Below are 88,206 nucleotides of genomic sequence, written 5' to 3'. Positions count from 1 at the left end.
AGTACCTGTGGGGTCTCGTGACGCGCCGCCTGGAGATCTCGGAGCAGGAGATCTCGCGGAAGATTGATGTATGGGGCTTGAGGAGGCCTACAGGAGCGAGGGGACCTCGGTGGCTGACACGGAGCGGGCCGCGCGCTCCAGGGCGCTGGCCAGGAGGGCCAGGTCCGTCGGCCCGTTGCCCAGTTCGCGGACCGGGCGGCGGTCCGGAGGGTCGCCCATGCGGGCCCACTCCAGCGCCACCACGGTCGGCCGCTGCGTCGCGGTCCGGGGGATGCGCCCGGTCACCCGCCCCGCCTGCACCTCCACGTCACGCCCGTCCGCTCCGTGCAGCACCCCGCGCCCCGGCGCCGGGTCCTCGCTCCCGGTCCCCGGCGGGTCGAGCACGACCAGCGGCCGGGCAGCCCACCCCCCGGCCCCGCCGGAGGCGAACGCCGCGACGAGGTGCACCCCGAGCCGCTCCCCGTCCCGCACCACGGCTTCGAGCGCCCGTACGACCGACCCGGCGGCCGGCCGCCCCGGCGAACCGAGCGGCGGCGAGAGCAGCGCGTCCAGGTCGTCCACGACCACCACGAGCCGCGGCAGCGGAGGCCCGGCCTCCGCCCGCTCCCGCGTGGCCCCGGGACGGAGCCGCATCGTCGAACTCGGCGGCACGTCCACATCCCCGGCGCTCTCGGAGGACGGCGCGCCGCGCTGGGACACGACCCGCCCCGACACGCCCCCCTGCGCGTGCCACTCCGAGAAGTGCGTACGCCCTATGAGCTCGGCCCGCCGCTTCAGCTCGGTGCTCAGCGCCTGGGCGAACTCCCGCATCCGTACGGGGTCGTTGGCCGCCAGATGCGTCGTGACGTGCGGCAGGTCCGTGCAGACCCGCAGCCCCTCCGCGCGCTCCCCGCCAGACGTCCCGTCGACCAGCACCATCCCGAGCCGGTCGGGACGCTCCGCCGCGGCGAGCGACGCGGCGACCGAACGCAGCAGCTCCGTACGGCCGCTGCCCGCGGGCCCCTCGACCAGCAGATGCGGCCCTTCGGCGGCCAGGTCCACGGTCAACGGGCCGCGCGGACCGGCCCCGAGCACCGCCCACACCCGCCCGCCGAGCGAGTCCGGATCGTCCCCGGCCGCCGCCCAACGCGCCATGAGGGACGCCGGGGTGGCACGGGCGAGCCCCAACTCGTCCAGAAGGCGGGAGGTTTGCGGCAGCGGCGCCGACACGCGCGAGCCCGGCCGGTCGCCGGAACCGCCCACCGCGTCCGTGCGCAACGGGGCGAGCGCCCGCGCGAACCGCTCCGCCCAGGCGAGCGACACCGCGTCGGCCGTGCCGACCGTGCCGTGCCCGACGAGCTGCCCCTGCGCCGCCCGGTGCAACCGCAGCGTCGTCGCCACATCTCCGCTGAGCAGCGCCACCGCCCCGCACGCGCGGAACGCCGGGCTCTGCGCGCAGGCCTCCTCGTAGCTCTGTGTGGCCGGTGAGGCGGGCGAGGCGGCGGGCGCCTCGGCCAGACATACGACGTGGATCCCGGCCGCTGCCCCTTCGGCGGCGAGCCGCACCGTGGCCTCCCGCAGCGAGGCGCTTCCGGGGTCGCCGTCGATCACGACGACCGTGGCGGCGACGGGCTCGTCCGGCGCCTGCGCCGAGGGCCTGAGCCCCGCCGCGTGGTCGTCGAGGCGGCGCAGCAGTTCGTTCGTCCGGGCCGCGGCCTGCTCCCGGTCGTACGCGAGCAGCAGCCGGCAGTCCTGGCCGTGGGCGGGCCGCACCTGGGGCAGCCAGCCGAGCCAGGACCAGTCGGCGACCCGCTCCTCCAGGGAGCGCGCCCGGTCGGTCGCGATCAGTACGAGTTCCAGGCTCTCCGGCGCGTGCAACGTCGTGAGCTGGGCGACGGCGCAGCGCGCCAGACCCGCGAGCCGCGCGCGCGGCCCCGCGAGCCCCAGGGCTCCGGCTTCGGCGAGGCCCACGGTGACCGGCACCGCGGGCAGCAGTCCCACCCCGCCGGGGCCCGGCCGGTCCACGCTGCCGAGCCGCACCGCGAGCGCCTCCGCGTGGCCGGGGCCGCGCTCCCACAGTCGCGGCCCGGGACCGAGCGCGGTGAGCAGCAGCGCGGCGGCGTCGGGCCAGGTCTCGGCGGCTCCGGCGACGGACCGGGGCTCCTCCTCGCGCGCGGGTGCCTCAGCGCGCGTGGCGGGGTCGGCGACGGGTTCGGAACGCTGTGGGGTGCGCAGCACGTGCGGCTCGTGGATCTCGTGCTGCTGGTCCTCCATGTCGAAGCCGTCGCGCTCGTCGCGTTTGCCGCGCCGCAGCAGCCGGGAGAGCCCGCCCCGCTTGCGTGGGGCGGGCGGCAGCGAGGTGCCGCGCGCGGGCGTGCCCACGCGCGCGCCGTCCGCCTCTTCGGCCGACTCCGGCTCGGGCACGAGTGGCCACGAGCCCTCATGAGCGGCGTCACTGGCCGCGCCCCAGGCGGAGTCCCCGTACGCGTGCCGGGTCTCCTGGTCGGGGTCCGTGGCAGGGGTCTGCGCGGGCGCTTCCACCGGCTTCTCGGCGAACAGCACCCGTACGTGTCCCTCCCCGTCCGGCGCCGTCCGCAGCGGCCTGGGGCGGGCGGCGTCGCCCGCGACGGAGACCCGCAGCGCCGATTCGCCGAGGCGCACCAGCGAACCGGGGGACAGGCGGACGGGGCGGGAACCGAGGGGGCGGCCGTCCACCGACGTCCCGTTCGTCGACTGCAGGTCCTCCACGGAGATCCGGCCGTCGGCGCCGAGCGTCACCGCGCAGTGCAGTCGGGACACGTCCGGGTCGTCGAGGGAGACGTCCGCGTCGGCGGAGCGGCCGACGCGGATCTGCCCGCCGTGCAGCAGGTGGACGCCGCCCGCGTCGGGACCCGCCACCACATGGAGCTGGGCCGCCGCGTCGTCCGGCTCGGGGCCCGGGTCGACGGGGGCGCCGAGCGCGATCACCGCGCCGTCGATCAGCGGGGGCTCGCCTATGACGCAGCGCTGTGCGTCGAGCCGCTGCGTGCCCGCGTACAAGGTCGTGGAACCCGCGTCGCCGCCGGCGACGGCCGTGGCCAGGCCGGAGGTGACCGCGGCGAGTGCCGTGCCGACGGGAGCCGTGAGCAGCACGTCGACACCGCGCGCAAGTGCGTCGTCACCACGTGCGAGCATGTCGGGGCGCGTGCCCAGGGGGTCTACGACGGTAAGCCGGATCTGCATCGCCGCCTGCGGTCCCTTCTGCGCGGGCGCCCGGAAACAGAGGGGCTGCCCCGCGGTCCCCCACCGCAGATTCCCCCCACCGCCACGGGCACGTCAGCCAGTGCTGGAGGCATCCTTGCACTTGCCGCTGACAACACGCCCGCCAGCCACCCGTAAGTGATCTTGATTGGTCGGCTCTGCCCGTAAAAGTGCCTGCTCGTTGCCTGCTTGAGATCGGTCACGTCGTCCCTCGGCAACCAACGGCCCCAGCCGTGCGTCTTTCCGTCGAACACGGGTAGGTCCGGGGCCGTACACGAGTGGAGCGATTCGGCGCGGGACCGAGCCGAAAGCCACAGAAGATCGACAGTCGGTACCGGAGGATCCGCCACTAGAGTGGGTCGGAACACCCGGAACCAGGTGACCCAAGCAAGTACCGATGCAGGGAGCGCATGACGTGCGGCCGGTAGGCAGCAAGTACCTGCTCGAGGAGCCGCTCGGACGCGGCGCCACGGGCACCGTCTGGCGAGCCCGCCAGCGCGAGACGGCGGGCGCGGAGGCGGCCGTCGCCGGACAGCCCGGCGAGACCGTCGCGATCAAGGTCCTCAAGGAAGAGCTCGCCAACGACGCGGACGTGGTGATGCGCTTCCTCAGGGAGCGCTCCGTCCTGCTGCGGCTCACCCACCCGAACATCGTGCGCACCCGCGACCTGGTCGTCGAGGGGGAGCTGCTCGCCCTCGTGATGGACCTCGTCGAGGGCCCGGACCTGCACCGCTACCTGCGCGAGAACGGCCCGTTCTCGCCGGTCGGCGCCGCGCTCATGACGGCCCAGATCGCCGACGCGCTCGCCGCGTCGCACGCGGACGGGGTCGTGCACCGCGACCTCAAGCCGGCCAACGTCCTACTGAAGCAGGACGGCGGTGAGTTGTACCCGATGCTCACCGACTTCGGCATCGCCCGCCTCGCCGACTCCCCGGGCCTGACCCGTACCCACGAGTTCGTCGGCACGCCCGCCTACGTGGCGCCCGAGTCCGCCGAGGGCCGCCCGCAGACCAGCGCCGTCGACATCTACGGCGCGGGCATCCTGCTGTACGAGCTGGTCACGGGCCGGCCGCCGTTCTCCGGCGGCTCGGCGCTCGAAGTCCTGCACCAGCACCTCAGCGCCGAGCCGCGCCGTCCCTCGACGGTCCCGGACCCGCTGTGGACGGTCATCGAGCGCTGCCTGCGCAAGAACCCGGACGAACGGCCCAGCGCGGAGAACCTCGCGCGCGGCCTGCGCACCGTCGCCGAGGGCATCGGCGTGCACGCGAACAGCGCGCAGATCGCCGCGGCCGAGGGCGTCGGCGCGCTCCTGATGCCGGACCCCGCTCCGGCCCAGGTCCCGGGCACCCCCGGCACCTCGGACGCGGACCCGACGCAGGTGCTGCCGAACAACGCGGCGGCCGCGGGCTTCGCGGGGGCGGCGGGAGCGGCGGCCGGCGCCGCGGCGGCGTCCGGGTACGACCCGAACGCGGCCACCAGCATCATGCAGCAGCAGGGCGGCGACCAGAACGCCGACGCGGCTGATCCGACGGCCGTGCTGCCGCCGATGCCGCAGGGCCCGCCGCAGCAGATGCCCGACGCCTGGGGCGACCAACTGCGCGCGGCCCGCGACCGCAACGAGCAGACGCAGGTCCAGTACCTCGACCCGAACGAGGACCCGCTGCGCCGCCGCCCGCAGCGCCAGGTCGCGCACCCGCAGCAACAACAGCAACAGCCGCAGCAGTACGCGCCGCGGCAGCAGCAGCAGCAGCAACAGCCCCAGCACTACCCGCCGCAGCAGCCGCCGCCCCGCCAGGCCCCGCGCCCGGCACCGGAGCCGCGCCGCCGCAGCCCCAACCGGATGAGGATCCCGGGCCTCGGCTGCCTCAAGGGCTGCCTGTTCATGATCGTGATGCTCTTCGTGGTGAGCTGGCTGGTCTGGGAGTTCACCCCGCTCCAGGACTGGATCGGCACGGGCAAGGGCTACTGGGACCAGCTCTCCGACTGGTTCTCCACGGTGTCCGGCTGGATCGGTGATCTGGGGAGCAAGACCGGCAACTAGCGGGTGACGTTGGAGATTTGTCGACACCCAGCGGGTGAATTCCCCCTCTGATGCGCAGGTTGGCGTCCGAGCCGCGTAGCTTGGGCGCCAACACGCGTCTGTAGGAGCAGCCTTGGCACGGAAGATCGGCAGCCGGTACACCGCACACCAGATCCTGGGGCGCGGCAGTGCGGGCACGGTGTGGCTGGGTGAGGGACCCGAGGGTCCGGTCGCCATCAAACTGCTGCGCGAGGACCTCGCCGCGGACCAGGAACTGGTCGGCCGCTTCGTCCAGGAGCGCACCGCCCTGCTGAGCCTCGACCACGCGCGCGTGGTGGGCGTGCGCGACCTGGTGGTCGACGGCAACGACCTCGCGCTCGTCATGGACCTCGTACGCGGTACGGACCTGCGCACGCGGCTCGACCGCGAGCGCCGGATGCCGCCCGATGCCGCGGTCGCCGTCGTCGCGGACATCGCCGAGGGCCTCGCCGCCGCGCACGCCGCGGGGATCGTGCACCGCGACGTCAAGCCGGAGAACGTCCTCCTGGACATGCAGGGCGAGCTCGGCCCCGGCGGCTCCCACCCCGCGCTGCTCACCGACTTCGGCATCGCCAAGCTGATCGACACCCCGCGCCGCACTCGCGCGACGAAGATCATTGGAACGCCCGACTACCTCGCCCCCGAGGTCATCGAGGGCCTGCCCGCGCGCGCGGCCGTCGACATCTACGCGCTCGCGACGGTCCTGTACGAACTCCTCGCCGGATTCACGCCGTTCGGGGGCGGCCACCCCGGGGCCATCCTGCGCCGGCACGTCACGGAGACGGTGGTCCCGCTCCCCGGCATCCCCGACGAGCTGTGGCAGCTGCTCATCCAGTGCCTCGCCAAGGCCCCGGCCTCCCGCCTGCGGGCCTCCGAGCTGGCCGCGCGCCTGCGCGAACTGGAACCGATGCTCACGGGCCTGCCCCCGCTCGACGTGGACGAGCCGGAGACGGAGCAGGCCCCCGACGAACCGGAGGCGCGGGCCGATACGCCGGAGGACCCCCCGGAGCGGCCCCGCCGCGGCGCCGTCTCCCTGATCCCCGGCTCCGCGCCCAAGGACTCCAACCGCGACACCCATACGTCGATGAGGGTCCCGGCACCGGACGAACTGGCCGGCGGCGCCCGCGGCACGGCCCGCGCGCCCCGCGCCCACGGCTCGCCCCGGCCCGGCTCGGCCCGCAACCGGCACTCCGCGCGCCGCAGACGGATCACGTTCTCGGTGGCCGGGCTCGTCCTGGTGGCCGCGGTCGGCGGCGGCGTCTGGGCGGCTGCGTCCTCAGGGGACTCCGGCTCCAACGAGGCGCCCCCCGCGGACAGCAACAATTCCGCGCCCGCGCAGCCCTAGACCGGGCACCGGGGACGGTCGGGGCGGATCACTTGCACCAGCCGTTAGGCTGGTCCTGTGGCAGTCGTCGATGTATCCGAAGAGCTGAAGTCCCTCTCCTCGACCATGGAGTCGATCGAGGCCGTCCTGGACCTCGACAAGCTGAGGGCAGATATCGCCGTGCTCGAGGAGCAGGCGGCCGCGCCGTCCCTGTGGGACGACCCGGAGGCGGCGCAGAAGATCACCAGCAAGCTGAGCCACCTCCAGGCGGAGGTCCGCAAGGCCGAGGCGCTGCGCAATCGTCTCGACGACCTCAGTGTGCTGTTCGAGATGGCCGAGGAAGAGGACGACCCGGACACCCGTGCCGAGGCCGAGTCCGAACTCAAGGGCGTGAGGAAGGCGCTGGACGAGATGGAGGTCCGCACCCTCCTGTCCGGTGAGTACGACTCCCGCGAGGCACTGGTCAACATCCGTGCGGAGGCCGGCGGCGTCGACGCCGCGGACTTCGCCGAGCAGCTGCAGCGCATGTACCTGCGCTGGGCCGAGCGCCACGGCTACAAGACCGACGTCTACGAGACCTCGTACGCGGAAGAGGCCGGCATCAAGTCGACCACCTTCGCCGTCCAGGTCCCGTACGCCTACGGGACGCTCTCCGTCGAGCAGGGCACGCACCGCCTGGTGCGCATCTCGCCGTTCGACAACCAGGGCCGCCGCCAGACGTCCTTCGCGGGCGTCGAGGTGCTCCCTGTCGTCGAGCAGACCGACCACGTCGAGATCGACGAGTCGGACCTGCGCATCGACGTCTACCGCTCCTCGGGCCCCGGCGGCCAGGGCGTGAACACGACGGACTCCGCGGTCCGCCTGACGCACCTCCCCACCGGCATCGTGGTCTCCTGCCAGAACGAGCGCTCGCAGATCCAGAACAAGGCCACGGCCATGAACGTGCTGCAGGCCAAGCTCCTCGAGCGCCAGCGCCAGGAGGAGCGCGCCAAGATGGACGCCCTCAAGGGCGACGGCGGCAGCTCCTGGGGCAACCAGATGCGTTCGTACGTCCTGCACCCCTACCAGATGGTCAAGGACCTGCGTACCGAGTTCGAGGTCGGCAACCCGCAGGCCGTTCTCGATGGCGAGATCGACGGCTTCATCGAGGCCGGAATTCGCTGGCGCAAGCAGCAGGAGAAGTAACTCCGGGATTCAACGAACAAGAGGGCAACTGCCGTTCGATGAGCGGTAGTTGCCTTTCGTTTTGCCCCGTACCCGATTCAAATGTGCCGCACTTGTGAAGACTGGCCTGGCATTTACGTCACAGTCACATGTTCGTAAGGCGGTCAACTCCCCACAAGTGTGGACATAGCGTGCGCAACGCCCTTGACGTTGATCCTAAAAGTGGAAAGGGTTGTGCGCGGCATGCGTATTAGTGGGACGCGTGTGAACGGGGGAGGGGTGAACGAGGCCTCTGCTGCCTCCGGTTGAACGCGGTCCCTGGCGCTGCTCCACTGACGATTGGCTACTGGGGGTAGCAGACAGATGACCAAGAAGACGCGGATCCGCGTTGCGCGCATAGCGGCCGGTGCGGTGATTGCGGCCGGCGCCTCGCTGACCGCCGCGGGTGCGGCATCCGCCGCCACCGTCGACGAGAAGAGCGGCGAGACCTGCGGCCCGCTCGGCCTTATTTGCTGGCCCACCAAGGCTGAGGACGAGGACCCGCCCGAGGACGAGGACCCGGGCAGCGGCATTGCCGGTGTCACCGAGGGCAACACCAACGGTGGCGTCGCCGGTGTGACCGAGGGCAACACCAACGGTGGCGTCGCCGGTATCACCGAGGGCAACGGCAATGGCGGCGGCACCGGTGGCGACGACTCCACCGGTGGCTCCTCCACCGGCGGCGACGACTCCACCGGCGGCAACGGCAACTCGGGTGGCAACGGCAATGGTGGCGGCACCGGCGGCGACGACTCCACCGGTGGCTCCTCCACCGGCGGTTCGTCCTCCACCGGTGGCTCCTCGACCGGTGGCGACGACTCCACGGGTGGCGGCTCCAGCACCGGTGGCTCGTCCACCGGCGGTGGCGACAACACCAACCCCGACGGCAACAACAGCCCCGTCGAGCAGGGCCAGGGCAAGGACAGCCTGCAGGACACCGGTTCCGCTCCCACCGAGCAGACCGGCGCCTCCGACACCGCCAAGCCGAGCGGCGAGCTCGCCGAGACCGGTTCCTCCGGCACCACGTTCCTGGTGATCGGTGCGGCCACGATGATCGCGGGCGGTGTCGGCTTCCGACTCCTGCCGCGCCTCGCGAACAACCGCGGCGGCGCCGCCGCGTAGCACTACGCACACGCAAAGGGCCCGGAGCCGATCGGCTCCGGGCCCTTTCGCATGTCTGTGTGCGGCGGCTACACCGTCTGATGCGCGAGGAGCGCCATCGCCGCCACGAGCACCGCTACCAGGGCGACCAGCGCCATGGGGCTGAGCGCGGCCAACGGGTTCTGCTGCTGAAGCCGCTCGCGATTCGCCCGGCACACCGGGCAGCGGCCCTCGCTCACGGGGGACGCGCAGTTCGCGCACACCAATCGGTCGTAGGTCATGCGCTTCTCCTCCTCCCGCGCGGCGGAGCTTGCCACCGGGCACCCCTGGGTTCTCTCCGCTCAACGCTCCGGGAAACGCAACCGTTCCCCCTACCACTGTGCCAGCTTCCCGGAATTTCGGCGCGTCCCCCTGGAAGTACCGCCCCTGACCAGGTACGGGGCGGACAATTCCGGCGCCGAACGCGGCAACACAGCGGGACAAAACGCTCAACGAGGGACGGCGCCTGCGCTCCGTGCGCCGCTTCGCGTATGGTCACGCACACCTACCTCCGGCTACCCGTGGTGCACCCGTGATCAGATTCGACAACGTCTCCAAGGTCTATCCCAAGCAGACCCGGCCCGCCCTCAGGGATGTCTCCCTCGAGGTCGAGCGTGGTGAGTTCGTCTTCCTGGTCGGCTCGTCCGGCTCCGGCAAGTCGACGTTCCTGCGCCTCGTGCTGCGCGAGGAGCGGGCGAGCCACGGCCAGGTGCACGTCCTGGGCAAGGACCTCGCACGCGTATCCAACTGGAAGGTCCCGCAGATCCGCCGCCAGCTCGGCACGGTCTTCCAGGACTTCCGGCTCCTGCCCAACAAGACGGTCGGTGAGAACGTCGCCTTCGCCCAGGAGGTCATCGGCAAGTCCCGCGGTGAGATCCGCAAGTCCGTGCCGCAGGTCCTCGACCTCGTCGGCCTCGGCGGCAAGGACGACCGCATGCCCGGCGAGCTCTCCGGCGGTGAGCAGCAGCGCGTGGCCATCGCGCGAGCCTTCGTCAACCGGCCCAAGCTGCTGATCGCGGACGAGCCGACCGGCAACCTCGACCCGCAGACCTCGGTCGGCATCATGAAGCTGCTCGACCGGATCAACCGGACGGGCACCACCGTGATCATGGCCACCCACGACCAGAACATCGTGGACCAGATGCGCAAGCGCGTCATCGAGCTGGAGCACGGCCGCCTCGTGCGCGACCAGTCGCGCGGCGTGTACGGCTACCAGCACTGAGAACCGCGAGAAGTACCGAGAAAGAAAGCTGCGAAAGGCGTTAGTGACGCTATGCGTGCCCAATTCGTTCTGTCGGAGATCGGCGTAGGACTCCGCCGTAACCTCACGATGACCTTCGCCGTGATCATCTCGGTTGCCCTCTCGCTCGCCCTGTTCGGCGGCTCGCTGCTCATGAGCGACCAGGTCAACCAGATGAAGGGCTACTGGTACGACAAGGTCAACGTCTCGATCTTCCTGTGCAACAAGGGGGACGCCGACTCCGACCCGAACTGTGCCAAGGGCCCGGTCACGACCGAGCAGAAGAACGAGATCCAGCGGGACCTCAAGAAGCTGCCCGTCGTCGACTCCGTGGCGCACGAGTCGCAGGACCAGGCGTACAAGCACTACAAGGAGCAGTTCGGCGACTCCCCGCTGGCCAGCTCCCTCACGCCGGACCAGCTCCAGGAGTCGTACCGGATCAAGCTGAACAACCCGGAGAAGTACGAGGTCATCGCGACCGCGTTCAACGGGCGGCCCGGCGTGCAGTCCGTGCAGGACCAGAAGGGCGTGCTCGACAACCTCTTCCGGCTGCTCGGCTACCTGAACTACGCGGCGGGCGCGGTGATGGTGGTGATGCTCGTGGTCGCGCTGCTGTTGATCGTGAACACCGTCCGGGTGTCCGCGTTCAGCCGCCGTCGCGAGACCGGGATCATGCGGCTCGTCGGCGCGTCCGGCTTCTACATCCAGGCGCCGTTCATCATGGAGGCCGCGGTCGCCGGGCTCATCGGCGGCGGCATCGCCTGTGTGTTCCTCGCGGCCGGCCAGTACTTCGTGATCGACAACGGAGTGGCCCTCTCCGACAAGTTGCAGCTCATCAACTTCATCGGCTGGGACTCGGTGTTGACGAAGCTGCCGCTGATCCTCGCCGTGAGTGTGCTGATGCCGGCGCTTGCCGCGTTCGTCGCGTTGCGCAAGTACCTGAAGGTGTGACGAGAGTCCTTCGCGCCACGGGGCGTCGTGCGGGTCAACGGCCCGTACGGCGCCCTTCATTGTCCTAGACTCACCGACATGTCAGGTCCGGAGTTGTACTCCAGGCCCCGCCGCATCGGCCGCGGGGCGACCCTGACATTGATCTTCGTGACGGTCCTCGCGGCGGGCGCCGCGACCGGCTCCTGGCCGGGTGAGCACCAAAAACCCAAGGAGAGCGCGGACGGTTCGCTCGTCGCCGCGCACGAGAAGCCGCTCGCGGGACCGACCGATCCGAGCGACGCGGCGGCCGAGGCGATGGCCGACGGGAAATCGCCCGCAAAGGCAGCCCAGGACGCCGTCAGCCGCAGCGGCGACCGCTGGGGCTCCGTCTACTCGCCCGGCGAGTACGAGGAGTTCGAGCAGTCCCTCGACGGCGAGTACACCGGCATCGGCCTGCGGGCCCGCCGCACCGCCGACGGGTGGGTGCAGGTCTCCAAGGTCCGGCGGGGATCGCCCGCGCAGCAGGCCGGCATCCGCGAGGGCGACCGGATCGCGGCGGTCGACGGCGAGCCCGTCACCGGCCACCCCGTCACCGAGGTCCTCGGACTCCTGCGGGGCAAGCACGCGGGCACCCCCGTCCACGTCGGCCTGCAGCGCGGCACGCGCGCGTGGAGCGAGACCCTGCGCCGCGCCAACCTGTCGACCGACTCCGTCGCCTCCACGCAGCTGCCCGACGGCGCGACGCTCGTGAAGGTGAGCGCCTTCACGAAGGGCGTCGGCGACCAGGTGCGCACGGCGGTCGGCGCGGCACCCCCGCGCGCGGGCGTCGTGCTCGACCTGCGGGGCAACTCAGGAGGCCTGGTCGCGGAGGCGGTCAGGGCGTCCTCCGCCTTCCTCGACGGCGGGCTCGTGGCGACGTACGACGTGCGCGGGGCGCAGCGGGCCCTGCACGCACAGCGGGGGGCCGACACGTCCAGACCGGTGGTCGTGCTCGTCGACAGCGGGACGATGAGCGCGGCCGAGCTGCTCACCGGCGCCCTTCAGGACCGCGGCCGCGCGGTCGTCGTGGGCTCCAGGACCTTCGGCAAGGGTTCGGTCCAGATGCCGAGCCGGCTGCCCGACGGCTCCGTGGCGGAGCTCACCGTCGGGCACTACCGCACCCCTTCGGGCCGCGCGGTCGACGGCCGTGGCATCACCCCCGATCTGGAGACCGAGGCGGACACCCTGCGACGGGCGGAGACAGTATTGACTGGCCTCGGGGCCCCCTCGTAGTGCGAAAATGGCCAGCACTATGGCCAAGGCAATGTATGTACCGAAGGAGTCCCAGCCCAAGCAGGGCAAGGGGGCGTCGTCCGAGAAGAAGGACGGCAAGCGCAAGATCGTCGCGCAGAACAAGAAGGCGCGCCACGACTACCTGATCATGGACACCTACGAGGCCGGCATCGTGCTGACCGGCACGGAGGTCAAGTCGCTGCGGCAGGGCCGCACCTCGCTGACCGACGCCTTCGTCCAGATCGACGGGGGCGAGGCGTGGCTGCACAACGCCCACATCCCCGAGTACAACCAGGGCACCTGGACGAACCACGCGGTGCGCCGCAAGCGCAAGCTGCTGCTGCACCGCGAGGAGATCGACAAGCTGGAGTCGAAGTCCGAGGAGACCGGTCACACGATCGTGACCCTGGCGATCTACTTCAAGGACGGCCGGGCGAAGGCCGAGATCGCGCTCGCCAAGGGCAAGAAGGAGTACGACAAGCGGCAGACGCTGCGCGAGAAGCAGGACCGGCGTGACTCGGACCGGGCGATCGCGTCGGCGAAGCGGCGGCAGCGCAACAACGAGCGGATGGGGTGACGCCCGTCAAGCCGTCAGGAATACGCTGGCATCGTCGGGCGTTGGTCACGTACGATGGCAGTGTTCCTCACCGCAGGGACACGGACCGCAAGGTCCACCTTTGAAAAAACAACATGGGGATGATCGGTTTCGACAGCGGATGTCGAAGCAGGGGAAGCGTGTCGAGGAAGCGGCAATGATCTCGTTAACCATATGTCGCAACCAATAATCGCCAATTCTAAGAGCGATTCCCAGTCCTTCGCCCTCGCTGCCTAATAAGCAGTGAGTGAGGGACCCTAAAGGGTGTCAGCCCGGGAGTGTTCCCGGCCCGGATCCTGGCATAATCTAGGGGACTAAACTTTTCCGTCCGGCCACGGGGCGGAAAAGGAAATCAAACAGTGGCTGGGCCCGTCGGCGACTTGTTCGCGTGATCACCGGGGCCGAGAAAATCGAAGCGAACTGCACACGGAGAAGCCCTGCTGCTGCACCGTTGGACGCGGGTTCGATTCCCGCCATCTCCACCACCGCATCCCATGCGATTCAGGCCCGGCTGTTCACACAGCCGGGCCTTTGTCGTGTGTGGGCGGTCTTGGCGGGGCCCTGCGCTTCCGGGATGCTCCTGTGGCATGAGGAGACGTAAGGGATCGAGATGGGCCCTGCCCGCCGTAGTCATCTTCGTTGCCGCCACGCTGAGTTGGGGTGGTGGCCCCGCCGGTGCCGATTCCGCCCCCAGTGGGTTGCCGGAGGCGATCGACACGATTCTCGGGGACGCGCGGATGGAGGGCGGCGCCGCGAGTGTCGTCGTGGCCGACGCGAAGACCGGGGAGACCCTGTACCAGCACAATCCGACCGGGCGGCTGATGCCCGCCTCCAACACGAAGCTCGCCACCTCCGCCGCGGCCATGGGGACCCTCGGCCCCGACTACCGGTTCGGCACGGACGTGCTCGCCGGCGGGCGGGTGCGGGGCGGGACGCTCGACGGGGACCTGTATCTGCGCGGCACCGGGGACCCGACCACTCTCGCCGCCGATTACGACAAGCTCGCCGCCGGCGTCGCCGCGGCCGGTGTGAAGCGGGTGAGCGGGCGGCTCGTCGCCGACGACACCCGGTTCGACGACCACCGGATCGGCGACACCTGGGGCGGCGACGACGAGTCCTCGTACTACGCCGCCCAGATCAGCGCGCTGAGCGTCGCGCCCGACACCGACTACGACACCGGGACCGTCATCGTCGAGGTGAAGCCCGGCGCGAAGGCCGGGGACAAGCCCGCCGTCAGCGTCACCCCGAAGAACGACTATGTGCACCTCGACGTGCAGGCATCCACCGTCGGGGCCGGGGGAGACGACACCGTCGCCGTCGAGCGGCGGCACGGGACCAACACCATCACCGTGAGCGGCACCGCCCCGGTGGGCGGGGACACCACCAAGGAGTGGGTGACCGTCTGGGAGCCGACCGGGTACGCGGCCGCTGTGTTCCGGGACGCGCTCGCCGCGCACGGGGTGAAGGTCGGCGGTTCCACCAAGCTGGGGCAGGCCACGCCCAAGGGCGCGAAGCGGCTCGCCGCGCACGACTCCATGCCCCTGAAGGACCTGCTGATCCCCTTCATGAAGCTCTCCAACAACATGCACGCCGAGTCGCTCACCAAGGCCATGGGGTACAAGGCGACAGGGAAGCCCGGGAGTTGGGGTGACGGCGTCGACGCCGTCGCCGACTATCTGAAGGGCGCCGGGGTCGACGCCACCAAGGTGCGGCAGGTCGACGGGTCGGGTCTGTCGAGGAAGGACAACTTCGCCGCCCGGCAGCTCGCCGACCTCCTCCTCTCCGTACAGGACGAGTCCTGGTACGCCGACTGGTACAGGTCGCTGCCCGTGGCCTGTGACCCGGACCGGTTCGTCGGCGGGACGCTGCGGAGCCGGATGTGCGACACGCCCGCCGCTCTCAACGCCCGTGGCAAGACAGGGTCGTTGACCGGCGCGTCGGCGCTCTCGGGCTACGTGAAGGACGCCGACGGCCGGCTGCTCGTCTACAGCGTCGTCCAGAACAACTACCTGGTCGACTCCGTGAAGCCGCTGGAGGACGCCGTCGTCGTGACCCTCGCGAAGTCGACCTCGAAGGAGGCGACGGCCGTCGCTCCGAAGTCCACGCGCTCCATTCCGGCCGCCGAGCGGGACGGCGGCCTGGAGTGCTCGTGGCGCAAGCCGGCCACGTGCTGACCTCGCTGACCTCCTAGCGGGCGGACCGTACGTAGGCGTACAGCGCCAGCAGCAGGGCGCATGCCGCCGCCGTGACCGGCACCGTGTACGCCGCGGTGGGGCCCCAGTGCTCCACCGCGGCGCCGCCCGTCGCGGAGCCGCAGGCGATGCCGGTGAGGATGCCGGTCACGGCGAGCGTCATGCCCTCGTTCAACTGGCCCTCGGGCGTGCGCTGTTGGACCAGGGTCATGCCCGTCACCATCGTCGGCGCCGTGGCCATGCCCGCGACCAGGAGCGCGCCCCCGAGGACGTACAGGGAGCCCGTGAGCCAGGCGGCGAGCAGCGGCAGCGTCATCAGGGCCGCCATCGCCGCCACGCAGAGCGGATGGCGGCGGGCCGCCGGGCCCGCCGGCCGCCACGCCCCGTAGATCAGTCCCGCCGCGCAGGAGCCCGCCGCCTGGAGCGCCAGGATGCCGCCCGCCCACACCTTGTGGCCCTGCGCGTCGGCGAAGGCGACCGTGACCACCTCCAGGGAGCCGAAGATCGCGCCCGTGGCGAGGAAGGCGAGCAGCAGGGGTGGCATGCCACGCGCGCGTAGCGGCGTTTTCGTCGCCTTCGTACGTGCGTGGGGCGGCGGTTCCGTCGCGCGTTGCGCGGCGAAGATCAGCACGCCGGTCACCATGAGCACGGCACTGACCAGGGTGCCCGCCTCAGGGAACAGTGAGCCGCACAGGAAGGCGGCCACTACGGGGCCGAGCATGTAGCAGAGCTCGTCCGCCGCCTGCTCGAAGGAGTTCGCCGTGTGCAGGGCGTCCGGGGTCTCCTTCAGCAGGTGCGCCCAGCGGGCCCGGGACATGCCGCCCGTGTTGGGGGTCGTCGCGGACGCCAAGTAGGCGGCGAACAGCGTCCAGTTGGGCGCCCCGAAGTGCACGCACAGGAGCAGGGCGAGCGAGCCGCAGGCCGATATGACGGTGGCCGGCACCGCGACCCGCGCCTGCCCGTGGCGGTCCACGAGGCGCGCCGTCCACGGGCCGACGAGCGCGTTGGCGACAAGACCTGTGGCGGTGACGGCGCCCGCGAGCGCGTACGAGCCGCGTGAGCCGGAGATCATGATCACCGCGCTGATGCTGAACATCCCTTGCGGGAAGCGGGCGATGAGGTTGCCGAGGGTGAAGGCGCGGGCGCCGGGGAGGGCGAACAGCCGGGTGTAGGACGTGGCGGTGGACTCGACGGACTCGGTGGTCATGCCAAGAGCGTCGCCGCAGGTCACGTGCGCGGTCCAACACTTACTCGGTGCCGATTCACGCGCCCGCGTTGTTAATTTTCACGCGCCTGCGTTGTACGTTCGCCCGATGCCTCCCGCGAACGTCGAACCCCGCCTGCTGCGCGCCTTCCTCGCCGTCGCCGACGAGCTGCACTTCACCCGCGCGGCCGCCCGACTGTACGTCGCCCAGCAGGCGCTCAGCCGTGACATCCGGCGCCTGGAGCGGGAGTTGGGCGTCGACCTCTTCGGCCGCACCACCCGGCAGGTGACGCTCACCACGGACGGGGCCCGGCTGCTGCCGCACGCGCGGCGCGTGATCGCGGCGCAGGACGAGCTGCTCACGGCCTTCACCCGGCCCGCCGCCGCCGACCGGCCGCTGCTCGTCGACGTCAACAGCCCGGGTCTCGCGCATGAGCGGGTGCTCGCGCGGGCCCGTGAACTCGCCCCTGACCACGAGCTGATGGCCCGCTACGAGAGCGGTCTGACCGGCGCCGCGGCGGAACTCCTCGCGGGGCGGCTCGACGTGTCCTTCGGCCGGTTCGCCGGACTCGACCCCGCCGTACGCGCGCGGCTGTCCCAACAGCCCGTGCGCTACGAGCCGATGGCGATCATGCTGCCGGAGGACCATCCGCTGGTGGCGCTCGACGCCGTGCCCCTGGACCGGCTCGCCGGTGAGTCGGTCTACGCGGGCGCCGGCAACCCCCGCACGCCCGAATGGACCGATCTCGCCCGGCAGTTGTTCGAGGGCCGGGGCATCCGCGTCGCGCCGCCCGCGCCGCTCGCCGTCGGCAAGGAGGAGTTCCGCCGGATCATGGACAAGTACGGGAACCCGGTCCTCACCGGGATCGATTTTCCGGCCATGCCGGGGTCGGTGCTGCGCCCGCTCGTCGACCCGGTGCCGCTGTCGCCCGTGTCACTCGTGTGGCGAAAGGGTCGTAAGCACCCCGGTATCGAGGCGCTTCGGGCCGCGGCGGCCGCACTCGCGGCGGAGAGCGGGTGGCTGGAACGGCCCGCGGAGGCATGGATTCCAGCCACAGATGTGCAGATTATGTTGAGTCGTGAATGAGGTGTGTGCGTGGGTGTCACTGGTGTGCGCTACATTCTGGACTCGGGTGCGATGTGATAGTGGGGGCGCTCGGATCGGGTGGGGGCCCGGTTCGGTCTGCGAAGGCCCGCGACATCGCCCGCGCACCCATGAATGTGTCCTTGGGGGGATGTGCGTACGGTGGAGAACTCTCGAGAGAACGGCCCGGCGGGGCCGACCCATGACCCGCACGAGGTGACGGTCCAACTCGACTTCACAGGTCGGCAGTTGGGCGGCCCGGTCGGCGCGAGACCGGGTGCGCCCACGCCTCTCGGCGCGGAGCCGGCGGGCGTGGACGACAAGGAACTCCCCGTCTTCGTCGACGACTCGGGGCGGCGCGGCCGCAACTTCCGCCGGTTCGGCGTGGCCGCGGGCCTGGCCATCGCGGTCTACGCGGTCGTCATCGTGGTCACCGTCTTCTCCGGGAACTCCGACGCGCCGTGGCTGCCCATGCCCGCCGAGGGCAAGGGTGCGGACAAGGTGGGCACCGAACCGTCCGAGCCCACCCCGTCCCTCTCGACGTCCGGGTCGCCGGGCGCCACCCCGCGGCCCAGCGCCTCCGGCGGCGCCGTTTCGAGCGCTCCCGCGGCGCCCGGCGCGAGCGCGTCGTCGTCGGCCGGGGCCGGCACGTCGGGGCAGCCGTCGACGGGGACCTCGCCGTCCAGCAGGCCCACGGGCGGCGGGACGTCGCCGACCGTGAAGCCCACGAAGCCGGACGACAGCGGCGATCCGACGACGGAACCGTCCGGCGGCGGCTCCGCCGACCCGTCGACGGACCCCGGCGACCAGCCGAGCGGCCCGGCGGACGGATCCGGGGCCGATGGTACGGACGCCCTCGCCGGCGGCCTCGTACACCTGCTCGTAGCGCCCCTCGTCCAGCCTGTCCCGCTCCTGGAAAGCAGCGTCCTGTAGATGTCCGACCGCTCACATCGCGCACCAGCCGCGGCCCGCAGGCGCCGCCTTCCGCTGCGCTACCTGCTGCCCTCGCTGCTGCTCGTCGCCGTGATCGCGATGCTGATGCTGCGCGGCTACGTCCACAGCGAGATCCTCGCCGACCACCGCATCCGCCCCGAGGCGGCCACCGACAAGGTGCCGGAGAAGATCCTCGACGGCGGACCCGTCATCGACACCAGGGGCGGCCGGGAGACCAGCCGTTCCATAGGTGAGCACCAACTGGTGCTCACCTTCGACGACGGCCCCGACCCGGAGTGGACCCCGAAGGTCCTCGACGTCCTCAAGAAGCACGACGCGCACGCCGTCTTCTTCGTCACCGGCACCATGGCCTCCCGCCATCCCGACCTGGTGCGCCGCATGGTCGACGAGGGGCACGAGGTCGGCCTGCACACCTTCAACCACCCCGACCTCTCCTACCAGTCGAAGAAGCGAATCGACTGGGAGCTGTCGCAGAACCAACTGGCCCTCGAAGGCGCGGCCGGCGTGCGCACGTCCCTGTTCCGGCCGCCGTACTCCTCGTTCGCCGACGCCATGGACGACGCGTCGTGGCCGGTGACCAAGTACATCGGCTCGCGCGGCTACATCACGGTCGTCAACAACACGGACAGCGAGGACTGGAAGCGCCCCGGCGTCGACGAGATCATCCGCCGTGCCACGCCCAAGGGCGGCAAGGGCGCGATCGTCCTGATGCACGACTCCGGTGGCAACCGCTCGCAGACCGTCGCCGCGCTCGACCGCTTCCTGCCCGAACTCCAGGGCAGTGGCTACAAGTTCGCGAACCTGACCGAAGCCCTCGGGATGCCCGGCGCGCACACGCCCGTCAGCGGCCTGGAGCTGTGGAAGGGCAAGGCGTGGGTCTACGCGGTGGAGGCCTCGGACAACATCACGGGCGTCCTCGTCGTCGGCCTCGCCGTCATCGGCGTCCTCGTCATGTCCCGCTTCGGCCTGATGCTGGTCCTGTCCGGGGTGCACGCGCGCAGGGTGCGCCGCAAGGGCTTCGCGTGGGGGCGGCCGATCACGGAGCCGGTCTCCGTCCTCGTGCCGGCCTTCAACGAGGCCAAGTGCATTGAGAACACGGTCCGTTCGCTGATGCTGAGCGAGCATCCCATCGAGGTCGTCGTGATCGACGACGGTTCGACGGACGGCACCGCGCGCATCGTGGAGAACATGCGGCTGCCCGGCGTCCGCGTCGTCCGGCAGCACAACGCGGGCAAGCCCGCGGCCCTCAACAGAGGCCTGGCGAACGCCCGGTTCGACCTCGTCGTGATGATGGACGGCGACACGGTCTTCGAGCCGGCCACCGTGCGCGAACTGGTCCAGCCGTTCGGCGACCCGAGCGTCGGCGCCGTCGCGGGCAACGCGAAGGTGGGCAACCGGGACTCGCTGATCGGCGCGTGGCAGCACATCGAGTACGTGATGGGCTTCAACCTCGACCGCCGCATGTACGACATCCTGCGCTGCATGCCGACGATCCCCGGCGCGGTCGGTGCCTTCCGCCGCAGCGCCCTGGAGCGCGTCGGCGGCATGAGCGACGACACGCTCGCCGAGGACACCGACGTCACGATGGCGCTGCACCGCGACGGCTGGCGCGTCGTCTACGCCGAGAAGGCACGCGCCTGGACCGAGGCCCCGGAGACCGTCCAGCAGCTGTGGTCGCAGCGCTACCGATGGTCGTACGGCACGATGCAGGCCATCTGGAAGCACCGCAGAGCCCTCGTCGACAAGGGGCCCTCGGGCCGCTTCGGCCGGGTCGGTCTCCCGCTGGTCTCGCTCTTCATGGTGCTGGCCCCGCTCCTGGCCCCGCTGATCGACATCTTCCTCATCTACGGGCTCGTGTTCGGCCCGACGGAGAAGACGGTCGGCGCCTGGTTCGGCGTGCTCGCGCTCCAGGCGGTCTGCGCGGCGTACGCCTTCCGGCTCGACAAGGAACGCATGACGCACCTCATATCCCTCCCGCTCCAGCAACTCCTGTACCGGCAGCTGATGTACGTCGTGCTGCTCCAGTCCTGGATCACCGCGCTCACCGGTGGCCGGCTGCGCTGGCAGAAGCTGCGCCGCACCGGCGTGGTGGGCGTGGGCCTCGGCGGCCGGGTGCCGCACCAGCGGTCGACCTCCGTCTCCGGTGACGAGCGGAGGCCGGTGGCATGACGTACCCGACGTACGAAGGCAACGCCGACCCCACGCGCGCGCTGCCCACCCAGGCGCTGCCCACCCAGTCGACGCCCGCCCGGTCGACATCCACGGAGCCCGCCGCCGCGCCCAAGAAGCCCGGCAGGGACCGCTACCTCGACCTGCTGCGGTCCATCGCGCTCGTCCGGGTCATCGCCTACCACCTGTTCGGCTGGGTCTGGCTCTCGGTCGTATTCCCCTCCATGGGCGTGATGTTCGCGCTCGCCGGATCGCTGATGGCGCGCTCCCTGAGCAGGCCCGCGCTGAGCGTCGTCCGAGGGCGGCTGCGGCGGCTGCTTCCGCCGATGTGGGTGTTCAGCGCGCTGGTGCTGCCGCTGCTGTTCGTGGGCGGCTGGAACCCGGGCAAGGACCCCGACACCGGTGGCGGCGCCTGGGGCTGGCTCGGCGTCGTCAACTACGTGATCCCGTTCGGCGCCCCCGCCTACCCGTGGGAGATCGCCAACCCGCCCGGCTTCCTGGAGACCACGTGGGCCGAGCAGGGCATCGGACCGCTCTGGTACCTGCGCGCCTACCTGTGGTTCGTGCTCGCGTCCCCGCTGCTGCTCAAGGCGTTCCGCAAGCTCCCGTGGGCGACGCTGTGCGCCCCGCTCGCCCTCACGGCCGTGATCGGCACGGGCCTGGTGGAGATCCCCGGCCGCACCGGCGAGGCCGTCACCGACTTCGCCGTGTACGGCAGTTGCTGGGTCCTCGGCTTCGCGCACCAGGAGGGCGTACTGCAGAAGGTGCCGCGCTACGCCGCGGTGTCCTGCGCGGCGCTGCTCATGGGGTTCGGCCTGTGGTGGGCCTCGGGCCATCTCTCCGAAGAGGGCTGGGATCTGAACGAGATCCCGTTGGCGCAGGCGGCCTGGTCCCTCGGGTTCGTCGTCATCCTGCTCCAGTACGCCCCGTCCTGGCAGCAGTTGCCGGGCCGGCTCGCCCGCTGGGACCGCCTGGTGACGCTGGCCAACAACAGGGCCGTCACGATCTATCTGTGGCACAACCTGCTCATCATGGCGACGTTCCCGCTGATCGACCTGCTCTACCAACTGCCCTTCATGGACGACCGGTTGAGCTCCGCGCTGGACACGACGTACATGCTCTGGTCGTTCGTCCTCATCTGGCCGCTCATCGGCCTGGCGATCGTCGCCACCGGCTGGGTCGAGGACCTCGCCGCGAAGCGCAGACCGCGCCTGTGGCCGGACGGGTCGCGGAAGGGTCGGAAGAAGGCGCGGCACGGCTGAGGGGCCGCCGGGTCACGATGTGGTGGAGGTGTGGATTTTTGGCGCCCAAGCGATGGAGGGGCTCGGTAGCGTAGTTCCGGGGCGCTCGCGACGGACGAGCGCCGACGGGGCGACCAGGTGAAGGTGTGACGTGCAGGCGACGGTGGACGGGTTCGGCTATGGGGCGGTGACCCCGGTGGCAGCGTTCTTAGTGGCCAGCCTGGGAGGGGGAATCGGGCTGCGCTGCACCGTGCGGGCGCGGCAGCTCGACACGGGGCGCCCCAAGTGGCTGGCGTACAGCGCGCTTTCGCTGGGCGTCGGCATCTGGTCCATGCACTTCATCGCGATGATGGGCTTCCAGGTCCACGGCGCGCACATCGACTACGACGCCCGGCTCACCTTCCTCAGCCTCGCCGTCGCGATTCTCGTGGTCGGCGTGGGGGTCTTCGCCGCCGGTTACGGCGCGCAGCGCACGCCGATCCTGCTCGGCGCGGGTCTCTTCATGGGGCTCGGCGTCGCGGCCATGCACTACCTGGGCATGGCCGCCATGCAGTTCGCCGGGTCCCTTCACTACAGCGCGCCCGTCGTGGCCGCCTCGGTGGGCGTGGCCGTGGTGGCGGCCACCGCCGCCCTGTGGCTGATCATGAACGTACGCGGGTTCCTCGTCAGCCTCGGCGCCAGCCTGCTCATGGGTGTGGCCGTCTGCGCCATGCACTACCTGGGCATGGAAGCGCTCACCGTCGAGCTGATGGCGCCGTCCAGCAGCACGGGTTCCGCGGTGTTCACGGTCCTGGTCCCGTATCTCATCGGCCCGTTCCTCACGCTGTTCTTCGCCGGTACCGTGCTGCTCTTCGACCCGCAGACGCTTGAGGGCGACCCGGCGGCGCGCTCCTGAAGCTCCGCCATAGCCTCACCATCTGCGCACCGGCCGGGTGAGAGCAACGTTCCCCGACGGTCACTCCACGCCACAGTCCGGAAATTTGGCCTCCCTACCTTCGGTCACATCAGCTGCGAACCGTGACCTGGAGGCGTGAGATGCCTGGCCCCAAGGAACAGCCCCGGAGCCGGAACTGGATCGAGCGGTGGGATCCCGAGGACGAAGTGTTCTGGGAGGAGACGGGGGCGAGGACCGCCCGGCGCAACCTCGCCTTCTCCGTCCTGTCCGAGCACATCGGGTTCTCCATCTGGACCCTGTGGTCGGTGATGGTCCTGTTCATGGGGCCCGAGTACGGGATCGACCCGGCGGGGAAGTTCTTCCTCGTGTCGATGGCGACGCTGGTGGGGGCCTTCGCGCGGGTGCCCTACACGTTCGCCGTCGCGGTCTTCGGCGGCCGCAACTGGACGATCGTCTCGGCGAGCATGCTGCTCGTGCCGTCCATCGCCGCGTTCGCGGTGATGGAGCCGGGCACCTCGTACACCACCTTCATGTGGTGCGCGGCGCTCACCGGCGTCGGCGGCGGCAACTTCGCCTCCTCCATGACCAACATCAACTCCTTCTTCCCGCTGCGGAAGAAGGGCTGGGCGCTCGGCCTGAACGCGGGCGGCGGCAACATCGGCGTCCCCGTCATCCAGCTCGTCGCGCTCGCCGTGATCGGCGCGAGCGGCGGCCCGCGCGTGCTGCTCGGGATCTACATTCCGCTGATCGTCGTCGCGACCGTCTGCTCCGCGCTGTTCATGGACAACCTGGCGACCGTGAAGAACGACACCGGCGCCGCGAAGGACGCAGTACGCGACGCCCACACCTGGATCATGTCGTTCCTCTACATCGGTACGTTCGGGTCCTTCATCGGCTACTCCTTCGCCTTCGGCCTCGTCCTCCAGACCCAGTTCGGCCGTACGCCGCTCCAGGCGGCCGGCGTCACCTTCATCGGCCCGCTGCTCGGCTCGCTCATCCGGCCCGTCGGCGGCAAGCTCGCCGACAAGTACGGCGGCGCGCGCATCACGCTGTGGAACTTCGTCGGCATGGCCCTCGCCACCGCCGTCGTGATCCTGGCCTCGGTCGAGAAGTCGCTCACCCTGTTCACCGTCGCCTTCATCGCCCTGTTCGTGCTGAGCGGGCTCGGCAACGGGTCGACGTACAAGATGATCCCCGGCATCTTCCAAACGAAGGCGCAGGCCAAGGGGCTCACGGGCGAGGCGGCGGCGGCGTACGGGCGGCGGCTCTCCGGCGCGTCCATGGGGCTGATCGGCGCCGTCGGCGCGCTCGGCGGGCTCGGCATCAACCTGGCGTTCCGGCAGTCCTTCCAGACGGCGGGCACCGGCACCGGGGCCTTCGTCGCCTTCCTCGCCTTCTACGCCGTGTGCTTCGCGGTGACCTGGGCCGTATACCTTCGCCGCCCGGCGCCGCGCACCGTCGCGAGCTCAACGGCGGAGGCAAAGCCGCAGCTCAGCTACGCGGAGGTGTGACAATTGGCCCCGTAACACGTACGCAATAACGTTGATCCGGGTCCGACACGGAGCGTTGACAGGCTCGGACGACGCACCGGTGCACCCGGTGCACGGAAGAAACGTCGAGCGGGGCGAGAACCAGCATGGACGAGGAACAGCAGGCCACGAGGCCGGAGCAGGCCCACGGGCCGCTCGCGGGCTTCACCGTGGGCGTGACCGCGGCGCGCCGCGCCGACGAACTGGGCGCGCTGCTCCAGCGGCGCGGCGCCCAGGTGCTGCACGCGCCCGCCCTGCGCATCGTTCCGCTCGCGGACGACAGCGAACTCCTCGTCGCCACCAAGGAGTTGATCGACCAGGCGCCGGACGTGGTGATCGCCACCACCGCCATCGGCTTCCGCGGCTGGGTCGAGGCCGCCGACGGCTGGGGCCTGGGCGAGGACCTGCTCGGACGCCTGCGCGGCGTCGAGCTCCTCGCGCGCGGCCCGAAGGTCAAGGGCGCGGTGCGCGCGGCCGGCCTCACCGAGGAGTGGTCGCCGTCGTCCGAGTCGATGGCCGAGGTCCTGGAGCGGCTGCTCGACGAGGGCGTCGAGGGACGGCGCATCGCGGTGCAGTTGCACGGCGAACCGCTCCCCGGTTTCGTCGAGGCGCTGCGCGAGGCGGGCGGCGAAGTGGTCGGCGTGCCCGTCTACCGCTGGCTCCCGCCGCAGGACATCGGGCCGGTCGACCGCCTCCTCGACGCCACGGTGTCGGGCGGAGTGGACGCGCTGACGTTCACCTCGGCCCCCGCGGCGACGGCGCTGTTGCGCCGCGCGGAGGAGCGGGGCCTTACGGCGGAACTGCTCGCGGCCCTGCACCACGACGTGCTCGCGGCGTGCGTCGGCCCGGTCACGGCGGTGCCGCTGCAGGTGCACGGCGTGGACACGGTGCAGCCCGAGCGCTTCCGGCTCGGCCCCCTGGTGCAGCTGCTGTGCAAGGAACTGCCGACGCGTGCGCGTACGTTGCCGATCGCGGGCCACCAGATGCAGATCCGCGGGCAGGCCGTGGTCGTGGACGACGAGCTGCGCCCGGTGCCGCCCGCGGGCATGTCGCTGCTGCGCTCCCTCGCGCGCCGCCCCGGCTGGGTGGTGTCCCGCGCGGAGCTGCTGCGCGCGCTGCCGGGCGCGGGCCGCGACGAGCACGCGGTGGAGACGGCGATGGCCCGGCTCAGGTCGTCGCTCGGGACGCCGAAGCTGATCCAGACCGTGGTCAAGCGGGGGTACCGGCTGGCCCTTGACCCGGCGGCGGACGCGAAGTACGCGGACGCGTGACCCTCTTAAGCCCCTGCGGCGATTGAGCAGCGGGGTCCGGGGCGGAGCCCCGCGAGCGAGCGCCGGACGGGGCGAAAGATTGGGGCTCTGCCCCATACCCCGCTCCTCAATCGCCGGAGGGGCTTAATCTGCTCAATCGCCGCAGGGGCTATAAGTGGTTACCGTACGACGATGCTGATCAGTCCCGACATAGAACTTCGCCGCGCCGTCCCCCAGGACGCGGAGCGCCTCGCCGATGCCGTGATCCGCAACCGTGAGTTCATGGAGCCCTGGGAGCCGTACCGGCCCGAGGAGTACTACACGGCGCGGGAGCAGGCCGAGCGGATCGCCGAGCCCGGCGGGGCGATGTGGCTGCTGTTCGACCGGGCCGCCGACGACCGCGTGGTCGGCCGCGCCGCCCTCAACGGCATCCACCTCGGCCCCCTGTGCAGCGCCAACCTCGGCTACTGGGTGGACGCGGACCATCGGGGCCGCGGCCTGATCCCCGCCGCCGTCGAGGAGATCTGCCGCGCGGCCCGCGACGAACTGGGCCTGCACCGCATCGAGGCGGGCACGCTCACGGACAACGAGGCGTCCCAGCGCGTGCTCGCCAAATGCGGCTTCGTCCGGTACGGGATCGCGCCCAAGTTCCTCCACATCAACGGGGATTGGCGCGACCACGTCCTCTTCCAGCGCATCCTGCACGATGACCCGCCGGCGTACGGGCGGCCCTGACCCATCAACCCCCGTTCCGGCAGCGGGGGTTCCGGCCGTGCCCGTGGGCGGGCACTGTAGAGGGCATGGCAGCAGTACCCACAGGGCCCCACCCGACTGCCCCTCCCCCCTACGAGTTGCGCTTCGACTCAGGCCGCCTCTGCCTGGACCTCGTCGCCACCGCGCACCCCGACGAACGCCTCACGAGCCCCGACCTGCTGCGCGCCTGGCTGGTCGGCGCGGGGCTCGTCCCGGCCGCCGCCGCGCTGGCCGACCGCTCGCCCGCCTGGCTCGCCGCCTTCCGTGAACTGCGCGGCCACATCGCCCAGTTGGTGCGCGGCGAACTCTTCGGCCGCCCGGTCCCCGCCGCCCTGGAACGGGTCAACCTGCTCGCCCGCGCGGCCCCTCCCGCACCCTGCGCCGTACGCACGGCCGACGGCACCCTCGTACGCTCCCTGCACATCGAACCCGGCTGCCCGGCCCTGCTCGCGGCGGTCGCGCGAGACGCCATCGACCTCCTCACCGACCCGACGGTGCGCGGCGCCCTGCGCCAGTGCGAGGGCGACAACTGCCCCATCATCTACCTGGACATGTCGCGCGGCCGCAGGCGCCGTTGGTGCTCCAGCGAGGTGTGCGGCAACAGGGAGCGGGTGGCCAGACACCGGCGTAGAGCTGCGGCTCTGGCCAGGGCGTGAGTGCTGGCGCGCGCCGGTTGTCGCGGCGGTCGGGGGCCGGTCCGGCGGCATTTGCGGCCGGGGGTCCGGGGGTTGCCCCCGGGGGGATGCAGCGCCAGACACCGGCGTAGAGCGGCGGCTCTGGCCAGGGCGTGAGTGGTGTTCCGTAACTCCCTTTGAACATCCGTGAGTTCGTCTGCGTATCCCTCCCGTGAGCCCAGCCGAGAGACATGGCCGAACAGGGGACACCGGAGGTAGGCGTGCGCAAGGATTCCGCCGTGGCCGATGAACGCCCGCCCGGGGCCCGACATCGCGCTCCCCGGCCCCCCGAGCCGGACGAGGAGTTGATGCGCGCGCTCTACGCCGAGCACGCACGGCCGCTTCTGGCCTATGTGCTCCGTTTGGTGGCGGGGGACCGGCAGCGCGCGGAGGATGTCGTACAGGAGACGCTCATCCGTGCCTGGAAGAACGCCGGCCAGCTCAACCGAGCGACCGGTTCGGTACGCCCCTGGCTGGTGACGGTCGCCCGGCGCATCGTCATCGACGGCCACCGCAGTCGGCAGGCCCGGCCGCAGGAGGTCGACCCGTCGCCGCTGGAGGTCATCCCCGCGGAGGACGAGATCGACAAGGCGCTGTGGCTGATGACCCTTTCCGACGCCCTGGAGGACTTGACCCCGGCCCACCGGGAAGTACTCGTGGAGACGTACTTCAAAGGACGTACGGTCAACGAGGCGGCCGAGACGCTCGGCATCCCCAGCGGCACGGTGCGCTCGCGGGTCTTCTACGCGCTGCGCTCGATGAAGCTGGCGTTGGAGGAGCGGGGGGTGACGGCATGACGACGGGCCACGGATCGTACGGTTCCTTCGGCCATGAGCCGGCGGGCGACGTGCACGAGACCGTCGGCGCCTACGCGTTGGGCATCCTCGACGACTTCGAGGCGAGCGCGTTCGAGGCACACCTGGCGACGTGCGTGCGGTGCGCGCGGAACCTGGAGGAGTTCGCGGGCATGGAGCCGATGCTCGCCGCCCTCGCCGACCTGCCGGCCGAGCGCGGCGCACCGCGCGAGCCGACCCCGCAGATCGGCGACTCCCTCGCGGCCCGCCCGAGCCCCCGCCTCGCGGAGTCCCTCGCCGACGAACTGGGACGCCGCCGCGCGCACAAGCGCAGGCGCGGCCTCTTCCTGGTCGCGGCCGCCGCGGCCCTGATCATCGGCGGCCCGCTGACGGTGCTGGCGGTGACGGACGACGGCGGGAGCAACAACGTCGCGGAGCCGCACTCCACCAGCCCCGCCAAGGACGCCTTCTTCCACCACATGTCGGACAAGGTGAAGGCCACCGACGCCAAGACGAACGTCACCGCGACGATCGGCATGGAGAAGAAGGCCTGGGGCACCCACACGGTCCTGGAACTGAAGAACGTCAAGGGCCCGCTGAAGTGCTCACTCGTCGCGGTCGGCAAGAACGGCGAGCGCGAGACGGTCACCACCTGGGCCGTCCCCAAATGGGGCTACGGCATCGACAGCAGTACGAACGCGAATGCGAAGCAGCCTCTGTACGTGCACGGGGGCGCGGCCTTCGACCGGGGCCAGATCGACCACTTCGAGGTCGAGACGCTGGACGGAAAGCGGCTCGTGGAGGTGAACGCCTGACCACACGGGCGCCGCACGTAGCCCTACGGGCCCCCCTTCGCGTACCTTTGACGGCTGCCCAGCACGTCAGAAGGGGGCCCGGTGGCCGCTCAGGCTCCGCACGATTCAGCGGTGAAATCGGATTCGAACCCAGGTCGGGACGAGGCCGCGGATTCGGTCCGCGACCGCGAGCTCGGTGTCGAACAGAATCATCTCGACGCCGTCTACCGACGCCTCGAGGAGAAGATCCACGAGGCCGAGTTCCTGATGGAGGACGCCACCAAGCGCGGCCAGGTCGGCACGCCCGGAGCGCTCGCCGAGCGCGACGCGCAGGTCTTCCGCGCGGGCATCCACCTCAACCGCCTCAACAACGAGTTCGAGGACTTCCTCTTCGGCCGTATCGACCTGCTCCAGGGCAAGGACGGCAAGAAGGGCCCGGACGGCGCGTACACGGCGCTCGAGCCGGCCGACGGCACCGTCCGGGAGGACAACACGGCCGACATCGCCGAGACGCTGCACATCGGCCGTATCGGCGTGCTCGACGCGGACTACTCGCCGCTCGTCATCGACTGGCGCGCCCCGGCCGCCGCCCCCTTCTACCGCTCCACGCCGGTCGACCCCGGCCGGGTGGTGCGGCGCCGCGTCATCCGCTCCAAGGGCCGCAAGGTGCTCGGTGTCGAGGACGACCTGATGCGTCCGGAGCTGACCGCGTACCTGGACGGCGAGCGGCTGCCCGCGATCGGTGACGGCGCGCTGATGGCCGCCCTCGGCCAGGCCCGCAGCCACTCGATGCGCGACATCGTCGCCTCCATCCAGGCCGAGCAGGACCAGGTCATCCGGGCCCCCGCCGCGTCCGTGACCTACGTCGAGGGTGGCCCGGGTACCGGCAAGACGGCGGTGGCGCTGCACCGCGCCGCGTACCTGCTGTACCAGGACAGGCGCCGCTACTCGGGCGGCATCCTGATCGTCTCGCCGACGCCGCTCCTGGTCGCCTACACCGAGGGCGTGCTGCCCTCGCTCGGCGAGGAGGGCCAGGTCGCGATCCGCGCGGTCGGCTCGCTGGTCGACGGCGCGGAGGCCACGGTCTACGACTCCCCGGCGGTGGCCCGGGTCAAGGGCTCGTCGCGGATGCTGCGGGTGCTGCGGAAGGCGGCACGCGGCGCACTGGAGTCGGGACGCCCGGGGCGGTCCGCCGTCCAGGAGCAGCTCGCGTTCGGCGACGACGACGAGCCCGAGGCCGGTCCTACGGAGACCCCGACACGCCTGCGTGTCGTCGCCTTCGGCCGCCGCCTCGAGCTGGACGCGGACCGGCTGAACCGGATCCGGCAGTCCGCCCTCGGCGGCACCGCCCCCGTCAACCACCTGCGCCCGCGCGCCCGCAAGCTGCTCCTCGACGCGCTCTGGGACCAGTCGGGCGCCGGAAGCCGGCACTCCGACCCCGAGCTGGCGGCCGAGCTGCGCTCCTCCTTCGACGAGGACGTCACGAGCGAGGACGAGTTCCTCCGCTTCCTCGACGCGTGGTGGCCGGAGCTGACGCCCCGCGCGGTCCTGTCCGCCATGTCCGACGAGCGGCGCCTGGGCCGCTGGGCCCGCCGCATCCTCAACCCCGGCGAGATCCGCAGGCTCGCCAGGTCGCTGCGCCGTGACGCCCTCTCGGTCCACGACGTCGCCCTGCTCGACGAGTTGACCGCCGTCCTCGGCGCCCCGGCCCGCCCGAAGAAGCGGCGCGAGTACGACCCGCTCGACCAGCTCACCGGCCTGGAAGAGCTGATGCCGCAGCGCGAGGAGTCCCAGCGCGAGCGCGCCGAGCGCCTCGCCCAGGAGCGCACCGAGTACGCGCACGTCATCGTCGACGAGGCGCAGGACCTCACGCCGATGCAGTGGCGGATGGTCGGCCGCCGCGGCCGGCACGCGACGTGGACGATCGTCGGCGACCCCGCCCAGTCCTCGTGGTCCGACCCGGACGAGGCGGGCGCCGCCCGCGACGAGGCCCTCGGCTCCCGGCCCCGCCGCCACTTCACGCTAACCGTGAACTATCGCAACCCGTCCGAGATCGCCGAGCTGGCAGCGAAGGTCCTGGCGCTCGCGATGCCCGGCTCCGAGTCCCCATCGGCGGTCCGCTCGACGGGTATTCAGCCGCGCTTCGAGGTTGTACGGGAGAAGGCCGCGGACACCGTCAGGGCCGAGGCGGCCCGGCTCCTGGAGCAGGTCGACGGCACCGTCGGCGTGGTCGTGGCGATGAATCGCAGGGACGAGGCGGCCCGCTGGCTCTCCGGGCTCGGCGAGCGCGTCGTGGCGCTCGGCTCCCTGGAGGCCAAGGGTCTGGAGTACGACGCCACGATCGTGGTCTCCCCGGCCGAGATCGCCGACGAGTCCCCGGCGGGCCTACGCGTCCTGTACGTCGCCCTGACCCGCGCCACGCAGCAGCTCACGGTGGTCTCCGGAGAACGCGACGAACCGGACGGGAACGGGGTGCCGGACCTGCTCCGCGACTGACCCTTGCCCCTGCAGTCTCCGGTGTTACCGTTGATGACGGCACCGGCTCGATCCAAGCCCCCGGGCCCAACCATCGTCCCTTAGAGGGACCACTTGCCGCGAGGCGAGCATGGCGGGTCGGTGTCATGAATGTGAGGCGAGGCCCACGTCACTTCCGTGACGTGGGCCTCGTTCTGTTCCCTCTTCCCGTTTCCCCCTGCTTCTCGTATGGTGGAAACTACTTTCCAAAAGACGAATGAACGTTAGCTTCAAAACCCGATGCGACTACCACGTACTCACCGGTAGGTGGGACCATCGGACAGCAACAGCTACACGGTGAAAGCAGAGGAAGTCGGCCATGGCAACGGCGCCCAGCGTCTCCTACTCGATGACGGTCCGGTTGGAGGTCCCCGCGGGCGGTAACGCCGTCTCGCAGCTGACCACCGCCGTGGAGTCCTCCGGCGGCTCGGTGACCGGCCTCGACGTCACCGCTTCCGGTCACGAGAAGCTCCGGATCGACGTCACGATCGCGGCCACGTCGACGTCCCACGCGGACGAGATCGTCGAAGAGCTCCGCGGCATCGAGGGCGTCACGCTCGGGAAGGTCTCCGACCGTACGTTCCTCATGCACCTCGGCGGCAAGATCGAGATGCAGTCCAAGCACCCCATCCGCAACCGTGACGACCTGTCCATGGTCTACACGCCGGGCGTGGCCCGCGTGTGCATGGCGATCGCGGAGAACCCCGAGGACGCCCGGCGTCTGACCATCAAGCGCAACACCGTCGCGGTCGTCACCGACGGCTCCGCGGTGCTCGGCCTCGGCAACATCGGCCCGATGGCCGCCATGCCGGTCATGGAGGGCAAGGCGGCCCTCTTCAAGCGCTTCGCCGACATCGACGCGTGGCCGATCTGCCTGGACACCCAGGACACCGACGCCATCGTCCAGATCGTCAAGGCCATCGCCCCCGGCTTCGCGGGCATCAACCTCGAGGACATCTCGGCGCCCCGCTGCTTCGAGATCGAGGCCCGGCTGCGTGAGGCCCTGGACATCCCGGTCTTCCACGACGACCAGCACGGCACCGCGATCGTGGTGCTCGCCGCGCTGACCAACGCGCTGCGGGTGGCGGGCAAGGACATGGGCGACATCCGCGTCGTCATGTCGGGCGCCGGTGCCGCCGGTACGGCCATCCTCAAGCTGCTGCTCGCGGCGGGCGTCAAGAACGCCGTCGTGGCCGACATCCACGGTGTCGTGCACGCGGGCCGCGAGGACCTGAAGGACGCCGACAGCGACTCGCCGCTGCGCTGGATCGCCGACAACACCAACCCCGAGGGCCTGACCGGCACGCTGAAGGAAGCGGTCGTCGGCGCGGACGTGTTCATCGGCGTCTCGGCCCCGAACGTGCTGAACGGCGACGACGTGGCCGCGATGGCCGAGGGTGCCATCGTGTTCGCGCTCGCGAACCCGGACCCGGAGGTCGACCCGGCGATCGCCCGCCAGACGGCGGCGGTCGTGGCCACGGGCCGCTCCGACTTCCCGAACCAGATCAACAACGTGCTGGTCTTCCCCGGCGTCTTCCGCGGCCTGCTCGACGCCCAGTCGCGCACGGTCAACACGGAGATGATGCTGGCGGCCGCGAAGGCCCTGGCCGACGTGGTCACCGAGGACGAACTTAACCCGAACTACATCATTCCGAGCGTCTTCAACGACAAGGTCGCTGGAGCCGTCGCGGGCGCCGTCCGCGACGCCGCGAAAGCAGCCGGAGTGGCTGTGACAGGGGCCACGACCGCCTGATTACCGGCGCGTCGCGGTTTACGGGGCCCGCGGGCCCCATAGGCTGGCCGGGAAACAGGCCCCCGGCCCGCCCCTGCAACCGGTGCGGTGGCTCTTTCCGTGTGACCCCAAGGGGTGCCGGATTGGCTTTACCGCCGTGGGTAGGGGCAGGATGCCTCTTCAGGCGCAAGGGTCTGGACGACGGACCCGGGTCCTGGGCCTGACCGAGACCCTGGCAGCATCAACTTTGCTGTTGCCCAACACGCGGCCTGGCCGCGTGGCACGCCTCAACGGCAAGAAGAACACGGGAGTACAAACATGAACCGCAGTGAGCTGGTGGCCGCGCTGGCCGACCGCGCCGAGGTGACTCGCAAGGACGCCGACGCCGTGCTGGCCGCGTTCGCCGAGACCGTCGGCGAGATCGTTGCCAAGGGCGACGAGAAGGTCACCATCCCCGGCTTCCTGACCTTCGAGCGCACCCACCGTGCCGCTCGCACCGCTCGTAACCCGCAGACCGGCGAGCCGATCAACATCCCGGCCGGCTACAGCGTGAAGGTCTCCGCGGGCTCGAAGCTCAAGGAAGCCGCCAAGGGTAAGTAAGTCCTAGGCGCAAGAACGGCCTCCCGGATTCTTCCGGGAGGCCGTTCTTTTTGCTTTTAGGGGCGCGGCGGCTAGCCGAGTGCCTTGCCGGGAAGCTCGACCTTCGCGCCGAGCTCCACGAGCTTCTCCATGAAGTTCTCGTAGCCGCGGTTGATCAGGTCGATCCCGTGGACACGGCTCGTGCCCTGGGCCGCCAGCGCCGCGATCAGGTACGAGAAGCCGCCGCGGAGGTCGGGGATGACCAGGTCGGCGCCCTCCAGCTTCGTGGGCCCCGAGACGACCGCCGAGTGCAGGAAGTTGCGCTGCCCGAAGCGACAGTTGGAACCGCCGAGGCACTCGCGGTAGAGCTGGATGTGCGCGCCCATCTGGTTCAGCGCGGACGTGAAGCCGAGGCGCGACTCGTAGACCGTCTCGTGGACGATCGAGAGGCCCGTGGCCTGCGTGAGCGCCACGACCAGCGGCTGCTGCCAGTCCGTCTGGAAGCCGGGGTGGACGTCCGTCTCCAGCGCGATCGACTTCAGCTGGCCGCCGGGGTGCCAGAAGCGGATGCCGTCGTCGTCGATCTCGAAGGCGCCGCCGACCTTCCGGTACGTGTTGAGGAACGTCATCATCGAGCGCTGCTGTGCGCCGCGGACGTAGATGTCGCCGTGCGTGGCGAGCGCCGCCGACGCCCAGGAGGCCGCCTCCAGGCGGTCCGAGAGGGCGCGGTGCGTGTAGCCGCCGAGCTTGTCCACGCCGGTGACGCGGATGGTGCGGTCGGTGTCCATCGCGATGATCGCGCCCATTTTCTGCAGGACGCAGATCAGGTCCTCGATCTCCGGCTCCACGGCCGCGTTCGAGAGCTCCGTGACGCCCTCGGCGAGGACGGCCGTGAGCAGGACCTGCTCGGTGGCGCCCACGGAGGGGTAGGGGAGGCGGATCTTCGTGCCGCGCAGGCGCTGCGGGGCCTCCAGGTACTGGCCGTCCGCCCGCTTCTCGATCGTCGCGCCGAACTGGCGGAGCACCTCGAAGTGGAAGTCGACGGGACGGCCGCCGATGTCGCAGCCGCCGAGGCCCGGGATGAAGGCGTGGCCGATGCGGTGCAGCAGCGGGCCGCACAGCAGGATCGGGATGCGGGAGGAGCCCGCGTGCGCGTCGATGTCGGCCACGTTCGCCGACTCCACGTGCGAGGGGTCCATCACCAGCTCGCCCGGTTCCTCACCGGGGCCGACCGTCACGCCGTGCAGCTGCAGCAGGCCGCGTACGACGCGTACGTCGCGGATGTCCGGGACATTGCGCAGCCGACTCGGCGCACTGCCGAGGATCGCCGCGACCATGGCCTTGGGCACGAGGTTCTTCGCGCCGCGGACACGGATCTCGCCCTCAAGCGGGGTTCCGCCGTGGACAAGGAGGACATCGTCGGTGACGGTCATGAATCTCGCGTTCCGAAGAGAAGGGCAGGGCCAGGCTCAAGGGTAAGGGGGGTCGGCCCGATATTCGTATGCCCGTGGGGGCCAGGGAGCGTCATGAGTTCGCTACAACACGAAGCGCGCCGACGAAAGCACAAAGCGTGACGGTTTTGTGAAGTGCGCATCTTCCACTTCCCCGCGCCCTGAGCTGCGTTCACGCGGTTGTTGCGCTTGGCTCCCCCTACGGCGCCCGGATGCGGGATCATGTCACGCATGACCGAGGTGTCCTCGCTCACAGGGCGGCTGCTCGTGGCCACACCCGCCCTCGCGGACCCGAATTTCGACCGGGCGGTCGTGCTGCTCCTCGACCACGACGAGGAGGGCTCGCTCGGCGTCGTGCTGAACCGGCCGACGCCGGTGGACGTCGGAGACATCCTGGAGGGCTGGGGCGATCTGGCCGGCGAGCCGGGTGTCGTGTTCCAGGGCGGCCCGGTCTCGCTCGACTCGGCGCTCGGCGTCGCGGTCATCCCCGGCGACGACGAGCGGGAGGCGCCCCTCGGCTGGCGCCGGGTGCACGGGGCGATCGGCCTCGTCGACCTGGAGGCCCCGCCGGAGCTGCTCGCGGCGGCGCTCGGCTCCCTGCGGATCTTCGCCGGCTACGCGGGCTGGGGCCCGGGTCAGCTGGAGGACGAACTGACCGAGGGCGCCTGGTACGTCGTCGAGTCGGAGCCGGGGGACGTCTCGGCGACCCGGCCCGAGGGGCTGTGGCGCGCGGTCCTGCGGCGCCAGCGCGGCGAACTGGCGATGGTGGCCACGTATCCGGACGATCCCTCGCTCAACTGACCTCGTTCCGGCACGGGGCGGGCTTAAGTACCCTTGGCGGTTATGAGCACTCTTGAGCCCGAGCGCGGGACAGGTACGGGGACCCTCGTAGAGCCGACGCCACAGACGTCGAGTGGCGACGGCGATCACGAGCGCTACGCCCACTACGTCCAGAAGGACAAGATCATGGCGAGCGCGCTGGACGGCACGCCCGTCGTCGCGCTCTGCGGCAAGGTGTGGGTGCCGGGCCGTGACCCGAAGAAGTACCCCGTGTGTCCCATGTGCAAGGAGATCTACGAGTCCATGGGCGCCGGCGGCGACAAGGACAAGGGCGGCAAGGACGGCGGCGGCAAGGACAAGTAGGCGGCCCCTCCTCTCCTTTCCCGGTGAGCCTTCCCGGTGACCCCGGGTGTGCGGTGACGCATGCCCGGGGTCTCGCGTGTCCGCCCCACCATTGCGCGAATTGGTCCAGTCCTCTTAGCCTCCCGGCATGGATCTCATCCCCGCACCCGGTCGGCTGACGCGCTCGGGGGAAGGCCGCCACACGTTCGGTGACCGCACCGGCATCGCCGCGGGGGAGGGGACCCAGGGCACCGCGCGCTGGCTGCGCGCGACACTCGGCGCGGCGACCGGTCTCGCCCTGCCGCCCAAGGCCGACGCCGCCGACGCCGCCGACGACGCCGTCGTCCTGCGCATCGACGCCTCCCTCGAACCGGAGGGCTACCGGCTGCGCGTGACGGACGCGGGCGTCACGATCGAGGGCGGATCCGCGGCAGGCGTCTTCTGGGGCGCCCAGACGCTGCGTCAACTCCTGGGCCCCGACGCCTATCGCCGCGCGCCCCTGCCCGGGCGCGCCTGGACCGTCCCGCACGTCACCGTCGACGACGCGCCCCGCTTCCGCTGGCGCGGCATGATGCTCGACGTCGCCCGGCACTTCACGCCGAAGGCCGGAGTGCTGCGCCAACTCGACCTGATGGCCGCCCACAAGCTCAACGTCCTGCACTTCCACCTCACCGACGACCAGGGCTGGCGCGTCGAGATCAAGCGCCATCCGAAGCTGACGGAGTCCGCCTCCTGGCGGTCACGGACGAAATTCGGCCACCGGGCCTCGGAGTTGTGGGAGGACAAGCCGCACGGCGGTTTCTACACCCAGGACGACATCCGCGAAATCGTCGCCTACGCCGACGCGCTGCATATCGCGGTCGTCCCCGAGATCGACCTGCCGGGCCACTCGCAGGCCGCCATCCACGCGTATCCGGAACTCGGCAACAGTGATGTCGTCGACACGTCTTCCCTCCCCGTCTGGGACACCTGGGGCGTCAATCCGAACGTACTCGCCCCCACTGACACCACCCTCCGCTTCTACGAGGGCGTCTTCGAGGAACTCCTCGACCTGTTCCCGTCGACCTTCATCCACGTAGGGGGCGACGAGTGCCCCAAGGACCAGTGGAGGCAGTCGCCCACCGCCCAGGCCCGCATCAAGGAACTGGGGTTGGCCGACGAGGACGAGCTCCAGTCCTGGTTCATCCGGCACTTCGACACCTGGCTCGGCGCGCGCGGCCGGCGCCTCGTCGGCTGGGACGAGATCCTCGAAGGCGGCCTCGCGCCCGGTGCCACGGTCTCCTCCTGGCGCGGCTACGAGGGCGGCATCACCGCGGCGAGGGCGGGCCACGACGTCGTCATGTGCCCCGAGCAGCAGGTCTACTTGAACTACCGCCAGGCGCCCGGGGACGAGGAACCGGTCCCCATCGGCTACGTACGGACCCTGGAGAACGTCTACCGCTTCGAACCGGTCCCCCCGCAGCTGAGCGAGCAGGAGGCGCGGCACGTCCTCGGCGCGCAGGCCAACGTGTGGACCGAGGTGACGGAGGACGAGCAGCGCCTCGACTACCAGGTGTATCCGCGGCTTTCCGCCTTCAGCGAGGTCGCGTGGAGCGAGCTGCCCGAACCCGGCGCGCGGGACTTCGCGGACTTCGAGCGCCGAATGGCCGCGCACTACCGGCGACTTGACGCCCTGGGCGTCGGCTACCGGCCGCCGGGCGGCCCGTTGCCCTGGCAGCGGCGACCGGGAGTGCTCGGACGTCCCTTCGAAGGGGAACCCCCGAACGTGTGAGCTTGTGCGGCGGCGACGGCTGCCCGTCACCGCGCACCTCACCTCATACGTAGGCGCAGAGTGCCAATTCGCCCCCACCGGTGATCTGGTGCGATATCGGTCATCCGTGAGGTGGAAGGGGCGAATGCCTCCTACCGGACCCCCTCTCCGGGCCGGAAGGAAGATGTGCCAGAGTTGCCACCTCCGGCCTGTCAGCACGTACCGTACGGCGGAACAGGCGTAACGGCGGGAACGGCGGTCACGCGCGGACCACGCGGGGACCGGAGCCGTTGCCAGGCACGCGGCCGGACATCGGGAAGGGGCAGCCGGTTTGACCACGCACGCACCGCAGGCGACGACACAGGCCGCGGTACTTCCGGGTTCGCTGGACGAGGCCGTCGCGGCGCTCGCCGCCATGCCCGCCGCCGTACCGGTGGCCGGAGGCACGGACCTCATGGCCCAGGTCAACGCGGGTGGACTGCGCCCTGCCGCCCTCATCGGGCTCGGCCGGATCAGCGAGATCCGCGGCTGGCAGTACCAGGACGGGAACGCGCTGCTCGGCGCGGGCCTCACCCACGCGCGCATCGGCCGCCCCGACTTCGCCGCGCTGATCCCCGGCCTCGCCGCCGCCGCGCGGGCCGCGGGACCGCCCCAGATCCGCAACGCCGCCACGCTCGGCGGCAACATCGCGTCCGGCGCCCCCGCGGGCGACACGCTGCCCGTACTGGCCGCGCTGGAAGCCACGTTGATCATCGCGGGACCGGGCGGCGCGAGACGCGAAGTGCCGGTCTCGCACCTGCTGGCCGGCATGGAGATGCTCGCCCCCGGCGAGCTGATCGGCTTCGTGCGCGTGCCCCTGCTGCACGCGCCGCAGGTCTTCCTGAAGGCGACCGGGCGTACCGGCCCGGGGCGCGCCATGGCCTCCGTCGCGCTCGTCCTCGACCCGGCGCGGCGCGGCGTGCGCTGCGCCGTCGGGGCCATCGCGCCGATGCCGCTGCGGCCCCTGGAGGCCGAGCAGTGGGTGGCCTCGCTCATCGACTGGGACGGCAATCGCGGCGCCCTCGTGCCGGAGGCCGTGCACGCCTTCGGTGAATACGTCGCCGCGGCCTGCGTCCCCGACCCGGACCCCGCCCCGGACGGCACGCAACAGCAGCTGCCGCCCGCCGTACTGCATCTGCGTCGCACCGTCGCCGTGCTGGCCCGACGTGCACTTGGGAGGGCGCTGTCGTGACGAACGAGTACCCCGGACCCGACGGCTGGGAGCCGGTACCCCAGGGCGAGTACGACTCCGACGCCACGGCCTTCGTGCAACTGCCCCCCGAGGGCTTCCCGGACGCGGCGCCGCTGGAGGCGCCGGGCCACGGCTATGTGCCGCCGCCGATAACGGTGAGCCCGGCCACGGGTGCCGCCGCGACCGACCCCGCGGCGACCGGCGTGTGGGTGCTGCCGGAGAACCTGGTCGGTCCGGGGGCGGGTGCCTCCGGCGGTGGGGTGGAGTCCGTTGCGGCCGACCCCGTGGAGCAGGCGCCTCACCATGGGCAGACCGGGCAGTGGTCCGTCCCGCTGGCCGAAGGGGAACTTCCGGACGAATCGGGTGAGTTCACCGCCTCCGTGGTGGCGGGTCAGCAGTGGGGTGGGCACACGCCGCCCGCGACGCTGCCGGGCGGTGCGGCCGCGCCGTGGGCGCAGCCCGAGGTCCAGGAGCCTTCGGTCGACCGCCCGGAGCAGCCGACCGAGCCTGCGCCGCAGGGCTCCGCCCCGGACCCCGCGGCCTCTCGTCCAAGTGCGGGGCTTGAATTGCCGGACCCTGCGCCCGAGGTCGAGGCCGACGGTGCTCCGGAGGAGCCGGAGGACGAGGCTCCCGCCCACCCCCCGCTCCACGACAACCACCCCCTGGCCAGCTACGTCCTGCGGGTCAACGGCGCGGACCGCCCCGTCACGGACGCCTGGATCGGCGAGTCGCTGCTGTACGTGCTGCGCGAGCGCCTCGGGCTCGCGGGCGCCAAGGACGGCTGCTCACAGGGCGAGTGCGGCGCGTGCAACGTACAGGTGGACGGCCGCCTCGTGGCCTCCTGCCTGGTGCCGGCGGCGACCACCGCGGGCAGTGAGGTCCGTACGGTCGAGGGCCTCGCCACCGACGGCCGCCCCTCCGACGTGCAGCGGGCGCTGGCCGGGTGCGGTGCGGTGCAGTGCGGCTTCTGCGTCCCCGGCATGGCGATGACGGCGCACGACCTCCTGGAGGGCAACCCGAACCCGACCGCCCTGGAGACCCGCCAGGCGCTGTGCGGCAACCTGTGCCGCTGCTCCGGATACCGGGGCGTCGTGGACGCGGTGCGCCAGGTGGCCGACGAGCGGCGGGCGGCGGCGGACGCCGCCACCGAGGCCCCGTCGGCCGAGGGCGGCGCGGAGGAGCGGCTGATCCCGCGCCAGGCGGGCCCGTTGGCGACCGAGGGCATCCAGAACCCGCAGGACTTCCAGGACGGAGGCCAGGCATGACGAACGAGACGGCCACGCCCTCCTCGGCACCCGCCACCCCGGAAGCGCAGAGCTTCCCGCACGGCCTCGGTATGTCGCTCCCCTCGGAGGAGGCGCACGCCAAGGCGGAGGGCACGTTCCCGTACGCCGCCGACCTGTGGGCCGAGGGCCTGCTCTGGGCGTCGATCCTGCGCTCCCCGCACGCACACGCGCGCGTGGTGAGCATCGACACCAGCCACGCGCGCGAGATGCCCGGCGTCCTCGCGGTCGTCACGCACGAGGACGTCCCCGGCGGCCCGTTGTCCGGACACCGCGCGTCGGACCGCCCGATGTTCGCCTCCGAAGTGGTGCGCCACCACGGAGAGGCGCTCGCGGCCGTGGCGGCCGACCACCCGGACACGGCGCGCATGGCCGCGGCCGCGATCGTCGTCGAGTACGAGGTCCTCGACCCGGTCACGGACCCCGAGCAGTCCTTCGGCGCGGAGCCCCTGCACCCCGACGGCAACCTGATCCGCCACATCCCGCTCCAGCACGGCGACGCCGAGGCGACGGGCGAGGTCATCGTCGAGGGCCTCTACCGCATCGGCCGCCAGGACCCGGCGCCGATCGGCGCGGAGGCAGGCCTCGCGGTGCCGCGCCCCGACGGCGGCGTCGAGCTCTACATCGCCTCCACCGACCCGCACGGCGACCGCGACCTCGCGGCGGCCCGCTACGGCCTGGAGCGCGAGCGCGTGAAGGTCGTCGTCACCGGCGTGCCCGGCGCGACGGCCGACCGGGAGGACCCGAGCTTCCACCTCCCGCTGGGCCTGCTCGCCCTGCACACCGGCTGCCCGGTCAAGCTGGCGGCGTCCCGCGAGGAGTCCTTCCTCGGCCACCCGCACCGGCACCCCACCCTCCTGCGCTACCGCCACCACGCGGACGCCGAAGGCCGGTTGGTCAAGGTGGAGGCCCAGATCCTGCTGGACGCGGGCGCGTACGCGGACACGTCGTCCGACGCGCTCGCGGCGGCGGTGTCCTTCGCCTGCGGCCCCTACGTGGTGCCGCACGCCTCCATCGAGGGCTGGGCGGTACGGACGAACAACCCGCCCTCGGGACACGTACGGGGAGAGGGCGCGCTCCAGGTCTGCGCCGCGTACGAGGCGCAGATGGACAAGCTCGCGAAGAAGCTGGGCGTCGACCCGGCCGAACTGCGGCTGCGCAATGTCCTGGCGACCGGCGACATCCTCCCGACGGGGCAGACGGTGACGTGCCCGGCGCCCGTGGCCGAACTGCTGTCCTCCGTAAGGGACTTCCCGCTCCCGCCGCTTCCCAAGGACACGCCGGAGGGGGACTGGCTGCTCCCCGGTGGGCCCGAGGGTGTCGGTGAACCGGCCGCGGTCCGCCGCGGCGTCGGCTACGGCATCGGCATGGTGCACATGCTGGGCGCGGAGGGCACGGACGAGGTCTCCACGGCCACGGTGAAGGTCCAGGGCGGCGTCGCGACGGTCATCTGTGCCGCGGTGGAGACGGGCCAGGGCTTCGCCACGCTCGCCCGCCAGATCGTCCAGGAGACGCTCGGCATCGAGGAAGTCCACGTGGCGCCGGTCGACACGGACCAGCCGCCGGCGGGCCCCGGTTGCCGGGGCCGGAACACGTGGGTGTCGGGCGGAGCGGTGGAGCGGGCGGCCAAGATGGTCCGCACCCAGCTCCTCCAGCCCCTGGCGCACAAGTTCGGCATGTCCACGGAGCTGCTGCAGATCGCCGACGGCAAGATCACGTCGTACGACGGCGTGCTCTCGACGACCGTCGAAGAGGCCATGGACGGCAAGGAGTTGTGGGCCACCGCCCAGTGCCGCCCGCACCCGACCGAACCGCTGGACGCCACAGGGCAGGGCGACGCCTTCGTCGGCATGGCCTTCTGCGCGATCCGCGCGGTGGTGGACGTGGACGTGGAGCTCGGCTCGGTGCGCGTGGTCGAACTCGCGGTCGCCCAGGACGTCGGCCGGATCCTCAACCCCGCCCAGCTCGCGGCCCGCATCGAAGCGGGCGTCACCCAGGGCGTGGGCGCGGCCCTCACGGAGAACCTCCGCACCCCGAAGGGCATCGTCCGCCGCCCCGACCTGACCGGCTACGCCCTGCCCACCTCGCTCGACGCCCCCGACATCCACATCGTCAACCTGGTCGAGGAGCGCGACGTGGTCGCCCCCTTCGGCGCGAAGTCCGCGAGCGCGGCGCCGGTGGTCGCGTCCCCGGCGGCGGTCGCCTCGGCGGTCCGCGCGGCGACGGGCCGCCCGGTCAACCGGCTGCCGATCAGGCCGCAGGCGGCGGTGGCGGAGCCGACCGGCTGAGCTCGGTGACACTCCAGGCACGACGAAGGGGCGCCCCGCGGAAAGCGGGGCGCCCCTTCGTCGTGGAGGCCGTGACCGGAATCGAACCGGCGTGCTTCGCTTTGCAGGCGAATCCCTCAGCCACTCGGGCACACGGCCAAGCGCTGCCCAAGCTACGTGCCCGCGATCACGCCACTCAAGGGCTCCCGGCGCCCCGCAACACGACTGCCACACGCCGTTCATGACGCGCCCGGACCTACGACCAAGGGACCACCGGCGGACCCTCCTTCGGACAGGCGCCAGGGCCCCGAACGCCCCTTACTCTGAACCGCATGGCCGCCCTCGAAGACGTCAGTGACGACGCCCCCGCCCGCACCGTCCTCTCCGAGACCGAAGGTGTCCTCGGCCGCACCTATCGCGCGCTCAGCATCGGCATCGTCACCGTCGTGCTGCTCATCGCCTTCGAGGCGACCGCCGTGGGGACCGCGATGCCCGTCGCCGCGCGGGAGTTGGACGGGGTGTCGCTGTACGCGTTCGCGTTCTCTGGCTTCTTCACGACGAGCCTGTTCGGGATGGTGCTCGCCGGGCAGTGGGCCGACCGGAGCGGGCCCCTCGGACCCGTCACCGCCGGGATCGGGGCCTTCGCCGCGGGGCTGCTGCTCGCCGGGACCGCGGGCAGCATGTGGATGTTCATCGCCGGACGGGCCGTGCAGGGGCTCGGCGGCGGCCTCGTGATCGTCGGGCTCTACGTCGTGGTCAGCCGCGCCTACCCGGAGCGGCTGCGGCCCGCGATCATGGCGGCGTTCGCGGCGAGCTGGGTCGTGCCGTCGATCGTCGGGCCGCTGGCGGCCGGGGCCGTGACCGAGCAGCTCGGCTGGCGATGGGTGTTCCTCGGGATTCCCGTGCTCGTCGTGCTGCCGCTCGCGCTCGCCCTTCCCGAGGTGCGCCGCCGGGCCGGCGGACCGCCCGACGGCGCCGCCCCCGCCGCCTTCGACCGGCGCCGGATCCGGCTCGCCCTCGGCATCTCGGCCGGCGCCGGGCTGCTCCAGTACGCCGCCCAGGACCTGCGGCCGCTGTCCCTGCTCCCCGCCGCCGTCGGCGTCGCCCTCCTCGTGCCGTCCGTGCTCGGGCTGCTGCCCCGCGGCACCTACCGGGCCGCGCGCGGGCTGCCGTCCGTGGTGCTGCTGCGCGGGATCTCGGCGGGGTCGTTCATCGCGGCCGAGTCCTTCGTGCCGCTGATGCTGGTGACGCAGCGGGGCCTCAGCCCCACGCTCGCCGGGTTCTCGCTCGCCGCGGGCGGCGGCACCTGGGCGCTGGGCTCGTGGCTGCAGTCCCGGCCGCGGGTCGAGCCGTACCGGGAGCGGCTCGTCGCCTGGGGCATGGTGCTGGTCGCCGCGGCCGTCGCCGCGGCGCCGAGCGTGCTGATCCCGGCCGTGCCCGTGTGGACCGTGGCCGTCGCCTGGGCCTTCGGCTGCCTGGGGATGGGACTCGTGATCTCGTCCACGTCCGTGCTGCTGCTCCAGCTGTCCGCGCCCGAGGAGGCGGGGACGAATTCCGCCGCGCTCCAGATCTCCGACGGGCTCTCCAACGCGCTGCTGCTCGCCGCGGGCGGTGCCGCCTTCGCGGCGCTCGGCGGGGGAGCGGTGGGGGCGGCCGGGCACGGCGCCGCGCAGGGGGCCGGGGGCTCGCATCCGGCCGCGTTCGCCGCCGTGTTCCTGCCGATGGCGGCCGTCGCGCTCGTGGGCGTGTGGGTGGCCTCGCGGCTGCGTGCGCAGCGGTGACGTACCCCTGACTCCCCGTAGAAGTCGACGCGCCGGGACGCCAGTTGATCTGTGACACACGTCCCAACCACGCCGCCCCCGGCCTCGCCCGGCGCGCCCGTCAACCTCGGCACCGGTAGGGTGGCCCGGTTGTCATACGTAGCCGTGCCGTCCAGCTTTGAGTAACCGGAGACCGTGACTACTACATCCGCCACTCCTTCTGCCTCGTCCGCCCACCTGTCACCCGCCTTCCCCGGCCGCGCCCCCTGGGGCACCGCCAACAAGCTGCGTGCGTGGCAGCAGGGGGCGATGGACCGGTACATCCAGGAGCAGCCGCGCGACTTCCTCGCGGTCGCGACCCCGGGCGCCGGCAAGACCACGTTCGCGCTGACCCTCGCGTCATGGATGCTGCACCACCACGTCGTGCAGCAGGTGACCGTGGTCGCGCCGACCGAGCACCTGAAGAAGCAGTGGGCCGAGGCCGCAGCCCGGATAGGCATCAAGCTGGACCCCGAGTACAGCGCGGGACCGCTCAGCAAGGAGTACCAGGGCGTCGCCGTCACGTACGCGGGTGTGGGCGTGCGCCCGATGCTGCACCGCAACCGCTGCGAGCAGCGCAAGACGCTCGTCATCCTCGACGAGATCCACCACGCCGGTGACTCGAAGTCGTGGGGCGAGGCCTGTCTGGAGGCCTTCGAGCCGGCCACCCGCCGCCTCGCGCTCACCGGTACGCCGTTCCGCTCCGACACCAATCCGATCCCCTTCGTCGCGTACGAGGAGGGGAGGGACGGCATCCGGCGCTCCGCCGCCGACTACACGTACGGCTACGGCAACGCCCTCGCCGACAACGTCGTGCGGCCCGTCATCTTCCTCTCGTACAGCGGCAACATGCGCTGGCGCACGAAGGCCGGTGACGAGATCGCCGCGCGGCTCGGCGAGCCCATGACGAAGGACGCCATCAGCCAGGCCTGGCGCACCGCCCTGGACCCGCGCGGCGAGTGGATGCCGAGCGTGCTGCGCGCGGCGGACGCCCGCCTCACGGAGGTCAGGAAGGGCATCCCGGACGCGGGTGGTCTCGTCATCGCCTCCGACCAGGAGTCGGCCCGCGCGTACGCGAAGCTGATCCGCGAGATCACGGGCAGCAAGGCCACCGTGGTGCTCTCCGACGACACCGGCGCCTCGAAGCGGATCGACGACTTCGCGGCGAGCAACGACCGCTGGATGGTCGCCGTCCGCATGGTGTCCGAAGGCGTCGACGTGCCGCGCCTCGCGGTCGGCGTCTACGCCACCACGATCTCCACCCCGCTCTTCTTCGCGCAGGCCGTCGGCCGTTTCGTCCGGTCCCGCAGGCGCGGCGAGACCGCGTCCGTCTTCCTGCCCACCGTCCCCGACCTGCTCGGCTTCGCCAACGAGATGGAGGTCGAGCGCGACCACGTCCTCGACAAGCCGAAGAAGGACGAGGAGGAGGACCCCTACGCCGAGTCCGAGAAGGAGATGGACGAGGCGAACAAGGAGCAGGACGAGGACACCGGCGAGCAGGAGCAGTTCTCCTTCGAGGCCCTGGAGTCCGAGGCCACCTTCGACCGGGTCATGTACAACGGCGCCGAGTTCGGCATGCAGGCGCACCCCGGCAGCGAGGAGGAGCAGGACTACCTCGGCATCCCCGGCCTCCTCGAACCCGACCAGGTGCAGATGCTGCTCCAGAAGCGGCAGGCGCGGCAGATCTCGCACAGCAAGAAGAAGCCGGACAGCGAGGCCGACCTCCTGGAGCTGCCCGCCGACCGCCGCCCCGTCGTCTCCCACAAGGAGCTGATGGAGCTGCGCAAGAAGCTGAACACCATCGTGGGCGCGTACGTGCATCAGAGCGGGAAGCCGCACGGTGTCGTCCACACCGAGCTGCGCCGGGTGTGCGGCGGACCGCCGAGCGCGGAGGCGACGGGCGGCCAGCTGCGCCAGCGCATCGCCAAGGTGCAGGAATGGGCCACCCGCATGAAGTGACATGGGGATCAAGTACGGGCAATCGCGCACATCTGGGGCCGATGACTGACCGGATTCTGGACGGAGTCTTCCGCTCAGCGGGACGACCTCGCTACATTCCGGGCAACGCACACGCCCCGTGGCAGAGCCGCCGCGGAGCGCAGCCGGTGCGTCAAAAGACAGCCGTAAGCAGCCCAGCGCCTGATCACCGACCGGCGGCCTCTGACGCGCGTCGCCCACGGGACAGGTGACGCGACCCCCGCGCAGGAGGCCGCCGTCCCTCACCACTAAGGAGTGGGCGTCGTGACCGCGGAGACCTCCCAGACGCTCGACCGGGGACTGCGCGTCCTCAAACTGCTCGCCGACACCGACCACGGCCTGACCGTCACCGAGCTCTCCAACAAGCTCGGCGTCAACAGGACGGTCGTGTACCGCCTGCTCGCCACCCTCGAACAGCACGCCCTCGTCCGCCGTGACCTGGGCGGCCGCGCCCGCGTCGGGCTGGGTGTCCTCCGCCTCGGCCGCCAGGTCCACCCCCTGGTGCGCGAGGCCGCACTCCCCGCCTTGCGCGCGCTCGCCGAGGACATCGGGGCGACGGCGCACCTGACGCTGGTGGACGGCACGGAGGCCCTCGCCGTGGCCGTCGTCGAGCCGACCTGGACCGACTACCACGTGGCGTACCGCACGGGCTTCCGGCACCCGCTCGACCGGGGCGCCGCCGGCCGCGCCATCCTCGGCGCCCGCCAGGGCGTACTCCCCGAGACCGGCTACACCCTCACGCACGGCGAACTGGAGGCAGGCGCGAGCGGCGCGGCTGCGCCGCTTCTGGGGGTGACCGGCCTGGAGGGCAGCGTGGGCGTCGTCATGCTCTCGGACTCCGTCCCGGAACGGGTCGGCCCCAGGGTCCTGGACGCGGCCCGAGAGGTAGCAGACGCGCTCAGGTAGACCCAGCCACACATCAAGCCCCGTTTTTCGGACGAGAGCCCGCGGGGTCCGGGGCAGAGCCCCGCGACCGCAACGCCGTCGCCGGTGAACAACAACCGTCACGTTAGAGTCAACCCGTGCTCAATCGCCTCAGCCGCCCCACCGCCCTGGCCCTCTGCGCCGCCCCCGTCATCGCCCTCCTCGCGGTGGCGGGCTTCGCCCCGCTGCCGTTCTCGGTGGCGCAGCCGGGCCCCACGACGAACGTCCTGGGGAAGTCGGACGGCAAACCCGTCATCGACATCAGCGGCGCGCCCACCCGCCCCACGGAGGGCAAGCTGCGCGCGGTGACCATCGTGGCGACGGGGCCCGACGCCTCCGTGCACCTCGGTGACGTGCTCGACGGCTGGTTCGCCGAGAACCGGGCGGTCATGCCGCGCGACGCGGTGTACCCGACCGGCGACTCGACGAAGGAGGTCGAGCAGCACAACAAGCAGGAGATGAAGGGCTCGCAGGACGCCGCCACCGAGGCCGCCCTCTCCTACCTCGGCAAGCCCTCGAAGGACATCGAGGTCGACCTCCAGCTCGGCGACGTCGGCGGCCCGAGCGCGGGCCTGCTCTTCTCCCTCGGCATCATCGACATGCTGGACGGCGACGGCAGCGGCGGCGACGTCACCGGCGGGAAGTCCATCGCGGGCACCGGCACCATCGACGCCAAGGGCAAGGTCGGCCCGGTCGGCGGCGTGTCCCTGAAGGTGCAGGCCGCCGACCGGGACGGCGCCACGGTCTTCCTCGTACCGAAGGCGGAGTGCTCGGACGCGAAGGCCTCCGCGCCCAAGGCGATGAAGCTGATCTCGGTGAGCACGCTCAAGGGCACGATGACCGCGCTGACGAACATGGAGAAGGGTTCGGGCGCGGTCCCCACCTGCTGAGCGGGCGGGCTCACTCCTTGACGAAGCCCTCCTTCACCAGCCACTCCCTCGCCACGTCGTGCGGGTCCTGCCCGTCGACGTCCACCTTCGCGTTGAGGTCCCGGGCGACGGTGTTGTCGAGCTTCTTCGTGATCGGCTTCAGGATGTCCGCCATCGCCGGGTACTTCTTGAGCGCCTTGGTGTTGATCGAGGGTGCCGCGTTGTAGTTCGGGAAGAACTTCTTGTCGTCCTCCATGACGTTCAGGTTCATCGCCTTGATCCGGCCGTCGGTCGTGTAGACCTCGCCGAAGGTGCAACTGCCCTTGGACGCCTGGGTGTAGATGATGCCGCTGTCCATCTGCGTGATGTTGGCGGCCGGCACGTTCATCCCGTACGCCTTCTGCATGCCGGGCAGACCGTCGGCCCGGTTGGCGAACTCGCTCTCCACGCAGAGCGTGACGGCCTTCGGGTCCTTCTTGGCGAGCGCGGCGACGTCGGAGAGCGTCTTGGTGCCGTACTTCTTGAAGTTGGCGTCGTTCATGGCGAGCGCGTAGGTGTTGTTGAGCTTGGCCTGCGGCAGCCAGGTGATGCCGTTCTTCTTGTCGGCGTCGCGCACCGCCTCGTACTGCTTCTGCGGATCGGTGATCGGGTCCGAGTTGCCGAGATACGTGATCCAGGCCGTGCCCGTGTACTCGTACATGGCGTCGGCGTCGCCGGACTTGATGGCCTCGCGGGCGCCGATGGAGCCCTGGATGCCGGTCCGGTCGAGGACGTCCGCGCCGGCCGCCTTGAAGGCGATGCCCATGATCGCGCCGAGCACCAGCTGCTCGGTGAACTCCTTGGACGTGACGGTGATGTCGGCGCCCTCCAGTGGCTTGTCCTTGCCGATGGAGCCGGGCTGCACGTCGTCGACCAGCGGGCTGCCGCTGGTCAGTCCGCAGCCGCTCGCGAGGAGCGCGATCCCGCAGCTCGCCGCGACGGCCACCCGTACGCGGTACTTCATGGGCTTCTTGGGCTTCATGTGCGCACCTCCAACCCGCGCGGGCGCAGCAGGAGTTCGGCCAGCGAGGCCAGCCAGTCGACGAGCAGGGCCAGCGCGATCGTCAGGATCGAGCCGAGCATCAGGACCGGCATGCGCTGGTTGGTGATTCCGGTGGTGATGAGGACGCCGAGGCCGCCGCCACCGCCGAAGGTGGCCAGCGTCGCCGTACCGACGTTGAGGACGAGCGCCGTGCGCACGCCCGCGAGGATCAGCGGGACGGCGAGGGGGAGTTCGACCTTGCGCAGCACTCCCATCGGCGACATTCCGATGCCCTTCGCCGCTTCGAGGAGCGTCGGATCGTTGGCCTTCAGGCCCGCGATGGTGTTGGAGAGCACCGGCAGGATCGCGTAGATGATGATGCCGATCAGGGCCGACTTCTCGCCGATGCCCAGCCAGATGACGAGCAGGGCGAGCAGGCCGATGGCCGGGGTGGCCTGGCCCATGTTGGCGAGGGCCATCGCCCAGGGCGTCGCCTTGCGGAACATCTTGCGGGTCAGCAGGATCCCCAGCGGGATCGCGATGATCAGCACGAAGAACGTCGAGATCACCGTCAGGCTGATGTGCTGGCGCAGCGCCTTCCACACCTTGCCGCCCGAGATGGCGTTCTCGGAGATCGTGTCGAGGTCGGCGTTGCGGAACCAGAGCCACGTGATCAGCAGGACGAGGATCAGGAACACCGGAAGGAACGTCAGCTTCTTCCAGGTGATGCGGGAGGGTTCCTTCCGGGCGGGCGGCGCGGGCGGGGCCTCCTGTTCGCCCTGGCCCTCGTCGCGGAACGCGAGGCCCTTGACCTCGTGCTCGCCCTCGGGGCGCCCGCCCTGCGGAGGCGATTTTCGGGACGGTGTGCTCACGCCTTCACCTCCCCGCCGGCGCCCTGGGAGCCCTCCTGCTCCTGATGCGTCTGCTCGGCGCGCTTCTCCTCCAGCTCGTGCTGGTGCTCGACCGCTTCGAGCCGGTCGGCCTCCAGGAGTTCCTGCACGGAGTTCATCAGCGTCTCCATGTCGACGACGCCCTCGTACGCGCCGCGCCGCCCGGTCACCGCGACGCGGCCCGCGTTGTCGGTGAGGACCGCTTCGAGGGCGTCGCGCAGGGTGGCGTCCCAGGTGACGGTGTCGTGCACGAGGGTGCCCGCGCGGGCGAGGGAGCCCTTGGCGCGCATCAGGTCGCCGCGGCGCAGCCACTTGTAGGGCCGGCCGCGCTTGTCGAGCAGCAGCAGTTCGTTCGTGCCGGCCGCCCGCAGCTTGTTGAAGATGTCCTGCAGCGGGTCGTCGACGCCCACCGTCGGATAGTCGGTGACCTCCACGTCGCGTACGCGCGTCAGGTTGAGGCGCTTGAGGGCGGCGCCCGCGCCCACGAACCCGGAGACGAAGTCGTCCGCCGGATTGGTGAGGATCGCCTCGGGGGTGTCGAACTGCGCGATGTGCGACTTCTCGCGGAGCACCGCGATCCGGTCGCCGAGCTTGATCGCCTCGTCGAAGTCGTGCGTGACGAAGACGATCGTCTTGTGCAGCTCGTGCTGGAGCCGGATCAGCTCGTCCTGGAGGTGGTCGCGGGTGATCGGGTCGACGGCGCCGAACGGCTCGTCCATCAGCAGGACGGGCGGGTCGGCGGCCAACGCCCGTGCCACGCCGACGCGTTGCTGCTGGCCGCCGGAGAGCTGGCGCGGATAGCGGCCGTGGTACTCGGCGGCGTCGAGGCCGACCAGGTCGAGCATCTCCTCCACCCGCGCCTTGATCTTCGACTTGGACCAGCCGATCATCTTCGGCACGAGCGCGATGTTCTGGGCGACCGTCATGTGCGGGAAGAGCCCGGAGGACTGGATCGCGTAGCCGACCTTGCGGCGCAGCTTCACCGGGTCCATGTCGGTGACGTCCTCGCCGCCGATGCGGATGCGGCCGCCGGTCGGCTCGATCAGGCGGTTGATCATCTTCAGCGTCGTGGACTTTCCGCAGCCGGACGGGCCGACGAAGATGATCAGCTCGCCCGCCTTGATCTCCATGTTGACGTTGTCCACGGCGGGGTCGCTGGAACCGGGATAGCGCTTGGTGAGGTTCTCCAGCTCGATGCTGGCCCCGGACGCCTCGGGGGCTTCGGTCGTCGTGGTGTCAGGCACGGATCCCCCTCGGGATGGTCAGCCGTCCGATGAGGACGTACGCGGCGTCGAAGAGCAGGGCGAGGATGATGATGCCGAGCGTTCCGGCGAGCACCTGGTTGAGCGCGTTGGCGCTGCCCAGGGAGGCGATGCCGCGGAAGATCTCGTTGCCGAGCCCGGGGCCCGAGGCGAACGCCGCGATGGCGGCGATGCCCATCAGCATCTGCGTGGAGACCCGGATCCCGGTGAGGATCGGCGGCCAGGCGAGCGGCAGTTCCACCTTGAACAGGCGGGCGGTCCTGGACATCCCGATGCCCGTCGCCGCGTCGATCAGAGCGGGGTCGACGCCGCGCAGGCCCACGATCGCGTTCCGCACGATCGGCAGCAGCCCGTACAGGGTGAGCGCGATGACGGTGGGCGCGACGCCGAGGCCCACGATCGGGATCAGCAGACCGATCATGGCCAGGGAGGGGATGGTCAGAATGGTCGAGGTGGCGGTCGTCGCCAGGTTCCCGGCCCATTCGCTGCGGTACGAGACGATGCCGATGACGATGCCGATCAAGGTCGCGAGGACCATGCACTGGAAGACGGCGCTCGCGTGTTGATAAGCGTCGGCGAGCAGTTGCTGGTGCCGTGCGCCCAGGTAGTCCCAGAAGTTCATCGCACCTCACTCCCGGGCGGTGCTCGGATAGCCGTCAGGAATCTCCTGACGCCTGCTCCACGAGCGGGATGATCCGCAGCGGAACAGGATTTTCCATGACGATTGCCGTGGAAGCCCGGACGATGCCATCAAAACCGACAACCCGGTCGATCACACGTTGAAGATCCGCGTTCGAACGGGCCACGAGCCGGCACAGCATGTCCCCGCTGCCGGTCGTCGTGTGCAGTTCCAGGACCTCGGGGACGCCGTCCAAATGGGTCCTGACATCGGCTCCTTGCCCCTGCCTGATCTGCAGCGTCGCGAACGCGGTGACCGGGTAGCCGAGCGCCGCCGGGTCCACCTGGGGACCGAAGCCGCGGATGACTCCGTTCGAGGTAAGCCGGTCGAGGCGGGCCTGCACGGTGCCGCGCGCGACGCCGAGCCGGCGGGACATCTCCAGCACCCCGATCCGTGGCTCGCGCGCGAGCAGCACGATGAGCCGCCCGTCCAGATCGTCGATCGTCATGTACGCCTCCGTCGCCGTCCTGTCGCCGGCCCGTCTCCGGGTGGTCACCCTGTACAAGCAGCCCGCAGAAACGGACCCTCCACTGGTCAGATTGCCCAGCGAAAACGCAAACTATTGCGCACCTTGCGGACCGGCGGGAACCTCACGGTATGACGCAGACCACACACCACACCCCCGACACCGCACGGCAGGCCGACCCCTTCCCGGTCAAGGGGATGGACGCGGTCGTCTTCGCCGTGGGCAACGCCAAGCAGGCCGCGCACTACTACTCGACCGCCTTCGGCATGAAGCTCGTCGCCTACTCCGGACCGGAGAACGGCAGCCGCGAGACGGCCTCCTACGTCCTCACCAACGGCTCGGCCCGCTTCGTCTTCACGTCCGTCATCAAGGCGTCCACCGAGTGGGGCAACTTCCTCCAGGACCACGTAGCGGCACACGGCGACGGCGTCGTCGACCTCGCCATCGAGGTCCCGGACGCGCGCGCCGCGTACGCGTACGCCGTCGAGCACGGCGCCCGTGGCCTCACCGAGCCGTACGAGACGAAGGACGAGCACGGCACCGTCGTGCGCGCAGCGATCGCCACGTACGGGAAGACCCGCCACACGCTGGTGGAGCGCTCCGGCTACGACGGCCCGTACCTGCCCGGCTTCGCCGCCGCCGACCCGATCGTCGAGCCCCCGGCGAAGCGCACCTTCCAGGCCATCGACCACTGCGTCGGCAACGTCGAACTCGGCAAGATGAACGAGTGGGTCGCGTTCTACAACAAGGTCATGGGCTTCACGAACATGAAGGAGTTCGTGGGCGACGACATCGCGACCGAGTACAGCGCGCTGATGTCGAAGGTCGTCGCGGACGGCACCCTGAAGGTGAAGTTCCCGATCAACGAACCGGCCATCGCCAAGAAGAAGTCGCAGATCGACGAGTACCTGGAGTTCTACGGCGGCGCGGGTGTCCAGCACATCGCGCTCGCCACGAACGACATCGTCGCCTCGGTCAAGGCCATGCGGGCGGCCGGAGTCAAGTTCCTGGACACCCCGGACTCGTACTACGACACCCTCGGCGAGTGGGCGGGCGAGACCCGCGTGCCCGTCGAGACGCTGCGCGAGCTGAAGATCCTCGTGGACCGCGACGAGGACGGTTACCTGCTGCAGATCTTCACCAAGCCGGTCCAGGACAAGCCGACCGTCTTCTTCGAGATGATCGAGCGGCACGGCTCCATGGGCTTCGGCAAGGGCAACTTCAAGGCGCTCTTCGAGGCGATCGAGCGGGAGCAGGAGAAGCGCGGAAATCTGTAGGACCCGGGCCTAGTCTGGCCGTATGGCCAGGATGAACGACGTAGGCGGGACGACAGGGTTCGGCGCCATCGACACCACCGATGACGCCGAACCCTTCCACGCGGACTGGGAGGCGCGGGTCTTCGCGCTCCAGCGCGCGCTGCTCGTCCAGAAGGTCTTCAACCTCGACGAGTTCCGGGACACCATCGAGACGATGCCGCCCCAGGAGTACCTGGCGGCCTCGTACTACGAGCGCTGGTTCCACGCGATCCGGACGCTCCTCGAACGCAAGGGCGTGATCGAGGAGGGGGTGCTCGACCGTGCCTGAGCCCGAGCAACCCGCTTACGCATCCGGCGACTTGGTCCGTACGTACCGGCACGACCCGCCGCACCACACCCGCCTCCCGCGCTACGCCCGCGGCAAGCTCGGCGTCGTCGTCGAGCCGGAGGGGCGGGCGCCGCTCGCCGACGTGCGCGCGCAGGGGCGCGAGGACGCTCCCGTCGAGATGATCTACGCGGTGCGGTTCGCGGCGCGCGAGCTGTGGGGCGAGGGCGAGCACGACGTCGTCCTCGACCTGTCCGAGAGCTATCTGGAGCCTTTCGAGGAGGTCGACGGCGATGTCCGGTAACCACGACGACGCGGTGATCTCCCGCCAAGTGAGGCTCCTGGAAAGCCTGTTGGAGGACAAGGGCATCGTCGGCGGCGAGACGGTCGACGAGGTCATCGACGGCTTCCTCGCGGGCGCCTCGCCGGTCAACGGGGCGAAGGTGGTGGCCCGCGCCTGGACCGACCCGGCGTTCAAGGAGCGGCTGCTCGCGGACGGTTCCGCGGCGGTGGCCGAACTCGGCTTCTCCGCAGGGGGAGTTCAGCCCCAGCGGCTGCGCGTCGCCGAGAACACGGAGGACGTGCACAACATGATCGTGTGCACGCTCTGCTCCTGCTACCCGCTGCGGCTCCTGGGCCCGTCTCCCGGCTGGTACAAGAGCGAGGCGTACCGGTCGCGTGTGGTGCGCGAACCACGGGCGGTGCTCGGCGAGTTCGGGGTTGCGCTCCCGGACGACGTCAAGGTCACGGTCTGGGACTCCAGCGCGGAGACCCGGTACATGGTCCTGCCGCGGCGTCCCGCCGGAACGGGGAATCTGAGCGAGGCGGATTTGGCCTCCCTGATCACCCGCAACGGCCTGATCGGCACGGCTCTGGTGTGAAGATCAAGCCCCTGCGGCGATTGAGCAGCGGGGTCCGGGGCAGAGCCCCGGGGTGCAGGCAGGGGGTTCACACCGGTGGCACGGAGTGCAAAGGTGTGATCATGAGCCGCACCCTCATGGAAGAGCTCCGCACGGGCCTGCCCGCGGAAGCGATCATCGTCGACGCCGACGTCACCGCCTCGTACGCCCACGACATGGCGAGCTTCTGCGACGCGGGCACCCCGGCCGTCGTCGTGCTGCCGCGCACCGTCGAAGAGGTCCAGCACGTGATGCGGACGGCGACCGCGCTGCGCGTCCCGGTCGTCCCGCAGGGCGCCCGCACGGGCCTGTCGGGCGGGGCCAACGCGAGCGAGGGCTGCATCGTCCTCTCGCTCGTCAAGATGGACCGCATCCTGGAGATCAACCCGGTCGACCGGATCGCCGTCGTCGAACCGGGTGTCATCAACGCCACGCTCTCCCGCGCGGTGAACGAGCACGGGCTCTACTACCCGCCGGACCCCTCCAGCTGGGAGATGTGCACCATCGGCGGCAACATCGGCACGGCCTCGGGCGGCCTGTGCTGTGTGAAGTACGGGGTGACGGCGGAGTACGTGCTCGGGCTCGACATCGTCCTCGCGGACGGGCGGCTGCTGCAGACGGGCAGGCGCACCGCGAAGGGCGTCGCCGGCTACGACCTGACGCGGCTCTTCGTCGGCTCCGAGGGCAGCCTCGGTATCGTGGTGAAGGCGACGCTCGCGCTGAAGCCGCAGCCTCCCCAACAGCTGGTGCTCGCAGCCGAGTTCGCCTCCGCGGAGGCGGCCTGCGACGCGGTCTGCCGGATCATGGAGGGCGGGCACGTCCCGTCCCTGCTCGAACTCATGGACCGTACGACGGTGAAGGCCGTCAACGACATGGCCCACATGGGCCTGCCGGAGACCACGGAGGCGCTGCTCCTCGCCGCCTTCGACACCCCGGACCCCACCGCGGACCTCGCGGCCGTCGGCGCGCTGTGCGAGGCCGCAGGCGCCACCCAGGTCGTGCCCGCCGAGGACGCCGCCGAGTCCGAACTGCTGCTCCAGGCGCGGCGCCTGTCGCTCACCGCCCTCGAAGCGGTCAAGGGCACCACGATGATCGACGACGTGTGCGTGCCGCGCTCCAAGCTCGGCGAGCTGCTCGAAGGCGTCGAGCGGATCGCCGAGAAGTACGACCTCACCATCGGCGTCTGCGCGCACGCGGGCGACGGCAACACGCACCCCACCGTCTGCTTCGACGCACAGGACGCCGACGAGGGGCGCCGCGCCCGCGAGTCCTTCGACGAGATCATGGCGCTCGGCCTCGAACTCGGCGGCACCATCACCGGCGAACACGGCGTCGGCGTACTGAAGAAGGAGTGGCTCGCCCGCGAGCTCGGCCCGGTCGGCGTCGAGATGCAGCAGTCGGTGAAGGCGGCCTTCGACCCGCTGGGCCTGCTCAACCCCGGCAAGCTGTTCTGATCGCCAGGAGTGCGGCCCCGGTCACGTAGGGCCCGCATAAAGGACGAAAGCCTCATGTGGCGGGGTGCCCTCCGGCGGAATCCTGGAGAGGTCGCACGGCCGGCCGTCAGGGCGCCGGCCGGCACCCCGCGCCCCGAAGAGGTCCCGCCGATGAGCCACAGCACCGCCGAGCGTAACCACGACAAGTCCGCCCGCCGCCGCAGGACGACCGCCGCCGTGCTGGTCGGCGCCATCGCGCTCTCCTCCGTCGGCCTCGCGATCGGCACCGCGGTCGCCGACGAGGGCCCCGCCCCGGTGGGCGCCTCGCTCACCGGCACGTTGGACCCGGGCGCACCTTCCGAGTGACCCCGCCTCCGTGCCGCGGCCCTCACAGGTCGTCGGAGGACGACTCGTCCCCCGGCCACGGGTCGCACAGGTACAGGTCGTCGGTGGCCGGTGTCGGAGTGAGCAGCTCGGCCAGGGCGTCGTCGATGCCGAGCTGCTCCGTCTCCGTGCCGGGTGGCACCGCCCGGAGCGTCCGCTCCAGCCAGGCCGAGACCTGCGCGGTCGGCAGCTCGAGCAGCGCGTCCCCGTCCGGCGAACTCAGCGCCACCAGAACCACGCTGCGCCCGTCCACCTTCGTCGGCCACACCCGCACGTCCCCGTGCCCGCACGGCCGGAACACGCCCTCCACGAGCAGCTCGCGGGCGAACGTCCAGTTGACCGGGTGATGCGAGCCGATGTGGAACGTGATGTGGACGGCGTAGGGGTCGTCGGTCCGGTAGGTCAGTCGGGCCGGAACGGGGATGCTCCGCTCCGGCGAGAGCACGAGCTTCAGTTCCAGTTCGCGTTCCACCACGGTGTGCATGTCGTGCGTTTCCTCTCCGTCGTACGGGCCCGGAGCGGGCCCGCTGGAAGGTGAGAGCACGATCTGCCGGGAGCATTACGCGAGTTCGACGAAGATATTTCTCCGCGTCCCGGAGCGGGTGTCACGTTCCCCGGAAAGTGGTCCGTAACGGCGGAGCGGCACGGGCGGGCACGGCGGTCTGATAGATGTGGAACCCACAACAAGACCCCCGAGCAGATACGGGACGACGGACATGAGTGCGCCAACCCCGGCCCCCGGCGACGACAGGCCCCGCGAAGGCTACTACCCCGATCCGTCCATTCCCGGATATGTCCGGTACTGGAACGGGGCTGCGTGGGTTCCGGGCACCAGTCGCCCCGCCCCCTCCGACGGAACATCCCTTCCGGCCCCGCACGGAGCGGGCGCCACCCCCGCCCCCACCTCGGTGTCCGAGCCCCCTCCCGCGGAGGAGACGGGCCCCGTCTTCCTCGACGAGGAGCCCTCCGTGCGTACGGAGATGGGGCCCTCGGACCACGGCGCACCCGCGGCGCCCGAGCCCGCGTCCGCCTGGCAGGCCAACACCGCCCGGCAGACCGGCTTCGGCGCCGAACAGGCCCACCGGGTCTCCTGGGGCGCGGAGCCGGGCGCAGAGACCCCGGAGCAGGCCTCCCCGGAGGCGTCCGCGCCGCCGGAGCGCACGGACGGCACGGTCAAGCTCCGCGCCATGCAGCAGCCGGGGGCCGGTCAGCCGGCTCCCGCCGACGGCACGATGGCGTTCCGCGCGCTGCCGAAGCAGGACGGGCAGAGCGGGCAGAGTGGGCAGGGCGGGGCTGCCACGCCGGGACAGGCCCAGGCGCAGGCCCGCGCGGGCCTCAACCCGCAGGCCGCTCCACAGGCCGCTCCGCAGGCCCCGGCCGCCCCGGCCCAGCCGAACGTCCCGCAACAGCAGCCGCAGCAGCCGCAGCAGCCGCAGCAGCCGCAGCAGCACCAGCCGCAACAGCACCAGCACCAGCCGCCCCAGGCGCAGGCGCATCTCCAGAGCCCCATGACGCAGGGGCCCGGCGGCGGCTCCCCTTCGTGGCCGCAGCAGGTGCACCAGCTGGCGGGCCAGGCGCCGGGTCAGGCGCCGGGTCAGGCTCAGGGCCATGCGCCCGCGCCCATGGCCGATCCGAACGGCCCGGTGGCGCCGTTCAAGCCGGTGGCCAGCGACCCGTTCCTCGCCGCGGCGCAGGCCGCCGCCGCGGCCCGCCCGGCCGGGCTCGGCAAGCGGTTCGTGGCCCGGCTCATCGACTCGGTCGTCGTCGGCGCGGTCACCGCGACCGTCGCCGTGCCGCTCGGCACCAAGGCCGCCGACCACATCAACGGCAAGATCGACGAGGCGAAGGACTCGGGGCACCAGGTCACGGTCTGGCTGCTCGACGGCACGACCGGCACGTACTTGGGCATCGTGCTCGCGGTGCTGCTCGTGGTCGGCACGCTCTACGAGGCGCTGCCGACGTCGAAGTGGGGCCAGACCCTCGGCAAGAAGCTGCTCGGCCTGACGGTCCGTGACATCGAGGAGCACGAGGCCCCGACGTTCGTCTCGGCCCTCAAGCGCTGGCTCACCTACAGCGTGCCCGGCGTCCTCGGCGTGGGCGTCCTCGGCGTCCTGTGGGGCGCCTTCGACCGCCCGTGGCGCCAGTGCCTGCACGACAAGGTGGCGCGCACGTTCGTGGCGGCCGACTGACGGCCGACCGACGGCCGGGTCATCCGGACGGCGGCCCGCCACGTGCAGGGCGCCGGGGTTCGCGTTCCACTCGGGCCATGAGCACCGAACCGCCGCCCGGGTCCGGCCAGCCGCCGGACGACGACCCGTTCCGCAAGCCGCCGCCGACCGACCAGGGCGGCGGCTCGCCGTACGACAACCCCCAGAACCCCTACGACTCGGCGCCCCCACCACCGCCCCCGCCCCCGTACGGCGGTGATCCCTACGGTGGTGGCTACGGCGCCGCCGACCCGCTCGCGGGGATGCCACCGCTGGCCGACAGCGGCAAACGCGTCCTCGCGCGGATCATCGACATCATCCTCATCGCGATCGTCGTCGGCCTGCTGTCGTGGCTCTTCGGGGTCGGCCAGTACGACATCGACACCGACGACATGAGCGCGGGCAAGCGGCTCGCCCAGTCGCTGATCGGGGCCATTCTCTACGTCGGCTACGACACGATCATGACGGCGAAGACCGGGCAGACGCTCGGCAAGAAGTGGCTGAAGCTGCGCGTCGCCAACCTGAGTGACGGCGCGACGCCCAGCATGCAGAGCAACTTGTTGCGCGCGGTCGTCCTGTGGGTGCCCGCCGTGTTCTGCTGCGCCTGCATCTGGACAGCGATCTGCGGCGGCTGGAGCTTCTTCGACAAGCCCTACAAGCAGGGCCTGCACGACAAGGCGGCGAAAACCGTGGTGGTCAGCGCCGCCTGACCGAAGCCCACAACGACGAACCGGCGGGCCCGTTCCTCACGGGCCCGCCGGTTCGCGTGCGCGCGAGGCGTCCGTGGAGGCCGAAGGCGAGGGGACCGTGGTGCTGAGGCGCTGCGCCGGCACCCGCTCCTGTGCGGCGGCGGTGTCTGCGGCGGCGCCCCGCTTGCGGGTCGGCACCGACATCGCCACGAACAGGCCCAGGATGAGCGCGGAGACGGCGATGACGGGAATGCCTGGGCCCGACTCCGTCTGGGACAGCAGAACCATGGCGATGGTGGAGCAGACGACGGTGGCCGAACCGTAGGCGAGCTGTGCGACAGTCGGGCGAGGCATGGTGAGATCCGTCCTCGTGACATCGGGGGACTATTCGGACCTGTGCCCGAGCAGGGCACACGGTAAGCATGCCCTAAGCAATGCTGCCGGAGCATGGGGGGCGCACGGAGTCACCAGGTCCACCAAGTGGACGGTACGGCGCGCCTGTTGCCGCGGATACGGTCGCGGTCGACGTGTCCGGATTCCGAACCAAACGCTCTGCATAATGCAAAGTGAAGGCCTCAGTCAAGGTCTGTTATTTCTCCTCTACCTCCGGTCAAATGACGTCACTTGTGACGCGTGGCGCTCACGCCACGGAGGAGGGGATCTCTCAAGTGACCATCAAGAGACGGGCGTTGAGATCGGTCGCCGTGTTCGCGACCCTCGCCGCCACCGCGGCCACGGGCTCGCTCGCGGCGACCACGGCCCAGGCCGACACTCCGGCCAGGTCGAGCACGACCGCCGACGGAAAGACGTACGGGGGGAAGGGGCACGTCTTCGACGGCCCGTTCAGCAAGCAGCAGGAGAAGCAGCGGCAGGCCGCGCTGCAGCAGGTTCTCCAGGGCACGTCGAAGGTCCAGGAGAAGCACGGCTCCAAGGTCGTGGAGCTGTCGAAGGGCAAGTACGTCGAGCTGGGCCGCGAGCGCACGGACAAGATCTTCACGATCCTGACCGAGTTCGGCGACAAGGTCGACGACACGACCCTGGTGGACCGCGCGGACGACGACACCGACGAGCTGAAGCCCAAGTACGGCGGCACGCCGGGCCCGCTGCACAACCGGATAGCCGAGCCGGACCGTGCCAAGGACAACAGCACGGCCTGGCAGAAGGACTACAACTCCCAGCACTACAAGGACCTCTACTTCGGCGACGGCAAGACCGCCTCCGGCAAGGGCGCCGACTCCCTCAAGACCTACTACGAGAAGACCTCCTCGGGCCGCTACTCGGTCGAGGGCGAGGTCTCCGACTGGGTCAAGGTCGAGTGGAACGAGGCCCGTTACGGCTCCAACTACTGCGGCGCCGACAACTGCCCGAACGTCGAGGACCTGGTCCGCGACGGCGTCAACGCCTGGGTCGCGCAGCAGAAGGCGGCCGGCAAGTCGGACGCCGACATCAAGGCCGACATGGCCCAGTACGACCAGTGGGACCGCACGGACCACGACAACGACGGCAACTTCAACGAGCCCGACGGCTACATCGACCACTTCCAGATCGTGCACGCGGGCGAGGACGGCTCGGCCGGCGGCGGCGCGCAGGGCGGCGACTCCCTCTGGGCGCACCGCGGTTACGCCTTCAGCCGTGACGACGGCGACACGGGCCCGTCCGGCTTCAAGGCGGGCGGCACCCCGATCGGCGACACCGGCATCTGGGTCGGCGACTACACGATGCAGCCGGAGAACGGCGGCCTCGGCGTCTTCGCCCACGAGTACGCCCACGACCTGGGCCTGCCCGACCTGTACGACACGACGTACACCGGTGAGAACTCGGTGGGCTTCTGGTCGCTGATGTCGGCGGGCTCCTGGCTCGGCACCGGCAAGGACGCCATCGGCGACATGCCGGGCGACATGACGGCCTGGGACAAGCTCCAGCTCGGCTGGCTGAACTACGACAAGGCGAAGGCCGCCACCAAGTCGACGCACAAGCTGGGTGTCGCGGAGTACAACACCAAGCTGAAGCAGGCGCTCGTCGTCGAACTGCCGAAGAAGAACGTCACCACGGACATCGTGAAGCCCACCGAGGGCGCGAAGCAGTGGTGGTCGGACTACGGCGATGACCTGGACAACACGCTCAGCCGGACCGTTGACCTGACCGGCAAGGCGTCGGCGGCCCTCGAACTCGACGGCTGGTACGACATCGAGAAGGACTACGACTACCTGTACACGCAGGTGTCCACCGACGGCGGCGCGAGCTGGAAGACCATCGACGGCACCGCCGACGGCTCCCCGATCCCGCGCGACGGCGGCGACAAGCCGGCCCTCACGGGCACCAACGGCAAGTTCCAGCACCTGAGTTACCCGCTGGACGACTACGCCGGCCAGAAGGTCGACGTCCGCTTCCGCTACAAGACCGACGGGGGAGTGGCCCAAATGGGCTTCGCCTTCGACAACTTCACGGTCAAGGCGGACGGCGCGACGCTCTTCTCCGACAACGCCGAGACGGAGCAGGCCGGTTGGGCCACGCGCGGCTTCTCCCGCGTCGGTGCGTCCATCTCCGGCGACTACCCGCAGTTCTACCTCGCCGAGAACCGCCAGTACGTGTCGTACGACAAGACCCTCAAGGTCGGCCCGTACAACTTCGGCTGGCGCGACGGCGGGGCCAAGCAGAACTGGGTCGAGCACTACGCGTACCGCCCCGGCCTCATGATCTGGCAGTGGGACACCTCGCAGCGCAACAACAACGTCGGCCAGCACCCCGGCAAGGGCCTGATCCTCCCGGTCGACGCGCACGCGAAGCCGCTGAAGTGGTCCGACGGCAAGCTGATCACCAACAAGATCACGCCGTACGACGCCGCCTTCGGCCGCTACCCGGTCCCCGGCATGACGCTCCACAAGCTGGGCGTGGAGACGAAGATCCCGGCACAGTCCGGCACGCCGGTCTTCGACGATCACAAGGGCACGTACTGGTACGCGGAGAACCCCACGGGGAGCGTGCGCACAACTGACACCAACACCAAGATCAGCATCGTGAAGCAGCCGCTCGACGGCTCCTCGATGACTGTCAAGGTGGGCCCCTCGGCCAAGTAGTCCGGTAAAACCGCAGGTCAGAAACGTATCGGCCGCGACCCTCTAGCGGGGCCGCGGCCGGTCGTGTTTAGGTGCGTCCTGTGAGTTCCTTATTGACACTACGTCTCACGGGGGTGTGACAGTCATGTCCGCAGGAGGGTTCTGCAAGCTGCCGGGAGGCACTGTGGTGGTCGCTCTGACCCTGCCCGCGCCCGGCTCCGCCGAAGGCGCCGTACGGGTCCTCGTGCACGCCGCGAACCGCCCCCGGGCCCTGACCCGCCTGCGCAACCTGGGTCTGCGCGCGGTCTACCTCCGAGGCAACGCCCACCCGCCGACCCCGGACGAGATAACAGCGGTCCTCCACCACCCGGACGGCCTGCTCTGGCGCACGGCCCCGGACACGAGATCGGGCGAGCTGTGGCACCCGATACGGGCTCTGCTGCCGGGCCGCGTGAGCCCGTCGGGCGTCTAATCGGAGCCCCTGCGGCGATTGAGCAGCGGGGCCCGGGGCAGAGCCCCGCGACCTAGGCCACGACGGGCTTACCCGTGAGTTCGACCTCGGCCGAGCGCAGCTCCTCAAGCGCCGCCTCGGTGGAGGAGGCCGCAACCCCGGCGGTCAGATCGAGCAACACCTTCGTACGGAACCCGGCCCGAGCCGAGTCGAGCGCGGTGGCGCGAACGCAGTGATCCGTCGCGATGCCGACCACATCCACCTCGGACACCTCCCGCGCCCGGAGCCACTCCGCCAACGGCACCCCGTTCTCGTCCGCCCCCTCGAACCCGCTGTACGCCGCCGAGTACGCCCCCTTGTCGAACACCGCATCGACCGCGCCGGAGGCGACCGCGGGGGCGAAGTTCGGGTGGAACCCCACCCCCTCGGTCCCGGCGACACAGTGCCGCGGCCAGCTGTGCACGAAGTCCGGCGCCTCCGAGAAGTGCTCACCGGGGTCGACGTGATGATCACGCGTGGCGACGACGTGCTGGTAGCAACCGCCCCCGGCCTGCCCGACGAGATCGGTGATCGCGGCAGCGACATCGGCACCCCCCGCCACCGCGAGGCTGCCGCCCTCGCAGAAGTCGTTCTGCACATCCACGACGATCAGGGCGCGACGCATGATTGCTGTCCTTCTGCTTGGAGACTACGAGCGTAGAAGCTTCAAGTGCGTTGCGGGAGAGGGCATGGGGCGCAGTCGAGGGGGCGGCAGGCCCTAGACGTACTCGGTCGGGATGACCGGCTCGCCCCTGGACAGCTGGGTGGCCGAGAGCGGCAGCAGGTCGCGCGCCGCGATGTGCCGCTCGCGCACCGCGTCGAGCGGCTCACGGGCCACCACCTCGCCGCCCTTGACCAGCTCGACGAGGAGCTGCCGGTCGGCCAGCTCCGCCGGGACGGCCCCCGTGCCGACGACCTCGGCCTCCGCGACCCCGTCCGCGTCTGGCCTGCGCGCGGCCCACTTGCGGCCGCCGATCGACGTCTTCCCGCCCGCCGACTTCTTCGCCACGGGCACCAGCGGCGCCTTCGGATCGGCGGACTCGGCGCGCGCGACCAGCTTGTAGACCATGGAGCAGGTGGGGTGCCCGGACCCGGTCACCAGCTGCGTACCCACCCCGTACGCGTCCACGGGCGAGGCGGCGAGCGAGGCGATGGCGTACTCGTCGAGGTCGGAGGTGACGACGATCTTGGTGTTCTCCGCGCCGAGGTCGTCCAGCTGCTGGCGCACCCGGTGGGCGACGAGCAGCAGGTCGCCGGAGTCGATCCGGACGGCGCCGAGCTCGGGCCCCGCGATCTCGACGGCCGTCGCGACCGCCTCCTGCACGTCGTACGTGTCCACGAGCAGCGTCGTCCCCTTGCCCAGGGAGTCCACCTGGGCCCGGAAGGCGTCCCGCTCGGTGTCGTGGATCAGGGTGAAGGCGTGCGCGCTGGTGCCGACGGTCGGGATCCCGTACCGGAACCCCGCCGCCAGGTCCGAGGTCGTCGCGAACCCGCCCACGTACGCGGCGCGCGAGGCGGCCACGGCGGCCAGCTCGTGCGTGCGGCGCGCGCCCATCTCGATCAGCGGCCGGTCGCCCGCGGCCGAGGACATCCGGGACGCGGCGGCGGCGATCGCCGAGTCGTGGTTGAGGATCGAGAGGATCACCGTCTCCAGGAGCACGCACTCGGCGAAGGTGCCCTCGACGCGCAGCACGGGGGAGCCGGGGAAGTAGACCTCGCCCTCCGGGTAGCCCCAGATGTCGCCGGAGAAGCGGTAGTCCGCGAGCCACCGGAGCGTCGGCTCGTCGACGACGTCGCGCTCGCGCAGGAAGTCGAGGACGGCCGCGTCGAAGCGGAAGTTCTCGACGGCGTCCAGGACGCGCCCGGTGCCCGCGACGACGCCGTAGCGACGGCCCTCGGGCAGGCGCCGGGTGAAGACCTCGAAGACCGAGTGCCGGTCGGCGGTGCCCCCGCGCAGGGCCGCCTGCAGCATCGTCAGCTCATAGTGGTCGGTGAAGAGTGCTGTCGACGGAACGTCCACCGGCAGCCCCAGGTCCGCTGTGTTCATGGGAGGGATGCTACCCCCGATTAACGTCAGGGTGACGATTTCTGCGCCCGTTTGTGCGTGGGCCGGGTGGTGGTGGCAGCATGGGCCCTGTGACGGCGCCAACACCCCTTGAGATCGAAAGGCCCGAGACGACGGAGGAGGTATCCGTCGTCCCTGAGCCGGACGTCCCCTGGATCACGCTCGTCCACAACGACCCGGTGAACCTCATGAGTTACGTGACGTATGTCTTCCAGGCGTACTTCGGGTACTCGAAGGACAAGGCCACCAAACTCATGATGGACGTGCACCAGAAGGGCCGGGCCGTCGTCTCCGCGGGCAGCCGCGAGGAGATGGAACGCGACGTGCAGGCGATGCACGGGTACGGCCTGTGGGCCACGCTTCAACAGGATCGGAAGTAGCAGCATCCCGATGCCAGGACACTTCGAACCGATCCCCGGTGGCGGCGCGGCCGTCGCCCTCGACGACGTCGAGATCTCCATCATCCGCTCGCTTGCGGTCCAGCTCCTGGAGCTGATCGGGCCGGGCCCCGGCGGCGAGGTGAGCGACGACCCGCTCGCGGAACTCTTCGCCGAGGGGCCGAGCGAGCCGCCCTCCGACGCGGTGCTGCGCCGCCTGCTCCCCGACGCGTACGGCGGTCCGGGCACCGAGGGCGGGAACGCCGAGGACGCCGACGAGCTGCGCGCCCACTCCTCGGAGTTCCGCCGCTTCACCGAGAACGATCTGCGGGCAGGCAAGCGCGAGGACGCCCTCGCGGTGATCCGCACGCTGGACACGCTCAGCCCGGCGGGCGACGGCGGCGCGGTTCTCAAGCTGTCCCAGAGCGAGTCCGTCCAGTGGATGCGCGCGCTCAACGATCTGCGCCTCGCGATCGGCACCCGCCTCGACATCACCGACGAGGAGGACACGGACCTCCTCTACCGGCTCCCGGACGACGACGCGCGCAAGCCGATGGTGATGGCGTATCTGTGGCTCGGCGGGCTGCAGGAGACCCTCGTCGAGACCCTGACGGCCTGACCGTCGGTCAGGTTGTGCTGTTCGCTCAGCGGGCCCTCAAATCCGTATAACGATCCCGTCACCGCACCCACCCACATTGCGGCGCGGTGATTTGTTTTGTCCTGTTTTTCTGGTGGCGTACGCCACATGCGCCCCGGCCGACCCCGATGAACGCCGTGATAAATCTTCACGACCACCTGACGGACGCCACCCCTGTCCTGTCAGGGGGCGCCCCGACCGGCCGACCGCCGGTAGGCACAAGCTCCATCCATCCAGGGGCCCAGACCCCAAAGGATCGTCACAGTCGATCCGAGCCGAGTACGGCACGGATCGGCATGGAGAAAGGCGCACATCATGACCTCAGTGCAGGTCGACGAGCAGCACGACGGCAATGAGGCCGCGCAGGCCGAGACCGACGAGGGTTACAAGCGGGGACTCGGGGCCCGGCAGATCCAGATGATCGCCATCGGTGGCGCCATCGGGACCGGCCTCTTTCTCGGCGCGGGCAAGGGCATCTCCAAGGCGGGGCCCAGCCTGATCCTGGCGTACGCGGTCGCAGGCGTGGTCATCTTCTGCATCATGCGAGCTCTCGGCGAGCTCCTCATGTACCGACCCGTGTCCGGCTCCTTCTCGGAGTACGCGCGCGAGTTCATCGGCCCCTTCGCGGGCTTCGCGACCGGCTGGACGTACTGGCTGTTCTGGGTCATCACCGGAATGACCGAGGTCACCGCGGCGGCCACCTATATGACGTTCTGGTGGGACATCCCGCAATGGGTGTCCGCACTCGTCTTCACCGTCATCCTCTACGGCGCCAACCTGATCTCCGTGAAGCTCTTCGGTGAGCTGGAGTTCTGGTTCTCCACCGTCAAGGTCACCGCCATCATCGGCATGATCCTGATCTGCGCCGGCATCCTCACGATCGGCTTCTCCGACGCCGGTGACACCGCCTCCATCACGCACCTGTGGGACATCGGCGGCTTCTTCGCCGGCGAGAACGGCATCGGCTCGACGCTGATGACCCTCCAGATGGTGATGTTCGCGTTCCTCGCGGTCGAGCTCGTCGGCGTCACCGCGGGCGAGGCCAAGGACGCCAAGAAGGTCCTGCCGAAGGCCATCAACACCGTGCCGTGGCGCATCGCCGTCTTCTACGTCGGCGCCCTGATCATGATCCTCTCGGTCGTGCCGTGGACGTCCTTCAAGGCCGGCGAGAGCCCGTTCGTCCACGCCTTCGACAAGATGGGCCTGGGCGTCGGCGCCGCCATCGTCAACTTCGTCGTGCTGACCGCCGCCCTGTCCTCCTGCAACTCGGGCATGTACTCCACCGGCCGCATGCTGCGCGACCTCGCGCAGAACGGCCAGGGCCCGAACTTCTTCACCAAGCTCAGCAAGAACGGTCTGCCGGTCATCGGCACCACGTTCTCCGCCGCGATGATGCTGGTCGGCGTCTGGATCAACTACCAGTGGCCGGGCGAGGCGTTCAACTACGTCGTCTCCTTCGCCACCATCTCCGGCATGTGGGCCTGGATCATCATCCTGATCTGCCAGATCCGCTACCGCCTCAAGTCCGACCGCGGCGAGCTCCCGAAGTCGGAGTTCCGCGCGCCGTGGGGCGTCTGGGTCAGCGGCCTCGCGCTGGCGTTCATCTTCATGGTCATCGTCCTGATGGGCATCGACCCGGACGCGCGCGTCTCCCTGTACGCCGCTCCGGTCTGGGCCGCGATCCTGGGTGTCGCGTACTTCTTCCTGAAGAAGCGCAACCCCGAGAGCGCCTCCTTCGCGAAGCGCAACTGACGCGCCCCTGACGCACCGCGTCTCACGCCGCGTCTCACCAAGTGGGCCACCCCGTACCGCACTCCGGTACGGGGTGGCCCACTTGCTTATGCTGGCCGCATGTTGAAGATTTCCCAGACGCTGGTCGACCAGATCGTCGAGCACGCCCGCAAGGACCACCCCGACGAGGCCTGCGGCGTCATCGCGGGCCCGGTCGGCGAGGGCCGCCCCGAGCGCTTCATCCCGATGCTGAACGCCGCCCGCTCGCCCACGTTCTACGAGTTCGACTCCGGTGACCTGCTGAAGCTCTACCGCGAGATGGACGACCGCGACGAGGAGCCGGTCGTCATCTACCACTCGCACACGGCCACCGAGGCGTACCCCTCGCGCACCGACGTCACGTACGCGAACGAGCCGAACGCCCACTACGTGCTGGTCTCCACCGCCGACACCGACGACGCGGGCCCCTTCCAGTTCCGCTCGTACCGCATCGTCGAGGGCGAGATCACCGAGGAAGAGGTCGAGATCACCGCCTGAACGGCACCCCTCCGACCTCGCAGTTCTCATCCACCGGACGCATTTCGACCGCATGGTGAGATCACATTCCGGGATCCGGACCGGGAATCGATACGATGAGCCCATGGTTTCCCACGACGTGAGCGAAAAGACGCCGGGCATGCTGCTCGTGGCGCGGCTGCACGTCGACCTGTGCCGCCTCGCCAGCGCCATCTGTCCGCGCTGAGCCGGATCGCCGGGCGCCCTTCGAGGGCCCGCGGCTCCCGCCACCCACGCACCTGACCGGAAACGCCGCGCCCCGGCGCGCTCACCCACACGACTTCCGACTCCCGACAGGAGCCCAGCATGGCCATCGAGGTCCGCATTCCGACCATCCTCCGCACCTACACCGACGGCGCGAAGGCCGTCGAAGGCGCCGGGGGCAACCTCAGCGAGCTCTTCGCCGACCTGGACACCCGGCACGCGGGCATCGCCGAGCGCATCGTGGACAACGGGCAGCTGCGCCGCTTCGTGAACGTCTACCTGAACGACGAGGACGTCCGCTTCCTCGACGGCATCAGCACCAAGCTCGCCGACGGCGACAGCATCACGATCCTGCCGGCCGTGGCCGGCGGAATGCGCTGAGCGGGCTCATGCGCTACGACAGCCCGCTGGCCGCGGTGGGCAACACCCCCCTGGTGCGCCTGCCGCGGCTCTCGCTCTCCGACGACGTGCGGATCTGGGCGAAGCTGGAGGACCGCAACCCGACCGGCTCGATCAAGGACCGCCCCGCGCTCCACATGGTCGAACAGGCCGAGAAGGAAGGCCGGATCAAGGCCGGGGACACCATCCTCGAACCCACCTCCGGCAACACCGGCATCTCGCTCGCGATGGCCGCCCGCCTCAAGGGCTACAACATCGTCTGCGTCATGCCGGAGAACACCTCGCAGGAGCGCCGTGACCTGCTCGCCATGTGGGGTGCGGAGATCATCCCCTCGCCGGCCGCGGGCGGCTCCAACACGGCGGTCCGCATCGCCAAGGAGCTGGCCGAGCAGCACCCGGACTGGGTGATGCTCTACCAGTACGGCAACCCGGACAACGCGGGCGCGCACTACGCCACGACCGGCCCGGAGATCCTCACCGACCTCCCGTCCGTCACGCACTTCGTGGCGGGGCTCGGCACCACCGGCACGCTCATGGGCGTCGGCAGGTACCTGCGCGAGCACAAGCCCGACGTCAAGATCGTCGCGGCCGAGCCGCGCTACGACGACCTCGTCTACGGGCTGCGCAACCTCGACGAGGGCTTCGTCCCCGAGCTGTACGACGCGTCGGTGCTCACGACGCGGTTCTCCGTCGGCTCGGCCGACGCGGTGACCCGCACGCGTGACCTCCTCCAGCAGGAGGGCATCTTCGCGGGCGTCTCCACGGGGGCGGCGCTGCATGCCGCCATCGGCGTGGGCAAGAAGGCGGTGAAGGCGGGGGAGTCCGCCGACATCGTGTTCGTGGTGGCCGACGGCGGGTGGAAGTACCTGTCGACGGGGGTCTACACGGCCGCGACGACCGAGGAAGCCATTGAGGTGCTGCACGGCCAGTTGTGGGCGTAGCCCCACTCTTGACCTTCTCCGTGGTTGAGGACGCGGGGCTCCGCCCCGGACCCCGCTCCTCAATCGCCGGAGGGGCTTTCAATGCCCCAAGTGGCGCACCTGATCCCACAACCCCGGATCGATCACCCCGGCCGGCCGCCGGAAATCCCCCAACGGCACCTGACGGAGCTCATCCGTCTCCAGGAAGCTCGCCCGCCCCCGCGCATCCCCCACGGACCCCGGCGGCAGCGCGATCACACCCGGCCGCTCGTCGTGGTACCGGCTGGTGATCTTGGCGACCGTGGCAACGCCCCGCCGCACCGACAGGACCAGGCACGGCCGATCCTTCCCGCCCGGCCCGTCCTCGTACGGCACCACCGCCCACCAGATGTCACCCGGCTCGGGCCCACGGGCGTGCGCGTCCCGCGGTACGTGCCGCTCCCTGCGGCGGTGCCGCGTGCCGCGCCCCCACCCGTCGACCAGCGTCGCGACGAGCGCGAGCAGCACGACGGCAGCGAGCGCGAGCCACCAGGACGTGTCCATAGGCATGACGGTACCGGTGGGACACGCGGGGTGCTTCCGCGGCCCCGAAGCCCTCCGAACCGGTGACAGCGCAGGTGAGTTCGCCCACAACAGCCCGTGACGGAGGAGCCACCGGCCCTTTTGCGCCTTACGCTCGACTGACCCCCTCGGGGTCTGTGCCGGGTTTCCCGCCTGCCCCGCGGCGTCTGGCACGCACGCTCGCGGCGTTGCCGAAACGTCCGAGTAGCTCCGCTACTAGGACGCTCCGGCGCCTTGCGATCGCACGCACCAGACGCCGCGGGGCCCGCCCTTCGGGCGGACGACGGGAAACCCGGCGCGGCCCCGGCACAGGCCCCGGCCTGAAGGCCCATGGCTCCACCCCGCATTTCCGACCGCCAGCGCGGAGGTTGAAGGCTCTTATGAAGCTCACCGTCGTCGGCTGCTCGGGGTCGTTCCCGTCCGCGGATTCGGCCTGCTCGAGCTACCTCGTCGAGGCCGACGGCTACCGGCTGCTCCTCGACATGGGCAATGGCGCCCTGGGCGAGCTGCAGCGCCACGTCGGTCTCTACGACCTCGACGCGATCTTCCTCTCGCATCTGCACGCGGACCACTGCATCGACATGTGCGCGTACTTCGTCGTGCGCTACTACCGCCACGACGGCGGCCGTTGCGAGCCCATGCCCGTCTACGGACCCGAGGGCACCGAGCAGCGGCTGACCACCGCGCACGCCGACACGCCCTCGGCCTCCGCGTTCAGCGAGGTCTTCGACTTCCACACCGTGAAGCCGGGTTCGTACGAGATCGGGCCCTTCTCCGTCCGCATGGAGAAGGTCTGCCACCCCGTGGAGTCGTACGCGATCCGGGTCGAGCACGGCGGGCGCTCCCTGACGTACTCCGGGGACACCGGGCCGTGCGCCGCGCTCGACGAACTGGCGGAGGACAGCGACCTGTTCCTGTGCGAGGCCGCGTTCACGCACGGCAAGGAGAACATCCCGGCGCTGCACCTCAACGGTCGGGAGGCGGGGGAGGCGGCGCAGCGCTCCCGCACCCGCAAGCTCGTCCTCACGCACATCCCGCCGTGGACGGACCCGCAGGTGAACCTCGCGGACGCACGCGCGGTGTACGACGGACCGGTCGAGCTGGCCGCGCCCGGAGTGACGTACACGGTCTGAGCCCGTACCCGTACCCGTACCCGTACGGGAACGACGAGGGCCCCGGAACCTTCAGCGGTTCCGGGGCCCTCGTCGTCGTACGGGGGAGGGGCTCACGCCTTCGTGAGGTCCTCGACCTCCTCCTCGGGCTCGCGGCCCGGGGTGGTGAGGTTGAACTTGATGATCGCGAACCGGAAGGTCACGTAGTAGATCGCCGCGAAGACCAGGCCGATCGGGATGATCATCCATGGCTTGGTGGCATGGGTCCAGTTCAGCGCGTAGTCGATGAACCCGGCCGAGAAGTTGAAGCCGGCGTGCACACCGAGGGCCCAGGTGACCGCCATCGAGACGGCGGTGAGCACCGCGTGCAGCACGTACAGGACCGGGGCGATGAACATGAACGAGAACTCGATCGGCTCGGTCACACCGGTGACGAACGAGGTCAGCGCGAGCGAGACCATCATGCCCATCACGGCCTTGCGGCGCTCGGGGCGTGCGCAGTGCGCCATCGCGATCGCGGCGGCCGGCAGGCCGAACATCATGATCGGGAAGAAGCCGGACTGGAACATGCCGGCCGAGGGGTCACCGGCCAGGAAGCGCGGGATGTCGCCGTGCACGACGTCGCCCGCGGCGTTGGTGAAGTCGCCGAGCTGGAACCAGGCGACGGTGTTCACGAACTGGTGCATGCCGATCGGGATCAGCGCGCGGTTCACGGCGCCGAACAGGCCCGCGCCACCGGCGCCGAGGCCGGTCATCCACTCGCCGAAGCTGGAGATGCCGCTGCCGATGGGCTCCCAGACCAGGCCGAAGAAGACGCCGACGACGATGCCGACGAAGGCCATGATGATCGGGACGAGCCGGCGGCCGTTGAAGAAGCCGAGCCAGTCCACCAGCTTGGTGCGGTAGAAGCGCTGCCACAGGATGGCGGCGAGCAGACCCATGATGATGCCGCCGAGGACACCGGGGTCGTTGTACGTCGCCGCGGCGTCCTCGCCCTTCTTGACCACCGCCTCGGTGACCGGGAAGGCCTCAAGGACCTTGCTGTAGACGAGGAATCCGACGACGGAGGCGAGCGCCGTCGAGCCATCGGACTTCTTGGCGAAGCCGATGGCGACGCCTATGCAGAACAGAAGGGGGAGGCTGCCGGTGAGGGCGCCGCCCGCGTTGTTGAAGACCGCGGCGACCTTGTCCCAGCCGAGGCCGTCCTTGCCGAAGATGTCGTCCTGGCCGAGCCGCACCATGATGCCGGCGGCGGGAAGCACCGCGATCGGCAACTGCAGGCTGCGGCCCACCTTTTGGAGGCCCTGGAACAGGCCGGAACCCCGCTTCTTTGCGGGGGCCGCCGTAGCGCTGGCGGTGCTCATCAACTTCCTCCATGAAAAGCAGATGGTCTACACCACTCAGTGGTGTAGACCTGTTGTAGCACGGTGAAGGCGGGATAAGGAACCCTCGATTCCCACGGCAATGGGCCCCCGGACCGAGTGGTCCGGGGGCCCATTGCCGAAGGTGCTCGTGGAGGAGCCGAAAGCGTTATGCCTTGGTGATGTCCTCGACCTCTTCCTCGGGTTCGCGGCCCGGTGTCTTGATGTCCCACTTCGTGATCGCGAAACGGAAGATCACGTAATAGAGGACGGCGAAGGCGAGGCCGATCGGGATGATCAGCCATGGCTTGGTGGCCAGGTTCCAGTTGATCAGGTAGTCGATCAGACCCGCGGAGAAGCTGAAGCCGTCATGGACCCCCAGCGCCCAGGTCACCGCCATCGACACGCCGGTCAGGACCGCGTGCACCGCGTACAGCGCCGGCGCGATGAAGACGAAGGAGTACTCGATCGGCTCGGTGATGCCGGTGACGAACGAGGTCAGCGCGAGCGACAGCATCATGCCCGCGACCACCTTGCGCCGCTCGGGCCGCGCGCAGTGGACGATCGCAAGACAGGCCGCCGGAAGCGCGAACATCATGATCGGGAAGAAGCCCGACTGGTAGATGCCCGCGGACGGGTCGCCGCTCAGGAACATGTTGATGTCGCCGTGCACGGTCGTGCCGTCGGGCTTCGTGTACGAGCCGAACTGGAACCACAGCGGAACGTTGAGGAACTGGTGCAGGCCGATCACGAGCAGCGCGCGGTTGGCGACACCGAAGATTCCGGAGCCGATCGCGCCCAGGCTCTCCAGCCAGTTCGAGAAGCTCTCCAGGCCGCTGCCGATCGCGGGCCAGATCCACAGGCACAGCGCCGCGAAGACGATGCCGACGAAGGCCATGATGATCGGGACGAGCCGGCGGCCGTTGAAGAAGCCGAGCCAGGAGACCAGCTTGGTGCGGTGGTAGCGGACCCAGAAGAACGAGGCCAGGAAGCCCATGATGATGCCGCCGAACACACCGGGGTTCTGGAACGTCGCGGCGGTCACGGCCCCGTCCGCCAGACAGCCCGTCGCCACCGCCTTCGCCCCGTCCGGGCAGTCGATCGGGAACTGGTGCAGCACGCCCCGGTACACGAGGAAGCCCGCCACGGCCGCGAGAGCCGTCGAACCGTCCGCCTTCTTGGCCATGCCGATCGCGACACCGATGCAGAAGAGCAGCGGCAGACCGAGGTCGGCGTCGAGCAGCGCGCCGCCCGCACCCGCGAAGACCTTGGCGACGTTGGTCCAGCCGAGACCGTCGTCGCCGAAGACGTCGGGCTGGCCGAGACGGTTGACGATGCCCGCCGCCGGGAGCACGGCGATGGGCAGCTGAAGGCTGCGCCCCATCTTCTGGAGCCCCTGGAAGAAGTTGCTCCAGGGGCTCGGTCGTGGTGCGGCGGCAGCATTGGCGCTCATGGGCGTCCTCCCGGAACAAGCCACGTTTGGCGGTCGTTGGATACTGGTGTAGACCAGTTGCGGGGACGGGTCGGTCCGTGCTCGTCATCTTTCGTCACGGGTGGGGTTACCGCCCGCGAAGATGGGCCAACCGTGGGTTACCGTGACAAAGCGGCCCAGAGGCGGGCCCGGAGAACACAGGGAGAACGAAATGGCCACGAAGGCTGAGAAGATCGTCGCCGGCCTCGGCGGGCTCGACAACATCGAAGAGGTCGAGGGCTGCATCACCCGCCTGCGCACCGAGGTCATCGACCCGAGCCTCGTCGACGAGGCCGCCCTGAAGGCCGCGGGCGCCCACGGCGTCGTCAAGATGGGCACCGCGATCCAGGTCGTCATCGGCACCGACGCGGACCCCATCGCCGCCGACATCGAAGACATGATGTGAGCCGCTGAGGCCACTGACCGAAGGCCCCGTCCACGTACGCGTGGACGGGGCCTTCGGCGCACCCGATACGCTCGTCCCTATGTCTCGCATCGACGGCCGCACCCCCGAACAGCTCCGCCCGATCACCATCGAACGCGGCTGGAGCAAGCACGCCGAAGGCTCCGTCCTCGTCTCCTTCGGAGACACCAAGGTCTTCTGCACCGCCTCCTTCACCGAGGGCGTCCCGCGCTGGCGCAAGGGCAGCGGAGAGGGCTGGGTCACCGCCGAGTACTCGATGCTCCCGCGCTCCACGAACACCCGCGGCGACCGCGAGGCCGTCCGCGGCAAGATCGGCGGGCGCACGCACGAGATCAGCCGACTGATCGGCCGCTCGCTGCGCGCCGTCATCGACTACAAGGCCCTCGGCGAGAACACCATCGTCCTCGACTGCGACGTCCTCCAGGCCGACGGCGGCACCCGCACGGCCGCCATCACCGGCGCGTACGTGGCGCTCGCCGACGCCATCTCCTGGGCCCAGGGCAAGAAGCTCATCAAGGCCGGCCGCAAGCCGCTGACCGGCACCGTGAGCGCCGTCTCCGTCGGCATCATCGACGGCGTCCCGATGCTCGACCTCCCCTACGAGGAGGATGTGCGCGCCGACACCGACATGAACGTCGTCTGCACCGGCGACGGCCGCTTCGTCGAGATCCAGGGCACCGCCGAGGCCGAGCCCTTCGCCCGCGACGAGCTCAACGCCCTTCTGGACCTGGCCGTCGCGGGCTGCGACGAGCTCTCCGTGATCCAGCGCAAGGCCCTGGAAGAGACCCTCTCCTAACGCGGGTCCGGGTCCTCGACCAGGTAAAGAACTCCCCAAGTAGGGTGGCCGGGCACAGCAACCGCACAGCCATCGACTGCGTCACTACGGGTGGGTGGACGGCGCACGACACCAACTGCCGTCCAGCCGTCCGTACTTCAGGGGAGGACCCTTCCATGCCCGCGCGCCACCGCCGTCTCGCCATACTGGCCGCCACCGCGGCACTCGTCGCGATTCCGGCCACCGTCGGCTGCTCGGCCGTCGACAAGGCACTCGACTGTGCCCGTACGGCCGAATCCGTCGCCGACAGCGTGACCGACCTCCAGCAGGCCGTGGAGAACGCGTCCAACGACCCGACGCAGGCCAGTGAGTCCCTCGACAAGATCGACAAGAACCTCGACGACATCGGCGACAAGACCGACAACGCCGATGTCTCGAAGGCCGTCGACGACCTCAACAAGGCAGTGGACAACGTCCGTACGTCGATCAAGAACGGCGACGAGACCCCGGACGTCAGCCCGGTCACCGACTCCGCGGGCGAGCTGACCAAGGTCTGCACCTCGTAGCGGGGGAGGGGCGGCGGGGGCGCGGGTGGCTGGATACTGGAGGCATGACCCGTCTCATCCTCGCCACCCGTAACAACGGCAAGATCGTCGAACTCCGCGCCATCCTCGCCGACGCCGGCCTGCCCCACGAGCTGGTCGGCGCCGACGCCTACCCAGAGGTCCCGGACGTCCGTGAGACCGGCGTGACGTTCGCCGAGAACGCCCTCCTCAAGGCCCACGCCCTCGCCAAAGCCACCGGCCTGCCCGCCGTCGCCGACGACTCCGGCCTCTGCGTCGACGTGCTCGGCGGCGCGCCAGGCATCTTCTCGGCGCGCTGGGCCGGCAAGCACGGTGACGACCGGGCGAACCTGGAACTGCTGCTCGCGCAGCTCGGTGACATCGACGACGACCGGCACCGTACGGCGCACTTCGCCTGCGCGGCTGCGCTCGCGTTGCCGGACGGGACGGAGCGGGTGGTCGAGGGGCAGTTGCGCGGGGTGCTGCGGCATGAGCCTGCGGGGGCGGGTGGGTTCGGCTACGACCCGATCCTTCAGGTCGAGGGGGACGGCCGGACGGCGGCGGAGCTCACGGCGGACGAGAAGAACGCGATTTCCCACCGGGGGAAGGCGTTTCGGGCGCTGGTACCGGTGGTGCGGGAGCTCTTGGGCTGAACCGGCGTTGCGGCCACGGGGCTCCGCCCCGGACCCCGCGCCTCAATCGCCGGCGGGGCTTGATGTGCCGCCGCCTTGCCCACCCTGCTCAATCGCCGCAGGGGCTCTAATGGTCGCCCCGGTCCAGCTTCTCGCGGCGGCGGGGCGCCTTGCGTTCCACTCCGACCCCGCCCCAGAACGCGAACCCGGTGACCACCACGCGCGGCGCGCCCGCGTCACCCGGCACACCCTCCTCGCGGTGGTCGAAGCCGCCCATGATGCCGATGCCGCGCACCACGACCTCCACGCCCGGCGGCACGACGACGTTCATCCCGCCCATCACCGCCACGCAGTTGATGACGACCTCGCGGGCCTCGAAGTCCGCCTCGCGCAGATCGATCTCACCGCCGCCCCAGAACGCGAAACAGTTGAACCTCCGCGGCGCCGTCCACCGCCCCTTGCGCTGGAACCCGGACATGATCCCGACGCCCCACGTGGAGCTCGCCTCGCCCCGGATCCGCGAACCCCAGTCGACGGCCCCCTCCGGCAGCGGCTCCTTCACGAAACTCACGGCCCCCGAAGCGCCCGCCCCGACCGGCAGGTCCTTCGTCAGCGGCGCCAGCTCCCCGTACGTACGCGCCTGATACGCCGCGTCGAGCCGCTCACCGAACTCCTCCATGTCGAGCCGCCCCTCCGCGAGCGCGTCCCGCAGCCGCTCGGCGACGAGCTCGCGGTCGGCGTCGGACGCGCGCAGTTCGGGGGTGGCAGCGGAGGGCCTCGGTCGGCCGGATTCGTCCGTCATGGGGTCAGCGTACGGACGACCGCCATCAAGGCGCTACGGACGTGTCCCTCGCGTACATCCGCGCGATGACCGCCTCGATGTCCGGCTCCCGCACCGACAGGTCGACCATCGGATACCGCTCGGCGATCCGCGCCACGAGCGGCGCCGCCGACTGCCCGGCCGGGAACGCCAGCCACTGCCGCGCCCCCTCCACCTTCACCACCCGCGCGAACTCCACGTCCAGCGGCGGTAGTTCACGCTCCAGGTCCACGACCAGCGTGCGCTCCGCGGCCGCGCCGCCCGTCGCGTGCAGGCCCTCCAGCTCACCGTCGTACATGAGCTTCCCGTGGTCGATGACCATCACGCGGCGGCACAGCTGCTCGATGTCGGTCAGGTCGTGCGTCGTGAGCAGCACCGTCGTGCCGTGCTCGGCGTTCAAGTCCCGCAGGAATCCGCGGACTTTGACCTTCGACACCACGTCGAGGCCGATCGTCGGCTCGTCCAGGTACAACACCTCGGGGTCGTGAAGCAGCGCCGCCGCGATGTCCCCGCGCATCCGCTGACCGAGCGACAGCTGGCGCACCGGCGCGTCCAACAGGTCGCCCAGTTCCAGGAGTTCGACGCAGCGTGCCAGGTTCTCCTCGTAGCGCCGCTCCTCGATGCGGTACATCCGGCGCATCAGACGGTACGAGTCGATCAGCGGCAGGTCCCACCACAGCGTCGTCCGCTGACCGAAGACCACGCCCATCCGCTGCGCCAGGCGCGCCCGTTCGCGCGAGGGGTCGATCCCGGCGACCCGCACCCGCCCTCCGCTCGGCGTGAGGATCCCCGTCAGCATCTTGATCGTCGTCGACTTGCCCGCGCCGTTCGGCCCGATGTAGCCGACCATCTCGCCGCGCCGCACGCTGAAGCTCAGCGAGTCCACGGCCCGCACCTCGCGCCGCTCCCGCCGCATGAAACCCGTCTTGCGTCGTACGTCGAAGACCTTCTCGACCTCGTCGAGCCGAATGAACTCGTCACCCATGGGCGCCACTTCAACTCCCCGTGCTGCGATACGTACGAAGCGCCGCCCGCCAGGCGGACAGCGCGAGGGTCAGACAGGCTGCCGCCACCAGCGGCGGCGCGAACGCCACCCACCGCGGCAGGTCGAGCGGATAGGGGCGGCCCAGGATGTAGAGGCCCGGCAGCCAGTTCACGAAGGCGAGCGGCAGCACGAACGTGACGCCGCGCAGCAGCGTGTCACCGAAGACGGTGGGCGGATAGCTGAGCATGGCGTTGCCGCCGAACGTCGCCGCGTTCTGCACCTCCGAGGCGTCCTGCGCCACGATCTGGAAGGCCGCGCCCGCGATGAACACGGCCGTGAAGATGGCGCCGCCGCTGACCACCAGGGCCGGGACGAGGAGCACCTTCAGCGGCGTCCACGTCACGTCTATCGCGGTCAGGCCGTAGCCGAGCACCACCACGCCCTGCGTGACCCGCCCCAGCCTGCGCAGCGCGAACCGGTCCGCCGCGACCTGCGCGAGCACCGGCGCGGGCCGCACCAGGAACGTGTCGAGCGTCCCGTCCCGCACTCGCTGCCCCAGCCGCCCCACCGACCCGAACGCCAGATCCGCCAGACCGAAGGACGTGCCCGCCGCCCCGTAAAGAAAGGCGATCTCCGCAAGCCCGTACCCGCCGAGCCGGTCCACCTGCGAGAACATCAGCAGGATCCCGACGAACTCCAGACCGGTCACCGCGAAGTTCCCGAAAGCCGTCATCAGGAACGACGCCCGGTACGTCATCGTGGACCGGATCCACATCCCGCCGACCAGCCGGTACGTCCGCACCGCCTCGCCGAGAACACTCCGCTCAGCCACCCTGCACCACCACCCTCCGTGTCGCGGCGGACTGCAACAGCCGCCCGGCGCCGAGCAGCACCACCGCCCACGCCCCCTGGAACAGCAGCGCGCCGGCCACGCCCCGCTCACCCAGCAGCACGTCCGCCGGCACCTGGACGAGCGCCGACCACGGCAGCGCGCGGGCGAACTCGCCGAAGGCCCCCGGGAACACGTTCAGCGGCAGCAGCATCCCCGACAGGAACGTCGACACGAGCCCCGACATCTGCACGACGCCGCTCCCGTCCATCAGCCAGAACGCCGACAGCGCCACCAGATAGCGCAGCGCGAAACTCACCGTCGCCCCGACGAGCAGCGTCAGCAGGAACGCCACCCACCTCAACGGGTCGGCGGGCAGCGCGAGTTGGAAGACCAACGCCCCCACCGTCATCGGTACGACCCCGCGCCCCAGGAACTGAAAGGCCGCCCGGCCCAGATCCTGCGCCAGCCACCAGCACTGCAGATCCACCGGCCGGTACAGGTCGACGGCGATGTCCCCGCTGCGGATCCGCTCCATCAGGTCGGCCTCGAAGCCGCCACCCATCTGAAGCACCATCACCGCGAACATCGCCTGCCCGACCCACACGAACGTCAGCGCCTGCGCCTGGTCGTACCCGCCGAGATGCGGCCGCTCGTCCCACAGCGCGATATAGGTGCAGGCGATGATCATCCCGAACACGGTGTTCGTGAAGACCCCGGCGAGGGTCGCCCCGCGATACGTCGCGTACCGCCTGAAGCCTCCGGCCGCGACGGTCACGTAGAGCCGCACTGCTCCCACCGGTCCCCCTCGTGAAATAGGCCGAAGCGCAGGAGCCTAGGGCCCCCGCGCGTCGCCTGCCACGGATTTTCCACGTGATGTAGCAGTCTTAGAGGTCTTATGTGCCATACGAGGCGTACGTGACGTACGACGCGAATCAGGAGTTCCACAGGACATGAGCAGCGACGAGCCGGAGCAGCCCGAGCAGCCGACGGAGCCCCAGGAGCCGAGCGCGCCCGACACGGGCGCCACGCCCGCCGCCGCAGGCAAGGCCAAGCGGCCCAAGCGCACCGGCTGGCGGCGCCTGATCCCCACGTGGCGGATGGTGCTCGGCGCCCTCATCGGCTTCATCCTGCTGTGCGTCGGCCTGTTCGCACTCGGCTACTTCCTCGTGGACATCCCCGCCGCCAACTCGGCGGCGACCGCGCAGAGCAACGTGTACCTGTACGCGGACGGCAGCCAGATCGCCCGCGACGGCGAGGTCAACCGGGAGAATGTGAGCCTCACTCAGATCCCGAAGTCCGTGCAGCACGCGGTGCTCGCCGCCGAGGACCGCGACTTCTACTCCGAATCCGCCGTCGACCCGCAGGCCATGCTGCGCGCCGCCTGGTACACGCTCACCGGCAAGGGCAAACAGTCCGGCTCCACGATCACCCAGCAGTACGTGAAGAACTACTACCTGGGCCAGGAGCAGACCGTCTCCCGGAAGGTGAAGGAGTTCTTCATCTCCATCAAGCTGGACCGCGAGAAGTCCAAGGACGACATCCTCGAGGGCTACCTCAACACCAGCTACTTCGGACGCAACGCGTACGGCGTCCAGGCCGCCGCCCAGGCGTACTACGGCGAGGACGTCCAGGACCTGTCGGCCGCTCAGGGCGCCTATCTCGCGGCCCTGGTGAACGCCCCGAGCGCGTACGACGTGGCCGCGCACCCCGAGAACAAGGAAGCGGCCACCGCCCGCTGGAACTACGTCCTCGACGGCATGGTCAAGGAGGGCTGGCTCGACGCCTCCGACCGCAAGAACATGAAGTTCCCCGTGCCCGACCAGGCGAAAGCACCCTCGGGCCTCTCCGGGCAGCGCGGCTACCTCGTGCAGGCCGTGAAGGACTACATCACCGACAACAAGATCCTCGACGAGGACACCCTCGCGGGCGGCGGCTACCGGATCACCACCACGCTGCAGAAGAAGAAGCAGAACGCCTTCCAAAAGGCGGTCGACGACCAGCTGATGTCGAAACTCGACAAGGACGCCCGGGACATCGACAAGAACGTCCGCGCGGGCGGCGCCGCCATCGACCCGTCGAACGGCAAGGTGCGCGCCATGTACGGCGGCGTCGACTACACGAAGCAGTACGTCAACAACGCCACGCGCCGCGACTACCAGGTCGGCTCCACGTTCAAGCCGTTCGTGTTCACGTCCGCCGTCGAGAACGCATCGACCACGCAGGACGGCCGCCGGATCACCCCCAGCACCATCTACGACGGCACCAACAAGCGCCCCGTACAGGGCTGGGACGGCGGCCGGTACGCCCCCGCCAACGAGGACGACCGCTCCTACGGCAACATCACCGTCTCCACCGCCACCGACAAGTCCGTGAACGCCGTGTACGCGCAGATGGCCGTCGACGTCGGCTCCGACAAGGTCAAGCGGACCGCCCTCGACCTCGGCATCCCCTCGGACACCCCGGACCTGACGGCCTCCCCGTCGATCGCGCTCGGCCCGTCCACCGCGTCCGTCCTCGACATGACCGAGGCCTACGCGACACTCGCCAACCACGGCGAACACGGCAACTACACGATGCTCGACTCCCTCACCAAGAACGGCGAGGACGTCACGCTGCCCGAGAAGCAGACCCGGCAGGCCGTCCCCCGCGAGGCCGCCGACACCACCACGTCGATCCTCAAGTCGGTCGTCGACGGCGGCACCGGCACCGCCGCCAAGGCCGCGGGCCGCCCCGCCGCCGGCAAGACCGGCACCGCGGAGGAGGACAAGGCGGCCTGGTTCGCGGGCTACACCCCCGACCTCGCGACCGTCGTCTCGGTGATGGGCCAGGACCCGACCTCCGGCGCGCAGACCCCGCTGTACGGGGCGACGGGCCTCGACCGGATCAACGGCGGCGGGTACCCGGCGCAGATCTGGGCCCAGTTCACGCAGGCGGCCCTGTCCGGCACCGCGGCGAACGACTTCGACCTGGACCTGCAGAGCGGCGCCGAACAGGAACCGCTGCCCTCGACCCCGGAATCCGCGTCGGAATCGGCGACCGAATCCCCCTCGGACACCGCCTCCGCGACCCCCTCGGACGAGGCGACCCCGTCCGACGAACCGTCGAGCGAGACACCCCCGTCCGAAGAACCGACGGGCGACGAGGAACAACCCACGGATTCCCCCAGCCCCGGCGACACAGGCTTTGACCCCTTCAGTGACCCGAGGTGACCTTGAGCCCCACGATCGCCACAAGCAGCAGCGCGATGAAGCCGATCCGGGCCGCCGACGCCGGTTCGCCCAGGGCGACCATTCCGACGATCGCCGCGCCCGCGGCGCCGATGCCCACCCACACGCCGTACGCGGTACCGATGGGCAGCGTCTTGGCGGCGTAGGACAGCAGCACCATGCTCGCGATGATCCCGGCGCCGGTGAGGACGCTCGGCCAAAGGCGGGTGAAGCCGTCGGTGAACTTCATGCCGATCGACCAGACGACTTCGAGAAGTCCGGCGATCACGATCAGGACCCAGGCCATGACTGGCACCTCCGTCAGTGGTTCTCAACAGGGGTGCGTCGTCTTTGCGAAGTACTGCCGGGCCCGGTACGGCGCGTCTCGTCGGGGTCCCTCAAACGTACCAAAGTCAGATAAAAAGGGCTGGTGACGATGGTCACCAGCCCTCACGCGCACAGGTAAACGACTACAAGTACAGGCCCGTCGAATCCTCGGAGCCCTCGAACCGGTCGGCCGCCACCGCGTGCAGATCCCGCTCGCGCATCAGCACGTACGCGACACCACGCACCTCGACCTCCGCCCGGTCCTCCGGATCGAACAGCACCCGGTCACCCGGCTCCACGGCCCGCACGTTCTGCCCGACCGCGACCACCTCGGCCCAGGCCAGGCGCTTGCCGACAGCGGCCGTCGCCGGAATCAGAATGCCGCCACCACTGCGCCGCTCACCCTCGGAGGTGTCCTGCCGCACGAGCACGCGGTCGTGCAACATCCGGATGGGCAGCTTGTCGTCATGGCGGGTGCTGTGCTTATCGGGATTGGCGCTCACGCCGACGAACCTACCTGCCCCACGCGCACTTGTACGCCTCCGGGTCAGCGCTTACGACGCCGCGAACCCACCGCGAGCAGCCCCACGACACCCACCACGACGATCGCGACCGGCACGATCCGCTCCAGACGCGGCGCGCCCTCCTCCGAGACCAACTGCCCCTTCACCTCGGAGACCAGCCGGTTCGCCCCGACGTAGGCCCGACCGAGCGTGTGGTCGACCTGCGAGGCGACCTTGGCCTTCGCGTCGCCGACGATCGTCTTCGGGTGCACCCGGACACCGATCTCGTCGAGCGTCTCCGCCAAAGTGTCGCGACGCCGCTTGATGTCCGCCTCGATCTGAGCCGGGGTCCGCGTATCCGGGGTATCCGACGTGCTGGACTTGTCCGACACCGCGCTGCCTCCAAGGTCGCTGCTCTCACTGCGTATGAGTAATGGACAGTCTGTCAGCTCGGCGCCCGCACCACCCCCCGGCACCCCCATTACGCTCAACCGAGTCCACTTGTCACGACGCCCCAGGAGGCCCCCATGAGCGAGCGACTGCAGCCCGGCGACACCGCGCCCGCCTTCACCCTGCCCGACGCCGACGGCAACGAGGTCTCCCTCGCCGACCACAAGGGCCGCAAGACGATCGTCTACTTCTACCCCGCCGCCCTCACCCCCGGCTGCACCAAGCAGGCCTGCGACTTCACCGACAACCTCGACGTGCTCGCCGAGGCCGGCTACGACGTCATCGGCGTTTCCCCCGACAAGCCGGAGAAGCTCGCCAAGTTCCGGGAGAAGGAAAACCTCAAGGTAACCCTGGTGGGCGACCCCGAGAAGAAGGTCCTCGAGGCCTACGGCGCCTTCGGCGAGAAGAAGTTGTACGGGAAGGTCGTCACCGGAGTCATCCGCTCCACGGTGGTCGTCGACGAGGAAGGAAAGGTCGAGCGCGCCCTCTACAACGTGAAGGCGACCGGCCACGTAGCGAAGATCATCAAGGATCTCGGCATCTGAGAATTCCCGCATCCCCTGGACCCACTCCACGTGCGGAAGTTCGGGCATTGGCGGAGGTTGAGGACGAAAGGTTGTGACGAAAGTCCCGAAAGCTTGGGACTTTCGTTTGCAATCAACGTCCGTGAGCAGGTGGAATCTGGAAGCGCTTTGCAGTCAGAGAAGGGATCCACTCCATGACCACCGAAACCGAGGAAGGGCTGGTGCCCGACCCGGAGGCGGTCAAGCGTCACCGCGCCTTGTTCCGCGCCGTCAAGCGGCGCAAGAACCCGCCGCTGCGCCGCACCGACATCACCGTCACGGACGACGCCGCGGTGAAGCGCGCGGTAAAGGCGGCGTCGCTCGGTAACGCCATGGAATGGTTCGACTTCGGGATCTACTCGTACCTGGCCGTCACCATCGGCCACGTCTTCTTCCCCTCCGGGAACGACACGGTCCAGCTGATCTCGTCGTTCGCGACCTTCGCGGTCTCGTTCCTCGTGCGCCCGATCGGCGGCATGGTCTTCGGCCCGATGGGTGACAAGGTCGGCCGCAAGAAGGTCCTCGCGCTGACCATGATCCTCATGGCCATCGGCACCTTCGCGATCGGCCTGATCCCGTCCTACGCGACGATCGGCTTCTGGGCGCCGGTCCTGCTGATCCTCTTCCGCCTCGTCCAGGGCTTCTCCACCGGCGGCGAGTACGGCGGCGCCTCCACCTTCATCGCCGAGTACGCCCCCGACAAGCGCCGCGGCTACTTCGGCAGCTTCCTCGAATTCGGCACGCTCGCCGGCTACGTCGGCGCGGCCGGCCTCGTCACGATCCTGACGTCCGTGCTCGGCAGCGACGGCATGGAATCCTGGGGCTGGCGCATCCCGTTCCTGGTGGCGGGCCCCATCGGCCTGGTCGGCCTCTACCTCCGACTCCGCCTCGACGAGACCCCCGCCTTCCAGAAGCTGGAGGACGAGTCCTCGCACCGCGCGACCGACGCCGCCTCCTCCGTCGAGACGACCGCCAAGGGCGACCTCGCGAAGATCTTCCGCGACTACTGGCCCACGCTGATCCTCTGCATCTGCCTCGTCGGCGCCTACAACGTCACCGACTACATGCTCCTCTCGTACATGCCGACGTACCTGTCGGACGAGATGGGCTACTCGGAGACGCACGGCCTGCTGATCCTGATCATCACGATGATCGTCCTCATGTGCCTGATCAGCCAGGTCGGCAAGCTCTCCGACCGCTTCGGCCGCAAGCCGCTGCTGATGACCGGCATGCTCAGCTTCTTCGTCCTCTCGATCCCCTCCTTCCTCCTGGTGAAGAACGGCGCCCTGTGGGCGGTCTCGCTCGGCATGCTGCTCCTCGGCCTCTCCCTGCTCTGCCTCCTCGGCACCATGTCGGCGGCCCTCCCGGCGCTCTTCCCGACCCAGGTCCGCTACGGCTCCCTCTCGGTCGGCTACAACCTCTCGGCCTCGATCTTCGGCGGCACGACCCCCCTGGTCATCACCGCCCTCATCGGCCTGACCGGCTCCGACATGATGCCCGCGTACTACTCGATGGCCGCGGCCCTCATCGGCGTCATCGCGGTCGCCTGCATGAAGGAAACCGCCCAGAAGCCCCTGGCCGGCTCCCCGCCCTCGGTGGAGACGGACGAAGAGGCCGCGGAAATGGTCGAATCCCAGGCGCCGACACCGAAGTTCTGACACCCCTCCCTTGCTCCTTGTGTGGGCGGGCCACACCCCCCGTATGTGGCCCGCCCACACAGTTCGGACCGTTCCGCATTCCGTGCGTGACGGTCCGATTTTCATTTCGTTTCCCTGTACGGGGCCGCGAACGGGCGGCCGAATAGGGGAGGGCGCACATGACGGGGCAGCGCTACACACGGAACCTGCTGGAGGCAGCGGCCCGGAACACGGGGACGTGGGACGAGGCGGTTCGGTATTGCGGGGGTGAGCCGACGAGATACAGCAAGCGGTACCTCCACCAAAAGATGACCGAGGCCGGCATCGACACCTCGCACTTCCAGCACGGGGCGGTGCGGCACACGGAGGAGGCGTTGCGGGCGGCGGTCGCGGAATCGCGGAGCGTCCGGGAGGTGGTGCGGCGCCTGGGCATCAACGATGTTGGCGGCAATCAGGCCCACATCGGCCGCCGGATCGCGGCACTCGGTATCGACACCTCGCACTTCACGCCGCCCAGGCAGAAGGCGACCAAGGATCTGGCGAGCCCGCTGACCTTGCGCTCCCCGGAGCGTGGGCGGATCCCTGGGGTTCGCCTTCGCCGGGAACTGCTACGACTCGGCGTCCCGGAGCAGTGCGCGGCGTGTGGTCGGTCGCAGTGGCGAGGGCGGCCCATTCCGCTCGAGGTCGATCACCTGAACGGCGAGTGGTGGGACAACCGCCCGGAGAACCTGCGCCTGTTGTGCCCCAACTGCCATACGGTGACGGACACGTATCGCGGCCGGAAGCGGGGCGCGGAATGAGCAAGTACCCCCGCTCTGTGCTGGTGGAGGCGGCCAGGGAGTCGTCCAGCCTCGTCGATCTGATGCGCCGCGTCGGGGCGCCGATGGGCAGCAAGCCCTACAACTATCTGCGGCACCGCCTCGTCCGCTACGGGATCGACACGTCCCACTTCCAGGAGGAAGCGCTTCCCGAACGTCCGAAGCGGTCGTACGGCAAGGAGGTGCTGGCGGAAGCGGCATCGTGCTCCACCAGCATCCGGGAGATGTTCGTTCACATGGGCATCCCGCCCGAGGACGGCCCGTATCAGCACGTGAAGCGAAGGCTTGCTCACTTCGGCATCGACGTCGGCCACTTCGTACCCCCGCGTGCGCCGCGCTGCGGTGATCTCTTGCCGGAGCCGGAGCTCACGGCAGCCGTCGCGGCTTCGCGCAGCCTGGCCGATCTCATGCGCCGTCTGGGCTTCGCCGAGTACAACGGGGCGGCACGTGCCCGGGCCGTGCGCAGCATCGACGAGTACGGGCTCTCGACGGAACACTTCGTCGGGCAGGGGCACCACGCTGGAGTCAGGTCGCCGAGGCGCAGACATGCCGACGAGATCCTGGTCCTCCAGAGGAGAGGCTCGCGCCGCACGCGAACGCACCTGTTGCGCCGCGCGCTCGACGAGATCGGTGTGCCATGCGCCTGTGCCGAATGCGGCCAGGACGAGTTGTGGCACGGGAAGAGGCTGATTCTGGAGATCGACCACGTCAACGGCGACCCACTGGACAACCGCCGGGAGAACCTGCGCTACCTGTGTCCCAACTGCCATGCGCTGACCAGTACTTGGTGCCGGGGTGGCGGGCGCGCTCCCGCGTCGAGCGGCGTCGCCGTACACTGACGGGGCGGAACGCGCCAGCCAGGCGCAATGTCCGCTTTGTTGCGGTTGTGGCGGAATTGGCAGACGCCCGGGCCTTAGGAGCCCGTGGGAGAAATCCCGTGAGGGTTCGAGTCCCTCCAGCCGCACACACGAAAGGGCGCCCCGGCAGCGGGGCGCCCTTCGTCGTACGTCGCCGGTCTCAGCCCGTACCGGCTACAACTCCGCCCCCGTCGACCCCCGCAGCGACGACAGGTTCAGCGTCTCCGCCATCTTGCGGTAGCCCGCGTCGCTGGGGTGGAGGTGGTCGCCGGAGTCGTACTGGTCGAGGAGGCGGCGCGGGTTGTACGGGTCGCGCAGGGCGCGGTCGAAGTCGACGTGGCTGTCGAAGAC

84 protein-coding genes, 2 tRNA genes, 1 other RNA gene and 1 riboswitch (1 of these 88 only partly in view) are annotated in these 88,206 nt (G+C 70.3%); of the genes, 62 read left to right on the top strand and 25 right to left on the bottom strand.

The window, feature by feature from the left end; genetic code table 11:
* Nucleotides 1-87: 87 nt before the first annotated feature.
* Nucleotides 88-3,201, bottom strand: coding sequence for an FHA domain-containing protein (locus tag OKJ99_RS10795; RefSeq protein WP_407700668.1), 3,114 nt, complete (start codon nt 3,199-3,201; stop codon nt 88-90).
* Nucleotides 3,202-3,634: 433 nt separating this feature from the next.
* Between OKJ99_RS10795 and OKJ99_RS10790 the strand changes: the two genes are divergently transcribed.
* The 4 genes from OKJ99_RS10790 to OKJ99_RS10775 all read left to right on the top strand — a co-directional run bounded on the left by OKJ99_RS10790 (nt 3,635) and on the right by OKJ99_RS10775 (nt 8,927).
* Nucleotides 3,635-5,260, top strand: coding sequence for a serine/threonine-protein kinase (locus tag OKJ99_RS10790; protein ID WP_326015676.1), 1,626 nt, complete (start codon nt 3,635-3,637; stop codon nt 5,258-5,260).
* Between the two features lie 112 nt (nt 5,261-5,372).
* Entirely contained in the window at nt 5,373-6,623 is a 1,251-nt protein-coding gene (locus OKJ99_RS10785; RefSeq protein WP_326015675.1) for a serine/threonine-protein kinase, read from the top strand.
* Nucleotides 6,624-6,680: 57 nt separating this feature from the next.
* Nucleotides 6,681-7,787, top strand: coding sequence for a peptide chain release factor 2 (gene prfB / locus OKJ99_RS10780; RefSeq protein ID WP_326015673.1), 1,107 nt, complete (start codon nt 6,681-6,683; stop codon nt 7,785-7,787).
* A 342-nt stretch (nt 7,788-8,129) separates the two neighbouring features.
* Nucleotides 8,130-8,927 carry a hypothetical protein gene (locus OKJ99_RS10775; protein ID WP_326015672.1) on the top strand — a complete coding sequence of 266 codons (798 nt, stop codon included), beginning with the start codon at nt 8,130-8,132 and terminating at the stop codon, nt 8,925-8,927.
* Nucleotides 8,928-8,995: 68 nt separating this feature from the next.
* Here the strand turns inward: OKJ99_RS10775 and OKJ99_RS10770 are convergent, their stop codons facing one another.
* Nucleotides 8,996-9,187 carry a hypothetical protein gene (locus OKJ99_RS10770; protein ID WP_326015670.1) on the bottom strand — a complete coding sequence of 64 codons (192 nt, stop codon included), beginning with the start codon at nt 9,185-9,187 and terminating at the stop codon, nt 8,996-8,998.
* Between the two features lie 290 nt (nt 9,188-9,477).
* Here OKJ99_RS10770 and ftsE point away from each other — a divergent pair, with 290 nt between their 5' ends.
* The 6 genes from ftsE to dacB all read left to right on the top strand — a co-directional run bounded on the left by ftsE (nt 9,478) and on the right by dacB (nt 15,156).
* Nucleotides 9,478-10,167, top strand: a complete 690-nt coding sequence (gene ftsE / locus OKJ99_RS10765) for a cell division ATP-binding protein FtsE (RefSeq protein WP_326015669.1) — start codon at nt 9,478-9,480, stop codon at nt 10,165-10,167.
* A gap of 51 nt (nt 10,168-10,218) precedes the next feature.
* Nucleotides 10,219-11,136 carry a permease-like cell division protein FtsX gene (gene ftsX / locus OKJ99_RS10760; protein ID WP_326015668.1) on the top strand — a complete coding sequence of 306 codons (918 nt, stop codon included), beginning with the start codon at nt 10,219-10,221 and terminating at the stop codon, nt 11,134-11,136.
* Nucleotides 11,137-11,214: 78 nt separating this feature from the next.
* The gene (locus OKJ99_RS10755) at nt 11,215-12,387 is read left to right on the top strand and encodes a S41 family peptidase (RefSeq protein WP_326015667.1); all 1,173 of its coding nucleotides are present in this window, start codon (nt 11,215-11,217) and stop codon (nt 12,385-12,387) included.
* Between the two features lie 31 nt (nt 12,388-12,418).
* On the top strand, nt 12,419-12,964 hold the full coding sequence (gene smpB, locus OKJ99_RS10750; RefSeq protein ID WP_326015666.1) for an SsrA-binding protein SmpB: 546 nt from the start codon (nt 12,419-12,421) through the stop codon (nt 12,962-12,964).
* A gap of 115 nt (nt 12,965-13,079) precedes the next feature.
* Nucleotides 13,080-13,467: a transfer-messenger RNA gene (gene ssrA, locus OKJ99_RS10745) on the top strand.
* Between the two features lie 102 nt (nt 13,468-13,569).
* Nucleotides 13,570-15,156, top strand: a complete 1,587-nt coding sequence (gene dacB, locus OKJ99_RS10740; RefSeq protein ID WP_326015665.1) for a D-alanyl-D-alanine carboxypeptidase/D-alanyl-D-alanine endopeptidase — start codon at nt 13,570-13,572, stop codon at nt 15,154-15,156.
* 13 nt (nt 15,157-15,169) lie between these two features.
* Here dacB and OKJ99_RS10735 read toward each other — a convergent pair whose 3' ends face one another.
* Complete coding sequence (locus OKJ99_RS10735) at nt 15,170-16,381, bottom strand: MFS transporter (protein WP_326015664.1); 1,212 nt, start codon at nt 16,379-16,381, stop codon at nt 15,170-15,172.
* Nucleotides 16,382-16,487: 106 nt separating this feature from the next.
* Between OKJ99_RS10735 and OKJ99_RS10730 the strand changes: the two genes are divergently transcribed.
* From OKJ99_RS10730 to OKJ99_RS10665, 14 genes are all read left to right on the top strand, one after another.
* Nucleotides 16,488-17,465, top strand: coding sequence for a LysR family transcriptional regulator (locus tag OKJ99_RS10730; protein WP_326015663.1), 978 nt, complete (start codon nt 16,488-16,490; stop codon nt 17,463-17,465).
* A 159-nt stretch (nt 17,466-17,624) separates the two neighbouring features.
* Nucleotides 17,625-18,395, top strand: a complete 771-nt coding sequence (locus OKJ99_RS10725; protein ID WP_326015662.1) for a hypothetical protein — start codon at nt 17,625-17,627, stop codon at nt 18,393-18,395.
* Entirely contained in the window at nt 18,396-20,585 is a 2,190-nt protein-coding gene (locus tag OKJ99_RS10720) for a glycosyltransferase (protein WP_326015661.1), read from the top strand.
* Nucleotides 20,582-21,847: an acyltransferase family protein gene (locus tag OKJ99_RS10715; RefSeq protein ID WP_326015660.1), complete on the top strand. Its 1,266-nt coding sequence runs from the start codon at nt 20,582-20,584 to the stop codon at nt 21,845-21,847. The genes OKJ99_RS10720 and OKJ99_RS10715 overlap by 4 nt, the downstream gene beginning before the upstream one ends.
* 130 nt (nt 21,848-21,977) lie before the next feature.
* Nucleotides 21,978-22,721, top strand: coding sequence for an MHYT domain-containing protein (locus OKJ99_RS10710; protein WP_326015659.1), 744 nt, complete (start codon nt 21,978-21,980; stop codon nt 22,719-22,721).
* A 140-nt stretch (nt 22,722-22,861) separates the two neighbouring features.
* Nucleotides 22,862-24,232 carry a nitrate/nitrite transporter gene (locus OKJ99_RS10705; RefSeq protein WP_326015657.1) on the top strand — a complete coding sequence of 457 codons (1,371 nt, stop codon included), beginning with the start codon at nt 22,862-22,864 and terminating at the stop codon, nt 24,230-24,232.
* 125 nt (nt 24,233-24,357) lie between these two features.
* A complete protein-coding gene (locus OKJ99_RS10700; protein WP_326015655.1) occupies nt 24,358-25,521 on the top strand; it encodes a uroporphyrinogen-III synthase in 1,164 nt (387 codons plus the stop codon).
* Nucleotides 25,522-25,692: 171 nt separating this feature from the next.
* A complete protein-coding gene (locus tag OKJ99_RS10695) occupies nt 25,693-26,235 on the top strand; it encodes a GNAT family N-acetyltransferase (protein ID WP_326015654.1) in 543 nt (180 codons plus the stop codon).
* A gap of 65 nt (nt 26,236-26,300) precedes the next feature.
* Entirely contained in the window at nt 26,301-26,909 is a 609-nt protein-coding gene (locus OKJ99_RS10690) for a CGNR zinc finger domain-containing protein (protein ID WP_326015653.1), read from the top strand.
* A 209-nt stretch (nt 26,910-27,118) separates the two neighbouring features.
* Nucleotides 27,119-27,724 (top strand): sigma-70 family RNA polymerase sigma factor, encoded by a 606-nt coding sequence (locus OKJ99_RS10685; protein WP_326015651.1) that lies wholly within the window; start codon nt 27,119-27,121, stop codon nt 27,722-27,724.
* On the top strand, nt 27,721-28,536 hold the full coding sequence (locus tag OKJ99_RS10680; protein WP_326015650.1) for an anti-sigma factor family protein: 816 nt from the start codon (nt 27,721-27,723) through the stop codon (nt 28,534-28,536). The genes OKJ99_RS10685 and OKJ99_RS10680 overlap by 4 nt, the downstream gene beginning before the upstream one ends.
* Before the next feature lie 81 nt (nt 28,537-28,617).
* Nucleotides 28,618-31,011, top strand: coding sequence for a HelD family protein (locus OKJ99_RS10675; protein ID WP_407700667.1), 2,394 nt, complete (start codon nt 28,618-28,620; stop codon nt 31,009-31,011).
* Nucleotides 31,012-31,348: 337 nt separating this feature from the next.
* A complete protein-coding gene (locus OKJ99_RS10670; protein WP_326015648.1) occupies nt 31,349-32,782 on the top strand; it encodes an NAD-dependent malic enzyme in 1,434 nt (477 codons plus the stop codon).
* Nucleotides 32,783-33,079: 297 nt separating this feature from the next.
* Nucleotides 33,080-33,361, top strand: a complete 282-nt coding sequence (locus tag OKJ99_RS10665; RefSeq protein ID WP_016645140.1) for an HU family DNA-binding protein — start codon at nt 33,080-33,082, stop codon at nt 33,359-33,361.
* Between the two features lie 71 nt (nt 33,362-33,432).
* On the opposite strand, the gene murA is transcribed toward OKJ99_RS10665, so the two are convergent.
* A complete protein-coding gene (gene murA, locus OKJ99_RS10660; protein ID WP_326015647.1) occupies nt 33,433-34,773 on the bottom strand; it encodes a UDP-N-acetylglucosamine 1-carboxyvinyltransferase in 1,341 nt (446 codons plus the stop codon).
* A gap of 249 nt (nt 34,774-35,022) precedes the next feature.
* Between murA and OKJ99_RS10655 the strand changes: the two genes are divergently transcribed.
* From OKJ99_RS10655 to OKJ99_RS10630, 6 genes are all read left to right on the top strand, one after another.
* A complete protein-coding gene (locus OKJ99_RS10655) occupies nt 35,023-35,592 on the top strand; it encodes a YqgE/AlgH family protein (RefSeq protein ID WP_326015645.1) in 570 nt (189 codons plus the stop codon).
* 42 nt (nt 35,593-35,634) lie between these two features.
* Nucleotides 35,635-35,934, top strand: coding sequence for a DUF3039 domain-containing protein (locus OKJ99_RS10650; protein WP_326015644.1), 300 nt, complete (start codon nt 35,635-35,637; stop codon nt 35,932-35,934).
* Nucleotides 35,935-36,061: 127 nt separating this feature from the next.
* Complete coding sequence (locus OKJ99_RS10645; RefSeq protein WP_326015643.1) at nt 36,062-37,684, top strand: beta-N-acetylhexosaminidase; 1,623 nt, start codon at nt 36,062-36,064, stop codon at nt 37,682-37,684.
* Nucleotides 37,685-37,994: 310 nt separating this feature from the next.
* The gene (locus OKJ99_RS10640) at nt 37,995-38,894 is read left to right on the top strand and encodes an FAD binding domain-containing protein (RefSeq protein ID WP_326015641.1); all 900 of its coding nucleotides are present in this window, start codon (nt 37,995-37,997) and stop codon (nt 38,892-38,894) included.
* A gap of 137 nt (nt 38,895-39,031) precedes the next feature.
* Nucleotides 39,032-40,159 carry a (2Fe-2S)-binding protein gene (locus OKJ99_RS10635; protein WP_407700670.1) on the top strand — a complete coding sequence of 376 codons (1,128 nt, stop codon included), beginning with the start codon at nt 39,032-39,034 and terminating at the stop codon, nt 40,157-40,159.
* Nucleotides 40,156-42,465: a xanthine dehydrogenase family protein molybdopterin-binding subunit gene (locus OKJ99_RS10630; RefSeq protein WP_326015638.1), complete on the top strand. Its 2,310-nt coding sequence runs from the start codon at nt 40,156-40,158 to the stop codon at nt 42,463-42,465. Before OKJ99_RS10635 ends, OKJ99_RS10630 begins: the two co-directional genes overlap by 4 nt.
* Nucleotides 42,466-42,528: 63 nt before the next feature.
* On the opposite strand, the gene OKJ99_RS10625 is transcribed toward OKJ99_RS10630, so the two are convergent.
* Nucleotides 42,529-42,603 (bottom strand) — tRNA-Cys (locus OKJ99_RS10625).
* A 173-nt stretch (nt 42,604-42,776) separates the two neighbouring features.
* Here OKJ99_RS10625 and OKJ99_RS10620 point away from each other — a divergent pair.
* From OKJ99_RS10620 to OKJ99_RS10605, 4 genes are all read left to right on the top strand, one after another.
* Nucleotides 42,777-44,225, top strand: a complete 1,449-nt coding sequence (locus tag OKJ99_RS10620; protein ID WP_326015636.1) for an MFS transporter — start codon at nt 42,777-42,779, stop codon at nt 44,223-44,225.
* Between the two features lie 174 nt (nt 44,226-44,399).
* The gene (locus tag OKJ99_RS10615) at nt 44,400-46,202 is read left to right on the top strand and encodes a DEAD/DEAH box helicase (protein ID WP_326015635.1); all 1,803 of its coding nucleotides are present in this window, start codon (nt 44,400-44,402) and stop codon (nt 46,200-46,202) included.
* Nucleotides 46,203-46,484: 282 nt separating this feature from the next.
* Nucleotides 46,485-47,126, top strand: a complete 642-nt coding sequence (locus OKJ99_RS10610) for an IclR family transcriptional regulator (RefSeq protein WP_326015633.1) — start codon at nt 46,485-46,487, stop codon at nt 47,124-47,126.
* Between the two features lie 116 nt (nt 47,127-47,242).
* On the top strand, nt 47,243-48,034 hold the full coding sequence (locus OKJ99_RS10605; RefSeq protein ID WP_326015632.1) for a S16 family serine protease: 792 nt from the start codon (nt 47,243-47,245) through the stop codon (nt 48,032-48,034).
* 10 nt (nt 48,035-48,044) lie between these two features.
* Here OKJ99_RS10605 and OKJ99_RS10600 read toward each other — a convergent pair whose 3' ends face one another.
* Genes OKJ99_RS10600 through OKJ99_RS10580 form a run of 5 tightly spaced genes read right to left on the bottom strand, consistent with a single transcriptional unit; the run spans nt 48,045 to nt 52,313 of the window.
* Nucleotides 48,045-49,016: a glycine betaine ABC transporter substrate-binding protein gene (locus OKJ99_RS10600; protein WP_326015689.1), complete on the bottom strand. Its 972-nt coding sequence runs from the start codon at nt 49,014-49,016 to the stop codon at nt 48,045-48,047.
* Nucleotides 49,017-49,030: 14 nt separating this feature from the next.
* Entirely contained in the window at nt 49,031-49,906 is an 876-nt protein-coding gene (locus OKJ99_RS10595) for an ABC transporter permease (RefSeq protein WP_326015630.1), read from the bottom strand.
* A complete protein-coding gene (locus OKJ99_RS10590) occupies nt 49,903-51,168 on the bottom strand; it encodes a betaine/proline/choline family ABC transporter ATP-binding protein (RefSeq protein ID WP_326015628.1) in 1,266 nt (421 codons plus the stop codon). The genes OKJ99_RS10595 and OKJ99_RS10590 overlap by 4 nt, the downstream gene beginning before the upstream one ends.
* Complete coding sequence (locus tag OKJ99_RS10585; protein ID WP_326015627.1) at nt 51,161-51,808, bottom strand: ABC transporter permease; 648 nt, start codon at nt 51,806-51,808, stop codon at nt 51,161-51,163. The genes OKJ99_RS10590 and OKJ99_RS10585 overlap by 8 nt, the downstream gene beginning before the upstream one ends.
* Nucleotides 51,809-51,842: 34 nt before the next feature.
* The gene (locus OKJ99_RS10580) at nt 51,843-52,313 is read right to left on the bottom strand and encodes an Lrp/AsnC family transcriptional regulator (protein ID WP_326015626.1); all 471 of its coding nucleotides are present in this window, start codon (nt 52,311-52,313) and stop codon (nt 51,843-51,845) included.
* A gap of 149 nt (nt 52,314-52,462) precedes the next feature.
* Between OKJ99_RS10580 and hppD the strand changes: the two genes are divergently transcribed.
* The 6 genes from hppD (at nt 52,463) to OKJ99_RS10550 (ending at nt 56,610) form a co-directional block, all read left to right on the top strand.
* Nucleotides 52,463-53,608, top strand: a complete 1,146-nt coding sequence (hppD, locus tag OKJ99_RS10575) for a 4-hydroxyphenylpyruvate dioxygenase (protein WP_326015624.1) — start codon at nt 52,463-52,465, stop codon at nt 53,606-53,608.
* Nucleotides 53,609-53,630: 22 nt separating this feature from the next.
* Nucleotides 53,631-53,915: a hypothetical protein gene (locus OKJ99_RS10570; RefSeq protein WP_326015623.1), complete on the top strand. Its 285-nt coding sequence runs from the start codon at nt 53,631-53,633 to the stop codon at nt 53,913-53,915.
* Nucleotides 53,908-54,216 carry an SH3-like domain-containing protein gene (locus OKJ99_RS10565; RefSeq protein WP_326015622.1) on the top strand — a complete coding sequence of 103 codons (309 nt, stop codon included), beginning with the start codon at nt 53,908-53,910 and terminating at the stop codon, nt 54,214-54,216. Before OKJ99_RS10570 ends, OKJ99_RS10565 begins: the two co-directional genes overlap by 8 nt.
* Entirely contained in the window at nt 54,206-54,793 is a 588-nt protein-coding gene (nthA, locus tag OKJ99_RS10560) for a nitrile hydratase subunit alpha (RefSeq protein ID WP_326015621.1), read from the top strand. Before OKJ99_RS10565 ends, nthA begins: the two co-directional genes overlap by 11 nt.
* A gap of 101 nt (nt 54,794-54,894) precedes the next feature.
* Entirely contained in the window at nt 54,895-56,265 is a 1,371-nt protein-coding gene (locus tag OKJ99_RS10555) for an FAD-binding oxidoreductase (protein WP_326015620.1), read from the top strand.
* A gap of 150 nt (nt 56,266-56,415) precedes the next feature.
* Nucleotides 56,416-56,610, top strand: coding sequence for a hypothetical protein (locus OKJ99_RS10550; protein WP_326015619.1), 195 nt, complete (start codon nt 56,416-56,418; stop codon nt 56,608-56,610).
* Nucleotides 56,611-56,632: 22 nt separating this feature from the next.
* On the opposite strand, the gene OKJ99_RS10545 is transcribed toward OKJ99_RS10550, so the two are convergent.
* The gene (locus OKJ99_RS10545) at nt 56,633-57,112 is read right to left on the bottom strand and encodes an SsgA family sporulation/cell division regulator (protein WP_326015617.1); all 480 of its coding nucleotides are present in this window, start codon (nt 57,110-57,112) and stop codon (nt 56,633-56,635) included.
* A gap of 232 nt (nt 57,113-57,344) precedes the next feature.
* Between OKJ99_RS10545 and OKJ99_RS10540 the strand changes: the two genes are divergently transcribed.
* Nucleotides 57,345-58,817, top strand: coding sequence for an RDD family protein (locus OKJ99_RS10540; RefSeq protein ID WP_326015616.1), 1,473 nt, complete (start codon nt 57,345-57,347; stop codon nt 58,815-58,817).
* Between the two features lie 77 nt (nt 58,818-58,894).
* Nucleotides 58,895-59,545 carry an RDD family protein gene (locus tag OKJ99_RS10535; RefSeq protein WP_326015615.1) on the top strand — a complete coding sequence of 217 codons (651 nt, stop codon included), beginning with the start codon at nt 58,895-58,897 and terminating at the stop codon, nt 59,543-59,545.
* Nucleotides 59,546-59,581: 36 nt separating this feature from the next.
* Here OKJ99_RS10535 and OKJ99_RS10530 read toward each other — a convergent pair whose 3' ends face one another.
* Nucleotides 59,582-59,878 (bottom strand): hypothetical protein, encoded by a 297-nt coding sequence (locus tag OKJ99_RS10530; protein ID WP_326015614.1) that lies wholly within the window; start codon nt 59,876-59,878, stop codon nt 59,582-59,584.
* 314 nt (nt 59,879-60,192) lie between these two features.
* Here OKJ99_RS10530 and OKJ99_RS10525 point away from each other — a divergent pair, with 314 nt between their 5' ends.
* Together OKJ99_RS10525 and OKJ99_RS10520 are read left to right on the top strand one after the other, a co-directional pair.
* Nucleotides 60,193-62,601: an immune inhibitor A domain-containing protein gene (locus tag OKJ99_RS10525; protein WP_326015612.1), complete on the top strand. Its 2,409-nt coding sequence runs from the start codon at nt 60,193-60,195 to the stop codon at nt 62,599-62,601.
* A 124-nt stretch (nt 62,602-62,725) separates the two neighbouring features.
* Complete coding sequence (locus OKJ99_RS10520) at nt 62,726-63,052, top strand: hypothetical protein (RefSeq protein WP_326015610.1); 327 nt, start codon at nt 62,726-62,728, stop codon at nt 63,050-63,052.
* 52 nt (nt 63,053-63,104) lie between these two features.
* On the opposite strand, the gene OKJ99_RS10515 is transcribed toward OKJ99_RS10520, so the two are convergent.
* Both OKJ99_RS10515 and OKJ99_RS10510 read right to left on the bottom strand, forming a co-directional pair.
* Nucleotides 63,105-63,695: an isochorismatase family protein gene (locus OKJ99_RS10515; protein WP_326015609.1), complete on the bottom strand. Its 591-nt coding sequence runs from the start codon at nt 63,693-63,695 to the stop codon at nt 63,105-63,107.
* 93 nt (nt 63,696-63,788) lie between these two features.
* Nucleotides 63,789-65,117: a nicotinate phosphoribosyltransferase gene (locus OKJ99_RS10510; RefSeq protein ID WP_326015608.1), complete on the bottom strand. Its 1,329-nt coding sequence runs from the start codon at nt 65,115-65,117 to the stop codon at nt 63,789-63,791.
* An 80-nt stretch (nt 65,118-65,197) separates the two neighbouring features.
* On the opposite strand from OKJ99_RS10510, the gene clpS reads away from it, so the two are divergent.
* The 7 genes from clpS (at nt 65,198) to OKJ99_RS10475 (ending at nt 69,979) form a co-directional block, all read left to right on the top strand.
* Nucleotides 65,198-65,515, top strand: a complete 318-nt coding sequence (clpS, locus tag OKJ99_RS10505) for an ATP-dependent Clp protease adapter ClpS (protein ID WP_326015606.1) — start codon at nt 65,198-65,200, stop codon at nt 65,513-65,515.
* A gap of 10 nt (nt 65,516-65,525) precedes the next feature.
* Nucleotides 65,526-66,131 carry a DUF2017 domain-containing protein gene (locus tag OKJ99_RS10500; RefSeq protein ID WP_326015604.1) on the top strand — a complete coding sequence of 202 codons (606 nt, stop codon included), beginning with the start codon at nt 65,526-65,528 and terminating at the stop codon, nt 66,129-66,131.
* A 333-nt stretch (nt 66,132-66,464) separates the two neighbouring features.
* The gene (locus tag OKJ99_RS10495; protein ID WP_326015603.1) at nt 66,465-67,901 is read left to right on the top strand and encodes an amino acid permease; all 1,437 of its coding nucleotides are present in this window, start codon (nt 66,465-66,467) and stop codon (nt 67,899-67,901) included.
* A gap of 99 nt (nt 67,902-68,000) precedes the next feature.
* Complete coding sequence (locus tag OKJ99_RS10490) at nt 68,001-68,417, top strand: M67 family metallopeptidase (protein WP_326015601.1); 417 nt, start codon at nt 68,001-68,003, stop codon at nt 68,415-68,417.
* A gap of 103 nt (nt 68,418-68,520) precedes the next feature.
* The gene (locus OKJ99_RS10485) at nt 68,521-68,622 is read left to right on the top strand and encodes a putative leader peptide (protein ID WP_323179532.1); all 102 of its coding nucleotides are present in this window, start codon (nt 68,521-68,523) and stop codon (nt 68,620-68,622) included.
* 119 nt (nt 68,623-68,741) lie between these two features.
* Nucleotides 68,742-69,020: a MoaD/ThiS family protein gene (locus OKJ99_RS10480; RefSeq protein WP_326015599.1), complete on the top strand. Its 279-nt coding sequence runs from the start codon at nt 68,742-68,744 to the stop codon at nt 69,018-69,020.
* A gap of 8 nt (nt 69,021-69,028) precedes the next feature.
* On the top strand, nt 69,029-69,979 hold the full coding sequence (locus OKJ99_RS10475) for a PLP-dependent cysteine synthase family protein (protein ID WP_326015598.1): 951 nt from the start codon (nt 69,029-69,031) through the stop codon (nt 69,977-69,979).
* Between the two features lie 78 nt (nt 69,980-70,057).
* Here the strand turns inward: OKJ99_RS10475 and OKJ99_RS10470 are convergent, their stop codons facing one another.
* Entirely contained in the window at nt 70,058-70,501 is a 444-nt protein-coding gene (locus OKJ99_RS10470) for a type II toxin-antitoxin system PemK/MazF family toxin (protein WP_326015596.1), read from the bottom strand.
* Nucleotides 70,502-70,899: 398 nt separating this feature from the next.
* Between OKJ99_RS10470 and OKJ99_RS10465 the strand changes: the two genes are divergently transcribed.
* Nucleotides 70,900-71,652, top strand: a complete 753-nt coding sequence (locus OKJ99_RS10465) for an MBL fold metallo-hydrolase (RefSeq protein ID WP_326015595.1) — start codon at nt 70,900-70,902, stop codon at nt 71,650-71,652.
* 92 nt (nt 71,653-71,744) lie between these two features.
* On the opposite strand, the gene OKJ99_RS10460 is transcribed toward OKJ99_RS10465, so the two are convergent.
* Nucleotides 71,745-72,995 (bottom strand): PTS transporter subunit EIIC, encoded by a 1,251-nt coding sequence (locus OKJ99_RS10460; protein WP_326015594.1) that lies wholly within the window; start codon nt 72,993-72,995, stop codon nt 71,745-71,747.
* 166 nt (nt 72,996-73,161) lie between these two features.
* Nucleotides 73,162-74,445: a PTS transporter subunit EIIC gene (locus OKJ99_RS10455; RefSeq protein WP_326015593.1), complete on the bottom strand. Its 1,284-nt coding sequence runs from the start codon at nt 74,443-74,445 to the stop codon at nt 73,162-73,164.
* A gap of 190 nt (nt 74,446-74,635) precedes the next feature.
* On the opposite strand from OKJ99_RS10455, the gene OKJ99_RS10450 reads away from it, so the two are divergent.
* From OKJ99_RS10450 to rdgB, 4 genes are all read left to right on the top strand, one after another.
* A complete protein-coding gene (locus OKJ99_RS10450) occupies nt 74,636-74,869 on the top strand; it encodes a PTS glucose/sucrose transporter subunit IIB (RefSeq protein WP_326015591.1) in 234 nt (77 codons plus the stop codon).
* Nucleotides 74,870-74,948: 79 nt separating this feature from the next.
* On the top strand, nt 74,949-75,683 hold the full coding sequence (rph, locus tag OKJ99_RS10445) for a ribonuclease PH (protein WP_326015590.1): 735 nt from the start codon (nt 74,949-74,951) through the stop codon (nt 75,681-75,683).
* A 155-nt stretch (nt 75,684-75,838) separates the two neighbouring features.
* Nucleotides 75,839-76,228 carry a hypothetical protein gene (locus OKJ99_RS10440; protein ID WP_326015589.1) on the top strand — a complete coding sequence of 130 codons (390 nt, stop codon included), beginning with the start codon at nt 75,839-75,841 and terminating at the stop codon, nt 76,226-76,228.
* A 44-nt stretch (nt 76,229-76,272) separates the two neighbouring features.
* Nucleotides 76,273-76,878, top strand: a complete 606-nt coding sequence (rdgB, locus tag OKJ99_RS10435) for an RdgB/HAM1 family non-canonical purine NTP pyrophosphatase (RefSeq protein WP_326015588.1) — start codon at nt 76,273-76,275, stop codon at nt 76,876-76,878.
* Between the two features lie 106 nt (nt 76,879-76,984).
* Here rdgB and OKJ99_RS10430 read toward each other — a convergent pair whose 3' ends face one another.
* Genes OKJ99_RS10430 through OKJ99_RS10415 form a run of 4 tightly spaced genes read right to left on the bottom strand, consistent with a single transcriptional unit; the run spans nt 76,985 to nt 80,281 of the window.
* Nucleotides 76,985-77,659 (bottom strand): DUF1707 SHOCT-like domain-containing protein, encoded by a 675-nt coding sequence (locus tag OKJ99_RS10430; RefSeq protein WP_326015587.1) that lies wholly within the window; start codon nt 77,657-77,659, stop codon nt 76,985-76,987.
* 25 nt (nt 77,660-77,684) lie between these two features.
* Nucleotides 77,685-78,662, bottom strand: coding sequence for an ABC transporter ATP-binding protein (locus OKJ99_RS10425; protein WP_326015586.1), 978 nt, complete (start codon nt 78,660-78,662; stop codon nt 77,685-77,687).
* Nucleotides 78,663-78,672: 10 nt separating this feature from the next.
* The gene (locus OKJ99_RS10420) at nt 78,673-79,437 is read right to left on the bottom strand and encodes an ABC transporter permease (protein ID WP_326015688.1); all 765 of its coding nucleotides are present in this window, start codon (nt 79,435-79,437) and stop codon (nt 78,673-78,675) included.
* A 49-nt stretch (nt 79,438-79,486) separates the two neighbouring features.
* The gene (locus tag OKJ99_RS10415; RefSeq protein ID WP_326015687.1) at nt 79,487-80,281 is read right to left on the bottom strand and encodes an ABC transporter permease; all 795 of its coding nucleotides are present in this window, start codon (nt 80,279-80,281) and stop codon (nt 79,487-79,489) included.
* A 163-nt stretch (nt 80,282-80,444) separates the two neighbouring features.
* Between OKJ99_RS10415 and OKJ99_RS10410 the strand changes: the two genes are divergently transcribed.
* Nucleotides 80,445-82,703 (top strand): transglycosylase domain-containing protein, encoded by a 2,259-nt coding sequence (locus OKJ99_RS10410; RefSeq protein ID WP_326015585.1) that lies wholly within the window; start codon nt 80,445-80,447, stop codon nt 82,701-82,703.
* Here the strand turns inward: OKJ99_RS10410 and sugE are convergent.
* The 3 genes from sugE to OKJ99_RS10395 form a co-directional block, all read right to left on the bottom strand.
* Nucleotides 82,687-83,007, bottom strand: a complete 321-nt coding sequence (gene sugE / locus OKJ99_RS10405; protein WP_326015584.1) for a quaternary ammonium compound efflux SMR transporter SugE — start codon at nt 83,005-83,007, stop codon at nt 82,687-82,689. The two genes, OKJ99_RS10410 and sugE, sit on opposite strands and share 17 nt — an antisense overlap.
* 32 nt (nt 83,008-83,039) lie before the next feature.
* Nucleotides 83,040-83,118, bottom strand: a riboswitch (guanidine-III (ykkC-III) riboswitch).
* 52 nt (nt 83,119-83,170) lie between these two features.
* Nucleotides 83,171-83,473 carry a GroES family chaperonin gene (locus OKJ99_RS10400; RefSeq protein ID WP_326015685.1) on the bottom strand — a complete coding sequence of 101 codons (303 nt, stop codon included), beginning with the start codon at nt 83,471-83,473 and terminating at the stop codon, nt 83,171-83,173.
* A 101-nt stretch (nt 83,474-83,574) separates the two neighbouring features.
* Nucleotides 83,575-83,922, bottom strand: coding sequence for a DUF3618 domain-containing protein (locus tag OKJ99_RS10395; protein WP_326015583.1), 348 nt, complete (start codon nt 83,920-83,922; stop codon nt 83,575-83,577).
* Nucleotides 83,923-84,057: 135 nt separating this feature from the next.
* Between OKJ99_RS10395 and bcp the strand changes: the two genes are divergently transcribed.
* The 5 genes from bcp (at nt 84,058) to OKJ99_RS10370 (ending at nt 87,962) form a co-directional block, all read left to right on the top strand.
* Nucleotides 84,058-84,525 (top strand): thioredoxin-dependent thiol peroxidase, encoded by a 468-nt coding sequence (bcp, locus tag OKJ99_RS10390; RefSeq protein ID WP_266710760.1) that lies wholly within the window; start codon nt 84,058-84,060, stop codon nt 84,523-84,525.
* Between the two features lie 173 nt (nt 84,526-84,698).
* A complete protein-coding gene (proP, locus tag OKJ99_RS10385) occupies nt 84,699-86,201 on the top strand; it encodes a glycine betaine/L-proline transporter ProP (RefSeq protein WP_326015582.1) in 1,503 nt (500 codons plus the stop codon).
* Nucleotides 86,202-86,488: 287 nt separating this feature from the next.
* Nucleotides 86,489-86,980 carry an HNH endonuclease gene (locus tag OKJ99_RS10380; protein WP_326015581.1) on the top strand — a complete coding sequence of 164 codons (492 nt, stop codon included), beginning with the start codon at nt 86,489-86,491 and terminating at the stop codon, nt 86,978-86,980.
* Nucleotides 86,977-87,837 (top strand): HNH endonuclease, encoded by an 861-nt coding sequence (locus OKJ99_RS10375; protein WP_326015580.1) that lies wholly within the window; start codon nt 86,977-86,979, stop codon nt 87,835-87,837. The genes OKJ99_RS10380 and OKJ99_RS10375 overlap by 4 nt, the downstream gene beginning before the upstream one ends.
* A 41-nt stretch (nt 87,838-87,878) precedes the next feature.
* Nucleotides 87,879-87,962, top strand: a tRNA-Leu gene (locus OKJ99_RS10370).
* Between the two features lie 67 nt (nt 87,963-88,029).
* Here the strand turns inward: OKJ99_RS10370 and OKJ99_RS10365 are convergent.
* A protein-coding gene (locus OKJ99_RS10365; protein WP_326015579.1) for an SGNH/GDSL hydrolase family protein crosses the window boundary here: on the bottom strand, nt 88,030-88,206 show its 3' end. 1,143 nt of this gene lie beyond the right edge of the window; the window shows 177 of its 1,320 coding nt (coding positions 1,144-1,320); its start codon lies off the right edge, out of view; the stop codon is at nt 88,030-88,032.

Source organism: Streptomyces endophyticus (assembly GCF_035798155.1).
In the GTDB taxonomy this organism is placed as follows: Bacteria; Actinomycetota; Actinomycetes; order Streptomycetales; family Streptomycetaceae; genus Streptomyces; species Streptomyces endophyticus.
This window is presented reverse-complemented; position numbering and strand designations above follow the sequence as displayed.

Excerpts from the sequence above, each read along its gene's own strand:
- OKJ99_RS10755 (WP_326015667.1), top strand. The coding sequence starts at position 11,215 with ATGTCAGGTCCGGAGTTGTACTCCAGGCCCCGCCGCATCGGCCGCGGG.
- clpS (WP_326015606.1), top strand. The coding sequence starts at position 65,198 with ATGGGCCCTGTGACGGCGCCAACACCCCTTGAGATCGAAAGGCCCGAG.
- OKJ99_RS10730 (WP_326015663.1), top strand. The coding sequence starts at position 16,488 with ATGCCTCCCGCGAACGTCGAACCCCGCCTGCTGCGCGCCTTCCTCGCC.
- OKJ99_RS10545 (WP_326015617.1), bottom strand. The coding sequence starts at position 57,112 with ATGCACACCGTGGTGGAACGCGAACTGGAACTGAAGCTCGTGCTCTCG.
- OKJ99_RS10380 (WP_326015581.1), top strand. The coding sequence starts at position 86,489 with ATGACCGAGGCCGGCATCGACACCTCGCACTTCCAGCACGGGGCGGTG.
- sugE (WP_326015584.1), bottom strand. The coding sequence starts at position 83,007 with ATGGCCTGGGTCCTGATCGTGATCGCCGGACTTCTCGAAGTCGTCTGG.
- OKJ99_RS10585 (WP_326015627.1), bottom strand. The coding sequence starts at position 51,808 with ATGAACTTCTGGGACTACCTGGGCGCACGGCACCAGCAACTGCTCGCC.
- OKJ99_RS10735 (WP_326015664.1), bottom strand. The coding sequence starts at position 16,381 with ATGACCACCGAGTCCGTCGAGTCCACCGCCACGTCCTACACCCGGCTG.
- OKJ99_RS10450 (WP_326015591.1), top strand. The coding sequence starts at position 74,636 with ATGGCCACGAAGGCTGAGAAGATCGTCGCCGGCCTCGGCGGGCTCGAC.
- OKJ99_RS10490 (WP_326015601.1), top strand. The coding sequence starts at position 68,001 with ATGTTGAAGATTTCCCAGACGCTGGTCGACCAGATCGTCGAGCACGCC.
- OKJ99_RS10535 (WP_326015615.1), top strand. The coding sequence starts at position 58,895 with ATGAGCACCGAACCGCCGCCCGGGTCCGGCCAGCCGCCGGACGACGAC.
- OKJ99_RS10715 (WP_326015660.1), top strand. The coding sequence starts at position 20,582 with ATGACGTACCCGACGTACGAAGGCAACGCCGACCCCACGCGCGCGCTG.
- OKJ99_RS10440 (WP_326015589.1), top strand. The coding sequence starts at position 75,839 with ATGCCCGCGCGCCACCGCCGTCTCGCCATACTGGCCGCCACCGCGGCA.
- murA (WP_326015647.1), bottom strand. The coding sequence starts at position 34,773 with ATGACCGTCACCGACGATGTCCTCCTTGTCCACGGCGGAACCCCGCTT.
- OKJ99_RS10795 (WP_407700668.1), bottom strand. The coding sequence starts at position 3,201 with ATGCAGATCCGGCTTACCGTCGTAGACCCCCTGGGCACGCGCCCCGAC.
- OKJ99_RS10465 (WP_326015595.1), top strand. The coding sequence starts at position 70,900 with ATGAAGCTCACCGTCGTCGGCTGCTCGGGGTCGTTCCCGTCCGCGGAT.
- OKJ99_RS10495 (WP_326015603.1), top strand. The coding sequence starts at position 66,465 with ATGACCTCAGTGCAGGTCGACGAGCAGCACGACGGCAATGAGGCCGCG.
- OKJ99_RS10515 (WP_326015609.1), bottom strand. The coding sequence starts at position 63,695 with ATGCGTCGCGCCCTGATCGTCGTGGATGTGCAGAACGACTTCTGCGAG.
- OKJ99_RS10580 (WP_326015626.1), bottom strand. The coding sequence starts at position 52,313 with ATGACGATCGACGATCTGGACGGGCGGCTCATCGTGCTGCTCGCGCGC.
- OKJ99_RS10510 (WP_326015608.1), bottom strand. The coding sequence starts at position 65,117 with ATGAACACAGCGGACCTGGGGCTGCCGGTGGACGTTCCGTCGACAGCA.
- OKJ99_RS10475 (WP_326015598.1), top strand. The coding sequence starts at position 69,029 with ATGCGCTACGACAGCCCGCTGGCCGCGGTGGGCAACACCCCCCTGGTG.
- OKJ99_RS10520 (WP_326015610.1), top strand. The coding sequence starts at position 62,726 with ATGTCCGCAGGAGGGTTCTGCAAGCTGCCGGGAGGCACTGTGGTGGTC.
- OKJ99_RS10420 (WP_326015688.1), bottom strand. The coding sequence starts at position 79,437 with ATGTGGATCCGGTCCACGATGACGTACCGGGCGTCGTTCCTGATGACG.
- OKJ99_RS10700 (WP_326015655.1), top strand. The coding sequence starts at position 24,358 with ATGGACGAGGAACAGCAGGCCACGAGGCCGGAGCAGGCCCACGGGCCG.
- OKJ99_RS10690 (WP_326015653.1), top strand. The coding sequence starts at position 26,301 with ATGGCAGCAGTACCCACAGGGCCCCACCCGACTGCCCCTCCCCCCTAC.
- OKJ99_RS10680 (WP_326015650.1), top strand. The coding sequence starts at position 27,721 with ATGACGACGGGCCACGGATCGTACGGTTCCTTCGGCCATGAGCCGGCG.
- OKJ99_RS10430 (WP_326015587.1), bottom strand. The coding sequence starts at position 77,659 with ATGACGGACGAATCCGGCCGACCGAGGCCCTCCGCTGCCACCCCCGAA.
- OKJ99_RS10460 (WP_326015594.1), bottom strand. The coding sequence starts at position 72,995 with ATGAGCACCGCCAGCGCTACGGCGGCCCCCGCAAAGAAGCGGGGTTCC.
- rdgB (WP_326015588.1), top strand. The coding sequence starts at position 76,273 with ATGACCCGTCTCATCCTCGCCACCCGTAACAACGGCAAGATCGTCGAA.
- OKJ99_RS10470 (WP_326015596.1), bottom strand. The coding sequence starts at position 70,501 with ATGGACACGTCCTGGTGGCTCGCGCTCGCTGCCGTCGTGCTGCTCGCG.
- OKJ99_RS10540 (WP_326015616.1), top strand. The coding sequence starts at position 57,345 with ATGAGTGCGCCAACCCCGGCCCCCGGCGACGACAGGCCCCGCGAAGGC.
- OKJ99_RS10645 (WP_326015643.1), top strand. The coding sequence starts at position 36,062 with ATGGATCTCATCCCCGCACCCGGTCGGCTGACGCGCTCGGGGGAAGGC.
- OKJ99_RS10410 (WP_326015585.1), top strand. The coding sequence starts at position 80,445 with ATGAGCAGCGACGAGCCGGAGCAGCCCGAGCAGCCGACGGAGCCCCAG.
- OKJ99_RS10665 (WP_016645140.1), top strand. The coding sequence starts at position 33,080 with ATGAACCGCAGTGAGCTGGTGGCCGCGCTGGCCGACCGCGCCGAGGTG.
- OKJ99_RS10695 (WP_326015654.1), top strand. The coding sequence starts at position 25,693 with ATGCTGATCAGTCCCGACATAGAACTTCGCCGCGCCGTCCCCCAGGAC.
- OKJ99_RS10500 (WP_326015604.1), top strand. The coding sequence starts at position 65,526 with ATGCCAGGACACTTCGAACCGATCCCCGGTGGCGGCGCGGCCGTCGCC.
- OKJ99_RS10375 (WP_326015580.1), top strand. The coding sequence starts at position 86,977 with ATGAGCAAGTACCCCCGCTCTGTGCTGGTGGAGGCGGCCAGGGAGTCG.
- smpB (WP_326015666.1), top strand. The coding sequence starts at position 12,419 with ATGTATGTACCGAAGGAGTCCCAGCCCAAGCAGGGCAAGGGGGCGTCG.
- OKJ99_RS10555 (WP_326015620.1), top strand. The coding sequence starts at position 54,895 with ATGAGCCGCACCCTCATGGAAGAGCTCCGCACGGGCCTGCCCGCGGAA.
- dacB (WP_326015665.1), top strand. The coding sequence starts at position 13,570 with ATGAGGAGACGTAAGGGATCGAGATGGGCCCTGCCCGCCGTAGTCATC.
- OKJ99_RS10600 (WP_326015689.1), bottom strand. The coding sequence starts at position 49,016 with ATGAAGTACCGCGTACGGGTGGCCGTCGCGGCGAGCTGCGGGATCGCG.
- hppD (WP_326015624.1), top strand. The coding sequence starts at position 52,463 with ATGACGCAGACCACACACCACACCCCCGACACCGCACGGCAGGCCGAC.
- OKJ99_RS10630 (WP_326015638.1), top strand. The coding sequence starts at position 40,156 with ATGACGAACGAGACGGCCACGCCCTCCTCGGCACCCGCCACCCCGGAA.
- OKJ99_RS10530 (WP_326015614.1), bottom strand. The coding sequence starts at position 59,878 with ATGCCTCGCCCGACTGTCGCACAGCTCGCCTACGGTTCGGCCACCGTC.
- rph (WP_326015590.1), top strand. The coding sequence starts at position 74,949 with ATGTCTCGCATCGACGGCCGCACCCCCGAACAGCTCCGCCCGATCACC.
- OKJ99_RS10650 (WP_326015644.1), top strand. The coding sequence starts at position 35,635 with ATGAGCACTCTTGAGCCCGAGCGCGGGACAGGTACGGGGACCCTCGTA.
- OKJ99_RS10425 (WP_326015586.1), bottom strand. The coding sequence starts at position 78,662 with ATGGGTGACGAGTTCATTCGGCTCGACGAGGTCGAGAAGGTCTTCGAC.
- OKJ99_RS10400 (WP_326015685.1), bottom strand. The coding sequence starts at position 83,473 with ATGTTGCACGACCGCGTGCTCGTGCGGCAGGACACCTCCGAGGGTGAG.
- OKJ99_RS10455 (WP_326015593.1), bottom strand. The coding sequence starts at position 74,445 with ATGAGCGCCAATGCTGCCGCCGCACCACGACCGAGCCCCTGGAGCAAC.
- proP (WP_326015582.1), top strand. The coding sequence starts at position 84,699 with ATGACCACCGAAACCGAGGAAGGGCTGGTGCCCGACCCGGAGGCGGTC.
- OKJ99_RS10685 (WP_326015651.1), top strand. The coding sequence starts at position 27,119 with ATGGCCGAACAGGGGACACCGGAGGTAGGCGTGCGCAAGGATTCCGCC.
- OKJ99_RS10480 (WP_326015599.1), top strand. The coding sequence starts at position 68,742 with ATGGCCATCGAGGTCCGCATTCCGACCATCCTCCGCACCTACACCGAC.
- OKJ99_RS10720 (WP_326015661.1), top strand. The coding sequence starts at position 18,396 with ATGTCCGACCGCTCACATCGCGCACCAGCCGCGGCCCGCAGGCGCCGC.
- OKJ99_RS10705 (WP_326015657.1), top strand. The coding sequence starts at position 22,862 with ATGCCTGGCCCCAAGGAACAGCCCCGGAGCCGGAACTGGATCGAGCGG.
- OKJ99_RS10775 (WP_326015672.1), top strand. The coding sequence starts at position 8,130 with ATGACCAAGAAGACGCGGATCCGCGTTGCGCGCATAGCGGCCGGTGCG.
- OKJ99_RS10770 (WP_326015670.1), bottom strand. The coding sequence starts at position 9,187 with ATGACCTACGACCGATTGGTGTGCGCGAACTGCGCGTCCCCCGTGAGC.
- OKJ99_RS10670 (WP_326015648.1), top strand. The coding sequence starts at position 31,349 with ATGGCAACGGCGCCCAGCGTCTCCTACTCGATGACGGTCCGGTTGGAG.
- OKJ99_RS10485 (WP_323179532.1), top strand. The coding sequence starts at position 68,521 with ATGGTTTCCCACGACGTGAGCGAAAAGACGCCGGGCATGCTGCTCGTG.
- nthA (WP_326015621.1), top strand. The coding sequence starts at position 54,206 with ATGTCCGGTAACCACGACGACGCGGTGATCTCCCGCCAAGTGAGGCTC.
- OKJ99_RS10655 (WP_326015645.1), top strand. The coding sequence starts at position 35,023 with ATGACCGAGGTGTCCTCGCTCACAGGGCGGCTGCTCGTGGCCACACCC.
- OKJ99_RS10550 (WP_326015619.1), top strand. The coding sequence starts at position 56,416 with ATGAGCCACAGCACCGCCGAGCGTAACCACGACAAGTCCGCCCGCCGC.
- ftsX (WP_326015668.1), top strand. The coding sequence starts at position 10,219 with ATGCGTGCCCAATTCGTTCTGTCGGAGATCGGCGTAGGACTCCGCCGT.
- OKJ99_RS10620 (WP_326015636.1), top strand. The coding sequence starts at position 42,777 with ATGGCCGCCCTCGAAGACGTCAGTGACGACGCCCCCGCCCGCACCGTC.
- bcp (WP_266710760.1), top strand. The coding sequence starts at position 84,058 with ATGAGCGAGCGACTGCAGCCCGGCGACACCGCGCCCGCCTTCACCCTG.
- OKJ99_RS10570 (WP_326015623.1), top strand. The coding sequence starts at position 53,631 with ATGGCCAGGATGAACGACGTAGGCGGGACGACAGGGTTCGGCGCCATC.